Raw genomic sequence first — 113,004 nt, forward strand, 5'->3', positions numbered from 1 at the left:
ATCCCCGTAGTACTCGCCGAATTTCGGGCGGATATAGCTGGGTAGGTTTCCTGGCCAGGGGGTCTCTGGACGGGTGGGGGCGTGTGTGGCGACGCAGGTGTTCGCGGATGAGGAGCTGGAGCGCCTGCGGGGGTTTCCGGAGATCGGTCGGGATGAGTTGTTCCGGTTCTTCACCCTCGCGCCGGCAGATGTCGCGTTCGTCGACCCCTGCCGGGGTCGCGGTCCAGCCGACCGCCTGGGCCTGTCGGTGGCGCTGTGTACGTTGCCCTGGTTAGGTTTCGTGCCGGACAACGTCGCCTCAGCGCCACCGGTGGCGGTGGCCCGGTTGGCCGATCAGCTCGGCGTCGACCTGGGTGCGTTGCGGAGTTATGGGAAGCGGGCAAAGACCCGCACCGGAGACCTGACGCTGGTGGCGAAGTACCTGCGGTGGCGGCTTCCCACCACGTTGGAACTCAAAGAGCTCGACGAGTTCCTCCTCGCACGAGCCTTGGAACACGACTCGCCGACCCTGCTGTTCAGGCTGGCCTACGAGCATCTGATCTCGGCGCGGGTGATCCGGCCTGGTCCGGTGACCGTGGTGGAACGGGTCGCGCATGCCCGCGCCGAAGCCCAGCGGGAGACCTACGACCGGCTTCGCCCACGAGTTCACCGAGCAGCGTTGTGCCGGGCTGGACGGCCTGTTGGTGGTGGATCCCGAGATCTCGATGACCCGGTTGCGGTGGTCGGTCGCACGCTTCGCGCCGGGGTTCATTGCCCCTTTCGCGCGTATCCCGGCGGCCCCCTGGGTGGGGAATCCGGGTAACCAGCGGCCCCGATCGGTCGGCACGCCGCGCACCGGGGAGACCGACGGTCAGTGCGTATCGAGGGGGGAACTGTAGAACTGGCTTGCCCAACGCCGAAACGGCGTGATGGGCCCGTCGCCCTGGGTCAGCCGAGGACGATCCTGATAGATCTTGTTTTCCCAGATGGGGAAATCATTCTTCAGGTCAAAGCAGAACAACGGCGTGATTGCTCTGGTCGCCAGCCTGGATACCGCAATCGGCATCAGGGATCGCGGCGGAGTCAGTCGTCCAGGCGGTGCCCACAGCCGCGCAGTCACAACAATTCTGAGGTCGATGCGCACGGGATCGATGGGCGTGGAAAGAACCCATACCAGCAGGCGTATTCCCAGCTTGGGGACCCATGCGTCGGCAGTTATCCAGCCCAGTCCGGTGACCTTGACTGTGGCGTTGGCGGTCAGCAGGGAGAAGAACCCGAGGTTGCCGCCGTGGTCACCGGTACCGTCGTATTCGAGTTCCATCGTGCGGCCGTGGAAGAACGGCGGTTTCCGCACCTCGATCGCTAGCTTGTGCACCGGGCGAAAATGTGCCCAATCAACGGAATTTTCCACGATGTCCTGCGGGTGGTCGACGAGGGTGAAGGTGCGATGTGCCGTCGCTGGGAACCCGTCGGTGGGCACTGGCGGGATCTCCCATTGAGGGGTGGCTCCCTGCGCGTGATGCCAGACGAGCACCATGCCGTTGACCTCACGTACCTCGAGTGTGTCCAGCCGAGCCTTGGGCGGTGGCGGTGCTCCGGTTCCGGTGCGCACGCAGTCTCCGGAAGGACCAAAGGCGAAATGGTGGAAGGGACAGACGATGTTCTCTGCCTCGACCCGACCGCCGTATCCGAGGTGGGCACCCAAGTGTGGGCAGAAAGGACGCGTGACACACACGCGCCCGGAGCGGGTCCGGTACACCACCAACTCCTCACCCATGAAATTGCGGCGGAGCACCCGGCCTACCGGAAATTCGGAGCTGAAGCCCACCGCGAACCAACCATCGGGGTAAGGAAGCCGAGGGACCGGTTTCACGTCACATCCTGTGCTACCGGCGCGGGGAGTCGGCGAGGCCGGAACGAAGTGGACAGGCTCATGAGAGGCTACCTTCCTCTAGTGACGCCAGATACGGCTCAGTCCTCGAGCAGGTCCCACCACCAGGCAATGTCGGGGTAGGGCAGCGGGGTGAGGTCGTCGGGGGTCCCAGACCATGGGGGTCTGGACCATCGACGCGCTGGGTGGGGTGATTCGGGGGTCGTTGTATTCGGCTGTGCCGGGTAGTTGGAGGTAGCGGAGGCTGGTGCTGGTCCAGTGGATGGTGGCGGGATCCATTGTGGGAGTTCGGCGGCGTAGCGCGCAACGGCTGGCCGGGGGGCGGCCAGCAAACGTCGTTGGGGTTCCCGTAGTACTCGCCGAATTTCGGGCGGATATAGCTGGGTAGGTTTCCTGGCCAGGGGGTCTCTGGACGGGTGGGGGCGTGTGTGGCGACGCAGGTGTTCGCGGATGAGGAGCTGGAGCGCCTGCGGGGGTTTCCGGAGATCGGTCGGGATGAGTTGTTCCGGTTCTTCACCCTCGCGCCGGCAGATGTCGCGTTCGTCGACCCCTGCCGGGGTCGCGGTCCAGCCGACCGCCTGGGCCTGTCGGTGGCGCTGTGTACGTTGCCCTGGTTAGGTTTCGTGCCGGACAACGTCGCCTCAGCGCCACCGGTGGCGGTGGCCCGGTTGGCCGATCAGCTCGGCGTCGACCTGGGTGCGTTGCGGAGTTATGGGAAGCGGGCGAAGACCCGGACCGATCATCTGAAGCTGGTGGCGAAGCATCTTCGGTGGCGGCTGCCGACCACGTTGGAGCACGACTCACCAACGTTGCTGTTCAGGCTGGCCTGTGAGTATTTGATCTACGTGCGGGTGATCCGGCCTGGTCCGGTGACCGTGGTGGAACGGGTCGCGCACGCTCGCGCTGAGGCCCAGCGGGAGACCTACGACCGGTTGACACATGAGTTCACCACGGCGCGGTGTACTGCGTTGGAAGGGCTGTTGGTGGTAGATCCCGACATCACGACGACTCGGCTGCGGTGGTTGACCACCGGCCCGGTCGAGGCGTCTCCAGCCGGGGTGATAACTGCGCGCGGTCGGCGCGCGGGAGATGATCGTCTGCTCGTCGGTGGCCGAACCCGGCGCCAAGCCGTGGGAGCTCGCGACGACGGCGAAGCGGACGCCCGACGGCTGGTCGATCAACGGGCGCAAGGTGCTCGCGTCGATCTCCCCGGCCGCCACCCACTTCTACAGCAGGGTGAAGGGCGAGACCGAGGACGGCCCGGTGCAGGCGTCGGCGATGATCCCGCTGTCCGCGCCGGGAGTCGAGGTCAGGGACAACTGGAACGGCCTGGGACTGCGCGGGTCCGGCAGTGGCGAGGTGCTCTTCAACGACGTCGTGGTCCCCGCGGGTGCGGTGATCCCGCGTGGTCCGTGGGGCGCGCCGCTCGCTCCCGGCTACGACGGTCGTGCCGCCAACACCGCGCCGACCGTGGCGGTCTACCTCGGCATCGCCGAGGCGGCACGGGACGCCGCGCTGGCCGCGGTCACGTCGGCCTCAGGACGCACGCGCGTGTCGTCGGCCGGCGCCAAGTCGCTCGTTGCGGAGCTGGAGCTCCGGATCGCCGCGGCCCGCGGCGCGCTGCACACCGCGCTGGCGGTGCTGGACGAGCACATCACCGACGCGAAACCGCGGTCGATGAACGTCGGCCTCGGTCGGACGTTGCTCAAGGAGTGCGTGACCGCGGGCATGATCGTCGAACGGTCCGGCGTCGAGGCGGTCGACCTGGCGATGCAGCTCTGCGGCGGCCGCAGCTACGGCAACGGCCACCCGCTCGGCCGAATGTACCGGGACATCCGCGCGGCCGCGTTCATGCGTCCGTGGGCTCCGGCGGAGGAATGGGTGGACTTCGTCGCGGAGGCGACCCTGGACGGTGACGCGTGACGTTCCTGGTGCTCAACCGCAGGCGCATCCTCACGGACCTGCTCACGTGGTTCGCTCCGGACGAACTGGCCGTGTTCACCGCACGCAGCGCCGTGCGCGACGGCGAGGACGAGTTGCTGCGCTCGCGTGTGCGTCACCTCGAAGTCGTCGACGACTACGAAAGCCAGGCCGCGGACGAGCGCATCGGTGAGCTGGCCAAGGAGCTCGAGATCTCCGCCGTCCTGCTGACCGCGGAGATCGACGTGCTCCGCGCGGCCCGGCTGCGCGAGGAGCTCGACCTGCCGGGCCAGCGGCTCGCGAGCGCCACGGCCTACCGCGACAAGCACGTCATGAAGCGGTGTGCCGCTGCGGCCGGTGTGCCGGTAGCCGCCATGCGTCCGCTCGCTCACGCCGACGACCTGGTCGCTTTCGTTGCGGAGCAAGGCTTTCCCGTGGTGGTCAAGCGCATCGCGGGCGCCGCGGCCATGGGCATGCACGAGCTGCGCTCACAGGAGGCGCTGACCGAGCTGATCTCTTCGTGGCCCGACGGCCTGCCTCCCGAGCCGCTGCTCGCCGAGCGGTGGGTCGAGGGCGACCTGTTCCACGTCGACGGCGTGATGCGGTCGGGCGAGGTCCTGCTGAGCTGGCCGTCGCGGTACCTGCACACGCAATGGGCCTCGGCGAGCCGGTCGCTGCACGAGGTGGCGGGGATGCTCGCCGAGGCCGACCCGCTGTTCTTCCGGCTGCGGCAGCGCACGTCCGAGGTGGTCGCCGCGCTGCCGCCCGCGCCGGAAGAGCTGGCGTTCCACGCCGAGTTCTTCCACACGCCCGACGACGAGATCGTGCTGTGCGAGATCGCCTGCCGCCCCGGTGGCGGCGAGATCGTCTCGATGTTCGAGCACGCGTTCGGCGTCAACCTGTACGAGGCGGCGCTGAAAGGTCAGGCCGGCCGGTACCACGAGATCTCGGCGCGCTCCTCGCCACGACGGCACGGCTGGGGCTGGCTACCCCGCCGCCGCGGCGTGCTGGCCGAGCTGCCCCAGTCCGCGCCGTTCCCGTCGGTCTGCTGGTACACCGCCACCGGCGAGGTGGGCGCCTCCTACGAGGCACCGCGGTCGATGGCGGACATCATCGCCCGGATGGTGTTCACAGTGGACGGTGACGACGTAGTGCCCGAGCTGCGGGCGCTGGACGAGTGGTGGGAGCGTTCCGTGCGCTGGAGCTGATCACGGCAGAACTTGTGACTGCTCCTCGGAAGCCGCGCTCTGCTTCCTCAGCTCGCTCGGCCAGCGGGTGAGCACCGCGGCCCGTCCTCGGTGATCGCGACCGTGTGCTCCGAGTGGGTCGGGCGCGACCCGTCGGCGGACCGCAGCGTCCAGCCGTCGTCGTCGAACATGAGCCGATCGGTCGTGGCAGTGAGCCACGGCTCGATGGCGATGGTCAGCCCGGTCCACAGCTTCATGCCATGCCTACGCCTGTGCGTGCCGAGAAGTACGTCCGTGCAGGTCAGCGGCGTCGGCAAGTTGCCGATCATCATCGGGCATGATCGCGGCCGTGCTGGTCCGGTTCGCCTACCTCGCCGTCTCCCACGCCTTCGCTGCGCTATGGCTGTTGCGCATGAGCAATCGTGAGAAGGACGTCGAGATTCTCGCTCTACGCCATGAGCTCGTGGTCTTGCGCAGACAGCTCGACGATCAGCGCCCACGACTGCGGCCAGAGGACAGGGCGTTGCTCGCTGCCTTACTCGTGCCCCTGGCCTGCGCGGCGTTGCACCGATTCCGGCTGCTGGTCAGCCCGGACACGGTGCTTCGGTGGCATCGCGACCTGATGAGGCGCCGCCATGCCCGCGCGAGCGTGAACCGCCGAGGGCCCGGACGTCCGCGCACGGTCGCTTCGATCCGCCGTCTCGTCCTGCGTCTGGCAGCCGAGAACCTGTCGTGGGGGTATCGACGCATCCACGGTGAACTCGCGCTCCTGGGTGTCGTGATCGCCGCATCGACGGTGTGGGAGATCCTCAAGACCGCCGGCGTCGATCCGGCCCCGCGCCGGACAACCGTTACCTGGGCTGACTTCCTGCGCTCGCAGGCTGAGGCGATCCTGGCGATGGACTTCATTGAAACGGTCACGCTGACCGGTCAGCGCCAGTACATTCTCGCCGCCATCCACCACGCCAGCCGGCGGGTACGCATACTGGGCACCACCGCGCACCACACCCATGCCTGGGTTACCCAGGCCGTCCGTAATCTGCTCATGGACCCACCGCCGGTCCGTTGTCATCAGGGAGAGAACGTCACGTTCCAGTCACCTGTGGTGCGTTCGGGGATCACGGTGATCTTGACAAGCTGTCCCTTCGAGAGCTGGAGCCCGTTGATACCTGTCTCCCAGTCGTAGCGGTCGACTTGCGTTTGGTGCACGTTGTAGGCCCAATGTGAGAGGTCGGTGACCACGATGTCGTTGACCAGGACGCGCAGCCTTCCGGGCGTGTTCATCTGCACGAGCATCAGGTTGGAGCCGGGCCATTCGACGGTGATCTCCTTCTTCGCCGCCGGCTCCACCGGGTCGGCCCGCAGTTCGATCGCCACGCCGTGACGGTTCTCGGACAGCTTCTCCAGCGTCTGCGGGCGCGGAGGGGACGGGTAGTCACTCACCTGCACCGCCTCGCCAATGCCGACGGCGAACGTGCCGCTCGCCGGAAGAGGGAGTAAGGGCGGTGGCCACGACTCGGACTCGCCCTGCTCGCCTGCCACGGTCAGCGTGATGACGGACGGCTGTCCCGGTACGACACCAAAACTGCTCCACGTCGTGCTGGTGACGCTGCCGCAGGTTCGGTTTTCGTCGTACATTGACCGGCCGTTGACGGTGACGTCGACGAGCAGTCTTTTGTTCTGTTCGATGTCGCACTGAGTGAACAGCGTGAGGTCCACCGACTTCGGCACGAACCGGATGGTCGCACTGGTCGAGGGCAGGTCTCCCCAGGCCTGGGCGAGGAGCCGGGTGCCGTACCGGTATTCCGGCAGGCTGCGCGTCGGCACGGCGGGTTCGGGTGGCGGGCCGACGCGGGGGAGCACCGCATACACGGCGCCGACGAGTGTGAGCACCACGAAGGCGACGCCGGCGACCGCTCGACGACGCCGGGTGGCCGACACCCTCGCCCGCACGCCCGCCATTCGCGCTTCGTGGGACGAGTCGTCGAGCTCGGCGCGGTCGCGCAGCACCTCGCTGAGGTCCGTCAGGTTCATCGCCGCACCCCTTCGAACGTGGTGATCGTGTCGTCGAGCCGGAGCTTGGCTAGCGCCTTACTGGCCTGGCTCTTGACCGTGCCGACGGAGCAGCCGAGCAGGCCGGCCACCTGCGCCTCGGTGAGGTCCTCGTAGAACCGCAGCACCAGCACGGTGCGCTGCTTGCGCGGCAACCGGCCCAGCGCGTGCCAGAGCCACTCGCGCTCGCCCACCGCGTCCTGCGGGGATTCGCCCGGTCTGTCTGGCAGCTCACCGGTTGGTTCCTCGCCCCTCCACCGGCGCCGCCACCAGGTGGCATGGACGGTCACGATGATTCGCCGGACGTAAGGTTCCGGATCGCCCTCAACGCGATTCCAGGCCCGCCACGCCCGCGCCAGGGCCGTTTGCAACAGGTCCTCCGCGTGTCCCATGTCCCGCGTCAGCAGAAAAGCCATCCGCAGCAGCCGTGGCGACGCGACCGCCACGAACTCCTCGAACCCCTCAGGTGAGCGCACTACTTCACGGCCTTTCGACTCGGTCCATCACTGCTTCTACCAGTCGGGCCACGTGAATGGTTGCCTGCGCGAGGCAAGTGCGCTCCGCTTGCTACGAAACGCTCGTGTGGCATGCGTTCTGGCCAAGAACAACCGGTCGGGCGGCTGACCTGCTCTACGGCGTGGCCACCCCGTCCGGCCATCTCGCCGAAACGATCCCTTTGCGGTTGCAGGACACCCCGGCATACCTCAACTTCCCGGGCGAACAGGGACATGTGCGCTACGGCGAGGGCGTGATGGTCGGCTACCGCCACTACGTGACGGCCGAACGCGACGTGCGCTACCCGTTCGGGCACGGGCTGAGCTACACCACCTTCGCCACCACAGACCTGACGGTCACCGCCACCGGCCCCGACACCGCCCAGCTCACCGTCACCGTCACGAACACCGGTTCGCGTACTGGCAAGCACGTCGTACAGGTGTACGTGGCCACCACCGCAGGCCCCGTGCGCCGACCCGCGCGCGAGCTGCGAGCGTTTGAGAAGGTCGAACTGTCACCGGGCGAAACGCGCACGATCACCCTGGACCTCGACCGCCGCGCCTTCGCCTACTGGGACATCGGGGAGGGCTGCTGGGTGGTGGCACCCGGCGACTACACCGTCCAGATCGGACACTCGGTGACCGAGATCGTCGCCGAGCAGTCCGTGACGCTCGCCGGTGAATCCGTGGTCGCGGAACTCTCTCTGCAGTCCACCGTCGGCGACTGGTTCGACCACCCAGCCGTCGGAGCGCAGTTCACCGAGCTGCTCCACTCCGTCATGGGCGCTCCGGCGTCCGAGCAGAGCGATCACGTCGAGGACGGCATGAAGATGGCCCGCGGCATGACCCTGCACCAGTTCGCCGGCTTCCTCCCCGCCGCGCTGCCCGCCGACCGGTTGGACGAGCTGATCAAGCTCAGCCGTGCCACCTCGTGAAAGAGGAGCTGAATCCGGTGAAGTTCGGTGTGTCGACCTTCCCGACCGACGAGAGCATCGCCCCGGCGGTCCTGGGACCAGCTCTCGAGGAGCGTGGCCTGAGCGCCCTGTTCCTCGCCGAACACACGCACATCCCGGTTGGGTCGGAAGTCCCGTACCCGGGCTACGAGCTGCCACGCGAGTACTTCCGCACGCTAGACCCGTTCCTGGCCCTGACCGCCGCGGCGGCCGCGACCGAACCTTGTTGCTGGGCACGGGCATCGCGCTGGTGACGGCACGGGACCCGATCATCACGGCCAAGGAGGTCGCCACCCTCGACCAGCTCTCCGGCGGCCGCGCGGTGTTCGGCGTCGGCGCCGGCTGGATCCTCGACGAGCTGCGCAACCACGGCACTGATCCACGCACCCGCGGCCGGCTGATGGACGAACGGCTCCGAGCGATCATCGCCCTGTGGACTCAGGAAAAGTCCGAGTTTCACGGCGACTTCGTCGACTTCGACCCCGTCCACTCCTGGCCCAAGCCGCTACAGCGGCCTCATCCGCCGATCTACGTCGGCGGCAGCAGCGAACGCACCTTCGCCAAGCTGGCCGAATACGGCTCGGCGTGGCTGCCCAGCGCGATTCCACCGGCGGAGCTCGGCACACACATCGACCGGATGCGACAGGTCACCGGAACCGAGACACCCGTGGTGGTCTTCGGCGCCGCACACGATCAGCAGACCCTCGACACCTACGCCGAACTCGGCGTGGAACGGGTGCTGCTGCACCTGCCCACCCTGCCGGAGGACGAGGCCTTGCATGCCCTGGACGCCCTGGCGAAGGCGTGCACGCGATACCGCTGACCCGGCGTTGCGCAGCAGCTCAGCGATCGTCGCCCTCGGCCACGGCTCGAGGGCGACGATCGCCGTCTTGCTTGTGTCACCGGCTCGTGCGACGCGGACCGGCGTGGTGGCGGCGGTGGTTCGGTCAGAGCGCGACGGGCTTACCTCCGAGGGTGACGACGAGTCTGCCGTCGGAGGCGAAGGACCAGCCGAGCGCTCCGGTGTAGTTGGTGCAGCGGGAGCCGTTGGTGCCAGTCCAGAACTGGTTGGTGCTGTCTGCGTCGCCGACGGTCTTGTCGTTGGTGCCGCTGCTGCCGCGACAAGAGGTGTTGCCGCGGAACACGGAGGCGCCGGCGTCGAAGGAGAAGTTGCGCTGGTCGTTGTCGATGCTGAGGTTGTTCGACACGGCCATGGAGCCGGGGTTGCGGTTGTAGGTGAAGCCGTGTTTGCCGTTGTCGAAGGCGATCGTGCGGCGGATCGTGTGGTTGACGGCGATGTCCTCGCCGCCGAGCTTGAAGCCGTTGCGGTCGCCGTTGCCCGCTTGGCCGCCGTTGCTGAGCGTGCCGTTCTGGTACGCCAGGGAGTCCTCGATGGTCACCGCGCCGATCGCACCGGTGTCGGACTTGGTGTAGAGGTCCCAGCCGTCGTCGATGTTGTTGTGTGCCACTGAGTAGCGGAACACGTTGCCCGGCCCCGAGGTCAGCTTCGCGGCGAACCCGTCGGCGTCCTCACCGTCGGAGTCGGCGTTGTCGTGCGACTCGGCGCTGAGGATGAGGTTGTTCGCGGGCCACTGCTCCTTCGGGGTGCTGGACAGCATCCGCGAGAGCTGTAGGCCGGTGTCCCGGTTGAACCGGGTGATCGTCCGCTCGAAGATGTTGTTGCTGCCACCGACGAATATGCCGTTGTCCCCGGCCCGTTCCACCGTAACGCCGTAGATGTGCCAGTACGAGCCGTTCACCGCCAGGCCGCGGTTGGCGGGATCTTCGGACTGTGCCGAGAAGTTCAGCACGGGCTTCTCGCTCTGATAGGCGGTCAGCTTCTTGCGTGCGCTGGACGTGCCGTTGTTGGTCGGCGGGATCGTCACGGTCTGCGTGAAGCTGTATGTGCCACCACGCATGAAGATCGTGCCACCCGCCGTGACCCTGGACAGTGCCGAGGTCAGCGTCGTCGGATCCGAGATCGACCCGGTCGCGTCGTCACGGCCGGACGGCGACACGTACAGTGCGTTGGCGGGCTGCGTGCCGGTGGTGGTCGTGGTGGGGCCGGTGGTCGTAGTGGTGGTGGAAGTCGTCGTGCTCGTCGGTCCGCCACCGACCGGTACCAGCGTCCACTGCTTGGTGGCCGCGCCATCGCAGGAGTTGGTCTGCACCAACGCTCCTGCCGTCGTGGCGTTGTCCTTGACGTTCATGCACTTGCCGCCGTTGGCGTTGACCAGGCGGTAGTTGCTGCCGACTGAGGTCAGCGCCCAGACCTGGCTCGAGGCGCCGGTGCACGCCTCCAGCTGGATCGGCTTGCCCGCGCTGGTCGACGCGTCCCGCACGCCGACGCACAGTCCGCCCGCGGTGATCCGGAACCCACCACTTACCTCGGCCAGTACCCACGCCTGGTCGGCGCACATTTCCTGCTTGAGCTGCGTGCCGGCTGCTGGACTCGCGCCCGCGTCGAGGCACTGTCCGCTGCCGCTGTTCCGCATCGAGTATGTGCCCGCACCGATCGCGGCGTTCGCGGGCGCGGCGATGCTCGGCCACGTCGCGAGCGTGGTGACCAGTGCGACGACCGCACCTCCTGAGACGAGCACGCCCCGCCTTCTCTCCAGGCGCGCAGGATGCTCTGGTGTGCCCATGACGACTTCACTCCTCAACGCCGCGCGGGAAAAGAGGTCCGGCCGGACCTCTTCCGTGGCGGCGGAAGCTGTCGAAATCCGGGCGGTTTACAACCGTTTTCCTGCGGGATGCTATGAGGTTGGCCAAACCCGGTCAATGGCGGATTTTGCGACGTGCACCGCGCTTGAAGTCGAATGAGTCGAATGGGGAGGCCATCGGCTGTCGAATTGATCAAGGCTGTTGTTCGACAAATGCATCCTGGTCATACTCGTGAACAAAAACCCAGTGCACGCCGGTCATACTTGTGAACATCCGGGTGCCGTAGGTAGGCCTTTGAGCTGCGGAGTACCGTCTGATGCGCTGTTCGGGCCAGTTATTCTTCCGGTTCATCAGCGTGAACATTGTGAATCTTGTCGGCTGACCGTTGCGACATTCTGGAACGTCGCGTTAATGTTCCGAGAGCGCTTCCGGATCGCGCCGAATCCTGTTTCATGACGAGTGGATCAACGGAGATTGCCATGCGCGTGAAAATCTTGATTGCGTGTGTCGGCCTGCTGGGAGGCGCACTTGTCGCGGTGGCGTCGTCGCCCGCGCAGGCCGCGCCCACGCGTTATGAGGCGGAAACCTCGCCGGCGGTCTGCTCCGGCACGATCGATGCCAACTGGTCCGGCTTCTCGGGTACCGGGTTCTGCAACGGCGCCAACTCCACCAGCGGCTACGCCCAGTTCACGGTGAACGCGGCGACATCCGGCACGGCGACCCTGGGCATCCGGTTCGCCAACGGGACCACCACCGCTCGACCGGCCAACCTCGTCGTGAACGGCTCCACGGTGCAGGCGCCGTCGTTCGAGGGCACCGGAGCGTGGTCGAGCTGGATGACCAAGACGCTGAGCGTGCCGGTGAACGCGGGCAGCAACACCATCCGGCTGAACCCGACCACCGCGAACGGTCTGGCGAACATCGACCACCTCGACTTCGAGGTGGGCGGCACCACTCCGCCGCCACCCGGCGGGCTCGTCGGCTGGGCCGCAGAGGCCGGTGGCACCACCGGTGGCGCGGGCGGCACCACGGTCACCGTGAGCACGTTCGCCGACTTCCGGACCCAGGCGCAGTCCAGTGGTGCCAAGACGATCCTGGTCAACGGCATGCTGAGCGGTTCGGGCACCGTCGAGATCACCGCAAACAAGACGATCCGCGGCGTGGGCGGGAGCTCTGGCATCTCCGGCACCACCCTCAACATCGAGGACATGAAGCCCGCCAACGTGATCATCCAGAACATGAACATCCGCGGCGTGCGCGGCAACGACGCGATCCAGATCGAGAACGCCACGCACATCTGGATCGACCACAACACGATGTCCAGCACCATCGAGAACGACCCCGACTACTACGACGGCATGCTCGACATCACGCACGGCGCCGACTACGTCACGGTCTCGTGGAACGTCGTCCGCAACCACTGGAAGACCTCACTGGTCGGCCACTCCGACAGCAACGCCGGTGAGGACCGCGGCCACTTGCGGGTCACGTACCACCACAACTGGTTCGACCGGACCTTCGAGCGAAGCCCGCGGGTGCGCTTCGGCGAGACCGTCCACGTGTTCAACAACTACTACACCAACATCAACAACAACTCCGCCTCCTACGCGATCGCGTCCCTCATGGACGCCGGGCTTCTCGTGGAGGGCAACGTCTTCGAGAACGTGCAACAGGCGTGCTGGTCGGCGAGCGGATACGCCGAGTCCGACCCCGGCCGGCTGGTGGCGCGCAACAACTCGCTCACCAACTCCGGGCCGTGTGAGGCCAACGGCACCGTGGCAGCCATCCCGTACCGCTACACCGCAGACGCCGTCGGCACCGTCAAGACGTCCGTCACGTCGGGCGCGGGCGTCGGCAAGATCTGAAGGAGTCCCCGATGACCGAGAACCACCGGATCACGCGCCGCAGCCTGCTCGCGGGCACCGCCGGGGCGCTCGTCGCCGGACACCTCGCCACCCCTGCCACCGCGGCCGCCGGAGTGGACGGCTTCGCGAGCGTGTCCGCGCACGGCCTCAACACGACCACCGGCGGCGCGGGCGGTCAAGTGGTCACCGCCACCACGTCCGAGCAATTCCTCGACTACATCGACACCGTCGGAACGCTGATCATCCAGGTGTCCGGCACCATCACCATCTCCAGCAAGCAGGGCGTGCGGCCGAACAAGACGGTCATCGGCCTCGGCACATCCGCCGTGATCAACGGAGGTGGGCTGGACCTCTACCGGTCGTACAACGTGATCGTGCGCAATCTCCGCTTCACCAACGCCGAGGACGACGCGGTCAACATCGGCCAGAACTCGCACCACATCTGGGTCGACCACAACGAGTTCGCGGGAGCGGTCGACGGAGCGGTCGACGTCGTGCGCGGCGCCGAATACGTGACGGTGTCCTGGAACTGGTTCCGCGGCACCGACAAGTCCATGCTGCTCGGCCACTCGGACGGCGCGTCGAGCACCGACAAAGGCCGCCTCAAGGTAAGCATCCACCACAACTTCTTCGACGGGTCACGCCAGCGGCATCCTCGCGTGCGGTTCGGCGAACCCGTGCACGTCTACAACAACTACTTCCGCTCGAACGAGCTGTACGGTGTGGCGTCCACAATGGATGCCGGCGTGCTGGTGGAGGGCAACTACTTCGAGAACGTGCCGCACCCGGTGCTGGTCGGCTACGGCGACAGCGGGCCTGGCCGTGTCGTGGCGCGCAACAACATGTTCACGGGTTCAGGAACCCCGCAGACCGCGGGCATCGTGCAGGAGCCGCGAACGTACTACTCCTACTCCCTCGACGCCCCCGCGGACGTGCCGCGAATCGTCCGCGGGGGCGCGGGTGTCGGCAAGGTGGTTTGAGGTCGCCGACACCCGCGCAGCGGTATGGCGACGCGTTCGACGCTGTGTTCGAGGCGGAGGAACTGCGTGTGATTGCGAGTGCGCGGTGTGGAACCGGACGATCAGTGAGTCGAGTCGCGGGTCGTTGCGGGTGGTGGCCACGATGTCGTTGAGCTGATCCATCTGCTTGCCGGACAACGCCCGCCGGTTGCTGGGCTGGCGCCGCGGTTTGGGGACTTTGGCGGCGGGGTTGGCGCGTTCGTCGATGAGGTCGTCGTTGACGGCGTGCCGGTAGAGGCAGCGCAGTGCGGCGATGAGGTGCTCGGCGGCGGAGTTGCCGTTGCGGGTGTTACGTCGGACGGTCAGATTGGCCTTGATGTGCTGGACCAGCCGCTGGATGTCGGTCGGGGTCCGGTCGCTGAGCGAGATGTCCGCCCACTGGTCCAGCACGCGATTCCAGTACGGCGTGTAGGCGCGGCGAGTGCCATCGCTGACGGCCGCGGCCACGACCGGGATGTACTCGCCGAAGGTCGGAGCCGGCGGTTTCACCGCGTTGAGCAGGTCCTCGGCTGTCACGCCCATCCGGTCGAGGACCAGACGGGCGGCGTCGAGCTCTGCCTGAGTGGGTGCGCCGGTCATGCGTCCTCACCGCCTGGTAGGACGGGGAGTACCAGGTGGTCCAGTGCGACGGGTGGGAAGGCCGTGACCGTCTGGTGGTCGAGGCGGGCGACGAGGAGGACTCGGTCCCCGGAACTCAAGCCAGCCGCGCGGCGGGCGTCGGCGGGGAGCCGGAGATAACCCTCTTTGGTGGGCTTGAAGACGCCATGCGGGTCGGCGGTCACGACCAGGAGGCCGTCGTGTTCGCGGATGTTCAGACGGGTGCCTGCGACCCAGTCCAACGCTGCCGTGACATGGCGGTCTGCGATTCGGCCTCGATGGTCGACGGTGGCCATCCGCTACAGGACGTTCGTCTGCCGGGGCGGCCGTGATGTGGGGACGACAATGAGCGGGAGAGGCTGACCAGCGGCGCGGGTGGAGGAGTCCGCCGCTTTTCCTGGCGCGCTCACCGGAACGATCGGGCGGATGTAGGAAATGGTCATCGAACGCCACCTGCTTGTGGCGCGGAAACGCAAACAGGTGCTCAAGTGGACTTGAGCACCTGTCACGTAGGCGTCGCAAATTTGCGACATTTTGTGTTCATGCGCTATTGGATAGCTCGAATCAAGTATAGAGGGCCAGTCGCCACTAATCAATCTTTCGGGCTGATCTGTATCGACTGGAGCAAGAACTTTCGCGACAACCTGTTCGACCGCGCTGATCTGAAATCAGGCCCATCTACACCAGGCGCTGCGTGAGTACGAGCGGCGTCACAGCGAGCACCGAGCCCGCCGATCGCTAACTGGCGCGCTACCCCCTGCGGGCCGGACTGAACCTGGCGATCCCGCTCACAATCAACACCTCATTATAGACCGACATGATCATCCACGAGTATCGTCATGCGCCTTGAACTGCATGGATGTAGTTTCGGCACGCACAAGGCCAGCTCCTCGCGGCGCAATCCCGCCACACGCCGCCTGCCGTGCTCGGGAAGCCCACGTCGGACGGCTTTCACCTGGGCTCGTCCTGCCGAAGGTCACGGTGCTGACCCTGCCCGATCAGGACCACGGCGCGTTCTGGGCGGTACCGGAGCCGTTCGCCGCGCAGATCCGCGAGTTCCCGCTCGGCTGACCGGCCGCGCGGCTCACATCCGGATCGCGACCAGTCCGTGCTTCCAACGCCTGCTCGCGCTGACCCCAGCCACCTGGCGCAACCGCGCCACCGGTCACCCGTCACCCGATCCCTGCTCACCCTTGACCACTGATCAGCTCGGACTTGCTCGCCCAGGTGTGCCGTCCCCGAGCGAAACTCGAACTTTCGCACTGTCAACACGACTCCGACGCGCCCTCGCTGATCCGCGGTATCTGACCACGTGCCGCCGCGCGCATGCCCGCGGAGCTGAGCCGTCTGTTGTGCCTTGAGCGGGACTGGTGGCGCCCAGCGCGGCAGGCGCCGATGCAACACCGGCGCAACCGCTGATCTCGAAGATTTCGCCGCTGACCTGCGATCACCTGGCTCACCCCTTCGGTCGATATTCGACCTTGTTCAACTGTGGACGTTGATTGCACGCGGGTGTGACCATCGCGGAAATAGGTAAACTTTCGCGTCGAAAGTTTACCTATTGAATTCACCCAATTGCAGAATATGATCCACATCACTGCAACGGATTGATGATTCTTGGCTAATCTTCGATGGTGAGGTTGCTGCGACCGGCTGCTCATTGATGCGGAAGTCGCGTGGCTCCTGGGGGTTTGTGCTGGCCTGATGTGGATTTCGTCGGCCTCGCTTCGGCGTGCCGTCGCCGCTCAGCCAGTGCGAAAGCGAGTTCTTCTTGGGGGATTGACTTGGTTAACGCGCATCGTGGTGGTGCCGAGCGCACGTCTGAGGCGCAGGCATTGCCCGTCACGATCAAGCCCGACAGGACGCTGCGAGCGAAGATCACGGACTCCTGCGGACTGACGTGTACTTTCTGCCACAACGAGGGGACACCGGTCTCCGTGGACAACCGTGGGCGGGGCGGCGGTGAAGGCAGTCGCACGTTCGTCACGCTCGGGAGGTCTGGTCGTTCGTCGATCTATGCGAACCGCAACGGAGTCGGCTTCCTCGCGTCGACGATGCGTGCGGATGACGAGCTGCGCGACGCTTTGACCGTGATGGGGCGCGGCATGGAGCTGGACGAGCTCCACCTCACCGGTGGTGAGCCGACGCTGCACCCCGCCGTCGCGGAGCTGGTGGCGCTGGGGGCTGAAGCCGGCTTCCGGGTGTGCATGACCTCCAACGGTGAGAACGGGGAGCGTGTCCTGGCCCGCTGCGCGGAGGCGGGTCTCGACCGCATCAACTTGAGCATTTTCGGCACCACGCCGGAGGAGCTCGCCGACGTTCAGGAAAGCAGATTCCGTGACATCGGGCTCGCTGCTCGGAAAATCGACGCTCTCGAACGCACGATCGAGACGGCGCTGCAAAACGGGGTCAAGGTCAGCGCGAACATCGTCGTGCCGAACGGTGCCCACATCCCGCGTGTGCACCGGCTGTTCGAACGATATTCGGACAAGCTCTCGATCCGGTTGCTGAACTCGCTCAGCGATGGAATGGACTCCATCGGGGCCATCAACCAGGTTCTGGACGAGCTCGGCGCGGTGCCGGTCGCGCATCACATGACGGCAGGCGTCTCCGGCTACCGCACTGAATACGCACTACCGAGTGGCCGGGTCGTCTACTTCAAGAAGATCCGGCCCACCAGGCTTTCCGTCACCTGCTCCACGTGCCGCTTCCGTGATCCCTCCACCTGTGAGGAGGGCTATTACGGGCTCCGCCTGTACCGGTCCGCAGAGGGCGGCTATCTCGTGGGCGTCTGCATTCAGCGGATGGACCTGTGCCTGCCCGTGGAGGAGTTCGTGACGAGCAGTCTGGCGAGCGAGGTCCGGGAGTTGCGCGACCGCGAGCTCGCCAACCCCGACGAGGTGCTCCGCCATCTGGCCGGCGAATCCGCTTGAGCTCGACATCCTGAGAGGAAACCGTTCATGTTCGCGCACGAGATCGCCGTCGTGATCCTCGAGTACAACCGGCACCACCACCTCGACCTGATCCTGGCGAGGCTGGCCGAGCAGGATGTCACACCGGAGAGGTTCCGTGTCATCGTTGTCGACAACGGCAGCGCTGAGCCGCTGCGCCGTGTCGTCGACGAGTACGCCTCCAAGCTGTCGACCACCTACCTCCGGCTCGAGACGAACGCGGGCCGGGCGAAGGCGAGGAACATCGGCATAGAGGCCGTCACGGAGCCGGCGATGCTCATCCTCGACGGCGACACCCTGCCGGATCGGGATCTCGTGCGGCGCCACCTCGACGTGCTCGCTGATCCCGCCGTCGCGGTGAGCCTCGGCGCGCGGCGTGAACACCGGATCAGGACGTTGACGACGCCCTCGCCTCTCATGGGCAGCTCGTTGTCGACGTTCTCCGCACTGCACGACACCGCACAGCGCGACCTGAGGATCCCGGACATCGAGCAGCCGGTGATCCAGGACAACTTCGACCGGATCGGCTACTTTTTCCTGTACACGCACAACGTGGCCGTCCGGACCGAGGTCGTCGCCGCTTCGGGCGGGTTCAACGAGGACCTGGACGGCTGGGGCCTGGAGGACCTCGAGTTCGGGTTCCGGATCCGCGAGGTGTTGTCGGACGGGCAGGTGATGACCTGGTCTCCGCAGGCGGGATCCGCGCACATCCCGCACCTGCGGGACTTCAACGACAACTTCGGGGAACTCAAGCAGAACCAGACGAAACTGCTCGAGACCTACCGGTCCTTCCACTGGGAGGGGCATCGGTTCGCCTCGCCACTGCTGGAGTGCCTGCGCATCATCATGATCGAGAGGTTCGCCGAAGCTCTCGGCGTCGACGACGTGCAGCCTGAACTGCCGGAGATCGAGCAGTGGGTCGGAGCTCTCGAACCGGGTGACACCTGGTTGCTCGGCCTGGGGCGGCTGGGTGGCTGGCGCGACGTCGCCGGGGAGCTGCGTTCGTCCCTCGTGGACTGGCGCGACCGAGGAGTGCCGAGCTTCTGCGGTACTCAGTTCCTGCGCGACGACCGCTCGTTGCGCAACGTCGTGAACGTCGACGTCTGGCGTGCCCTGCCGTGGCACCACGTGTCCGAAGCACTCGCCGAGGCGCGCAGGGTCGCGGAACATCCGGTGTTCGTGGCGACCGCTTCGCATGACGAGCGGTTCGCCGGGCTCGAGCTCGGCAGGGGGCTCGACGAGTCCGTCCCGCGGTTCGTCGAGGATGCGGAGTGGCTCGCCTCGGCCATCCGCGACCTCGGTCTCGACTGCGAGACGACGCGAACTCCCGACGCTGTCGCGGTGCGGGTGCGGGAGCGCGCGTGACGGCAGCGATCACGTCCGCCACGAGGAGGTCGTGGCCGTTCTACGTGGCGGCCTGGGTGGACTCGTTGGGGGCGGGACTGTTCCTGCCCGTTTCGATGCTCTACTTCATCCGCGTGGTGGGCTTGCCCGAGTGGCAGGTGGGCACGTTCATCTCCTTGTCGGGTGTGGTCGCGCTCCTGGTGCCCGCTCTGGTGGGCGCCGTGATCGACCGGGTCGGGCCGTTGCGGATCATCGTCGTGGGCCAGGTCCTGCAAGCCCTGGGCACCGCGGCTTACCTGCTGGTCGACGGTCCACTCGGCGTGTTCGTGGTGACCACGGCGTGCGCGGTCGGCCAGCGGGTGTTCTGGTCGTGCTTCTTCGGCCTCGGCGCGCAGCTGGCCGGCGACGGGCCGAAGGAGAAGTGGTTCTCCATCGCCTCCAGCTCCCAGGCCGCCGGCGCCGGTGTCGGTGGCCTGATGGCGGCGTTCCTGTTCGTGGCCAACAGTACGGCGAGCTACGTGCTGCTGATCCTGCTCAACGCGGCGAGTTTCGCGGTGTCCGCCTTGTTGATGCTCGCGGTCCGCGGTGCGGCGAGCACCTCGCCCGGCCCGTCCACTGAGGACGCTGCCACCGGTGGTTACCGCGCGGTGCTGCGGGACCGGCGCTATCTCCTGATCATCGTGCTCGGCACGGTGCTGGCGGTGCCGAGCACGTTCTTCGCGTCGGGGCTGCCGGTCTACCTGAACCAGGAGCTGCACGCGCCCTCGTGGATCAGCGGTGCGCTGCTGACGATGGTGACGGTGTTGATGGTCGCGTTGCAGGCGTACGCCGTGCACCTCGTGCGCGGGCTGCGTCGCACCACCACCCTCGCGATCTGCGCGTTCATGTGGGCCGGTTGGGCAACGGCAATGGCCGCCGCGCCGGCCCTGGGCGGCTCGTCCCTGGTGGTGTTCCTGTTCGCGGCGACCGGGATCTACGTCCTCGCGGACCTGCTCCACGGCCCGATCGTCAACGCGCTCGTGGAGCACATCGCGCCGGTGCGGATGAAGGGTCGCTACCTGGCTGTTTTCCAGTACTCGTACAACCTCGCGGCGATCGTGGCGCCGCTGCTGGTGGCCGCGTTCGCATGGGGCGCGGCGGCACCGTGGCTGATCTTCGTCGCGCTCAGCGGCGGATCCGGCCTGCTCTTCCTGAAGCTCGAATTGGGGGAACGCGATGTGGAGGAAGACCGAAGTTGAACAGGGCAGCAAGGCGTTGGTGTACTGCACCTTCGACGGTGTCGCCAACCTCTACCACGGTATCGGGACGCAGACCAGGTACCTGATCTCGTGCCTGGGGAGCAGCGGTGCCGAGCTGGTCGACGCCATCGGCGAGTTTGACGTGCACCTGCTCGTACCGGATGCGAGCTATTCCCGTCCTGGCTACGCGATCAACGAGAGCTTGCTGGCCGAGAACCGGGAGAAGATCGCGAATGCGGGCGTGACGTTGTGGGAGCTTGCCCACGACGACTCCCGGCTGTTCCACATCGCAAAATGGCACCAGCTGTGCGCGGAAGCGGCGAAGGTCGTGCGACAGCTCGTCGACAGGTATGACAAGGTGCTGGTGGCGGCAGTGGACGCGATCTTCTGCGTGCTCGCCGATCACCTGGACCGGGAGCTGGAGCCGAGCCAGTGGGAGCGAACCCAGCTGGTGTACGCGCTCTACAGCAGTTCCCGGATCCCGGGCACGTCGCACACCCCCGGCAGGGACGAGGGCGAGGCCGCGTGCGTGGCGAGGGCGAACACCGACGCGAGGGTGTTCCTCGCCGATGTCGGCAGCTACTTCTCCCGTCACCTGGTCGAGGACTTCGGACTCGACCCGACCCGGCTGCTGCCGTTCACCCAGGCGCTGAGCCTCGGCGATCCCGAGCTGACGCGCCGCGACCGCGCCGAAGCCCTCGCCGAGGTCACGTCCTGGGGGATTCCCACCGACCGGCCGATCGTACTGTCCCTGGGACGGGCTGACCCGATCAAGGGACTCGACCGTGCCATCCGCGCGGTCACGCCGTTGCGAGACCGCATCCACTTCGTGCTGATCGCGGTTCCCTACACGCAGGACGACCCGGAGATTGCGAAGTACCGGGCCATGCTCGCGGAGTCCGGCCTGCGGCACACGTTCGTGACGCAGTTCGACCGCGGTCTGCCGCGCAGTCTGTGCTCTCTCGACGAGACGGTTGCCGTGTTGTCCGCGTCGTTGGGCGAGCCGTGCGGTCAGGTCCCGCAGGAGGCTGCGCTCTGGGCTGATGGTGGCGGCCCAGTCGTGATCGTGCCGGACGAAGGAGGGCTTGCGGCGCAGATCGTGCCCGATGTGACAGGTCTGGTGTTCCCGCAGGGCGACATCCCGGCGATGACCGAGAAGGTCGAGATCGTGCTCGACCTCCCGAGCAGCGACCGGGTGCGGATGTGTGCGGCCGCAGTCGAGAAGGTCCGCGCGGAGCGGGACTTCACCAGGTCGTTGAGGGAGTTCCTCGACGCCGCGTGGGCGGTGGACCGTGCCTGAGTCGACCGTGCTCGTCGTGGGAGGCGCCGGGTTCATCGGCTCCAACCTCGTGCGGTACTGGCTGCGGAAGCACCCGCGGGACCGGGTGGTGTCGCTCACGAGTGGAAGGCGCGTGAGCCCAGGCCACACCGGAGCGCAGGACGTCGTCTGCAACCTCGGCGAGCCGGACGGGCTGAAGCAGGTGCTGACCGAGCAGTCGGTAGACATCGTGATCAACTGCGGCGGTTGGTCCGACAACGGACGGGCGGTGCGCGACCCCTTGGCCTGTTTCGAGGCGAACGTCGCGCGTTGCATGGCCGTGCTCGAGGCTTGCCGGACAACCGGTGTGCGCCACTACCACCAGGTGTCCTCCGCCGAGGTCTACGGCGACCTGTCCGTTGCCGCCGGCGTCGACGAGTCGGCCCCGCTGCGGCCGCTGACCCCGTACAGCTCCACCAAGGCCGCTGCCGACCAGCTGGCGTTGTCGTACGGCCACACCTACGGGCTGGCTGTGACGATCACCCTGTCCTCCAACAACTACGGCCCAGCGCAACTCCCGGAGAAGGTCATCCCCAGGTTCGTCACGAGAGCGTTGCTCGGGCTGACGCTGCCGGTGTTCGAGTCGCCCGGATCGAGCCGCGAATGGCTGCACGTGCGGGATCACTGCCAAGCGATCGACCGGATCATCTCGGCCGGCACACCAGGAGAGCGTTACAACGTGGGTGGTGGCGTGAACGCGGGAGCGCACGAGATCGCCGACGCCGTGCTCGACTTCCTGGGGCTGCCTGCTGACCGCAAGGTCACGGTTCCGGCCCGGCCGGCACTTCTGAACCGCACCGCGGTCGACTCGACGAAGGTGCGCACCGAGGTGGGGTGGAGGCCGGAGAAGGACTTCGCGGCAGGCCTCAAGGAAACGATCCAATGGTACGTCGACAACCGGGACTGGTGGCTTCCGCACGTCGAGGCACAGGGGGAGAAATGAAGGTAGTTCTGTTTTGCGGGGGCTACGGCATGCGGATGCGCAGCAGTGCGCACGACGACGTCCCCAAGCCGATGCAACTCGTGGGACCCCGGCCGCTGTTGTGGCACATCATGCGGTACTACGCCCACTTCGGACACACTGACTTCATCCTCTGTCTCGGCTACGGCGCACAACACGTGAAGGACTACTTCCTGCACTATCGCGAGACCTCGTCGAACGACTTCGTCTTGCAAGACGGTGAAGTCGAGCTGTTCTCGACCGACATCAGCGACTGGAGGATCACGTTCGCCGACACCGGGGTGGAAACCCCCATCGGGGAGAGGCTGCGCCGGGTCAGGCACCACCTCGGTGATGACGAGGTGTTCCTCGCCAACTACTCCGACGTGCTGAGCGACGCGCCGTTGGACATCATGATCGATCGCCTGGTGGCAAGCGACAACGCGGCGTCCATGCTCGTGGTGCCACCACAGTCCTCGTTCCACTGCGTCCAGCTCGACGAGGCCTCCACGGTTACCTCGCTGGCGCTCGTGAGCGAACTTCCGGTGTGGGAGAACGGCGGCTTCTTCGTGCTGAGGCAGGAGATCTTCGACAAGCTCCCGGTGGGTGGAGATCTCGTGGACGACGTGTGCGGTGCGCTCGTGCGGGAAGGCAGACTGCTCGCACACCGGCATCGCGGGTTCTGGCAGTCGGCGGACACGGTCAAGGAGCGCATCCGGCTCGAGGCCTCGTACGCCTCGGGTGAGCGGCCCTGGATGATGTGGGAACACGAGCCGAGTCCGGCGCCGGTGCCCCTGTTGGAGGAGGCCTGGTCGTCATGATGCGCTTCGACCTCGGCCAACCGGACACGCTGGTGCTGCTCGGTGCTCACTGCGACGACATCGCGATCGGCGCAGGAGGTCTGCTGCTCTCACTGTGCAGGCGTTGGCCCGGCATCGAGGTGAGAGCCCTCGTTCTGACGGGCATGGGTACCGAACGCGAGATGGAGGAGCAGAAGGCGCTGGCTTCGCTGTGCCCTCGCGCCAGCCTCGACCTCACCGTGCTCGACCTGCCGGACGGCCGGATGCCTTCGCGGTGGGAGGAGGTCAAATCTGCACTGGAGGTGGTGAGGTCCGAGATCGCGGAGCAGGCGGTGGTGATCGGGCCGCACCGGGGCGATGCCCACCAGGACCACCGCTGTCTCGCTGAGATCGTGCCGAGCGTGTTCCGCGGCCACTTGCTGCTCGGCTACGAGATCGTCAAGTGGGACGCCGATCTGGGCCAGCCGTCGGTCTTCTTCCCGCTCGACGACGAGGTCGCGGAGGAGAAGGTCGAGGTGCTGCACGCGCACTACCGCTCCCAGGTCGGGCGGCAGTGGTTCGACCGGGAGGCATTCCTCGGTCTGGCCCGCCTGCGCGGAGTGCAGAGCCGCAGCCGGTACGCGGAGGCCTTCTACACCGACAAGGTGGTTCTCGGTGGCGGTTGACGTGACCTCGAAGACCTCGCCGAGGTGGTTCGGCCCGGCACGTTGGGCGGTGGCCGCGGTCTTCGGGTTCAACGGGTTCCAGTTCAGCACCTGGACCAGCCGCGTGCCCGCGATCGCCACGCAGGTGGAAGCCGACGCGGGAGGACTCGGTATCGCGCTGACGGTCTCCGCGGTGGGCATGCTCGTCGCAACCCCGTTCGCGGGCCGTGTCCGCGCGTGGTTGGGGCCGCGGTGGTCCGTGCTGGTTCCGGCCTCGGGCGCGGCGTTGTTGCTGCCGGCCGTCGGGCTGGTGCGGACCGTGACCCAGTTGGCCTGTGTCCTGTTCGTCCTGAGCGGGTTCGTCGGCATCATGAACGTCGCGAGCAACCTCAGCGGCCTGGCGATCGCGCGGGACCTCAACCGGCCCGTGATGCCGTTCTTCTACGGCGTCGCCGGCCTTGCCGGGTTCGGTGGTGCCGGAGCCTCGTCCTTCCTGGCGCACGCCGGGTGGTCGCCCTTGGAACACTTCACTGCGGCTTCCGCGTTCTCGCTGCTCCTGTTGGCGTGCTCAGCCCGGTTCCTACCGGTGTTCGACGAGCCGGACCGGGCTGAACACGTGCGAGGCGGGCGTGCACGCGTGCAGAGACGGGTGCTGGGCTTCGCGGTCGCGGCATTCGTGATCACCTTGGCGGAGTCGACCGCGTACGACTGGTTCGGACTGCTGTTGACCCGTGAACGCGGTGTGACCGAAGCCGCGACGGCGTCAGGACTGGCGGTGCTGTCACTCGTCGTCGCGGGACTGCGGCTGGTGGGCGAGCGCGTCGAGGCGGTCGTACCCACCAGGGTCCTGCTGATCGGCGGCGCGGCGCTCGCCGCGTCCGGAATGGTCCTGATCGCCACAAACGCGTTGCCCGGCTTCGTGGTCGCCGCATACGCGGTGGTCGGTGCAGGTGTCGCCTACCTCTATCCGGCGGTGGTCGGGCAGATCAACTCCGGTACCGCGACGCAGACGAACATGTCGGTCGTCGCATGGGCCAACTCGCTCGGTTACGCGGTCGGGCCGATCTTGGTGGGCACGCTCGCCGAGCGGCTTTCCATCACAACCGGTGTGCTTGTGGTGGCCTGCGTGCTCGTGGCAGGAATATCGATCACATTACCCATGACGGCGCGGAGGCGTTGAGATGGTGCACGAACGTCGTAGCAGCGTGCTGGACCTGGTGACTGGTCGCTATCTGACGCCGAGGGGCGCGGAAGTGCCCGTGGACCGGATCGAGCGGCGGGATGGAGCGCTGTTCTTCGCTGTTCCCGAGGCTGACAACCCCCGGCTTCAGACGCTCGAGTGCTGGGTGCTGCCAAGCCGCCGGCTGCGCGTCTGCCGTTGGACGCTTGCGCCGGACGCCACGGTGACCGATGCGGACTTCGACTACTACGTCGACTTCTGCCAGGTCGAGTCCGTTGCGGATCGTTTCGTGATGGTGGACGACTACGTGGACATTAAGGTGTGGCAGGGACGACGGCTCGCTGTCGACGATGTGGACGAGCTCATTGCAGCCCTCGGCGTCGGCTTCATCGAGCCTCGCGAGGCTCAAGTCGCTGTGGAGACCGCATTCGAGGTCGCGGTCGAGCTCACGGGCTTGGAGTTGTCCGTGCTCACGTGGCTCAAGCAGGAGGGGTGGAATTGACCACGTCAGCGGAACTGCTGGACAGCTTGCGTGCGGTGTCGGTGGACACCGCGCGGAACGCGTACGTGCCTTATTCCGGCTTCCTGGTGGGCGCGGCGGCGAGCACGCCTGGTGGTGACATCTACCGCGGGTGCAACATCGAGAACGCGTCCTTCGGCATGACGCTGTGCGCGGAAGCGTCTCTTATCGGTTCGCTGGTGGCACATGGGGGCAAGGGTATCGAGGTGATCTGCTGCCGGACGGCGGACGGCACGTTTCTTGCGCCGTGTGGCCGGTGCCGTCAGATGATCATGGAGATCGGCGGGCCGGACTGCCTGGTGGACCTGGGCAACGAGTTGGTGCCGATCCGCACCCTGCTGCCGCACGCGTTCACGGGACGCGATATGAACGTTGAAACGAGCTAGGGGACCAGGCCATCATGACGATCGAGTACGAGGCCAAGGTGCTGGGAATCGATCCGCCGGCGACGGAAGCGCTCATCCTGCGACACGGTGGCGAGAAGCTGGGAGATCGGCTGCAGCGCCGTTACGTCTACGACCTAAAGCCTGGAGACCAGTCGCGGTGGGTTCGGCTGCGCGACACCGGTGATGTGATCACCCTGGCGGTCAAGGAGATCCGCTCGGACGCGATCGACGGCACGTCCGAGACGGAAGTCACCGTCGACGACTTCGAGAAGACGAACGCCCTCTTGAACAAGCTCGGCTATCGGCCGAAGTCCTACCAGGAGAACCGCCGAGTCAGCTTCCGACTCGGGCATGCGCGACTCGAGATCGACCACTGGCCATTGATACCGCCGTACCTGGAGATCGAAGCGGACTCGGTCGCCGGTGTGAAGGAAGCCGCAACCGTGCTCGGCTACGACGAAGCCGACCTCACAGGCGAGAACACGCTCCAGGTGTACGCGCGATACGGGATCGACTTGGGCACCCTCGCCGAGGTGAGGTTTGAGTGACCTCCCACGGCTGATCGCCACCGATCTCGACGGCACCCTCCTGACGAGCGGTCACGGCGTCTCCAACAGGACGCGGTGCTCGCTTGACGCGCTCAGGGCTGCCGGCGTCACGGTTCTGCTCGTGACGGCAAGGGCTCCGCGCAGCGTGGACGAGATCGCGAGGCAAGCCGGCCACAGCTCGATCGTCGTGTGCTGCAACGGAGCAGTCGTCTACGACGTGGCCAGCCGAACCGTTGGTCATACGGCGCTCATCCCGCGGGAGACGGTCCTGGCAGTGGGGCAGCGGTTGCGCAGGGTGCTTCCCGGCGCTCTGCTCGCGGTTGAGACTGGCCGGAGCATGCGGGCCCAGCCGGGCTTCGGTGTGCGATGGGACGACGCCCACGTCGACGTCGACACCCTCGATCTCGGCCCAGCGGCGAAGATGTTCGTCCGCAGCGAGGGCTTGGATCTCGACCAACTGCTTTCCGCAGTGCGGAGCGTTGTCGGCGATCTTGTGTCGTGCAGCCACTCGGGAGGCCCCGGTTTCGTTGAGCTGACCGCGCTCGACGTGTCGAAGGTGAACGCGGTCAAGGCCGTGTGCGCATCCTTGGGCATCCACCGCTCGGACGTCGTCGCCTTCGGCGACATGCCGAACGATCTCGAACTGCTTCGGTGGGCCGGTCGGGCATGGGCAATGGGCAACGCGCACCCGTCATTGCTGCGAGAGTTCCCGGTCACGGCGTCGAACGATGATGACGGGGTGGCGAAAGCGCTGGAATCGCTTCTGCCCGTGCCGAGCTGAGCGATCATGTCCAGCTGGAGCTTCGCAGAGCTGCGCTGCCGCCGGGATCGCGTCGTCGGCGCAGGGGGTCGATCATCTGGCCCCACCACCCGTTGGGCACGGGGCGGTCGGCGCCGTAGCGCAGCGGGTAGCGGTCGGGGAGGTGGAACGTGCCGAACAGGCGGTCCCAGATGGGCAGCACGCCGGCGTAGTTGCGGTTGATCGCTTCTGGTTTGTCGGCGTGGTTGTGCGTGCCGAAAAGTACGTCCGTGCAGGTCGCGGACCTCGGCGCGTGGCTGGCGGTCGTCGGGCAGGATCGCGCCCCGTGCTGGTCCGCTTCGCCTACCTTGCCGTCTCCCACGCCTTCGCCGCGCTACGGCTATTGCGCATGACCGACCGTGAGAAGGACGTCGAGATCCATGCCTTACGCCTGGTCATCGAACGCCACCTGCTTGTGGCGCGGAAACGCGAAACAGGTGCTCAAGTGGACTTGAGCACCTGGCACGTAGACGTCGCAAATTTGCGACATTTTGGTGTCCGAGGGGGGACTTGAGTTCCCAAACGTAGCAAGCTTGCGCAGTTCGCGTGTTCATGCGCTATTGGATAGCTCGAATCTAGTATAGAGGGCCAGTCGACACTAATCAATCTTTTTGGGCTGATCTGTGTCGACTGGGCAAGAACTTTCGCGGCGACTTCTTCGACCGCTCGCTTCTCTGGAATCAGTCCCATCTCCGCTAGGAGCTGGGTGAGTACGAGCGGTACTGCAGCGAGCACCGAGCCCGCCGACCGCTCGCCGACGCGGCACTCCTGCGGGGCCGACCTCAGCCTGGCGAACCGCCCCGATCGAACACCTCATCATAGACCGACATGATCTTCTCGACTGAGTCATCCACGAGTATCGCCATATGCCCTGACCTGCACGGACGTAGTTTTCGGCACGCACAGGTACGGCGCACATTGCGCGCGTACCAAGGGGTCCAGTTCCTCGGCGGTCCAGGTGAAGCCGATGCGGAGGTCCTCCTCGGCGCGCTTGTGGAAGAACGAGGCCTGATGCCGCCCAGGTCGCGGTTCGCCAGGGCCAGCGTCACCTCGTGGTCCAGGACGCCCGGTGCGCGTGCCTCGCACGATCACACTGATGCCGGTCTGGCGGCAGTAGTCGACGAGGAGCTGCCAGCGCTGGATTCGATCGTGGCGTTGTCGAGGTCGGCGGTCATCTTCGCGAGCAGTGCCAGCCGTTGGGTAAGGGAAACCGGCCGGTCTTCTTCGGGTTGGTCAGGACGCACACAACGACCTCGTCGAAGAGACCCGCGGCCCGGCGGGCCATGTCGAGGTGGCCGCAGGTGGCGTGGTCGAAGAAGCCCGGAACACGGCCGCACGCCCACCGACGCTGGTGACGGCAACGGTTTCCGAGCCACCGGCTAGCGTTGCCGACCATGACCGACCGCGCCGACGTGCCACCCGAGGTGCTGGCCGCCCTGCGCGGCATCTGCGCCGGACTGCCCGAGAGTTACGAGGAACCGGCCTGGGTCGGCACGAGATGGCGCATCCGGCAACGCACTGTCCTGCACGTCTTCACCGCACATCCCGGCAGCACCGGCGCGTTCAGCCGTGCCGCCGAACTGACCGAGCCCGCGGTGGTCATGACGTTCCGGGCCCAGGCCGAGGAGTTCGACTCGCTGGTCGGCGCCGGCCACCCGTTCTTCCGCGCCGCGTGGGGAACCCACGTCGTCGGCATGATCATCGAACCTGACGCCGACTGGACCGAGATCAAGGAGCTGCTGACCGAGAGCTACCGCGAGCTCGCCCCGGCGAAGCTCGCACGCCTCCTCCCGTGAGCAGCGGTCAAAGTCTTCCAGCTGCCAGGCAAACCCTCGCCGCCGCAACAACGTTGCGAGCCCGACTTCAACCTCTTGGGCCTGAACGGATCGAACGCCTAGCAGGAATTCCGCGGGACCGTCTCGGTGGAGTCCTTCATGAGTACCGGCATGCCGCTTGACCTGTGCGGACGTAGTTTTCGGCACGCGCAACGCCGACCGGTCGAGGCGTTGCGTCCCGCGTCTCCAGTCCGTAACGGCGTTGAGCAGCTGACTGCGGTGGTCCGGCTGTACTTGGCGCAATCGGCAGTCGATCGGTCAGTGATGATCTGTGCTGGTTGACGGTTGCGGACCAGATGGTCCTGGAGCTCGCGGTGGCGGAACTGGTAGCCGGTGCCTGCCTGCCGTACCAGTCCGGCGCGGTAGCACCAGAACAGGAATCGTCCGAGCCGCCAGGGCGAGGTGTGTTAGGTCTGGCTTTGTCGGCCTATGGCCCGCTGAAGTCCCGGCAACCGCGTCCTGAGCCCCTTGCTGTGGCACCGGTCGGCCCCCACCCAGGACAAGTTGCTTTGACGAGGTCCGAGGACGAGAGTCCGAAATGGACTCTCGTCCTCGGCTACCAGTAGATGGCGATGATCTCGGCGTCGATCAGGTTCTCCGCAACGCGTTCTTGAGGCTGAGAAAGGTTGCTGGTCGCCGGGTTCACCGGTGTTCCGTTGATCTCAAGCCCGTTCCGGTGACACGCCGTCTGACGGAGGTGCGCGTGCACCTCCGCGGACAGGGGCCTGCCGGCCAGCTTCTCCACGTACTCCCTGATCGGTTTGAAGGCACCGGACGCGCTGCCGGCGGAGCGGAACGCGTGCTGGTTCTCGACGGCGAGGACCGACAGAGCGATCGCGTCGTCGGAGCTGACAGCGAAGGCGAGGCCCTCGGCGAGGAGCTCTCCATAGGTGGTCAGCGCCGCTGTGCGGAGATCGTCCGTCCTGGAGCCGGTGCCGGAGGTGCCGGAGAACGCACCGACCGCCACCGAGCCGAACTCGGCGATCTTCTGGCTCAGGCTGGGGTCGATCCGGTTCAGCGAGTCTCCCAGCTTTAGCGGGTTCCACGTGGCGCTGATCCCTCGCCCGTTCAACCGGCAGAGCACGCGATATCGGGACTGGGTGAACAGGATCCGCCGGATGTCCTTCCAGTACAGATCCCGCTGGGTGTCTCCGACGAGATAGATCGGCTGAGCGTAGTAGTCAGACCCAGCTCCGAGGTCGTCGTGGACGCTCCGGTGGACGATCTTGAGGCCGTGCTCGGTGTGCACGGCGACGTAGTCGACGACGCGGCACTTCAGCGGGATGAGGTTGACCATCATCTTCTCGATCAGGTTGTTGATCGAGATGAGGCCGTCCAGCACCTCGGCTGATCCGAACTGGGCTCGTAGCTCGGCGTTCTCGTCGGCGAGCTCCTTCAGCGTGGCGAGGATGTTGCTGAGCTGGAAGATCGCGTCCGTGTCCAGCTCGACCTCAATCTCGGCGAGCTGGCCGCGGTCGAGGTCGGTGGCGGGCACGATCCAGTACTTCTCGGCGGGGTCGCGCTCGTGCGCGAGGATGCGCAACGCATCGTTGCGGGACGGCCGACTGGTGGTGGGCAGGTTGGCGCGCAACGACATGTCGTTCTTCTCGAGGTCCCACAGGCGTTTGACCAACGCCTGGACGGTGGCCTTGCTGACCACCTGCGCGTTGGAACTGCGAGACGACTCGAACCGCGAGCCCAGACGGGCTTTGAACGGTGCGAAGCCCGCCTCGGCCTGTCCGTTCACCTCTCCCTTGTACGCGGAACCATTGTTGTCCGTGAACTCGTGGGGGATCGCACCGTCCCGTGAGGACAGCAGGCTGGTGACACTGACCTCGTCGAGGTAGATGAACTCGCGCAGCTCGTTCTTCACCTGCTGCGTCTGTGCGTCGGCTTTCGCCTCGCCGCGCCGCTTCGTCGTCATGTTGCGGTGTCCGCCTTCGGGGTAGTGGCCGGCCGGCTGGAGGCGATCAGGTTGCGGCGCTTGGCGGCCTGCTCGAACCCGGCTAGGTAGTCCTCCGTGGTGATCGCCTTACGGTTGTCCTTGACGGCGAACAACGCGGCATCGCTCCAGATGGCCGTGAGCTCGGCCGGTGACCAGCCGGACGTCCGGTCCGCCATCGCGCCGTGCGGAAGGTCGCCGGATGTGGCGAGCTTGCGCGCACTCGTCACGAGGATGGCCTCGCGGTCGTCTCTGGAGGGGTTCGGGAAGTGGATCTCCCAGTCGAACCGTCCTGGTCGGCGGAGTGCAACATCGATGTCCTGAGGGCGATTCGTCGTCGCGATCACGATGACGTTGTCGGACTTGTCGAAGCCGTCCATCAAGGTCAGGAACTGGCCGACGAGGCGACGCGACGACTCGTGCGACTCGTCGCCGCGTTGCGGTGCGACGCTGTCGATCTCGTCGAAGAAGATGATCGCCCGCGGTTGGGAGCGAGCGTCTTCGAAGATCGACCTGATCACGTCCTCGCTCTCGCCGACGTACTTGCTGATGATCTCCGGGCCGCTGATCTTGTAGAACACCGCGTCGGCCTGCTGGGCGATGATCCGCCCGAGCAGCGTCTAACCGGTGCCCGAGGGTCCTGTGAACAGGACTCCCTTGATGGCGCGAGCGCCGATCATCTGCAACTCGTCGTGGTAGTGCAGGGGTAGTTCGATCAGGTCCTTGACTCGGTCCTTGACCTCCTCGTACCCGCCGAAGTCGTCGTAGGTGAGCGATCCGTCAGGGGTCTCGCGGAGCTTGTCGACGTCGAAGGCGTCGCCGAGGAAGATCTCGTGCTGCCGGATGGGCTTGTCGGCGAGCAGACGCGTGATGCCCAGCCTGTCGGTGCCCTCGACCGTGTTTCCCATGACGACCTCGAAGGCGGTCGGCAGCGGAACGGTCCTGAGGTTGCCGTTGATGTTGACGATCGCCTCGTCGGCGAGCACGGATCGAACGATCCCGATCCACGGGGCCTCCGGCCACAGAGCTTGTGGCGCGCGATCGGCGTAGTCGAGGTCCGGGGTGACGAGAACGAGGTCGCCCGCGGCCAGCGGGTCTTCATCGCCTTCGTACTCCTGCAGCGTGAACAGGTACCCGGTCGGCAGTTCGAGATAGACCAGGAGTTGGTCGTCAACGTGCTTCACACGCGCGACCGCACGGCGAAGATCGTTCTGCAAAGCTCTAGCACCTTCCGTCCGAGCAGCAGGGACCACGTGATGTTAACTGTCAACGGGAGGCGTCGAGTTCGGAGTCCGGCAACTGGCTTGCGCACAAGCATGTCTCTGCAGCGATCAACGCGCGAGTCCGCCTCCGTCGACTGGCAGGACTGCGCCGTAGATGCACTTCGCGGCGTCGGTCGCGAAAACGCGATCGCCGACGCGATCTCGTCGGCCTGGCCGAGGTGGCCCGCCGCGATGCCGTCGATGATCTCCAGAACGCCAGGCCTCTGCGCGTCGGTGCGGTGGACCGGAGCCGGGGCGGGCATGCTGACGGCCATGAATCGTGTGCACGACGTCGTCGTCTTCGGCGCCACCGGGTTCGTCGGGGCGCTGACCGCCGCATACCTGGCCCGGCACGCCCCCGAGGGCGTACGGATCGCGCTGGCCGGGCGGTCCGCGGACAAGCTCGCCGCCACCAGGGCCGGGCTGCCTGCGGCGGCGCGGGAGTGGCCGCTGGTCGTCGCCGACTCGGAGGACCAGGTCTCGCTGGCGGCGCTGGCCGCGTCGACGCGAGTGCTCGCCACCACCGTCGGCCCGTACGCGCGTTACGGGCTCCCGGTCGTCGAGGCGTGCGCACGGGCCGGCACGCACTACGCGGATCTGACCGGCGAGGTGTTGTTCGTCCGCGCCGCGATCGACGCCGTGCACGAGCTGGCCCTGGAGTCCGGAGCCCGGATCGTGCATGCCTGCGGCTACGACTCGATCCCGTCGGACCTGGGCATGGTGTTGCTGCACGAGCGGGCCGTGGCCGACGGCGCGGGGCCGCTCACCGACGTGCGGTTGGTGGCTACGGTCCGCGGCGGTTTCAGCGGCGGCACGATCGACTCGCTGCGGGCGCAGATCGAGGCCTACGAGAGCAGCCCCGGCCTGCGGCGCGTCGCCGCCGATCCGCATGCGCTCAGTCCCGACCGCGCAGCAGAGCCGACGCCCGCTCAGCCCCGTGACGCGGGGATGCCCTCCCGCGCCGCCGATGGGACATGGCAGGCGCCGTTCGTCATGGCCCCGTTCAACACCCGCATCGTGCGGCGCAGCAACGCCTTGCTCGACTGGGCCTATGGGCCGGAGCTGCGCTACGGCGAGGTTATGGGCGCGGGGCAGGGCGTGACCGGAGCGCTCATGGCGGCCGGTATCACCGGTGGGCTGGTCGGGCTGGTCGGCGCGATGTCGGTCAAGCCCGTCCGCGGCCTGCTCGACCGGGTGCTGCCCGCGCCCGGTACCGGGCCCAGCGAACAGGCTCGTGCGAAGGGCTGGTTCCGTTCGGTGCTGTACGCCACCACCAGCTCGGGGTGCCGCTACCGGGCCACGGTCGCCGGACCGGGCGATCCCGGTTACGCCGCCACGGCCGTCATGCTCGGGCAGAGCGCCCTCTGCCTGGCCCTCGACGACCTCCCGCAGCGGTCCGGCTCGCTCACGCCTGCGACGGCCATGGGCCGGCCTCTGATCGATCGCCTGCGGCTCGCCGGCCACACCTACGACGTCACGACCGCCTGACCCACGCCGCCGTGGGTTGGATGCTTCTTGCGGCCTCGGGAAGCGTGTCCTAGTCGTGGCAGGGAAGTCTCGGAAGGATGGCTCTCGGTGTCGATGCGTCACGCGGGCCTTGAGGCAAGTTGATCCAGGCGAGCACGTCGAGCCTGGTTCGAGTGGCCCGTGTGGGGGAACTCCGGGCTGGGGCAGAGGCCGGCGACCACCTCGCACGGCGCAGGCAAGCTCACCGCCGACATAGGCCGGCTGCAATCTGTAAGGGGTCTGCAGCACTATTAAGTGACATCTCTGAGTTGGCTTGCCGGGATGGTGAGCTGGCCCGATTTCTGGTGTGGCTCGCTCTTGGTCTGTTTGGGTGGAGATGGACAGGACGTCGTCACGATGCCTTTGGCAGCTGGGTCTCAGTTTTGACCGAGGGAGCTAACTGTGGCCGCGCTGACGAACGCCGAACTGGTTGCCGCGTTGACGGGACGTCACCGTCCAGCAGCACCGTCTGAGGAGCCCGGCCTGCGCTTTGCGTTCTACGGCCGGATGTCGACGAGCACATTTCAGGACGTCCAGACATCGCGTGCATGGCAGCGGGCCGTGTCGGATGAGTTGATCGACGGCGTTGGCTCGGTCGTTGTGGAGTTCTTCGATGTGGGTGTGTCGCGGCGGTGGTCGTGGCCGGACCGTCCGGAGGCTGCGGCGTTGCTGGCGGCTGCCGCGGGCCCTGATCGTGACTTTGACGCCGTGGTGGTCGGTGAGTACGAGCGTGCGTTTCACGGTGATCAGTTCCGTGAGGTCGTGGATCGGCTGAACGCACTGGGTGTCGAGGTATGGCTGCCGGAAGCGGGCGGTCCGGTGGAACTCGGTAGTCCGGTGCACGAGGCGTTGATGGTGTTGCTGGGTGCGCAGGCGCAGCGTGAGGTGGCGCGGGCTCGTCAGCGTGTGTTGGCGGCGATGCGGGCGCAGACGCGTGTGCAGGGACGGTTTTTGGGTGGTCGTCCGCCGTATGGGTATCGGTTGGTTGATGGTGGTCGGCATCCGAATCCGGTGCATGGGCGGTGGGGTCGGCGGGTGCAGGTGTTAGCGCCGGACCCGGTGACGGCGCCGTGGGTGCGGTGGATGTTCGCCGAACGTGCTCGCGGGCGGACGGTGGCGTCGTTGGCACGAGAGCTCAACGAGCGCGGGGTGGTGTGCCCGTCGGGTGCCGATCCCATGCGGAACTCTCACAGGTCGGGGGAGCGGTGGATCGTCCGGACAGTGGCGATGATCCTGGAGAACCCTCGCTACACCGGTCGGCAGGTCTGGAACCGAAGCAGCACAACGGGTCACGGTCCTGGAGGCCGTCCTGGCGGCCGCGGTTCAGGTGTGCTGCGGTGGAACCCAGTCAGCGAGTGGGAGGTGTCCGAACGGATCGCGCACGAACCACTCGTGGATGACGAGACGTTCGTAGCGGTGCAGGGTATGCGGGTGGCGAAGCCTGCAAAGGACGGCGAGGTCCGGAGGTACCTGCTGGCAGGGCTCGTCGTGTGCGGGCTGTGTGGCCGGCGGATGGACGGCCACTGGGTTCACGGGCGAGCAGGCTATCGCTGTCGGCATGGCTTCACCAGCGTCAAGCGACGTTCCGACGACGAACCGCGGAACATCTACGTCCGAGAAGACCACCTTCTTGAGGCACTGCCACACCTGCTCGGGCGGGCCGCGGGACCTGTGGAAGTAGGGGTGGGCGAAGACCTGGTCGATCAAGTCCGCGCGCAGGACTTGCAGATTCACTGCAGCGACCAGCGTCTTGAAATTCGACCCGCGCGACTAACGCCAAAATCTGTGAAGACTGTCCGCCGCCCAGTTCAGCCGATGCTCGCGTTGGATTGGTGTGATGACAGGAAACTCGCCGAAATATGAATTACCCCACGGGATTCTGGTGAATTCCGTGGGGTAAGAGAATGTCCGAGGGGGGACTTGAACCCCCACCCCCTTGCGGGGACTAGCACCTCAAGCTAGCGCGTCTGCCATTCCGCCACCCGGACCTGTTCAGTTTTGCCGCGGCTCGCGCCGTGGTGTGTGCATAGATTACATGATCGTCGCCGCACGCCAAAATCGGGGGGTTGGGTTGGGGTTTGCGCTGGTAGGAGGCTTTGAGTGGGGGTGGAGGTGTGGGCGAAACTGGATCACGTCATGGGGTGCCGGCGGAGTGGTGGTTGACGCCGGCGATCTTGTGTGCGGGCTAGGGTCGCGACGTGAGTGAGCTGACGGCTTGGTTGCTCGACTCTGATCCGGCGCTGCGGTGGCAGGTTGAGCGGGACCTGCTGGGGGCGCCGCGTGCGGTTTGGGAGGGGACGCGGGCTCGGGTTGCCGTTGAGGGGTTTGGGGCTCGGCTGCTTGCCGAGCAGGGGGCGGACGGGATGTGGGACGGCGGAGCGTTCTTTCCTGCAGGGGGTGGCAGGGAGGAGGGGCAGCCGTGGACGGCTACTACGTGGTCGCTCAACTCCTTGCGGGAGTGGGGGGTTGACGCTGAGGTGCTTCGGGCACGGCGGACGGTCGAGTTGCTGGCTGAGGGGTGTCGGTGGGAGTACCGGGGGCTGCCCTATTGGGGTGGTGAGGTCGACTGCTGCATCAACTCGTGGACGTTGGCCAACGGGGTTTGGCTCGGGGTGGACGTCGGTGGGATCGCTGAGTGGTTTGCCCGGCATCAGCTTGAGGATGGCGGGTGGAATTGTGAGTGGGTTGAGGGGGCGACGCGGTCGTCGTTTCACTCGACGCTCAACGCGCTCAAGGGATTGCTTGCTTTTGAGCGGGGACGGGGCAGTGAGGTCAGGAAGGCCGGCGAGGAATATCTGATTCGGAGGCACCTGTACAAGCGGTTGTCCACCGGGGAGGCGGTGGGGGAGTGGGTCGCTGAGTTCCGGTCGCCGTTTCGGTGGGGGTACAGCGTGCTGAACGCTGCGGACTACTTTCGGCAGGCTGGGAGGAAGGATCCGCGGATGGCTGAGGCCATCGGGATGATCAGGGCGCAGAGGCAGGCTGACGGCACCTGGTTGCAGGCTGGGCGGCATCCCGGGCGGGTGTGGTTCGAGATCGACGTGGAGGCGGGGGAGCCGTCCAAGTGGCTCACCTTTTACGCGATGCGGGTTCTTGAGTGGTGGGACAACGGTTAGATCCAGCCTCGGGCTCGAGCGAAGCGGGCCGCCTCGTGGCGGTTGGAGGCGCCGGTTTTGCCCACGGCTGAGGAGAGGTAGTTGCGGACCGTGCCTGGGGAGAGGGAGGCGCGGCGGGCTATTTCGTCGATCGGGGCGCCTTCCAGTGCCAGTTCCAGGACGTCGGCTTCTCTTGGGGTCAGAGGGCTGTCGCCTGCGCTGATGGCTTCGGCGGCCAGGGCTGGGTCCACGTAGCGGCCGCCGGCGTGGACGGTGCGGACGACGGTGGCCAGGACGTCGGAGGACACGGTTTTCGGGAGGAAGCCTCGTACTCCGGCGGCCAGGGCTCGTTTCAGGTGGCCTGGGCGGCCGTGGCTGGTGACGATCATCGTGGAGCACGTCGGCAGGTGTGTGGAGAGGGCTTGGGCTACGGAGACGCCGTCCAGGTCGGGCATTTGGAGGTCGATCACGGCCACGTCTGGGCGGACTACGCGGGCTGTGGCCAGGGCTTCGGCGCCGGTGGCGGCTTGGGCGACCACTTCGAGGTCGTCTTCCAGCGACAGCAGTGCGGCCATGGCGCCGCGGATCAGGTGTTCGTCGTCGGCCAGGAGGATGCGGATCACGGGAGCTCCACGGTGAGCACGAAACGGTTGGGAGCTTCCGCCGCCGCGGTCACGGCGCCGCCCAGGGCTGCCACGCGTTCGCGGAGGCCGGTCAGGCCGCTGCCGAAGCGGAAGTCGGACGTGGAAACGCCGTCGTTGGACATGGTGAGGACCTTGCCGCGCAACGTGATCGTGCACGTGCGGGCCGCGCTGTGGCGCAGGACGTTGGTGACGCCCTCGCGCACGGCCCAGCCGAGGGCGCCTGCTGGCTCGCCGGAGACGTCCACCTCGCCGATCACGCGGCAGTCGATGCCCGCGGAGTCCAGGAGGGAGCGGGCGCCGGCCAGTTCTGCGGAGAGGTCGGCGGTGCGGTAGCCGCTGACGACGGCGCGCAGCTCGTCCAGCGAGTCCTGGGCTATTTGGCGGACTTCCAGCATTTCGTCGATGGCGGTGGGACGGCCGCGGCGGGCCAGTTGGGCGGCCAGGTCGGCTTTGAGGGCCACCACGGAGAGGTTGCGGCCCACCACGTCGTGCAGGTCCCGGGCGAAGCGGAGGCGTTCTTCGGCCACGGCCAGGTTGGCGCGGACCTCGCGGGAGCGGTCGAGTTCCCAGACGAGGCCGAGCATCCAGAGCGTTGTGCGGAAGGCGAAGGCCACGAACAGCAGCATCACGGTGGTGAAGATGACGCGGCCGGGTGGGGCGGTCAGCCACACGTAGGCGCCGCCGGCGAGGGAGGCGAGGACGATGGTGCGGGGGCCGACCACCGCGGACAGGGTGGTGATCGTCAGCATGAGGACGATCAGCGTGATGCCGTCGGCGGGGCCGTCCGGCTTGCCCGGTGTCGGGTGCGGGAACGCGAGCTTGCCGGCGATCAGGGCGGCGGTGATGAACGCCAGGTAGATCGCCAGCAGCCGGCGGGGGTACGGGGCCCTGCCGAGGTAGTGCTCGATGCCGAGGTGGACGAGCGGGAAGCTGAGGGCCACGTGGCCGAGCCCGACAGCGGAGATCAGGGCCAGGGCCACGGTGCTGATCTCCCTGGCCATGCCCAGGAGCACCAGTGGTGGCAGTGCCAGGTAGGTCAGGTAGAACGTGGCGCGGACGAACAGGTCGAACCGCTCCGCGTTGCCACGGGACCGCCACCAGCCGAGCAAGCTCACCTCCGAGGATCCCAGCGGAACCAGCGTCGTACAGCGTAGGTCCCGAGGCCGATCCACACCGCCAGGACGATCAACGGGCGCAACACCGGGCCGTCGGCCCAGCCCGCCCGCATCAGGTCGAGCACCGGGGTCAGCGGCAGCAGGCGCAGCACGGACGCGACGCCGTCCGGCATGACCGACAGCGGAATCATGACGCCCGAGCCGAGCACGCACGCCACCAGCACCGGGAGCGACGTCACCTGAGCCATTTCGACCGTGCGTGTGAACGCCGACGACGCCGCGGCCAGCAGCACGAAGACGACCACGCCGCCGGCGACACCCACGAGCAGGAACCACGGCCGGGACGGCACCGCGACGCCCGTGATCACCCCGACGATCACCGTGAACAGCACCATTTGCACCAGAGCCACCGCGACGGACGGCAGGGACGCGCCGAGCAGGATCTCCGGATCTGTCAGCTCGCCAACGCGAAGGCGTTTCAGAACGAGCTCTTCACGTCGGGCGACGAACGTGGTGACGAGGTTGTAGTAGACGGCCATCAGCAGCACGAAGCCGGTCAGCCCGACGATCAGCGGCACGCCGTCCCCGTCCGCCGCCATCAGCGCCGGCACGAGCAACGCCGGTAGCAGGAGGGAGTTGAACAGCGCGGTCCGGTTGCGCCAGAACAACTTCAGTTCAGCCTGCCCCACAGCCACGGCCCTCATGCCGCCTCCTCCGCGATCGCCAGGAACGCCTCCTCCAGCGACGCCGACCTGGCGTCCAAGCCGGACAGTTCCACCGAATTGACATGAGCCCACGAGAGAAGCTCGTGCAACGTCTGTTGCAGGTCATTGGTCCGCACGGTCACCCGCCCGGACGCCTCCTCCGTCACCACCACGGGCAGCGGAACCCCAGCGGGCGGCACGAATGAGATGCGAGCCGGATACGCGTCCACCACCTCGGAAACCGTTCCCTGGGCGACGATGCGGCCTCGGTGCATGATCGCCAGCCGGTCTGCCAACGCCTGCGCTTCTTCCAGATAGTGCGTCGTCAGCAGCACGGTCACGCCTTCACGCAGAAGCGCGCGAATCAGTTCCCACGTGTTGCGCCGGCTTTCTGGATCGAGTCCGGTCGTCGGCTCGTCGAGAAACAGCACCTCGGGCCGTCCCAGCAACGCGAGCGCCAGGTCGAGACGACGGCGTTCGCCACCGGAGAGCTGTTTCACCCGCACCGACGCCCGATGTGTCAGGTCAACAAGAGATAACGCTTCATCGACCGGCCGGGGAGAGGTCAACGTCCCCGCCCACATCTTTGTGGCCTCGGTCACAGTGAGGTCGGGTGGGAAGCCGCCTTCCTGCAGCATCACGCCGACGCGCGGCCGAACGAGCGCGCGCTCTCGGAACGGATCGTGCCCCAGTACCGACACCGTGCCCGCCGCCGGACGTGAGAGCCCTTCCACAACCTCCACCGTCGAGGTCTTTCCCGCGCCGTTCGTACCGAGCAAAGCGAACATCTCGCCCCGCTCCACATCAAATGAGACGCCCCGTACAGCTTCGAAACCCCCGCTGTACCGGCGGGTCAGCCCCCGCACCTCGATCGCTGTCATAAGCCCACGATCTCGGGAAATGCGGCGAAACGGCAGTGTCGCGACACACCAGAAACCCATGACAGATGTCATGCCGGCTATCTGAGGGGTTTCCCCGCGTCCACTCGCGACGGTCGCGCTCTCACCTAATCTCGCCCCAGTGGCCGACCCGGTCCAGCTTTGCCGCCGCCCGGACCGGGCGCGGCCGCCACCGGGATCCGGCGGGTGGCAGGGGCCCGCCGGATCCCGTCCAAGCCGAGGGGAGTCGTCACGTGCAGGAACTGCTGCGCGGGCGCCACGGGGAGCTCGCCGCACTGCGAGCCGCGTTCGAGGCCTCCGCCTCGCGCGGTCGTCTCGCCGTGGTGCGCGGTGAGCCGGGAAGCGGACGTTCCGAACTGCTCCGGCACGCCACCGCGATGTGGCGGGCCGAGGGCGTGGCGGTGGTCAGCCACCGGCCGAGATCACGTGCCGTCGTGCTGGTCGACGACGCCGACCAGCTCCACGACCCGGTCCTGACCACGACCGCCATGCGAATGCCCGGCTGCCTCGTCGTCGCGGTGTGCCGGGATCACGCCGAGCTGGCCGAGGTCGCGGACGTCGTCATCGACATGTCAACGTTGTCACCCGAGGTCGTCACCGAGCTGATCACCACCCGCCGCCCGCTCGACCACAGCGTCGTCGAGGCGCTGCGCACCGCACTCGGCCCGCTGTACGGCAACCCCGGCACGGTCCTCGCGACCCTCGGCGAGCTTAACCTGACGCCGGTCGGCGACCTGCTCTTCCTCGCTGATGACCGGATCAGCCTGCCCGGGAACCACCCGCTGCTCGACCACGTCCACGGCCTCGCCTACCGCGTCGCGCTGCTTTGCGTCGTGCGCCAGGGCATCGAGGTCAGCGACCTCACGCTGCTCAAGGAAGACCTGGACGCCTGCGGCCGCGCTCTGGACGAGCTCGTCGAACGCGGCGTGCTCACGCCGGACCTCGACGTCCTCTGCCCGGCGCTCGCCAACGCGATCGCCGACCGGGGCGGCGAGGACGCGGTCCGCAGGATGCACGTCGCGCTCGCCGCCGAGTCCGCCGACCCGGACCTGGTCGCGCTGGCCGGCCCCGACCTGCCGGACGCGCCGCGCAGGGCCCGCTGGCTCGCCGACCGCGCCGCCGAGATCCAGGGCACCGATCCGGAACGGGCCGGTCGCTGGCTCGCCGCCGCCCTGCGGATGACGCAGGACCGCCCGTGCGGACGACTGTTCTTCCTCACGCTCTCCGTGCTCATCGCCACCGGCCAGGACGAGCTCATGGGCACCGTGCTGAAGGAACGCGTCCACGAGGACTCCAGCACCGATGCCGCCGCCATGCTGTTGATGCTCAACGGCGAGCAGCCACCGATCAACGGTGGTCCCGCCGTAGCGCTGGCACGGTGGTGGCTCGGCGAACGTCCCGACTGGACGCCTCTGCCGATGACCACGCACGACGACGAACAGGTCATCACCAACGCCGAGCTGAACGCGATCTACCACGCGTTGCGCTTCGACGTCCAAGCCTGCCGCACCGCGTTGAGGTTCGTCCGCGACGAAGACGCCAGGGAGTGCTTCGACGAGCTCACCGAGGCGGGCACGGCCGGTGACGTCGCCACCGTCCTGGAACTCGTGCTCGGTCAGCGGTACCGCACCCCGGACCACGGCCCGTTGAAGCTCTACCAGCGTGTGCTCCGCGACTACGCCAACGCCGACTTCACCGCCGCACTGCAAGGTGTGCGCCAGCTCGAACTCACGAAACGCCCGACGCCTGCCCACCACCACGGCCGTATGCTCGCCGCGGCGATGCATTCAGCACGCGGTGAGCACCGGCAGGCCTTCGCGTGGCTCGCCAAGGTCAGCCACGCCACCCGATACGCACCTACGCGCGCCTTGGTCGAGTGCGGCCTGCTGCACCGCGCCGGCGACTCCCAGGCCGCGGTCAACCTCGCCTGGCGCACGCTGCAAAGGGCGAAACGAGCCGACATCAGGCCGGGCGTCGGCCGGTTGATGCTGCAGGCGCTGCAGATCGCGTTGCGCAACAACGACATGGCCATCGCACGCACGTTGATGACCGAGATCACCGAGCTGCACCGGCAGGACGACTGCCGCTGCACGCTCCAAGTCCTCTTGCTGGCCAAGGGTTTGCTCTACGGCGACCCGGCGGAGGCGGCGAGAGGCGCCGAGGTCGTGCGACGGCGGGGCCACCGCCCGGACCTGCTGTGGGCGTGCCACATCCTCGCCCAGTTCTGCGACGACCCGCGCCACGTCGTGCGGGAGCTGCGCGCGATCGCGAAGGAGGGTGGCTCGTCGTTCCTGTTGCCCGCCAGGGTTTCCGCGTTGATGCGCAAGTTCGGTGTCCACGCACCGCGCGCGACGACAGGCCCGAGCGGGCTCACCGGCACCGAACTGCGCATCGTCGAACTCGTACGCGCCGGGCAGACGAACCGCCAGATCGCCACGGAGCTCGACGTCAGCGAGAAGGCCGTTGAGCACCACCTCACCCGCCTGTTCCTGCGCACCGGTGTCCGGTCGCGCGTGGAGCTGGCCGCCGCGAGCCTGGCGGGCAGGCTCGACGACCGAGGAGCCACCGGATGACGGGAACGCTGAGCCACCCGGACGCCTCGAACCTGATCGCCAGAGACGACGCACACACGAGCGTGGTGTGGCCGCTGCTGTCGGGGACCGCGCGGCTGGTGCTCGTCACCGGGGCCGCGGGCATCGGCCGCACCGCTTTGCTCAACGAGGTCCGGGACACGCTCGAACATCAGCGTGTGCGCACAGCAGACGTGCCACTGCTGCGCGCCGACCGCAACCGCCCCCAGGCTGTGGTCGCCCGTGTGCGCGAGGAACTGGACCGCTGGTCACGGCCGCCGGTGCTGTTCCTCGACGACCTGCAGCGCCTCAACCACGACGTGCTGCGCGCGCTCCTTGACGCGTTGCCGTACCTGGCGACCTGTGTCGTCGCCAGCTACCGCACGCCCGTGCGTCTCGAACACACGGATCTGGCCGACGCGCTGGAGACCAGTCCACTGACCGAAATCGTGCCGCTCTCGCCGCTGAACCGGTCCGAGGTCAGCCTCATGTTCACGAGCCTGCTCAACGTGTCCGCGGACCCGGAGCTGGTGCGCCGGCTGCACCAGGACAGCCGCGGTGTGCCCGGCCTGGTCGATCTCGCGGTCGACGGGTACCTGCGCGGCGGTGCCCTCAGGATCATCGACCGCACCGCGTACCTGGTGGAGGAACCGCGCGGCACCGGCCACCGGCACCCCGCGGTCGAACGGATCCGGCTGCTCGGCGAAGCCGCGTGGCGGACGGCGAAGGCCATGGCGATCCTGCATCCGCTCGGACCGGCGGCCGAAGAGCTGCTCGGCGACACCGGAGCGTTGCCGGAGCTCGAAGCCGAAGGCATCCTCGTGCGACGCGACGACGGCTGGCGGTTCCGCGCCCCGGTGCTCGCCAACGCGCTCGCGGCCAGCCTCGGCCCGTACGAGCGTCACGACCTCGGATGGCGCGCGGTGAGCGCGATCTGGGACGGCAGGGCGTTCTGCGCGAACCCCGGCTACCTCCCGGACCGGCTGATCGACGCGGGCGGGTTCGCCGACGCAGAGAAGGCGGCCACCCAGCTCCTCGCCGCCGGCCGCGCCGCCGTGCTGCACGACCCGGCCGCCCGCCGCTGGCTCCGCGCCGCCGCCGACCGCGCCACCAACCCGGCACAACAGGCGGAAGCACTGTTCATGCACGCAGTCGCATGCGCTTCCCACAACGACTTCGTCAGCGCGATGGCCAGCGTGGACGCGGCACTCGAGCTCCCGGACGAGTTCACCCCCGACCAAACACAGGAGGTGCACCTCATCCGGCTGGTCGGCATGTGCGCGGCGGGGGACAGAGCCGGGCTGCGCAAGGTTGCCGACGGCAGCTGGCGCTCGTTGCCCGGTGGTACGGCAGCGCGGTTCATCGGACGTGCGGTGGCCATGTGCTACACGGACCGATGGGACGAAGCGGCGAAGTTGCTCGCCAGCACGCGCAACACGTGGCGGCTGGGCAACGCCGCCACGGTGACGTTCGGCGAGATCTTCGGGATGAGCGCGGCGCTGATGACGGGGCGGATGGCCGAGTTCGAGCGGGTCGTCAGCGATCCGGGACTGTGCCCGCTGTACGCCGTCGAACGGCATCGGCCGGCGTTGCAGGCGGCGATGGCGCGGTGCCTGTTGCTGTTGGGCGAGGCGAAGCGGGGTGCGCGGATGCTCGCGGGCCAGCCGCTGACGGAGGCCGACCTCGCGTTGCTGGGAGGCGCGGAAGGGCGGTGGGACGACGCACTTGGTCACGCCCGCAAGGCACTCGTCACCGGGTCGACGCTCGGCCAGGTCGCGGCGCACACCGCGTTGGCACGCGACCTCGCCACGATGCTGGTCACGCGCGCAAAGCTGACGCGTGCGCGCGAGGTCATCGCCGACGCGCGCGTCGGGCAGAACGTGTTGCCGCACGTGCTGGACGTCGCGGAATCGGACCTGGAACTGGTGCTGGGTGCGCGGGACAAGAGCCGCCAGGTGCTGCAGCGCGGGCTCGCGTTCGCCGCGCACCACGCGATCGTGATCGGCACCGACGAGCTGGAGCTGCGGCTCGCGATGATGTCGCTGGAGGACGACGACCGCGAGGACGCCGAGTTCCGGGTCGAACGGCTGGCCGACATCGCCGAGACGATGGACACCGGCCGCGCGCACCGCAACCACCTGCTGGCCCGCGCGGTGACCTGGCACGACAAGTCCGCGGTCGCCGAGGTGCGCAGGCTGGTCGCCGAACGCGGCCAGCCCCACGAGATCGCGCTGACGTTGACCGCGTTGGCGTCGCACGGGCTCGGTGACGCGCAGACGTTGCGTGAGGCCTACGAGCTGTTCGGAACCATGGACGCGTTGCTGCCCAGGGCAGTGGTGCGGCATCTCATGCGTGAGCACGGCGTCGCGGTGCCGGGACGTGCGGCGACGACGGCCGAGCAGGAGCGGCTGCTCGCGTCGCTCGTCGCGGAAGGACTGACGAACCGCGAGCTGGCCGGAGTCCTGCGGACGACCGAGAAGAGCGTCGAGGCGAAGCTGACCCGCCTGTTCCAGCGCACCGGCTACCGGTCACGCGTGGAGCTGGCGACCGCGATGCTCACCGGCGAATACCGTTGAGGAACCGCGCGACGGGCCACACGCCGTCGGACGTGTTGCCGAGCACCGTGCGCGTGATGCCCGGTTCGGGCTGGTGCACGGTCTTGAACGACACACCGGCGTCCCACCCGACCAGCTGCACCTCGCTGGTCGACTCGTGCAGCCAGAATCCGAGCCCGTACCGCAGCTTGTCCTCTGGGATCTCGCTGTGCGGCCGCACCATCTCGGCGACCTGCTGCTCCGGCACGATCCGCCCGGCGAAGAACGCCCGCCAGAACGCGCTGACGTCGGCCGCCGTGGTGTAGATCCCGCCGTCACCGCCGCCGCGGATCGGCAGGTGGAACACGTTGGTGCGCCACTCGCCGTCGATCGGCAGGTAGCCGATCGCGGTGCCTTCGCCGAGCGAGTCCGACCGCAGGAACTCCGTGCCGGCGAGACCCGCCGGCTCGCAGACCCGTTGCCGCACCAGGTCGTGGTACGGCACGCCGCTCGCCCGTTCCGCGATCAGGGACAGCACGACGTAGCCGCCGTTGTTGTAGGCGAACCCGGTGCCGGGCGGGAACTTCTGCGGATACCCGTCGAGGATCGCCAGGTACTGCTCGATGTGGAGCAGGTTCTGCACCGGCACCGGCAGGACGTACTCGTTGATGTCGGTGATGACCTCTTCGTCGAAGTAGTCGCCGATGCCGGACCGGTGTGCCAGCAGGTGCCGGACGGTGACCTCGTCGTCGATCAGCGGGAGGTCGTCGCCGAGCAGCTCGCGCGCTTTCGTGTCGTAGCTCAGCGTGCCGTCGTCGATCAGGCTCACCACGGCCAGCGCGGTGAAGGCCTTGCAGCCGCTGGCGATCGCGAATCTCGTGCCGACCGTGTTCGCGATGTTGTAGCCGCGGTGCGCGAGACCGTACGCCTTCTCGAACACCTCGCCGTCCTGCTCCACCCGGACCACGCCCGAGAAGTTCGCGGTGCGGGCGACCTCGTCCAGCTCGTCTTCCATGCGGCGACGGTGACACGGCCCGCGCCGCGACGCGCGTCAATTTCCGATGACCGGACTCACGGGTGGTAGCGGCCCGCGACCTCCGTGATCTCCCCGTCGCCGTTGAAGGTCAGGCGCGGCGCGTACGGCGGTGACTGCATCGCCAGGAAGTCCGCTCTGCTGCACTCGACCGCGCCGAGCCCGTTCCACGGCAGCTGGAGCCCGCTCGGTGTCCCGCAGCCCAGCGCCGTGCGGATCACCACGTCCTCCGCGAGCTTGGAGACGTGCCGGTCCTGGGACAGCTCGTGGACGCTGGAGCTGTTCTCCTCCGCCGGCCTGATCTCGGTGTCGACCCACTCCACGGTGCCGTCGGGGTGGATCGCGGTGATCACCACGACGTCCACCGAGTCCGGCACCAGCCACACCGCAACGCCCACGACCGGCAGCAACGCCGCCGCCCACGACCAACGCTTCATGCCGTCTTGACGCCGCCATCGGCCGCGGAGTTGCGTGCGGACCGTGGACAACGTGAGCGCGACCCTGACCTTCGCCGTTCCGGCCGCGAAGGTGTTCGCGGTGCTGGCGGACCCGACGACCCACGCCGCGATCGACGGCACCGGCTGGGTCCAGGAGGTCGTCGACCCGGCACCGCTGACCGAGGTGGGACAGATCTTCCGGATGGCCATGCATCACGACGACCATCCCGACGGCGATTACCAGACCTTCAACAAAGTGGCTGTCTTCGACGCTCCGCACGCCATCGGCTGGCTGACGGGATACCGGAAGGACGACGGGGGACTGGGGTTCGGCGGGTGGCTCTGGCGTTACGACCTCACACCACTCCGGCCGTCCGCGACCGATGTGACGCTCACCTACGACTGGTCCGCGGTGCCGCCGTCCATCCGCGAGTACCTGGAGTTCCCGCCGTTCGGCCCCGACCACCTCGCCAACTCCCTCCAGCACCTGGCCGAACTTGCGCAGCGTTAGATTAAGACCGTAATCTGACACTCGTGCCAAAACACGCGGATCCCGTCGAGCGACGCCGTCAGGTGGTCGACGCCCTCTACCGGGTGGTCGACGCCGAAGGGCTGGACGCGGCCAGCCTGCCCAGGATCGCGAGGGAGCTGGGTGCCACCACGGGCTTGCTGCAGAAGTACTTCCGCAGCAAGGACGAGCTGCTGCTGTTCGCGCAGGACCAGCTCGTGGAGGAGCTCACCGCGAGCGTGCAGGCGGTCCTGAACCGGGAGGGGAGTCTCCAGGACCGCCTCCACGACGCGTTGTGTGCCATCGCGCTCATTGACGACGCGGCGCGCGCACGCGTGTGGCTCGCGTTCGCTGCCCGTGCGGTGGCGAACCCTGTGCTGCTTCAACGGCATGTGGAGGGCGCGCGGGAGATCAGGGATCTGTGCCGGCACGTGCTGGAGGCCGCGGGCCTCGACGGCGGGGAGGCCGTCGGGCTCGCGGCGCTGGTGGACGGGGTGACGACGCAACGCGCCCTGGAACCGGACGTGATGACGGTGGAGGTGGCGAAGCGGGTGATCTCGGGCCACCTCGCGAAGATTTGGGGGAACGGATGACATCGGGGCTCGTGGCGGCGCTGGCCGGGCTGGCGCTGCTCGACTCGACGAGCATCGGGACGCTCTTCATCCCGATCTGGCTGATGCTCACGCCGGGACGGCTGCGGCTCTCGCGGTTCGGCGTCTACCTCGGCACGATCACGGTGTTCTACTTCGCGGTCGGCGTGGTGATCGTGCTCGGTGCGTCGCAGGTGATGGACCATCTCGACAGCCGGCTGGCGCTGTGGATCCAGCTGGTGATCGGCGTGCTCCTGTTCGTGATCAGCTTCCGGTTCGACGGCAGGAAGAAACCGGACACCGGGAAGTGGCGGAACCGGCTCAACGCCAACGGCTCGGCGGTGGCGCTCGCGGGCGTCGCGGTGCTGGCGGGTGTCGTCGAACTCGCGACGATGCTGCCGTACCTGGGCGCGATCGGCATGATGAGCGCCGCCGACCTCGGCCTCGGCCAGGTGGGGCTGCTGCTCGCCGGGTACTGCCTGGTCATGATCGTGCCGGCGGTGCTGCTGCTCGGCGGGCGGCTCGCGCTGCGCGACAGGATCGAGCCGTTCCTCACCCGGATCAGCACGTGGTTCGCGGAGAAGGGCGCGAGCACGACGGGATGGATCCTCGGCATCGCCGGGTTCCTGGTCGCACGGGATGCCATCGCACGGCTGTTCTTCCTGTGAACCATTTGGTCCAGTTGGCTGAACGACCGCGTTCCGTTTTCCTCCTACACTCGCGAGGATGACTCAGCTGGACGATCCGCGCAGATCGGTCCCGCGGGAGCTGGCACCGTTGCTCCGAATGGAAGTCGCGCCCGTCTCGGTGAGCATTTTCGAGGCGATCGAGAAATCGATTCCCGAATACAGCCAGTTCCGGGACAACGTCGTCGATGGCATTCGACAGGCTCTGGTGAAGTTCGTGGACAGGATCGCCGAACCGGATTCCGCCGGCGATCCGCACGACGACATCCACCGCAAGCTCGGTGCGTGGGAGTTCAAGTCCGGCCGCAGCCTGGACAGCCTGCAGGCGGCATACCGGATCGGCGCGCGGGTGGCGTGGCGGCACGTGTGCGCGTTCGCCGAGCGGCGCGAGCTGTCGCTGCACCAGATGTCGGTACTGGGCGAGGCGATGATCGCCCACGTCGACGAGCTGGTGAGCCTGTCGGTCGAGGGGTACGCGGCCGCGCAGGCGAGTGCGGCGGGAACGCTGGAACGCAAGCGGCGCAAGCTGATGGAGCTGCTGGTCGGTGATCCGTCGAGCAACTGGCAGGCGGTGCTGGACGCGGCGCAGGCGGCGGCGTGGCCGATGCCCGACCGGTTGTGCGCGGTAGCGCTTGAGCCGTCTGCCGCACCCGCCGACGACCTCCCGCCGGACGTGCTGGTCAACTTCGAGGACGCGACCCCGTACCTGCTGGTGCCGAACCCGGTCGCGGTCTCCCGCTGGATCCGCCGCGCGCTGCCGGGCTGGCGCGCGGCGGTCGGGGTGCCGGTGGTGCCCGCCGAGGCACGCGGGTCGCTGGCCTGCGCTCGCCGGGTGCTGACGCTGGCCCGCGAGAAGGTGCTGCCGGACCGCCCGGTGCTCGACTGCGCCGATCATCTCGTCGAGCTGACCGTGCTCGCGGACGAGTTCCTGGCCCGGCAGCTGGCCGAACGGGCGCTGGCGCCGCTGGCCCCGCTGACCGACCGGCAGCGCACGAAGCTCGCCGAAACGCTGCTCGTGTGGCTGTCGGCACGTGGCGGCGCGCCGGAGGTGGCTGCCCGGCTGCAGGTGCATCCGCAGACGGTGCGCTACCGCGTGAACCAATTGGACGAACTGTTCGGCGACCGAATGCACGACGCCGAGGAGCGGTTCACGCTCGAGCTGGCGCTGCGTGCCCACTATTTGTTGGATCGAGGCTGACAAATCGCTGCGAGCCAATTCGTACGCAGGTGATAAAAGAAGGTTTTCTCTTGCATTGCGGAATCTCCGGTGGTTAGTTTACTGACGAGTAAAGCAACACCGCCTTCTTGCAGTTCAATGTCGTACTGATGGAGGTCCCTGCAGATGAAGACCGGACTTTTCGCACGCGCCGCTGCCTGCGTTCTGGTTGCCGGAGCGCTGAGCGTGGCGACGGCCGGCACCAGCTTGGCCGGGACGGCCCAGCTGAACATCACCTACTCCTGCAACTTCTCGATCATCGGTGCGCAGGACATGCCGACCACGGTCAGCTCCTCGGACCTGCCGGACTCGGCAACCGCGGGTGTGCCCACCGCGCCGTCCAACACGACGGTGAAGAGCACGGTGTCGGAGGATGCCACCACCACGCTGTTCTGGCTCGGCGCGAAGTCGGTTGACGGCACGATGACCAGCCAGGTTCCCGTCACCAACGAGGGAGCCACCCAGACGCTGACGTCGGTGTCGACCATCCCGAACACGCCGGTCCCGACCAGCGGCACGTTCGACGTGACGGCCACGGGCACCTTCCCGGCGATGACGCTCGTCAACGCCGGCACCGCCACGATCACGCTCGGCAGCGCGGAGCTCAAGCTGACGCCGCGTCAGGCGAACGGTGACCCGACGTGGCTCGGCACGATCACCGTGCCCTGCACCGTCAAGGCCGGCCAGAACACCCAGTTCTACTCCTTCCCGGTGGCCTGAACCGGTCCCGTGATGGGATTGGCGGCATGGAACTCCAGCAACTGGTGGACCGCATTGCCGCCGAGGTCACGCCAGATGGCGCGGTAGCCGACTACATCCCGGCGCTCGCCAGGATCGACCCGCACGCCTTCGGCCTCGCCGTCGCCACACTGGACGGCGAGGTCTTCGGCGCTGGGGAGTACCGCACGCCGTTCTCCGTCCAGAGCATCTCCAAGGCGTTCATGCTCTCTCTGGCGCTGGCGGGCAACGACGACGTGTGGACGCGCGTGGGCCGTGAACCGTCCGGCTCGCCGTTCAACTCGCTGGTCCAGCTGGAAGCCGAGAACGGCATCCCGCGCAACCCGTTCATCAACGCCGGCGCGCTCGTCGTCACCGACCACCTCGGCCTCGGTGCCGCGGACCGGCTGCTCACCTTCCTGCGGCAGGAGAGCGGCAACCCCTCGATCGACGTCGACCCCGAGGTCGCCAAGTCCGAACTGGACCACTCCGATCGCAACCGCGCGCTGGCGCACTTCATGGCCTCGTACGGCAACATCCACAACCCCGTCGACGTCGTGCTGCACGAGTACGTCCGGCAGTGCTCGATCGCGATGAGCTGTGCGGATCTCGCCAGGGCCACGCTGTTCCTGACCCGCCACGGCGTCCGCAACGACGGCAGCCGCCTGCTGGGCGTGAGCGGTGCGAAGCGGGTCAACGCCGTGATGCTCACCTGCGGCACCTACGACGCCGCCGGCCAGTTCGCCTACCGGGTCGGTCTGCCGGGCAAGAGCGGTGTCGGCGGAGGGATCATCGCCGTCGTCCCGGGGAAGTGCGCGATCTGCGTTTGGAGCCCAGGCTTGGACGCGCGCGGCAACTCGGTCGCGGGCGTCGACGCGCTGGACAGATTCACGACTCTCACGGGGTGGTCTGTCTTCTGACTGGTGGTAGGAAGACGGGGTGAGCACATCGGTGAACGCACTGGCACTGGCAGAGGACGAGGCGGTGACCCTGGTCAGCGAGCTGATCAGGATCGACACCACGAACACGGGTGATCCCGCGACGCTGGTGGGAGAGCGCAAGGCCGCCGAGTGGGTGGCCGAGAAGCTGTCCGAGGTCGGGTACGAGACCACCTACGTCGAGTCGGGCGCGAAAGGCCGCGGCAACGTGATCGCGCGCCTCGCGGGTGCGGACCCCGGCCGGGGCGCCCTGCTGGTCCACGGTCACCTCGACGTCGTTCCCGCCGACGCCTCCGAGTGGTCGGTGCACCCGTTCTCCGGTGCCGTGCAGGACGGTTACGTGTGGGGCCGCGGCGCGGTCGACATGAAGGACATGGTCGGCATGACGCTGGCCCTGGCCCGGCACTTCAAGCGCGAAGGCGTGGTGCCGCCGCGCGACATCGTGTTCGCGTTCCTCGCCGACGAGGAGGCAGGTGGCCTCTTCGGCGCGAAGTGGCTGGTGGAGAACCGGCCAGAGCTGTTCGAGGGCGTCACCGAGGCGATCAGCGAGGTCGGCGGGTTCTCGATCACGCTGAAGGACGACGTCCGCGCCTATCTCGTGGAGACCGCCGAGAAGGGCATCCGCTGGCTCAAGCTGCGGGTCAAGGGCACCGCGGGCCACGGCAGCATGATCCACCACGACAACGCGGTCGCGAAGCTCGCCGCCGCCGTCACGAAGCTGGACCAGCACAAGTGGCCGCTGATCGTGCGCCCGTCGGTGCGTGAGTTCCTCGACGGCGTCAGCGAGATCACCGGGCTCGACTTCCCGGACGACGACATCGAGGGCTCGATCGGCAAGCTCGGCGCCCTGTCGCGGATGATCGGCGCGACGATCCGCGACACCGCGAACCCGACCATGCTGTCCGCGGGCTACAAGGCGAACGTGATCCCGTCGACGGCGGAGGCGACCGTCGACTGCCGGATCCTGCCCGGCCGCGAGGAGGCGTTCGACCGCGAGCTCGAGGAGCTGCTGGGCCCGGACGTCGAGCGCGAGTGGATCGGCCTGCCTCCGGTCGAGACGACGTTCGACGGCGCCCTGGTCGACGCGATGACGGCGTCGATCACCGCCGAGGACCCCGGCGCCCGCGTGCTGCCGTACATGCTGTCGGGCGGCACCGACGCCAAGTCGTTCCAGCGTCTCGGCATCCGCAACTTCGGCTTCTCACCGCTGAAGCTGCCGCCGGACCTCGACTTCTCCGGCCTCTTCCACGGCGTGGACGAGCGCGTTCCGGTGGACGCCCTTAAGTTCGGTGTGCGCGTTCTGGACCGTTTCCTGCGCAACAGCTGAGGAGTGTGCTGTGTCCACTGTGGACTTGACCGGGCAGGTCGCGTTGGTCACCGGCGGCGCGGGCGGAATCGGCGCGGCGGTCGTGCGCCGTCTCGCGAAGCTCGGCGCACGCGTCGCGGTGGTCGACCTGAACGCCGCCGGGGCACAGCGTCTCGCTTCCGCCGCCGGAGGGATCGCGATCGTCGGCGACGTGACCGACCCTTCGGTGATGCCGGAGGCCGTGGCACAGGTGGAGAAGGAGTTCGGGCGGCTCGACATCGTGCACCTGAACGCCGGTATCGGTGGCGGTCAGGCCGGAGTGGACGACGCGCTGGACGTCGCGCGATACCGGAAGCTGGTCGGGGTCAACGTCGACCACGTGGTGTACGGGCTCTGTGCCGCGGTACCGGCGTTGCGGCGGCAGGGCGGCGGGAAGATCGTGATCACGTCGTCGCTGGCCGGGCTGGCGGCCATGCCCTCGGATCCGCTGTACACGCTGACGAAGCACGCGGTGGTCGGGTACGTGCGGGCGGCGGGGGAGGCCTTGGCGGCTGACGGGATCGTGGTCGCCGCGCTGTGTCCCGGGTTCGTGGACACGTTGCTGCTGGGGGCGGCCAAGGAGGAGTTCGACGCCGTCTCGTTCCCGCTGCTGACGCCGTCGGACATCGCCGACGCCCTGCAGGCGGTCCTCACGGACGCGGAGCCGGGGGAGGCCTGGATCATCCAGCCGGGCGGGCAGGCCTCGGCCTACCGGTTCCGCGGTGTGCCGGGAGTCGGTGGCGGGCAGATGCCGCCCGATGTGGTGCTCGGACGCCGTTAGTGCGTGTCCTTTCGCCGGGTTGTCTCGTTAGGACGAACAGACGACACGGCGAAAGGAATGCGATGGTGCGGCTGGAGGACGGGACCGAGCTCAACGTGATGCGTGCGGGCGACCCGGATGCGCCGGTGACGGTCGTGCTGGCACACGGCTACGCGCTCGACCACCGCAGCTGGCACAAGGTCGTGGCCGCGCTGGGCGAGGACTTCCAGGTCATCGCCTACGACCACCGCGGGCACGGCAAGTCGGCCGGCGCCACCAAGGAGACCGCGACGATCGAGCAGCTCGGCGACGATCTGGGGGAGCTGATCGAGCGCGCGGTGCCGCAGGGCCAGGTCGTGATCGCCGGGCACTCGATGGGCGGCATGGCGGCGCTCGCGATGGCCGAGCGCAGGCCTCGGCTGTTCCGGCAGCGCGTGCTGGGCAACGTGTTCGTGTCCATGGCGGCGAGCGGGCGCAGCGAGACGTCGCTGGCGTGGCCCAAGGCGGTGGGCAAGCTCGTCAGGGAGCTGGAGCGGGCGTTCGGGCCGATCGTGCGGGCGGTGCGGGAGAAGATCGAGCCGACCAAGACCGCGGGCCTGCGGTGGTGGCTGTTCGGCGACGAGCCGGCGGACGACGACGTCGACCTGACCGCGGACATGGTGTGGGGGCACTGGCCCGAGACCGTCGCGCTGTTCCGTCCCGCCGTGGACCGCTACGACCGGGAGGCCGGGCTGACCGTGGCCAAGGAGAAGGCCGTGGTCGCCGTCGTGGGGGACGAAGACCGGCTCGTGCCGGAGACGGACGCTGTGAAGTTCGGCGGCACATCGGTCGTCCTGGCCGATGCCGGGCATATGCTTCCGCTGGAACGGCCGGTGGAGCTCGCGAACCTGATCCGTGAGGTGGCCGCCAAGGCATAGCTGGGGGGCTGGTGCTGCAGTACCTGGAACCGCGGACGGACGTGCCCGCGAAGGACGACTGGTCGACCCGCCTGATCCTGCAGGAGCTGGGGCTCATCCGGCGCGCCCTGTCGATCATCGCTCTGGTGGCGCTCGCCGGGATCATCGGCTGCCTGTTCCTGCCGATGGTGGTGGGCAACATCGCGGCGATCGTGATGTTGTCGCTGCTGTTGCTGGTGGGCGCGATCGGGCCGGTGATGCACCGGGTGCAGACGCTGCCGGTGCGCAGGGGACTGCTGGAGGAGCCGTGGCGGCGATGCCCGGTGACCGTGGTCGACCATCCCGTCGACAAGTACTCCACTTACGTCCGCATGCCCGACGGTGCCGTCCTCGAGACCTTCCCGAGCGGCGAGCTGCGGGACGTTCTGCGCAGCCGCGGCGAGATCTTCGTGTGCGGTCCGAACGCGAAGGGCAAGGCGGTCGTGCGGGTCGCGGGTCTCGCCGAGACGGAGAACGCCGTGGTGGCGCGGCCGGCCGAGTTCGTGGACCGGGAACCGGAGGAGCCGCACGAGATCGGGCGCCCGCTGGATGACCCCGCGGTGCTCAAGGCGTTCTCCGGCCTGGTGGCGGGCACGCACTCGACGCTGTACGCCGCGATCTCCGCCGGGATCGGCGCGGTGATCGTGCTCATGAGCCTGTGGCCGATCGCCCCGGCCGGGCTCGCCGTAGGCGGGCTGGTGGTGGTCCTCTCGCTGCTCATGCTGCCGTCGCTGACAGAGCTGGGCCGCTGGTACCGCGACGCCGTCAAGGGGATGCACGCGGCGCAGCGCTGGATCCCGGTGCCGGTCACGTTGTTCCCGTGGAAGCCGGGCGCGCTCGTGACTGGTCTCGCGACGATGGAGGGCGGCCGGCTGGCGCTCGTCCAGTTCGTGGACCCGAATCTGCACATCATCGCCAACATCGCCGACACCGGCACGATGTGGATCGCCGGCGTGCACGAGGACGTGATCGCTGTCGGAGTACCCGAGATCCCGGTGCTGACGATCGCGGCGATCCAACCGGACAGTGACACACCGAGGGAGGCACCGGTCCCGTGGATCCAGCGCCTTCATCAGCCGGACTTCAGCGGCCTGCCACGGTAGGGGGAGCCGTGCAGTACCTGGAACCGCGGACGGACGTGCCTGCGAAGGACGACTGGTCGACCAGGATGATCCTCGATGAGCCCTGGTCCCACGCGGAGCACAAGGTCATCTCGGTCATCGGGGTCGTGACGTTCGTCGTCTGCTTCTTCATGCCGATGACGGCCGGCAACATCGCGGCGATCGTCGTGCTCGCGGTCCAGCTGCTCATGAACGTGGCCGGGCCGTTGGTCGGGCTGGCGGGGCGCCGTGCGGAGCGGCGTGGACTGCTGGACGAGCCGTGGCGGCGCCTGCCCGCCACGGTCGCCCACAACCCGGACGAGCCGTGGGACCTGCTGCTGCTCGACGGGCTGGTGCTCAAGGGCTCGTTGCACGACCTGCCGGACATGGTGCTGGACCGGCAGGAGGTCTTCGTCTGCGGCCCGGACGCCGAGGGGCGGGCGATGGTCAGGGCCGCCGGGTTCATGACGATGCGCCCGGCCGAGGTCGACACCGGGGAGTACGAGGCGAAGGAACGGGTGGACCGCCCGCTCGGCCGCCCCCGGGACGACCCGGCGCTTCGGGAGGTGCTCGGCGCCGCCTGGGCCATGAAGGTGATTTTGGCGATCATGGTGGTGATCGTGGTGGTCATCGGCGTGCTGGTCGCGCTGAGCGTGTCGCCCGTCGCGCCGACCGGGCTGGTCACGGCCGTGATCCTGGCGACGATGCTGCTCGACGTCCCGGCGATGATCGTGGCGACGCGCCGCCAGCGGCAGGCCGCACGCGCCGTGGAGCGCTCTGAGCAGTGGACACCGGTGCCGGTCAGGCTGTTCCCGGAGAAGGCAGGGCATCACGTCGCCGGCGTCGCGGAGCTGCCCGGCGGTCCGGCGGTGGTGCGGTTTCCCGTCCCGGACCGCGACGTGCTCGCGAACATCGCCGCCACCGGCGTCATGTGGACCGCGGGTACGCACGAGAACCTGATCGCGGTGGGCGTGCCGCACCTGAACTCGTTGACGTACGCGGTCGTGCGCTCCGGTGGGGCCGCCCACGACGGCGACCCCATGTCGTGGGGCCGGCGGCTCCGGCCCCAGCAGCTCCTCGGCCTGCCCTAGACGGGCGAGCGGCGGGCGCGGCCGGGCGGGCGGCCGAAGAGCCGGACGTGCTCGCCGACCAGCCACTCCTTCAGCGGCGCCCACTCCGGGTGGTGGTTGAGCACCAGGAGCCGGTGCATCCACCAGTTCGGGTCGTCGTGACGGGGGAACGCGGCGAGCCAGGCGGCCCGCTCCTGCTCGGACAGGCCCCACAGGTGCGCCAGCTGGCCCTGCGCGTCCGTGTCGAGTTGTGCGGTGATCCGACCGCCCTCGGTGTGCCATTCCGCGCGCAGTTCGCGCAGCACGGCCATGGCGCGTTGGTCGCCTTCCTCGGCGGTGACGACAACTGTGTGCAGGCCCTGCGCCGCGGCTTCGGCGAGCAGGGCTCGGGTGGACGTTTCGTCGTGCGGCAGTGCGCTGTGCGCGACCCCGACGTCGTGCGGCACGAGCTCCATGACAAGGAATCTGATCACATCTACAACCACTTCGGCAAAATTTATTGCTTCAGTGTTGACTGAAGGGTCACCTTCACCGGGTTGCCGCCCGCAGTTGCACAGACGTTGTTGTGCGACGCCCCTGCATCGACACCGCACAACGTTTTCGCACTACAAATGGCGTCGAGAGGAATGGTGAGGGTGTTGTTCAGCAGAGAGGCCTCGGCTCGATGCCGGGGAAGTAGTGCTCCCAGTGTTGAGTGGACAGGTGCGCCGTCGTAGTCGCGCACACGCGGGCTGCGGTCGCCTCGACGTCCAGGTCCCAGACGCGGACGGTGCGGTCCGCACCGGCGGTCGCGAGGGTGCGGTTGTCCGGCGCGAAGGCCACACCCCACACCCGTTCCGTGTGACCGTGCAGCACTGCCCGCAGCTGGGGGTTGCGGGCATCGCGCACGTCCCACACACGGATCAGGTCGTCCGCCGTGCCGGCCGCGAGGAGCGTGCCGTCGGGGGAGAAGGCGAGGCGCTGCAGCGGCCCGCCGTCGTTGGGCAGGAGGCCGAGCTGGCGCGGCTGAGCGGGGTCGCTGATGTCGTAGAGCGCCCCGCTGTTGCCCATGTTCGCGAACGCCATCACGTTGCCGTGGATGACGACCGACATGACCTCGTCCCGCCCGGCCTGGCCGCCGCGGCGGATGGGGTCCGGGTTGTCGTCGGTGCGCAGCGCCGGGTGGGCGCGGGGCGAGGCGGGGTTGCTGATGTCCCACATCTGGACCTCGCGGCTGCCGTTCGCGATGACGAGCGTGCGGTCGTCCTCGGTGAACTCGACCTGCCAGACGGTGTAGGTCTGGGGCACGGCGAAGCTGCCCGTCTTCACCGGGTTGGCGGGGTCGGTGATGTTCCAGAGGCCGACCACGCCGCTGTCCTCGGAGACGGCGAGCGTCTTGCCGTCGTGGCTGAACCTCGCGCCGGCGATGGGGCCGCTCCCGGCGATCGTCCTGCTCAGCTCGCGCGGCCGTTCGGGGTCGGAGACGTCCCACAGGACGTTGCCGGCCATGCTCGCGCCGAACACGATGTCGCGGTCGGGGTGGACGTCGACGGTGAGCGTCTCGTCGTCCGGGGCGAGCCTGGGCAGGACGGAGATCTCCTGGGCGTGGCGGTCGTCCGGCCGCCACAACCTGATGGTGCCGTCGGAGGAGACGGTGGCGAAGTAGCGGCCGCGCTTGTCGTAGGCGAGCCGCCACACCGTCAGCTTGTGGTGCGGGTAGTTGAGGTTGGCCAGGTCGAGCACGCGGATCTCGCGATCGCTGGTGGCGGTGACCATCTGCCGGGAGTCGGGACTGAAGGCGACCGACCAGAGCGCGTCGGTGTGGCCGGTCAGCGCGGTGGCGAGCCGGACGTCGCGGGGATCGGTGACGTCCCAGATGCGGGTGGACGTGTCGCCGCCGCCGCTCGCGAGGAACTTCCCGTCGGGGGAGAAGGCGAGCGAGTGGACCGCGAAGGTGTGTCCGGTGGAGACGCTGAGCTGCACCGGGTTGCGCGGGTCGGTGATGTCCCACAGCCGCACGTCGCCGTTGTCGGCGCCTGTGGCGAGCACCCGCCCGTTCGGGTGGAAGACGGCGGCGTCGGAGGTGATGTTGCCGGGGCTGGGCGCGGGGTCGATGGTGGAGATGGCGGTGCCGCTCGCGAGGTCCCAGAGCTTGACGGTGCCGTCCCAGGAGGCGGACGCGAGGGTGGTGCCTGCGGGGTTGAGCGAGATGCCGTGCACGAGGTCGTCGTGGGCCTGGATGGTGCGCACGAGGGTGGCGGCGCCGGAGATGTTCCAGACCCGGATGGTCTTGTCCTGGCCGCTGCTGATCAGGGTGGCGCCGTCCGGGGTGAACTGGACGGCCTGGACCTGGCCCTCGTGGCCGGTGATGCGGGCCTTCTCGACCGGGCGGCGCGGGTCGGAGACGTCGAAGAGCCGGATGATGCCGTCCCAGCCCGCGGAGGCGATGGTGCTGCCGTCCGGGCTGAACGCCAGGTTGTGGGTGGCGTCGTCACCGGCGTGGATGCGCCCGAGCTCGGTGGGGTGGTGGGGGTCGGCGAAGTCCCAGAGGATCAGCGTCTTGTCGTCGGCGGCGCTGGCCATGACCTTGCCGTCCGGGCGGAACAGGGCGAACGAGGCCGCCTCCTTGTGGCCCTTGGCCAGCGTGAGCTGGGGTGCGCTGAACGTGCTGAGCAGGCTGTCGCGGGCCACCGGCAGGCCGGTGAGCCGGTAGGCGGCGAGACGCAGCTGGCTCGCGAGACCGGGGTCGCGGTCCTGCAGGCCGTTGGCGTCGGCGATGGCTTTCTGGGCGAGGGCGTTGACGCGTTCCGTGGTGGCTTGTCGTTGCGCGCGCACGGCGAACACGGTGGCGGTGGTGGCCACGAGCAGGAGAGCGGCGAGGAGGGCGACCACGCGCCGCAGGTTCGTGGTGCGGCGCTTCTCGACGGCCAGGTCCTGTTCGGCGGCGGCCCTGCTGGCGTCGAGGAACGCCTGTTCGGCGGCGTTGAGGGCGCCGGGTTCCCTGCCGGCCCAGCCGGTGGCCTGGGCGAGCGGGACGCCCCGGTAGAGCGAGCCGGGATCGCGGCCGTGCGCCTCCCAGTCGGCGGCCGCGGCGGTGAGCCTGCGGTGCACGCGCATGTCCTCGCGTGCCTCGGCGAGCCAGTCCCTGAGACGCGGCCAGCTGCGGATGACGGCTTCGTGGCTGATCTCGACGCTGTCGTCGTCGACGGTGAGGATGCGCGCGTCCGCGAGGTGTTCGACGACCTCGTCCGCCGCGAGCTCGGACCGCTTGACGTGCCGTTTGGTGTCCTCGGTGCCGTCGCCGGGGTTGACCAGCCGCAGGAAGATCTGGCGGGCTTGGGCCTGTTGCCGCTCGTCGAGGCTGGTGAAGGCGTTCTCGGCGGTGTTGGCGATGGCACGGGCGATGCCGCCGCTCTCGTGGTAGCTCGTGAGCGTGAGGGTGTTGCCGCGCTTGCGTTGCCACGTCTCCAGCAGCGCGTGGCTGACGTGGGGGAGGACGCCGGGTTCGCCGGTGGCGTCGGCGATGAGCCGGGCGACCAGTCCCGTCTCGAGCGCACAGCCGACCTCGACCGCGGGCTGCGTGATGGCCTTGCGCAGCTCGTCGGTGGTCATCGGGCCGACGAGGACCTGGGCGTCCTCGAAGGCGTTGGCGAGGTCGGGGTAGCGGGCGCAGTGGCCGTAGAAGTCGGCGCGCATGCCGATGACCGTCTGGCCCTCGCGCTGCGTGAGCTCGGTGATGAACTCGTCGCGGTGGGGGAGCGCGAAGATCTCCTCGAACTGGTCGACGACGAGCAGGCCCTCGGTGCGGGGGAGAGTGCGGTGCGTGCTCGGGGTGATCAGCTCGCCGTCCTTGCGGGCCAGGAGACCGGCCTGCAGCAGCGAGGACTTGCCTGAGCCGGACGCGCCGACGACCAGGACCGTGTCGTGGTGCTCCAGCTTGCCCAGCAGCTTGCCGACGAGCCGCTCGCGCCCGAAGAAGCGGTCGGCGTCCTGCTGCGTGAACGCCTTGAGGCCGACGTAGGGGGAGTCGGCCTTCGGTTCCTCGGCGTCCTGTTCGCCGATCTCACGCCAGCGCCGTTCCCACGCCTCCTCGTCGCCACCGCAGGCCCGGACGAACGCCAGTGCCACCGCGAGGCTGGGCAGCCGCTGGCCGCGGGCGGCATCGGCGAGGGTGCTGGCGGAGTAGTGGCTGAGTTTGCCGAGCTCGCGGTAGCCGGGGGAGCCGGCTTTCTCGCGGAGCTTGCGGAGGTCGAAGGCGAACTGTTCTACGGGCCCGGCGAACGGGTCGAGCGGCTTCTCCGGGCGAGGCATGACAGCGATTCTGTCATCCGGCCTCAGCTCGTCATTCACAAGCACTTCAGTGTGGACTAAAGATCAGCTCCGGTTGGCGTTCGGCGTGTGCGGCATCCGCACCACACCCTTGCGCCCAGCAGAGTCCGGGAGCCTCGGCGTGCTTCGCACTCAACTATCTCGATAGCTTCAGTGTTGACCGAAATTAGTCACCAACCGGTGCTCACCTTCACCAGGCAGGTACAGCGTCTCAAAAGCCAGGACGTGATCGGCCCAGCGCTCGACACCGATGGCCGGAGGCAGGGCGGCGGCCGTGTCGTACCGGTCGTTGAACGCGGCACCGGCGGTGAGGGAGAGCTCGAACGCGAGCGCGGCGGCCGCGTGGTCACCGAGGTCGGCGGCAGCCCGCAACGCGGCGGCGCGGTGGACCGCGATCGACTCCCAGTCGGGTAGTGGGCCTTGGCCGGCGGGCTGAACGCGAAGCGGACGACGTTCTGCTCGTCGTCCAGGCCCGAGATCACCCGGAACGCGGGGGTGCACGCGAGGACGTCTCCCGCGGGGTTGAGGACGCACGCCGGTGTGGGTTCGAGGGCGGCGATCATCGCGAGCACGGTCGGCCGCAGCGGCGGGGGAGCGGGCGGCGCGCAGGTCTGGTCGGGCTTGATCAGGCGGTAGAGGTGGACGCGCTCGTCGGGGGACAGCGCGAGTGCGTCGGCGAGGGCGACGAGGACCTGGCCGGAGGGGAGCGGTCGGTACCGCGTTCGAGGCGGGTGAGGTACTCGACGCTGATGCCGGCGCGGTCGGCGAGTTCGCCGCGGCGCAGTCCCGGGGTGCGCCGGCGGCCGGCGGTGGAGGGAGGTGGCGTGGCTTCGCGGCGGGCGCGCAGGAACCGGCCCAGTGCGTTGTCGGCCATGATCGCCGAGTTTGGAGGGGCCCTGAGCGGGTCTGGCTCTGGCCGGGCACGCGGGTGATGCTGTGGATCATGCGATACCGACTGTTCGGCCGGACGGGTCTGCGAGTGTCCGAGTTGTTGCTGGGCACCATGGCGTTGCGGTCGGAGGAGGAGGCGCGGCGGGTGCTCGACGTGTACGCCGATGCCGGTGGGAACTTCCTGGACACGGCTTCGGCTTACGGGGAGAGCGAGGAGGTCCTCGGTGTGGTGATGGAGCGGCGGGACCGGTTCGTCGTGGCGACGAAGTACACGTTGTCACGGGACGTGCGGGATCCGAACGCGGGCGGGAACCACCGCAAGAACCTGGTGCTGTCGCTGGAGCGGAGTTTGCGGCGGCTGCGGACGGACTACGTGGACGTGTTGTGGGTGCACCTGTGGGATCGCCACACGCCGGTCGAGGAGACGATGCGGGCGTTGGACGACGTGGTGCGGGCGGGGAAGGTGCTCTACGTCGGGGTGTCGGACGCGCCGTCGTGGTTCGTGGCGCGGGCGAACACGCTGGCGGAATGGCGGGACTGGACGCCGTTCTCCGGGTTGCAGGGGCCGTACAACCTGGTGCGGCGTGACGTCGAGCGGGAGTTGTTGCCGATGGCGTCCGCGTCGGGGATCAGCGTTGCGGCGTGGGCGCCGTTGGCTCAGGGAAAGCTTTCCGGCGGCACGCAACGGGCGGGGCGGCTCACCGAGCGGGAGGAGAGCGCGGCGCGGGCTGTGCGGGCGGTCGCGGAGGAGCTGGGGGCGGCGCCGGCTCAGGTGGCGCTGGCGTGGGTGCGGCGCGATGGCGTGTTGCCGCTCGTCGGGGTGCGTACGCCGGAGCAGCTGGCCGGTTGTCTGGGCGAGGTTGTGCTGCCGCCGGAAGCGGTCGCGCGCCTGGAGGCGGCGGCCCCGTTCGAGCGGGGCTTTCCGGCGGACTTCATCGCGGAGTGCGAGGCGAGCCCGTTCGCGTTCGGCGAGGCTGTTGTCAGGTGATGAGGCCTGGCAGCAGCGAGGGCTGGCGCTTGCGGCGCAGCCAGACCTTGCGGGAGCCGTCTCCGTAGAGCAGCGTGCGGGAGAGTTCCCAGCCCGCGAACTCGGCGTGGATGGCCAGCTGCGTGGTCGCGGTGCGGCGGGAGATACCGGGCGGCAGACGCAGCGGCCGGTACTCCCAGTCCCCGTCGATCACCCCTTCGTTCATGGCGAGATCACCTGTATCCCTCCGTTGTCGCCGGACGTGACCGTGACGAGTCCGGTCTCCTGGTCGACGCTGACCGTGTTGGGTTGACGCACGGTGGGGAACCGGTGTTTCTCGGTCGGTTCGCCACCGGCGACGTTGAGTCCGACGACCTCGTTGCGCTCGGTGAGGGTGATCCACGCGATGTCGCGCTTGGCGTCGTAGGCGATGCCGTACGGGCTGCCGGGGACGGGGTAGCGCTGGCGCATGATCAGCGGGTTGACGGAGAACGCGATGAACTCGCCGCCGCGGGTGTCGACGACGAGCAGGCGTCCGTAGCGGTCGGCGACGCCGTTGGTGGCGCCGTCGCCCGCTCGCAGTCCGGTGCCCCTGACCTCGGCGCCCTTGTCGTCGGTGGTCATCTCGAACACCGCGCTGCGCAGCCTGTCGAGCTCGACGTTGCGGCCGTTGACCTGGAACTTCAGCGTGGTGCCGCCCTCGGTGAACGATCCTCCGGGCGTGACGTCGCCGGGGACCGTGCCGTTCTGGGCGGGGGAGTGGGCCGGTGTGGCGGCCTCGAGCGTCTCCGCGACCTGCAGAGGATCGGACGACCCCTCGCTCTGTCCGCACGCGGCCAGCGTGGCGGTGGTCAAGAGCAGAGCAGCGAGCCGGCGCAAGATCGGATCCTCCTGAGGTACGTCGTGGTCTACCAGCATCCCGGAAGGGAGCTCAAAGGTCACGCAAGGGGTGGGGTCAACTTCTCGGCTGGAAGGACCGAGCATATGTTCGGTCCTTCCACGCGAGTCGCGTTCCTCGTTCACCACTGGCTGTGGTGAACGGGCCGCATCTACCGGCGGCTCGGACAGGCGCCGGTAAGGGCACGTTGACAAGCGCCCACGCGCGCCGTGCGCGATCCCGAATGTTCACGGCGGCGACGACGTCGGCGGGCCCAGCGAGACCGCACCGGCGACAAGAGAACGAGTCCCTGCTGGGACGGTTCGAACGGTCGGTGTATTTGCATCTGGGACACATTTGTGAGGTGTAGCGGGCGTCTACCTGCAGCATTGGCACGCCAGCCCGGCGGGCTTTGTAGGTGATGTGCTGTTCGAGCTGGCGGAAAGGCCACGAGGACTGGATGGCTCGCTGGTGCCGATGAAGCCGTACCCGGTCGCGGATGCCCTGCAGTTCTTCCAGGGCGATGCCGCGGCCGGTGCGTTGGGCAACAGCCACGATGTCCTTGGCGATGCGATGGTTGATGTGGGTGGAGTGCCGGGCCTCGCGACGTGCGCGTGTCTTGAGGTGACGATTCGCCGACTTTGTCCGCTTGGCCTGAAGCTCTGCGCGTTTGTGGGCATGCCAACGGCGATACCGTTGCAGCCGACGGCCCCTGAAGTTGTCCCCGTCCGACGTAGTGGCCAGATTGGTGATACCTCGGTCCACACCGATCCAGTCAGCGGGCTCGAACACCTCTGGCTCAGATACTTCGCAGGTGGCGATCAGAAACCACGAACCGTCGCGGAACAGCAGATCCGACTCGCCTCGGCGGTGGACCCGCAGTGTTGCGAGCTGATCAGCCGAGCCGATGTGCCGGAGGTCCTTGAGCCGCCCGTCCGTGGTCCATATGGACACCGTCGCTGCCAACGCCGCCGCCTGGGCCGGCGTCGGCAGCAGCCTCACCGGCACCACCAGCTTCACGCGGGTGATCGTATCGAACGCATGTTCGCGCATGGCGTCTGCAATGGCCTGGCGCCAGTAGTGCAGCTATTTCTATAGCTTCAGTGCAGACTAAAATTAAATCCCGTCAAGTCGCACGACCCTGCCCGAGCTCAAGTCATAAAAAGCCGCAACGACACCAAGGGCGCCCCTGGTCACGGCCTCGCGGATGATGACGCTGCGTTCTTGCAGGATGGCGGTGGTGCGGAGGGCTTGCTCGGCGACGCACGCGGCGAGGAACGAGCGGTCGTCGGCTCGCGGGGCGGTGGCGCGGACAGCGGGTTCGATGGTGCGGACGAGGGTGCTGATGTCGCCGGTGACGTGGCCTTTTCCGCGGACGACGTCGATGGTGGCGCTGACGGCGCCGCAGCCGGCGTGGCCGAGCACGACGACGAGCGGCACGTGCAGGTGCTCGACGGCGTATTCGATGCTGCCGACGACGCTGGAGTCGAGGACCTCGCCGGCGGCGCGGATGGTGAAGATGTCGCCGAGGCCGTCGTCGAAGACGATCTCGGGTGGGACGCGGGAGTCCGCGCAGCCGAGGACGCAGGCGAAGGGGTGCTGGCCGTCGACGAGTTGTTCGCGCCAGTGGCCGGTGGCGTGGGGGTGGACCTGGCGGCCTTCGACGAAGCGCTGGTTGCCTTCGAGGAGGCGGTTCCAGGCGTCGTCGGCTGCTGTGGTTCCGGCGGTGGCGGCGGGTGTGGTGACCAGGGCGGTCGCGGAGAGGCCGACGAACGCGCGGCGTGTCAATCCGGGCACGGCGGGCAACGTAGCCCTGGTCCGTTCGGCCCAATGCTGCGGGGTTGTGCTGGAACGGTTCAGGGCATGGGGCGTTCGGGGTAGCCGAGTTCGACGGCGCTGACGTCGTCGAGTGCGGCCCGGATGGCGGGTGGGAGTGTCAGCTGTTCGGTTTCGAGGGAGGCGATCAGCTGGTTGGTGTCGCGGGCGCCCACCACGGGTGCGACCACTCCTGGCCGGTCGCGGACCCAGGCCAGGGCCACGCACAGCGCCGAGGTGCCGAGTCCGTCGGCGGCGGTGGCGACGGCTTGCACGATGCGGGCGGCGCGTTCGTTGCGGTGTTGTTCGACGTAGCCGGCGAAGTGCGGGGATGCGCCGCGGGAGTCCGGTGGTGTGCCGTTGCGGTACTTGCCGGTGAGGACTCCGCGGCCGAGTGGTGCCCAGGGCAGGAGTCCGATGCCGTGGTGGGCGGCGGCGGGGGCTACTTCGCGTTCGATGCCGCGTTCCAGCAGTGAGTACTCGACCTGGGTGGAGATCAGCCGGAACGTGGTGGGTGTGAGGGCGGCGGTGGCGAGTTGCCAGCCGCTGTAGTTGGAGACGCCGGCGTAGCGGACCTTGCCGGAGGTGATGGCGTGGTCGAGGGCGGACAGTGTCTCCTCGATCGGTACGCCCGCGTCCCAGGCGTGCAGTTGCCACAGGTCGATGTGGTCGATGCCGAGGCGTCGCAGTGATCCGTCCAGTGCGGTGAGGAGTGCGCCGCGTGAGGCGCCTCCGCCGAAGGGGCCTTCGGTGCGGCGGGCGACTGCTTTGGTGGCGATGACGAGTTCGTCGCGGGGGACGACTTCGCTCAGGAGGCCGCCGAGGATGCGTTCTGCTTCGCCGTCGGTGTAGACGTCGGCGGTGTCGATGAGGGTGCCGCCGGCGTCGGCGAAGGCCATGAGCTGGGTGGCGGCCTCGTCCGCGTCGGTGTCGCGGCCCCATGTCATCGTGCCCAGTGCCGTCCTGGACACGCGGAGGCCGCTGCGGCCGAGGTATCGCTGTTCCACGTGCGCGATGCTAAGGGGTGATCATCGGCTGAGCCTGGCAATCGGTGTTACTGACCGGTAGGGTCTCGCCCGTGAAGCTCGGATTGAACCTCGGATACTGGGGCGCCGGCAACGACGCCGCGAACCTGGAGCTGGCCAAAGAGGCCGACCGGCTCGGCTTTTCGGTGGTGTGGGCCGCGGAGGCCTACGGCTCCGACGCGCCTACGGTGCTCTCGTGGGTGGCCGCGCAGACCGAACGGATCGACGTCGGTAGCGCGATCTTCCAGATTCCGGCGCGGACGCCGGCGATGGCGGCGATGACCGCGGCGACGCTGGACACCCTGTCGGGTGGCCGGTTCCGCATGGGTCTCGGCGTGTCGGGTCCGCAGGTGTCGGAGGGCTGGCACGGTGTGCGGTTCGACAAGCCGCTGGCGCGCACGCGTGAGTACGTGGAGATCGTGAGGCGGGCGTTGTCCCGCGAGAAGCTGCGGTTCGAGGGTGAGCACTACACGTTGCCGCTGCCCGACGGTCCCGGCAAGGCGTTGCAGCTGACGGTGCATCCGGTGCGTGAGCGGATCCCGATCTACCTGGCTTCGGTGGGTCCGAAGAACCTGGAGCTGACGGGCGAGATCGCGGACGGGTGGCTGGCGATCTTCTTCTCGCCGGAGTACTCCGCGGAGTCGCTGGCGAGCGTGAAGGCCGGCCGGGAGAAGGCCGGGAAGACGATGGACGGGTTCGACGTCGTTCCGACCGTGCCGTTGATCGTCGGTGACGACTGGAAGGCGTGCGCTGACCCGGTCCGTGCCTACACCGCGCTGTACGTGGGCGGTATGGGGTCGCGTAAGCAGAACTTCTACAACAACCTGATGGTGCGCATGGGTTTCCCGGCTCAGGCCGAGGAGATCCAGGAGAAGTACCTGGCCCGCGACTACGCCGGTGCCATGGCGGCGATCCCGCTGGAGTTCCTGGACGCGACGTCGCTGCTGGGCCCGAAGGAGCGCATAGCAGACAAGATGAAGGCCCTCGCCGCCGCGGGGGTCACCACGCTGTCCGTTTCGCCGATGCTGCAAGATCTCGAGCAGGGGATCGCGGGCCTTCGCACCGCGGCCGAAGCTCTGGATCTGGCAGGAGTGGGTAGTTGAGCTGGTTGCAGGCTCTGGTCCTCGGACTGGTCCAAGGACTGACGGAATTCCTGCCGATTTCCAGCAGTGCGCACCTGCGCATCACGTCGACGCTGTTCTTCGGCAACGACGCGGGCGCTTCGTTCACCGCGGTCATCCAGCTGGGTACCGAGGTGGCGGTGCTGATCTACTTCGCCAAGGACATCGGGCGGTTCATCGGCGCCTGGTTCCGCGGCCTCTTCAGCGCGGAAGCGCGCAAGGAGAAGGACTACAAGCTCGCCTGGTACGTGATCATCGGTTCCGTGCCGATCTCCATCCTCGGTTACCTGCTGAAGGACGAGATCCGGACGTCGGCGCGCAACCTGTGGATCACGGCGACGATGCTGGTGGTGTTCGGTCTGCTGCTGGGTCTCGCCGACCAGCTCGCGAAGCACCAGCGTGACGAGCTGCGGATGAAGGACGCGATCGGGATGGGCCTGGCGCAGGCGCTGGCGCTCATCCCGGGCGTGTCGCGTTCCGGTGGCACCCTGACCGCGGGTCTGTTCCTGGGTCTGACGCGTGAGGCGGCGGCGCGGTACTCGTTCCTGCTGGCGATTCCGGCGGTGTTCGGTGCGGGGTTGTTCTCCATTCCGGACGTGCTGGAGCGCACCGGTGAGGGTGTGCAGGCGTCGATCCCGCAGATGATCGTGGCGACGCTGATCTCGTTCGTGGTGGGTTACGCCACGATCGCGTGGTTGTTGAAGTACGTGTCGAAGCACTCCTACTCGGCGTTCGTGTGGTACCGGCTGATGCTGGGCCTGGTGCTGATGGGGCTGCTGTCGATGGGATTGCTGCAACCGATCTAAGGTGGGTGGCGTGGCCACCGTGATCCTGCTCCGACACGCTCGTTCCACCGCCAACGGTTCCGGTGTGCTCGCCGGGCGATCGCTGGGTGTCGGGTTGGACGAACGCGGGCGGGCGCAGGCCGCCGCACTCGTCGGCCGGTTGAAGGACATTCCGGTGAGCGCGGTCGTGTCGTCTCCTCTGCAGCGTTGTGAGGAGACGCTGGCGCCGTTGCTGGCGGATCGTGCCCTGGAAGCGGTCGCGGAGCCGGACGTGTCCGAAGTGGACTACGGCGCGTGGACCGGGAAGGCGCTCAAGGACCTGCTGAACGAGCCTTTGTGGGCGGTCGTGCAGCAGCATCCGTCCGCTGCGATCTTCCCGGACGGTGAGGGGCTCGCGTTCGTGCAGGCGCGTGCGGTCGCCGCGGTGCGCGCGCACGACGCCAGGGTCACCGACGAACACGGGCCGGGCGCGGTGTGGGTGCTGTGCTCGCACGGCGATGTGATCAAGGCCATTCTCGCGGACGCGCTGGGCGTGCACCTGGACGGTTTTCAGCGCATCGTCGTCGACCCGTGTTCCATCTCCGTGGTGCAGTACACGCAGACGCGGCCGTTCGTGTTGCGCGTCAACGACAACGGTGGCGATCTGACGGGGGTGGTGCCCGCGGCGCCGCCGCAGGAGGAGCCGTCGTCGGACGCTACCGTGGGCGGCGCGACCGGGACCTGAGGTAGCGCTGTTCCGGCACGCTCAGCGTCCGCTTCGCCGCCCGCTCGTACTCCTGCCGGGCCTGTTCGTGTTGTCCTTGCAGGTCGAGGAGATGTGCTTTCACGGCGTGGACGCGGTAGTGGTCGAGGTCCAGTGTGGAGAGTTCCTGCAGCGCCTTGTCCGGTCCGTGGACCATCGCGACCGCGACGATCCGGTTCAGCGCGACCATCGGGCCGGGAGCGATCACGGTGAGCAGCTCGTAGAGGCCGAGGATCTCGTGCCAGTCGGTGTCTTCCGCGGTCTTGGCCTCGGCGTGCACGGCCGCGATCGCCGCCTGCAGCTGGTACGGGCCGATCTCCGCGGTTTTCAGCGCTGTGCGGATGAGCTCGGTGCCCTCGGCGATGGCGTGGGCATCCCACTTCGAGCGGTCCTGTTCGGTGAGCGGGACCAGCGCGCCGTTGTCGTCGGTGCGGGCGGGCCGGCGGGCGTCGGTGAGCAGCATCAACGCCAGCAACCCGGTGACCTCGCCGTCGTCGGGCCTCCTGCGATGGAGTTGCCGGGTCAGGCGGATCGCTTCGGCGGTGAGGTCGACGCGGACGAGGTCGTCTCCGGAGCTCGCGGTGGAGCCCTCGGTGAAGATCAGGTAGAGCACGTGCAGGACCGCCGTCAGGTCCTGCGGCGCCCGGAACTTCGCGCCTTTGATCTTCTGCTTCGCGCGGCTGATCCGTTGCGCCACAGTCGCTTCCGGTACGAGGAACGCCCGCGCGATCTCCGCGGTGGTGAGACCTCCGACCGCGCGGAGCGTGAGCGCGATCTGCGAGGCCGTCGTGAGGCTCTCGTGGCAGCACAACGCCAGGATTGTGAGCGTGTCGTCCTGCGCGGGCGCCGGATCCGGCGGGGGAGGCGTGAGCGCGACGACTTTCTCCTCGCGCTGGCGCCGTGCCGTGTCGGACCGGTACTGCTCGATCCACCGGCGGCTCGCCGCGGTGATCAGCCAGCCCTTGGGGTTGTCCGGGACGCCCTCGACCGGCCACTGCTGTGCTGCGCCGAGCAGTGCTTCCTGCACGGCGTCCTCGCACACGTCGAACTGCCCGTGGCGGCGGACGAGCACGCCGAGGACCTGCGGCGCCAGTTCGCGCAGCAGGCCCTCGATCTCTGGCGTGAGCCTCACATGTCGTCCAGCATCGACATGTCCCAGACGGGCCGGACCTCGATGCCGTCGTTGTGGGCGTCGGGCAGCGTCGCGGCGTGGGCGATGACCTGGTCGATGGTGTCGGCCTCGACCAGGTAGAAGCCGGCCAGGTACTCCTTGGCCTCGGCGAACGGCCCGTCGGTGACCACGACCTCGCCGCCCCGGATGCTCACGCCCTTGCCGGTCTCCGGTCCGGGGAGGCCTTCGCTGACGATCAGCTCCCCGGAGGCGCGCAGCTTGTCGGTGAGGTCGTAGTGGGCCTGGCCGAACTCCATCTGCTGCTCTTCGGTCAGCTTCTCCCACGCCGCCCGCGACTTCGGGTTGCTGTAGATCAGGATCAGGTACTTCACTTCCGGCCTCCAGGCTCGTCGGCTGGCTCGAAAAATCTTCTCACCGCCATGTCGAGACCGCGGGCCGTGCTTCGACACCGGGGTGTCACTTCGAGACGGAGGTTTCCGCGATGACTCACACGCTGGTGCAGGACGAAACCGCGATCCGCGCGTTGTTCACCGGGCAGGAGGAGGGCATGCGCCTGCGCGACCCGGCCCGCATCGTCGCGCGCTACGCCGACGACGCGGTGACGTGCACGCTGGCGCCGCCGCTGCGCAACACCGGCCTGGACGCCCGCGACCCGGAGGCGCTGGCCGGCTGGATGGCCGGGTTCACCGGGCCGATCACCCTGGAGCACCGGGACCTGTCGGTGGCGGTGTCCGGTGACGTGGCGTTCGTGCACGGGCTGGCGCGGCTGGCGGCGGTGCCGGTCGGTTACCCCGAGGGTTTCTCCATGTGGATGCGCAAGACCGTGGGGCTGCGGCGCCGGGACGGGCGGTGGCTGGTGACGCACGAGCACGAGTCGGTGCCGTTCTACATGGACGGGTCGTTCCTGGCGGCCACCGATCTGGAGCCCTGAGCGGGCTCGGGCGAGCGAAATGTGCCGAGGCCCGGACCGTGCAGGGGGTCGGTCCGGACCTCGGCGCTTCTTTCGGTGGCGGGTCCTTACTTGACGTTCACCGCGGCCCAGGCACGGTTGACCGCCGTGTACTCGGCGCTGCTCGCGCCATGGAGGTCGGCCGCCGCCGCGAGCGTGCCCGTGCGGGCCGCCGCGTACTTGGTGCTGGAGGTGAACTTCGTGGTCAGCGCGCGGTACCAGATCTTCTCGGCCTTGGCGCGGCCGATGCCGGTGACGGGCTGGTTGTCGTAGGTGGAGGAGTCGTAGGCGACGCCGTTGATCGTCTTCTGGCCGCTGCCCTCCGACAGCAGGTAGAAGAAGTGGTTGGCGATGCCCGAGGAGTAGTGCACGTCGACGTTGCCGGCGCTGGGCGACCAGTAGTCGAGGCTGCGGCCGTCCCTGGAGGGCTTGTCCATGTAGCGCAACGGCTTGCCGTCGCCCCGGATGTTGATCTTCTCGCCGATCAGGTAGTCGCCCGCGTCGGAGGCGTTGGCGGCGTGGAACTCCGTGGTGGAGCCGAAGATGTCGCTGGTGGCCTCGTTGAGGCCGCCGGACTCGCCGGAGTACACCAGGCCCGCGGTGGCCGAGGTGATGCCGTGCGACATCTCGTGCGCGGCCACGTCGATCGACGTCAGCGGGTTGCGGTTCTGGGCGCCGTCGCCGTAGGTCATGCAGAAGCAGGAGTCCGACCAGAAGGCGTTGACGTAGTTGTTGCCGTAGTGGACCTTGCTCAGCGCGCCCACGCCGTTGTTCTTGATGCCGCTGCGGCCGTGGACGTTCTTGTAGTAGTCCCACGTCTTGGCCGCGCCGTACGCCGCGTCGACGCCCGCGGTGGCCTTGTCGGTGTGGGTGCCGTTGCCCCACTTGTTGTCCGCGTCGGTGAACAACGTGCCGGTGCCAGAGCCGTTGTTGAGGTTGTTGACGGCCTGGTTGCCGCGTGCCGGGTCCTTGAGCTGGAACGTCGCGCCGGACTGGGTCGTGCTCAGGCCGACGGTGCCGCTGTAGGTGGACTGGCCGGTGCCCTCGGCGACGTGGACGCCGTCGTAGGTCAGCAGCGTCTCACCGGTCTTGGCGTCGGTGAACGTGTGCAGCTCGCTCGGTGTCTGGTCGTCCTCGATGCTGTGCGTGACGGTCTCCCACGCCAGCACGGGCGCGTGGTCCAGGGCGAACACCACGAGCTTCGCGCCGGACTGAGCGGTGGCGGGCGCCGAGGTGTCGAGGCCGGACAGGGAGGCCTCTGACGCCTTCGTGACGGCGGTGACCTGGCCGGCCTTCTGGGCGACGACGAGGTCGCCGCCGATGACCTTCAGGCCGTTGAGCGTGCGGTCGAACCGGAAGTGGTGCGTGCCGTCGGCGTCGCGCACGACGTCACGCGGGACGAGCTGTTCGCCACCGGACAGGCCGAGGGCGGAGGAGATCGTCCCCGCCTGCTCGGCCGCCGCGTGCAGTGCTTCCTGGCCGGCCGGCAACGGGTTCACCGGCTGCGGAGCCGCGTTGGCCCCCAGGACGCCCGCGGAGGCGAGTACCGCCGCGGACATCAGGGCGGTCGTGACGCCCAGGGTTGTGCGTTTCATGCGAACGCTCCTGTTCCGGTGCAGGGAGTGAGCGTTCCGGCGTTACAGGGATGCCGGAACGACCACCGTGGAACAGCACGACCATCGTCTCGATGACCGGGCGTGGTGATCGTATTGCTCTGAGTGCATGGGAAGGGCCACTCCCAGAATGCGAGATTACTTCACGAATTGAGCTGCTTCGCTGGTCAGGAGACCGGATTTTGTCCGGATGGTGGAACAAAAGAGCAGCTCAACCAGTGTGGAAACACAACGGAAACGTCCCGTGCCGCTCCTGCGGACGGCGCAGTCCGCTGCTCCGGGTAGCGCAGCCCTACCGGAGGGGATCTTGTTTAGAGTTAACCGCCCGGCCTGAGACCTGGCTCACAAACTCAGAGGCCCAAGCGGGTGACCGCGTTGTCCTCGAGCGGGTTCGCGGTCCGGATGTAGCGGTGCACCGTGCGCGGGTTGGTCCACCGGCCCTGCCGCATGATCTCCCGGTCACTGGCCCCGCCCAGCGCCGCCTGCGTCGCGAACCCCGCCCGCAGCGAATGCCCGCCGAAGAGCGCCGGATCCAGCCCCGCCTTCAGCGCGTAGCGCTTCACCAGCTCCGCCACCGCGCGACCCGACATCGCCTTCACCCCGACGCCGCCGTGCCGGTTGATCACCGGGAACAACGCCCCCTGCCGCCGCGCGCCGTCGTAGCCGTGGCAGCGGTGCAGCCCGTTCTCGGTGATGTCCTTGCCGTCCAGCACATCCGCCCAGTCCGCGAACGCGCACACCGGGCACGTCGGCCGCCTGCTGCCGCGCGGCAACACCACCGACTGCTGATGCCTGCCCGTCTGATCGGTCTTCGTCGTCCCCAGCCGGATCAGCAGCAACGGCTCGTGCGTGCGCGGATCCACATCGACCGTGACGTCCTCGAACTCGATCCCCGCCAGCTCGCTGCGCCGCAGTGCCCCCGCGAAACCCACGAGCAGCAGCAACGCGTCCCGGGCTCGCGCGGGACCCTCCTGCGGGCGTTCTCGCAGCAGCGCCTCCAGCGTGTCGAGCAGCACCGGCCGCTTCCGCCTCGGCTGCGACTTCCGCGACCGGCGAACACCCCGCAACGTCAGCCGCACGACATCACTGCGCGTCGGGCTCGGCAACCCGTTCGCCGCGTGCACCGCCGAGATCGCCGCCGACTTGCGCTCCAGCGTCGACGCCCCGAACGCCGGCGACCCGTCCGGCTTCACCGTGTCCGCCGCCGCCGCCAGGTACACCGCCACGTCCAGCGGATCCGCCGGCAGCGCCTGCCGGCCCTCGGCCTGGCACCAGCCCGCCCACGCGATCCAGTCCGACCGGTACGCCCGCACCGTGTTCGGCGACTGCGCACTGCGCAGATAGCTGCTCAACGACGCCGCCTGCTCGTCGTCGAACCTCTCACGCACCCGCGCGAGCGCGTCGGTATCGATCAGCACCGAGTGCGACACCCGCACCAGCGCGTGCTGGACGGGTTCGGGCAGGCTCACACCCGCGATGGTAGCCCTCTGATCAACTCCACCACCTCGCGCGGCGTGAACTCCAGCGCCCCGATCCCCACGCTCACCTCGAAGCTGCACCGCCCCGGATCCGGGTTCGACCGCGCGTACAGGAACAGCCTGATCCCCTCGTCCTTCAGGAGGTTCTCCGCCGCCAGCTGAGTTTGCAGCCGGGGCATCGGCAGATGGACGTGGAACAGGGGAGTGACCGGGACCTCCGGTGTGGTGTGCGCGAACCCGTCCTCGTTGATCGCCCTCGCCAGCGCCTGCCCGTGGTGCTTGAACTCCGTCATCCGCGGCAGGTTCTCCTCCAGCCCCATCAACGCGATCGCCGCCAGCGGCCACGCGTCCACGATCGCCCCGCCCAGCCTGCGCCGCCACACCGCCGCGTGCTCGATCGTCTCCGCGTCACCGGCGAGCACGGCACCCCGGACACCCTCGAGTCCTTTGTAGAGCGACACGTACACCGTGTCGAACAACGCCGCGATCTCCGGCAGCGACGCGTCGTACCCGGTCTGCGCCTCCCAGATCCGCGCGCCGTCGCAGTGCGCCGCCGCCCCGTTGTCCCTGGCCCACCCGGTCTGCTTCGCGAGGTCGCCGAACTCCGGCAGCTGCCCGCCGATGTCACGCTGCGGCAGCTCGAAAACGACCGCGGCGAGTGGTTCGCCGACCGTGCCGAGGTCGTCGAGGGTGAGCAGCGCGTTGCGGTCACCCACCGGATGGAACCGCAACCCGTGCACCGCGCTGTAACCCTGGTTCTCCCACACGTGCAGATGCGACTGCGGATGCCCCGCGAACGCGTGCCGGCCGGTCCGCTCGGCGTGCACCCGCAACGCCGTCTGCTGCGCCATCGTCCCCGACGGGAAGAACAACGCGCGCTCCTTGCCGAGCAGGCCCGCGACCCGTTCCTCCAGCTCCCGCACCGGATCCTCGGGCCTGACGCCCGGAGTCATCCACTCGGCGAGGCGGCGCACCACCTCGTGCGGCGACCGGCGCGGACCGGAGTGGTTCGACAGTGAACGGCGGATGTCCATGCCTGCGAGCCTACCTATTGCAAGTGATTTGCAATAGGGGTTCGTCGTGATCAGGCCGCGGCGCTCAGGCGCGCGTCCAGCTCCGCCTCGTCCGCGACGAACCACAGCTGCCGCCCGTTGTTCGACTCGCGGACGAAGTCGCGCAACGCCGTGCTCTCCGCCACGAACCCGGAGATGTCACCGACCACCACGACCCGGAACCCGTACTGCTGCAACTTCTGCACCACCGCACCCGCCACCCGCGTGCGCAACCGGAAGAAGTCCTCGGTCAACCGCGCCACCGGCAACACCAGCCACTGCACGTCCTGTCCCCACAACGTGCCGATCAAGTCCACGGCGGACTGCTCATCGGCGATCGGCGGGCCGTCCGGGGCGCACATCAGGACCGTCGCGCCGTGGCGCGTCTGCACAACATCAGGCATGGCCCCGCAACCTAGCGGCGTCGCGCGGTCGCTGTCGCGCCGAATTCCGTTGGACGCGGGCGAAATGCCGGGCGTGGCGCAGCGGCGGTGGGTAGCGTCGCCGCACATGCGTGATCTTGCCGCGTTGCCCAAGGCACACCTGCACGTGCACCTGGAGAGCACCGTCCGGGCCGACACCCTCACCGAGCTCGCGCGGCGGTACGGGGTGGACGTTCCGGCGCGCACCGGGACGTTCGAGGACTTCGGGCAGTTCGCCGCGCACAACGGCGCGGTGCGGGACTGCCTGCGGCGGGCCGAGGACTTCAGCCGGATCGCGTACGAGTTCTGCGCCGAGGAAGCAGCGCAGGGGACCCGCTACGCCGAGGTCACGTTCACCGCGGCTGCGCACGGGGAACGGCTCGGTGATCCGGACATGCCGCTCGAGGCGGTGTTGGCCGGGCTCGCCGCAGGACAGACCGCCCACGGCATCGAATGCCGTGTGATCGTGGACCACCCCAGGAAGCGGTCGGTCGAACGGTTCGAGACATCACTTCGGCTCGCGACCGCGCACCCGCAGGTCGTCGCGATCGGGATGGCCGGTGCGGAGGACCACCCCCTCACCCCGTTCACCGCCGTGTTCCGCGCCGCGCGCGAGGCCGGGATCGGCCTCGTGCACCACGCCGGCGAGTGCTGCGGAGCGCCGAGCGTCGCCGAAGCGGTGACCGTCGGGCTCGCCGACCGCATCGGGCACGGGTTCCGGGCGCTCGACGACCCGGACGTCGTCAGGCTGCTGCGGGAGCGTGCCATACCGCTCGAAGTGTGTCCGTCGTCCAACGTCGCACTGGGACTGGTCGACTCCATCTCCTCTCATCCGCTGCCACAACTCATGGCCGCCGGGCTGACCGTGACGCTCAGCACCGACATCCCGTCCACCACCGGCACCACGCTCACCGACGAGTACCGGCTGCTGCGCGACGAGCTCGGCTTCGACGACGACACGCTCGCCGCGATCGCCCTCAACTGCGTCGACGCCTCCTTCGCACCCGAGGACACGAAGACCGCGCTGCGTCAGGACATCGCCACCTGGCGCGCCGGCTCGTAACACACCAGGCCGTGTCGGGCCGCCAGCAGCGCCACCAGATCCAGCACCTGCTGCCGGCCCGGCCACACCACGTGCACGATCACCGCGTCCGTCCCCACCGTCAGCGCCTCCGCCCACGACACCGGCGACTCCGGATCCGGCGAGGTCTGCCGCAGCTCACGCACGAACGCCGCCACCGCCGGATCGAACGCGCCCAGCGGCGACGCCCGCAGCTCCGCGTACCGGGCCGCGGCCTCCGCCGACGACGCCGGACCAGGAGCCCGCCACACGACGACATCCACAGGCACATCCATCACGCCACCTTCCCGAACAACGCGCCCAGCCGCGGAATCCGCGCCGAGATCTCCGCCGGATCCGCGAAGTCCCACGGCTCACCGGCCGGCTCCGGCGACACGAGCACCCGCTGGCCGCACGAGGCCAGCACCGACTCCAGATCACGGTCGAACGCCTCGCCCGCCACGGCGTCGAGACCCTCCCAGCCCGGCCAGTCCGCATCCGCCCACGCGTGCACGCCACCACGCGAGGCCAGGAACCGGACGTGCGGCAGATCGGCCAGCGCGTCCGGCGAGGAGACCACCGACTCGAACACCGCACGGCCCTGACCGACCAGCCACGCCTGGAAGTAGAAGAACCCGTCGTCCGAGCACAACCCGCCGCAGATCACGTACGCCGCGTGCCAGTGCGCCCACGTGTCCGCCCGGCGCCGCACCTCGTCCAGGCGCAGCGCGAACTCCACGGCCTGCGACGGTGTCAGGACGACCGTCAGCCACCCCAGCCGCTCGTCCTGATCGGAGGTCTCCACCGCGGACCTCTCGACCAGATCCCAGAACGCGTTCAGGTCCATACCGGCGCACGCTAGCGAGGGGGTCTGACAATTTTCGGCGCTCACCCGTCGGCCCTGCTCACGCCGCCTCCTCCAGCCCGCCCGACAGCTGCCACAACCGCGGCAGCCGCACCGCGGCCTCCAGCGGCGAGTCCAGATCCCACACCGCACCCGTGAACGGGCCCGCGTCCGTCACCCGCACACACCCCAGCGCCGCCAGTGCCCCGGCCAGCGAACGCCCCGTCGCGGTGAAGTACGCGTCGTGCGCCACCCGCTCCAGCCCCGGCCAGAACGGCCACGCGCTGTCCGGCCACGACTCGGCGCCGACCGCCAGCAACGTCCGCACCGCCGGCACGTCCGCCAACGCGTCCGGGCACGCGGCGACCTCGCCGAGCACCGACCGGCCCAGCCCCACCAGCCACGACTGGAATCCGAAGAATTGCTCCGCGGAACACAACCCGTCGCACAACACATAAGCCGCGTGCCAGTGTGAGAACGTGTTTACCCGGCCACGAGACGCGCTCAGCAACGTCTCGAAGCCGCAAATGTCGCCAGGCGGCAGCAAAGCCAGCCGCGACGTCAGCCACGCGCGGCGTTCGTGCTGGTCAGATGTAGCGGTAGCAGAGTGTTCGACCAGTCCCCAGAAGACGTCGAGGTCCATACCCGCGACGTTATCGGAGAGGTCTGACAATTCTCGGAGGCGTCCGGACGGCCCATCACGACGTTTTCCCGAACAACGCCCACAACCGCGGAATCCGGCGCGTGATGTCCGCGGGATCCTCCATTTCCACCTCCTCGCCACCGGGCGACACGTCGAACGCCCGCACCTGTCCGCGAGACTCGAGCAGATCGTCGAGTTCGCCGCCCGACACCACAGCGAACGCGTCGTCCGGCACCCGGTACAGCGCCTCCCAGTCCGGCCAGTCCGCATCCTGGACCTCGTCGACGCGCAACGACGCCAGCCGCTGAATCCGCGGCACCGAGGCCAGCGCGTCGGGCGAGGAGACCACCGACTCGAACACCGCCCGCCCCTGACCGATCAGCCACGCCTGGAAGTAGAAGAACGAGTCCATCCCGCACAGGCCGCGGCAGATCAGCGTGGCCGCCTGCCAGTGCGCCCACGTGTCCACCCGGCGCCGCTGCTCGTCCAGCCGCACCGCGAAGTCCGCGATCTCACCCGCCGGTAGCAACGCCAGCCGCCCGCACAGCCACGCCCGCTGTTCGTCCAGGTCAGCCGTCTTGTCCCGGGAGTGGTCGACGAGCTTCCAGAAGCCCCCTGCATCCATGCCGGTCACGCTAGCGAGCGGGTCTGACAGTTATTGGCGCGAACGATCCGGACGGCCTGACTATCCTTGAGCGCAAATGGACACCCCGCTCGCTGAACTGCACGAACGCCTGCCCGAGCTCATGCCGCGTGATCAACGACGGCTCGCCAGGCGCCTCGACGGCGCACGCAAGGTCAAGGACCCGCTCGCCCGCAAGAAGATCGTCGAGGAGATCGCCGCCCAGATCGACGAGGCCGCGCTCAGGGTCGCGCTGCGCAGGGAGTCCGTTCCCAAGATCACATACCCGCAAGAACTGCCGGTCAGCCAGCGCAAGGACGACATCAAGGACCTGATCGCGAACCACCAGGTCGTGATCGTCGCCGGCGAGACCGGCTCCGGCAAGACCACCCAGCTGCCCAAGATCTGCCTCGAGCTCGGCCGCGGCGTCACCGGCCAGATCGGCCACACCCAGCCGCGCCGCATCGCCGCCCGCACCGTCGCCGAACGCGTCGCGGAGGAACTGGGCACCAAGCTCGGCGACACCGTCGGCTACAAGGTCCGCTTCACCGACCAGTCCGGCGACGACACCCTCGTCAAGCTCATGACCGACGGCATCCTGCTCGCCGAGATCCAGACCGACCGGACGCTGAGCCGCTACGACACGATCATCATCGACGAGGCCCACGAACGCAGCCTCAACGTCGACTTCCTGCTCGGCTACCTCAAGCAGCTGCTGCCCCAGCGACCCGACCTCAAGATCGTCATCACCTCGGCGACGATCGACCCGCAGCGCTTCAGCGCCCACTTCGGCGACGCCCCGATCATCGAGGTCTCCGGCCGCACCTATCCCGTCGAGACCCGCTACCGGCCGCTCGACGAGGAGGACGACCAGACCCAGGGCATCATCAACGCCGTCCACGAACTGCAGGCAGAAGGCCCCGGCGACGTCCTCGTCTTCCTGTCCGGCGAACGCGAGATCCGCGACACCGCCGACGCCCTCAAAGCAGAAGACCTCCGCAACACCGAGATCCTCCCGCTCTACGCCAGGCTCAGCGTCGGCGAGCAGCACCGGGTCTTTCAGCGCCACAGCGGCCGCCGCATCGTGCTGGCGACCAACGTCGCCGAGACCAGCCTCACCGTGCCGGGCATCAAGTACGTCATCGACCCCGGCAACGCCCGCATCTCCCGCTACAGCCACCGCCTCAAGGTCCAGCGCCTGCCCATCGAACCGATCAGCCAGGCGAGCGCCAACCAGCGCAAGGGCCGCTGCGGCCGCGTCAGCGAGGGCATCTGCATCCGCCTGTACTCCGAAGAGGACTTCGAGGCCCGCCCCGAGTTCACCGACCCGGAGATCCTGCGCACCAACCTCGCCAGCGTCATCCTGCAGATGACCGCCATCGGCCTGGGCGACGTCGCGCGGTTCCCGTTCATCGACCCGCCCGACGCGCGCAACATCAACGACGGCATCGGCCTGCTGCAGGAGCTCGGCGCCATCAACGCCGCCGAGAAGAAGCTGACGCCGACCGGCCGCAAGCTCGCCCAGCTGCCCGTCGACCCGCGCCTGGGCCGCATGGTGCTCGAAGCCGACACCACCGGCTGCCTCAAAGAGGTCATGATCATCGCCGCGGCACTGTCCATCCAGGACCCCCGCGAACGCCCGGCCGACCACCAGGAGGCCGCGACCCAGCAGCACGCGAGGTTCGTCGACGCCGAATCGGACTTCGTCACGTTCCTCAACCTCTGGCAGTACCTCAAAGACCAGCAGAAAGCGCTGAGCGGCAACCAGTTCCGCAAGCTCTGCAAGAACGAGTTCCTCAACTACCTGCGCGTGCGCGAGTGGCAGGACATCTACCTGCAGCTGCGTCAGGTCGCCAAGCAGATCGGCATGCATCTCAACGAACAGCCCGGCGACCCCCGCAACATCCACATCGCCCTGCTGTCCGGCCTGCTCAGCCACATCGGCGTCAAGGACGTCCTCAAAAAGCAGGCACCCGGCGAGAAACGCCGCCCCATGACGGAGTTCCTCGGCGCCCGCAACGCCAAGTTCGCGATCTTCCCCGGCTCCGCGCTGGCCAAGAAACCACCGCAATGGGTGATGGCCGCCGAGCTCGTCGAAACCAGCCGCCTCTGGGGCCGCATCGTCGCCAAGATCGAACCCGAATGGGCGGAACGCCTCGGCGAGCACGTCGTCAAACGCCAGTACTCCGAGCCGCACTGGGAAGCCAGACGCGGCAGCGTCGTCGCCCTGGAGAAGGTCACCCTCTACGGCGTGCCGATCGTCGCCGGCCGCAAGGTCAACTACGGCCGCATCGACCCGGAGCTCAGCCGTGAGCTGTTCATCCGCCACGCACTCGTGCAGGGGGAGTGGACCACCCACCACAAGTTCTTCCACACCAACCGGGCCCTGCTCGAAGAGGTCGAAGAGCTCGAGAACCGGGCCCGGCGCCGCGACATCGTCGTCGACGAGGAAACGCTGTTCGAGTTCTACGACCAGCGCGTCGCCCCCGAGGTCGTCTCCGCCCGGCACTTCGACTCCTGGTGGAAGAAGCAGAAGAACAAGAACCTGCTCACCTTCACCAAGGACATGCTGGTCAACGACCGCGCCGACGTGAGCCCCGAGCAGTTCCCGGACCAGTGGCAGCAGGGCGAGCTCACCCTCCCGCTGAGCTACCACTTCGAACCGGGCACCAAGAAGGACGGCATCACCGTCCAGCTGCCGCTCCCGGCACTCACCACCCTGGACGACGACGCGTTCTCCTGGCAGATCCCCGGACTGCGCCACGAGCTCGTCGTCGCGCTCATCCGCTCACTGCCCAAGCAGATCCGCCGCAACTTCGTGCCCGTCCCCGACGTCGCCACCGCCGTGCTGGCCCGCATCAACCCCGCCGAGACCTCACTGCTCGGCGGCATCGAACGCGAGCTCAAGGCACTGACCGGCGTCACCGTGCACCGCGAGGACTGGCAGTTCGACGCCGTCCCCGACCACCTCAAGCTCACCTTCCAGGTCGTCGACGAACACAACCGCACCCTCGCCGAGGGCAAGGACATCGCCGCGCTGAAGGAGAAACTGCGCGACGAGGTCCGCGAGTCGCTCAGCCAGGCCGCCGGCCACCTCGAACGCACCGGGCTCACCACCTGGGACTTCGACTCCCTGCCCAGGACCATCGAACAACGGCAGTCCGGCATCACCGTCACCGCCTACCCGTCGCTGGTCGACCAGAGCTCGGCCGTCGCGATCAAGGTCCTCGACACCCCCGGCCGCCAGGCCTTCGCGCACCGCCGCGGCGTGCGCAGGCTGCTGCTGATGGGCATCAACTCGCCCGTCAAACACCTGCAGCGCCACCTCGACAACGCCGCCAAGCTCGCCCTGACCCGCAACCCGCACGGCGGCGTCGCGGCACTGCTCTCGGACTGCATCACCGCCGCCGTCGACCGGCTCATGGGCGAACCCGCCTGGGACGCCAAGGCCTACGCCGCACAGCTGAAGAAGGTCCAGGCGGCGTTGAACGACACCACCTGGGTCGTCGTCCAGGAAGTCCGCAAGGTCCTCGAAGCCGCGCACGACGCCGAGCTGAAACTCGCCGGGCTCAAGAGCGCGCCCGACTCCGCCGCCGACATCCGCGCCCACCTCAACTCGCTGGTGTACAAGGGATTCGTCACCAGCACCGGGTACGACCGGCTGCCCGACCTCGTGCGCTACCTCAAAGGCATCTCACGGCGCATCGAAAAACTGCCCGAGAACCCGCGCCGCGACCTGGAATGGACCGCCAAGGTGCACGAGGTCCACGCCGAGTACCGGGAACTGCGCGCGCAGACACCCGCCGACGAACCCGCGCCCGAGCTCGACGAGATCCGCTGGATGATCGAAGAGCTGCGGCTGTCGTACTTCGCGCAGACCATCGGCACCCGCTACACGGTCAGCGACAAGCGCATCTACAAGGCGTTGGACGCGGTACCGCTGTGAAAACCGGCGGTACCGTGACACATGGACCTTCACCCCGGCGACAGGCGGTGGATGGTGTCGAGCGGACCGGGTGGCACCTTCGCCCTCTACGTCCGTGACGCACTCGGCATCAGCACACCCACCGCCGACTCCATCCCCCCGCTCACCCCGCCGGTGCCGCGCGTGCGCGATGTCGAGCTGCCCGAGACGTTCGGGCCGGCGTGGGACCGGTGGTGGGCGCAGTCCCTCGTCACCGGCGGCGCCGAGCACGTACCCGGCCGCTGGCCCGCAGGCCTGCCCGAAGACCTGCGTGACGCCTACGGCCAGTGGCTGACGGGCCAGAGGTCGCCCGAGGCCACACTGCACCGCGATGAGGCCATGGTGTCGTTCTCCGAGGCGCTCAACGAGGTCGTCGATCAGCTCACCGAGGAGCTCGGCCACACACCGCTGTTCGAGCTCGACGTCATCGAGATCCCCGTCCAGGGCCAGTTCTGGCGACGCCTGCGCAAGAACACGGTGCTCGTCTCCGAGGAGCTCAAGGCCTCCCGCAACGTCATCGCGCCACTGGAGTCAGTGATCCGCGAGCTCACGCAGTAGCCGAGCCGCTACCGTGGTCCATGGACTTCCGCGGAGATTCCACGTGGGTGATCTCGAGCGGCGACGGCGGCACCTTCGCCCTGTTCGTCCGTGACGCACTCGGCATCAGCACACCGACCGCGGACTCGGTGCCACGCCTGAAGCCACCCGTCCCGCGGCTGACCGACGTCGAGGTACCACCGGGGTTCGCACAGGCGTGGGACCGCTGGTGGCTCGAGTCCGACCCGTCCGGCCCCGGCCGCGAGCCGTTCGGGCTGCCCGAACGGCTGCGTGAGGCCTACCTGCGGTGGAACGACCCGTGGTCGCCCGAAGCCAGGCACGCGCGGGACGAGGTCAGCAGAACCTTCTCTGCCTCGCTGCACGAACTGCTCGCCGAGCTCGAGCAGGAACTGGGACACAGACCGATCTTCACCCTCGAGATCCTCCAGATCCCGGTCGAAGGCCAGTTCTGGCGCCGGCTGGGACCCGCCAAGGTGCTCATCTCCGAAGAACTGATGGGCTCCCGCAACGTCATCGCGCCACTGGAGTCAGTGATCCGGGAACTCGCCGAGTAGAGCCTCACCCGTGCGGTACAACTGCTCCAGCAACGGCCGCAGCAGCAACCCCTTCGACGTCAGCGAATACGACGTCCGCACAGGAAAGCCGGGGGAGCGGGAGCAGGACACCAACCCCTGCGCCACCAACGACTCCAGCCGCTCGGTCAGCACCTTCGCGCTCAACGACGGCTGCCCGGCGCGCAACTGCGAGAACGACCGCGGCCCGCGCATCAGGTCCCGCAGCACCAGCGTCGCCCACCGGCCGCTGATCGCCGCCAGCGCCACCTCCACCGGGCAGTCCGCGGTCGGCCGGTCCCAGGTCACCGTTTGGTGACCCATTTCGCGAGAAGCAACGCTGGCAGCATGACCATCCACCCCGTCAGTGTGGCCCACGAGTTCGCCGCCGCGTTCAACTCCCGCGACCCCGACGCCGTCGACGCCGTCGACGCCGTCTACGAACCGGGCGGGCTCTTCGTCCCCGAACCCGGCCGGACCCTCACCGCCACCGCCAGGCGCCAAGCCAACCAGCGGTTCCTCGACCTCGGCCTGCCGATCGAGGTCAGGCCGCGCCACGTCTACGAACACGACGGCATCGCGCTGCTCATCGTCGACTGGACCATCGGCGACGTGAACGGCACCGCCACCGACGTCGCACGCAAAGGCGCGGACGGCCGGTGGCGGTACATGATCGACAACCCCTTCGGCACCGCCTAGGCGGCTTCCGGCGGCTCCATCGCCCCGGTCATGATCGCCACCGCGTCCGACATCGACACCGACCGCGGGTCCACCACCGCCTTGCGGCGCCCGAGGCGCTGGATGTGGATGCGGTCGGCCACCTCGAACACGTGCGGCATGTTGTGGCTGATCAGGATCACCGGCAAGCCGCGGTCGCGGACCTGCAGGATCAGGTCCAGCACCGCCCGCGACTCCCGCACGCCCAGCGCCGCCGTAGGCTCGTCCATGATCACGACCCGGCTGCCGAACGCCGCCGCGCGCGCCACCGCCACGGCCTGGCGCTGGCCGCCCGACAGGGTCTCCACCGCCTGGCCGGGGTTCTGGATCGTCATGATCCCCAGCGCGTCGAGCTGGCGGCGCGCCTCCTCCCGCATGCCGTTGCGGTCGAGCATCCGGAACACCGAACCGAGCACGCCCTTGCGGCGCTTCTCCCGGCCCAGGAACAGGTTCGCCGCGATGTCCAGCGACGGCGACACCGCCAGCGACTGGTGCACCGTCTCGATGCCGGCCTTCCGCGCGTCGATCGGCGTGGAGAACGACACCGGCTCCCCGTCGAGGAGGATCTCGCCCTCATCCGGCACGACCGCGCCCGACAAGGCCTTGATCAGCGACGACTTGCCTGCGCCGTTGTCGCCGATCACGGCGAGGATCTCACCGGGCAGCAGCTCCAGGTCCGCCCCCGCCAGCGCCGTCACCTTGCCGTACCGCTTGACCAGGCCGGTCGCCTGCAACACCGGTGTGGTCATGGCTTGACCTTCCTGATCCACTGGTCCAGCGACACCGCGACGATGATCAGCACACCGACCGCCATCGTCTGCCACAGCACGTCCACACCCGCCAGCGCCAGGCCGTTGCGGAACACGCCGACGATCAACGCGCCCAGCAACGACCCCACGATCGCGCCGCGGCCACCGAACAGCGACGTCCCGCCGATCACCACCGCGGTGATGGAGTCGAGGTTGTCCAGCTGCCCGGCCTGCGGCGACGCCGACGCGATCCGGCCGATCAACGTCCACGCCGCCAGCGCGTACACCAGGCCCGCGGTCGCGTAGACGCTGAGCAACACCCGCGACGTGCGGATACCGGACAGGCGGGCGGCCTCGGAGTCGTCACCCGTGGCGTAGACGTGCCTGCCCCACGCGGTGTTCTTCAGCACGAACGCCATGGCCGCCACCAGGACCACCATCATGATCGAGCCGTAGGTGATGCGCGTGCCGCCGATGTTCACCGTCTGACCGGTCCACAGCAGCAGCGACGGCATGTCCGTGCCACGGATCGTCGCGCTCGCGGAGTACCAGAGGTTCAACGCGAAGAACACGTTCAACGTGCCCAGCGTGACGATGAACGGCGGCAGCTTCAGCCGCGTCACCAGCAACCCGTTGAGCAGCCCGCACAGCGTGCCCACCACGAAACCCAGCAGCAACGCCGGCAGACCGGGCAGACCGGTGTCCGCCGCGACCTTCGCCATCACGATCGACGTCAGCACCATGATCGCCCCGCACGACAGGTCGATGCCCGCGGTCAGGATCACGATCGTCTGCCCCACCGCGAGCGTGCCCACCACGGCGACCTGCTGCAGGATCAGCGAGATGTTGCCCGGCGTCAGGAACCGGTCCGACAGCAGCGCGAACACGATGATCGCCGCGAGCAGCACCACCGCAGGCCCGATCGTCGCCTGCGCGTGCAACAGGTGCTGAAGCCGCGTCAGCACCGACCGGTCCCGCTGCTCCGGCAACGGAGAGGGAGGCCGGGTAGCCGTTGTCGTCATCAGCTCAGCCCCAGCAGTTCTGCAGACCGAACGCCGAGTCCTTCGACTCGACCCCTTCGGCCGGCTGGTCGGTGATCAGCGTGACGCCCGTGTCGGTGTTCTGCGGCTTCGAGCCGTCCTTGGCGAACTTCGCGACCGCCTCCACACCCAGCTGCGCCATCTTCAACGGGTACTGCTGCGACGTCGCCCCGATCACGCCCGACTTCACGTTCTCCACGCCGGGGCAGCCGCCGTCGACCGAGACGATCACGACGTCCTTCTCCTTGCCCGCCGCCTTCAACGCCTCGTAGGCACCGGCCGCCGCGGGCTCGTTGATCGTGTAGACGAGGTTGATGCCGGGGTCCTTCTGCAGCAGGTTCTCCATCGCCGTACGGCCACCCTCCGGCGCGCCGTCGGTCACGTCGTGGCCCACGATCCGCGGATCGGACTCGTCGCCGATCTTGTTCTTGTCCTTCACGTCGACGCCGAAACCCTCCAGGAAGCCCTGGTCGCGCTGCACGTCGACCGACACCTGGTTCGGGTTGAGGTCCAGCAGCGCGATCTTGGCCTGCTTGCCCTCCTTGGCGAACTTCGCCTTCGCCCACTGGCCGATCAGCAACCCGGCCTTGTAGTTGTCGGTCGCGAACGTCGCGTCCGCCGCGCTCGCCGGCTCCAGCTGCGTGTCCAGCGCGATCACCAGCAGACCCGCCGCCCTCGCCTTGTCCACCGACGGCACGATCGCCTTCGAGTCGCTCGGCGTGATCAGGATGCCCTTCGCACCCGAGGCGATCAGGTTCTCGATCGCGTCGACCTGCGTCTGGTTGTCACCGTCCTGCTTGCCCGCGAACGACTGCACCGTCACACCCTGCGAGGACGCCGCCTGCTGCGCGCCCTCCTTCATCTTCACGAAGAACGGGTTCGTGTCGGTCTTGGTCACCAGGCCGACCAGCGTCGCACCGCCCGACGAACCGCCGTTCCCACAGGCCGCCACTGACAGCGTCAGCAACGCCGCCGCCGTCAGCCCGAACGCTCTGCGCGACATGACTCCTCCTACGTCAACGTTGACGTAACCGAGCGAACTGCAGAAATGGGCGCGGTTACGCGAGTACTCAAACCATGTGGTGCGGAAGATCCTGGTCAACCCGGCCCGTTCGAACCAGGAGAGTCGGAACCGGGTATTCCGTTACGTCATCGTTGACGCTAGCTTTCCGTGAGAAGACGCGACAAGCGGCCGTTACGCAAGCGTTACCCGGGGTGGGTGGACATGGATCAAGCAGGAGAACGACGCGAACCCACGATGCGTGACGTCGCGGCACTGGCGAAGGTCAGCACCAAGACCGTCTCCCGGGTCATCAACGACCTGCCCGGCGCGGGCCCGGAAGTCGTCGAACGCGTCCGCGCCGCCGCCCGCACCCTGGGCTACCGGCCCAACCTCACCGCCAGCAGCCTGCGCCGCTCCGACCGCCGCAGCGCCACCATCGGCGTGCTGTTCGAGGACCTGTCCAACCCGTTCGACTCGGCCCTGCTGCGCGCCGTCGAGGACCGCGCCCGGCAGGGCGGCGTCCTCGTGCTCGCCGGCAGCAGCGAGGACGACCACTCCATGCAACGCGAACTGCTGCTGTCGCTGTCCGCCCGCCGCGTCGACGGCGTCGTCGTCATGGCCGTCGGCGGCCACCAGGACGCGCTGCAGCAGGAACGCGACCGCGGCACCCCGATGGTGCTCGTCGACCGGCCACCCACCTTCGGCGGCACCGACTGCGTCACCACCACCAACCGCGACAGCTCCCGCGACGCCGTCCTGCAGCTCGCCTCACTCGGCCACCGCGACATCGCGTTCCTCGGCGACCGCCGCACCCTGTGGACCAGCCAGGAGCGCTACACCGGCTACCTCGAAGGCCTCGCCCAGGCCGGTCTCACCCTGCGCGAGGAGCTCGTGCGCACCGACCTGCACGGCGCCGACCTCGCCGAAGTCGCCGCCACAGAGCTGCTCGACCTCGCCAAACCCCCCACGGCCCTGTTCACCGCCCAGAACCTCGTCACCGTCGGCGCCATGCGGGTCCTGCGCGCCCGCCGCCTGCAGCACCGCGTCGCACTCATCGGCTTCGACGACTTCCCGCTCGCCGACATGCTCGAACCCGGCATCACCGTCGTGCGCCAGGACGTCCCCGGCATCGGCCGCAAAGCCGCCGAACTCATCTTCGCCCGCATCGACGGCGACACCTCACCGCCCGTGCACGCCGTCGTCCCCGCCTCGATCGTGCGCCGCGGCTCCGGCGAGATCACGCCGTCAGCCGACTGACAGCACCGCGTCGACCACCTGCGGACCCGAGAGCAGCACCTCGTCGTTGTGGTCCGCGCCGGCCACCTCGACCAGCTTCGCCCGCGCCGCCACCGCCACCTCGCGGCTCTGCGAGGGCGGCACGATCTTGTCCGCCGTCCCGAGCACCACGACCGTCGGAACGTCCACAGCGGACACCCGCTCGGCCACGGGGTACTTGTCCCGCAACAGCATCTTCACCGGCAGCCACGGGTAGTGGTGCGACCCGGCCGCCGCCAGCGACGTGAACGGGGAGCGCAGCACCAGCCCCAGAGGCGCGCGGTAGGTCGCGAGCTCGACGGCGACCGCGGCGCCCAGCGACTCGCCGAAGTAGATCACCGGGCCGTCGATCAGGTCCAACGCCGCCCGCGCGTCGTAGGTCAGGCCCTCCTCCGAGGGCGTGCCGGGGTTGCCGCCGTAACCGCGGTAGTCGAACAGCAGCACCGACAACCCTCGGTCGGTCAGCGCACGTGCCAGCGGCACCCGCCCCAGCCGGTTGCCGCCGTTGCCGGGGAACACGATCACCGTCGCGGGCGCGTCGCGCACCTCGAAGTGCCACCCGTCGAGCAGCAGGCCGTCCGCCGTCACCAGCCGCACATCGCGCCCATCAGGCAGAACCTCCTCCGCGGACGGCAGCGGACCGGGGGAGGGGAAGTAGACCAGCTTGCGCTGAAAGGCGAAGACCACGGCGACGATGGTGACAACCACCGCCACCGCGATCAACACCGGCCTCCACATCACACCATTTCAGCAGCGCCTACCGGTGTCCGCGACGGTCACCACCGCCACGACCCCCACGGCAGAGCCGTCCGGATACAGCCGCGACATCCCACCGTCCGTTGACAGCGCGAATTCACCAGAACGTGTGAAGTTCGAGAAGTCCGGGACCGAGCAGAACGACGGCACCGCCGGAAACTGGTTCGCCTTCCAGCCCGGTTCGGGCCGCCGGCCTCGTACCCGACGTTGTTCGTCAGCACCCGCGTCAGACCGCCCGGCGCGGCCGAAGCAGTCCCGGAAGCAGCCAGAGCTCCCGCCGTTCCTCTATGAAGCGGGCGCGAACGGCACCAGTACGACGGTGATGTTGTCGTGGCCGCCCGCTTCGAGAGCGACCTTCACGAACTCCTCCGGCCCGCACGGCAGCAACGGCTGCAGGTCCTCCGGCTGCGGCCGGTAGTTGTGCAGCCCGTCCGAACACAGCAGGAACATCCCCGGCGAGGTCGGCTGCAGCGTCATGACCTGCGGCTCCACCCGCCCGGCGTCCGCGCCGATCCACCGCGACAGCACGTGCGCGCGGCGGTCCGTGCGCGCCTGCTCCTCGGTCAGCACACCCTCCGCGACGAGCTGCGCAGCCCACGTGTCATCGGTCGTGAGCTGCTTGGAGCCCTCGTCGGACAACCAGTACGCGCGCGAGTCACCGACCCACCCGATCGTCGCCGTGGTCTCCGTGACCAGCACCGACACGAACGTGCAGGACGGCGCGACACCCCGGCCGCCCGCCTCGAGCGGCTCGTTCTCCACCAGCTGCTCCACCGCGAAGCACGAGGCCGCGACGGCGTCCACCATCGCCTGCTCCGGGTCGGCGGTGTCGATCAACGCGTTCAGCAGCACGTCCACCGCGGCGTCGGCAGCGGCCTGCGACGCCTGCTCGGCGCGCTCGGAGGACGCCACCCCGTCGCAGACGACAGCTGCGACACCCTTGCCCGCGACGTGCCCGAACGCCATCGAGTCCTCGTTGCGCGCCCGCCGCTTGCCCCGGTCCGACACACCGGACACCGCACCGAGCGTGTACTCGACCCGGTCACGCGCCGATGGCTGGTGACGGCCGCACTGGGTGCAGTAGTCCTCGTCATCGATGTCGGGCGAGCCGCACAGGATGCACGAGGCCTGCGCGGGACCGGTCGGCCCGCCGAGCGGCGTGCGGCGGACCAGCAGGTTGCGCCCGCACGCCTCGCAGAACCGGTCTTCCGGCGCTACAGGCGCGAAGCACTCCGGGCACTTCAGGGTGTCCATCAAACCAACGTCCTCGGCCTTACCGCGTTCGCGCGGTCCACCAATGCGATCCGTTCCTCCGGCGTGGCCGCGAACCGGGCCAGCGTGCGGTAGCGCCGCTCGAGACCCAGCCGAAGCTCGTGTTCGGAGAGTGCACAGTCCAGCACCCTGCCCTCGGCGGCCTGATTGCGGGTCACGTAGTCGTACGCCGCCTCCAGCAGCTCCGCCGACAGCTGGGTGTGCGAATGCACGTCGATGTCCAAGGCGTGCAAGCGTTCCCCGGCCGCGACGAGGTCGTCCGCGTCGCCGTGACCGAGCTGCGCGCGCACCGCCGCGATCTGCGCCGCGAGATGTTGTGAAGAAGTGTCCGGAACGGACAGCAACACGTCGACCGCTCGCGCCCGGTCACCGCACGCGAGCAGCACGCGCGCCAGGCCGAACGCCGCCGACACGTACGCGTGGTCCGTGCGCCACACGAGCTCGTACCAGCCCGCCGCCGCCTTCAGATCACCTGTGGCCTCCGCGCACACGCCCAGCGCGAGCTTCGGCGCCGCCTCACCCGGCACGGCCGAGCAGACCGCGTCGAAGAACCCCATCGCGTCCTGCGTCCGCTTGTCCGTCAGCGCCGCGAGGCCCCGGTACCAGTCGGGCCGCCAGTCCTCGGGGTCCAGCTCGGACTCGTCGAACAGCGACGGCGTCGTCAACGACTCCAGCTCACGCAGCGCGGCCTCGGTGTCGCCGGACTCGATCAGCACCCGCACGATCCGCAGCCGCACCTCCACGGTGAGCTGCGGTGCCTTGCGCAGACCCGCCGGATCCGACGTCGTCGCCGTCGCGAGCCACGACGCGGCCGCGTCCGACGTGCTCACGCTCGGCGCCGGCAACGCGCCCGCCACCTCGGCCAGGTCCAGCGCGCCCTCCACGCCGAAGCGGCGCCGTTCCGGGGTGAACTGCCGCGACGGGCCCGGCCGCTGCACGCCGTCCTCGATCGCCAGCACCTCGCGCAGCACACCCGTGAGCTGGTCGGCCATGTCCTCGGCACTCGCGAAACGCAGTTCCGGGTTCGGGTTCGTGGCGCGCAGCAGCAGCCGGTGGAACGACTCGAACCGGCCCAGCAGCGGTTCCTCGTCCGCTGTGGGCAGCCGGTCCTTGCAACGGCCGCGGAAGTCGAACGGGAAGCTCATCACCGCCAGCGCCCGCCCGACGGTGTAGATGTCGGAGTACACCGACGGCCCGATCGTGCCGATCTCCGGCGCCTGGTAGCCGATCGTGCCGTAGATGGGGGAGTGGTGGTCGTCGATGCGCCGCACCGCGCCCAGGTCGATCAGCTTGAGCTGCTCCTCGGTGTGGATCATGTTGTCCGGCTTGAAGTCGCAGTACAACAGCCCCACACCGTGCAGGTAGCCGACCGCCGGCAGGATCTCCAGCACGTACGCGATGGCCTGCGCCAGCGGCAGCGCCTCGTCACCGCGGCCGTCGCGGCGCCGGCGCGTGATCATGTCCTTGATCGACTCGCCGCCGACGTACTCCATCACGATGTAGTCGACGAGGTTGCCGGTCTTGCGGTCCGCGTGCCGGATGAAGTTGTGGATCTTCACGATGTTCGGGTGCTCGACCTCGGCGAGGAACCGCCGCTCGGCCAGCGCCGCCGCCATCGCGTCCGCGTCGCCCGAGTCGAGCAGGCCTTTCAGCACCACCCAGCGGTCGCTCACCGCGTGGTCCAGCGCCAGGTACAGCCACCCGAGACCGCCGTGCGCGAGGCACCCCAGCACCTCGTACTGGTCGTGCAGCACCTCACCCGGTTCGAGCTTCGGCGTGAACGAGTACGCGTGGCCGCACTGCGGGCAGAAGCCCTCCACCCGGCCCGGCTTGCCGTCCTTGCGCCGCCCGACCTTCTTGCCGCACTTCGAGCAGAACCGCTTGGCCTCCGGCACCTCCGGGTTCTCCAGCACCGCGGTCTTCGGATCCCGGTACGGCACCCGCGGCACCTCGACCAGGCCGGCACCCAGCCGGCCACGGCTCATCGACCGCGCGCTGCCCCGGCGCGACCGGCCGGAGTTCGACCGCGAGGCCTCCTGCGACACCGACCAGGGTGCGGTCCCCGGTGCCGTCGCGGGCCCGGTCGCGGGCAGATCCAGTTCCTCACTCATCTCGCGACCCCTCCCTAGTCCCGATAACGAGCGACAGGCGGCACTGGTGCCGGCCCCAGGGTGTTGAGCCACCGCCGGTAGATCCCGCTCCACGTGCCGTCGGCACGCATCCGCTCCAGCACGCCGTTGACGAACCGGACCAGGTCCTCCTGCCCCTTGGGGATGCCCACGCCGTACGGCTCCTCGGTGAACCGCGCCCCCACCACCTCGGTGTACGGGTCCTGCGCCGCGAGCCCCGCGAGGATCGTGTCGTCGGTGGAGATCGCGTCGGTCTGCCCCTGCTGCAGCATCACCAGGCAGTCCGTCCAGTTCGGCACGCTCACCGTCGTCTTCACCCGGTTCACGACGTTGCCCAGCGACGTCGATCCCGACGCCACGCAGACCCTCTTGTCGCCGAGGCTGTCCACGCCGGTGATGCCGGAGTTGCGGCGCACCAGCACCCGCTGCCCCGCCTGGTAGTAGACCGAGGAGAAGTCGACTCGCTCGAGCCGGTCGCAGGTGATCGTCATCGTGCGCACGACGAGGTCGACCTCGCCGCGCTGCAGCATCGGAATCCGCTCGGCCGAGGTGACGACCTTGAACTGCACCTTCTTCTCGTCACCGAAGATCGCCTTCGCGACCTGGCGGGCCACGTCGACGTCGAAGCCCTCGATCTCACCGGTGAACGAGTTGCGGAACCCCATCAGGTACGAGTTCTGGTCCACGCCCGCGATCAGCCGGCCGCGTTTGAGGATCCGGTCCATGTTCGAACCCGCCGGCATCTGCCCCGCCGGTGGCAACGGCCCCGGCCGCAGGCTCGCCGTCGCGTCGCACGACGGCGCCGGACCCGCCGAGCTGCTCGGTGCGGCGGTGACCGTGCTGGCGTCGGCCGGCTGCGGCGCCGGAGCCTCGCGCGGCACGATCTCGCTGGGCGCCGGGCCCGCCGTACACGCGCCGAGCAGCAGGACCGCCGCGAGCGTCAGTGACGTTCTTGAGCGCCTCACCGGTACTCCTTGAGCCGCTGCCACAGTCCCATCGTCGACCCCACCGCGCTGATGACGGCCAGTACCAGCACCCCGACCGCCGTGCCCGCGAGCGACGCCCGCGCCACCGCCACCTCGTCGCTGAAGTCCTGCCGCGCCTCGCCGATCGCGCGCACCAAGTCCTGGTCCAGCGAGTCGAAGTACGGGTTGTCGATCAACGCCACCGCGTCGTTGTACTGACCGGCGTCGTCGGCCTCCCTGATCCGCTGGTGGACCTGCTGCCACTGGCGGAAGTGCCGCATCGCCTGGTCGATCGCCTCGGTGTTCTCGAGCGCCTTCGCGTGGTCCAGCAGACCCTCCAGCCGGTCGGAGACCTCGACGAAGTTCTTCTCGTACGCCTGACCCGCACCCCGCGCGACCAGCGTCAGCGTCTCGTCACCGCGTGCGGTCAGCGTCGCGATCCGCGCCTGCGCCAGCACGTCGACCTTCTGCGACGCCGTGCGGGAGTCCCCGACGTCGTTCATCACCAGCACCGACACCGTGGTGACCCACAGCAGCGACAGCACCGCCGCCGCCGTCGCCACCAGCAGGCCCACGTTGAGCAGCCGGTTCGTCTTGTGGGTCAGATAGCGCTGCGTGAGCACCAGCGCGACCACGAACGCCAGCGCCACCCCGACCGAACCCCACGGGAAGTTCGCCTCGTCCTGCGCGCGGGCCACCCGGTCCGTCTCCGCCCGGTACAGCTCCTGCGCCGCCGGCAACAGCTGCGTGCGCATCAGCCCCGACGCCTCGCGCAGGTACGCCGCGCCCACCGGGAAACCCTGCCGGTTGTTCGTCCGCGCCGTCTCGATCAGTCCCGTGTAGACCGGCAGCTGGGCGGCCAGTGTCGCGGTCAGGTCGGGGGAGGAGGCCGTCGCCACCGACAGCGCCGCCTGCGCCTGCGCGATGTCCGCCTCGTAGCGTTCGCGCAGCTGAGGAGGTTCCAGCCCACCGGACAGGAACGCGCTCGCCGCCGTCGCGTCGGCGTCCTGCAACGACCGGTAGACCTCCTGCGCCGCGTGCGCGAGCGGTTCCGACTGCGTCGCCAGGTCGTCGAGCGCCCGCTCGTGCCGGCTCACGCTCCACGTCGTCAGCCATCCGCTCGCCAGACTCGCCAGCACCAGCACCACGATGATCAGGCTCAGCCGCCCCGGTGTCGACCGCGCGAGACCGGTGACCCGGCGCACCAGCGCCTGCCGCGGCTGCGAGTCGATCACCACGAGCGGGCCTCCCTGTGGCGGAGCTGTGCACGCGCCCTGGTGATCGTCACCACCGCGCGTGGCGTAACTGTAGGCAGTTGAGGGACACCGCGTGGGAATTACCCGCTCATCCCGCGAGGTGTCATCAGGCCGTAACTACCCGATCAAGCTCACCGCTCACGCACGCGTGCAGCCAGGGGCCACCGATCAGGCCCGCGCGGCGATCAGCAGCGCCACTCCGTCCAGGATCATCTCCAGCCCGAACTCGAACGAGTGCTCCGGGCTGAACGCGCTCTGGTGCGCCTCCCCGACAGCGCCGCCGACCCGTGCCGCGACGGGGTAGCGGGCCGGGTCGAACACCGTCATCAGGAACGGAGCCGCCGCGTCCCACCACTGCTGGTCGGTCAGCCCCGTCTCCTTCTCGGTCACCGCCGACGCCGTCAGCCCGCGCGCCGAGTTCTGCACGTGCCCGAGGACCAGGTTGAGCACCGAGTCCATCTCCACGTCGGACAGGCCGATGCCGTCCAGTCCGCGCAGCTCGAAGTCGTACTTCGCCGCCACCTGCGGGCCCAGCACCGTGCGTGACGGCGCCACCTGCAGCAACCACGGATGCCGCCGGTACAACGCCAGGTTCTCCCGAGCGACGTAGGTGAGGTGCGCACGCCAGCCGTCGGCCGTCTCGCGCCCGGTCGTGGCCTGGACGGTGTCGACCATGACGTCGATCAGCTCGCCCTTGCCGGGGACGTAGGTGTAGAGCGACATCGTCCCCACGCCCAGCGACTCGGCCACGCGGCGCATCGACAGCGCCTTGAGCCCGTCGGCGTCGGCCAGCGCGATGCCCGCCTGCACGATGCGGTCCACGCTCAGGTCCGGCTTGCCCTTGCGGCTCGTGCGCTCCTGGGTGCGCCACAGCAACGCCAGCGTCCGTGCCGGGTCACCGCTGCCCGTGTGTTCGATCACGAACGTGACCCTACCGTACCGTATGGTGTACGGTACATAGTATGTTCGCGCCTGCCGACCCGCCAAGACTCGGACAGTTCGACGGAAAACCCCTGCTCGAAGCTTTGCCTGACGCGCTGAACGACGACGGTTACTGGGGAGTGGCCACCGCTACCGCGCTCACCCTCATCGCCCGCGGCCGGATCGTGCCCAGCGTGACCGGAGCAGGCCACGACACCTGGCGGATCGGACCCCTCGACCACGCCGACGAACTGCACCTGCGGCAGCTCGCGGCGCACGGAGACTACGACGAGCTGCGCCAGTTCCTCGACGCCGTCGCGGACGTGCTGCCGCGCACCGGAGCTGGACCGTTCGCCGGCGTCGAACCCCGCGAGGTGCCCGAGCTCAAGACGTGGGCGGACGAGCAGATCAAGCTCTCGTTGCGCATCGAGACGACGGACGACCTGCGGTTCCGCGCGATCGTGCAGGTCCGCGGCATCACCGACCCCTACCCGCGGGACGTGCGCGGCTCCGGCCGCGAGCTCGACGCCATCCGCGCGATCGGCCGCGCCACCTGGCCACCGCTGCAACGCCTGCTCGACCAGGCCGAGCTCACCGACGACGAGGTCGCCGAGCTCCTCGGCACCGACATCGAGGTCCACTGGCCCAAGAACCTCACCACCTCGCTGTCCGCGAAGGCCGTCATCGGTGAGCCGAGCGGCAAGTTCACGGCAGACGACCTGCTGACGTTCAACTGGCAGCTGGCACTCGGCGGCTCGGCCCTGACCGACGCCGAGATGGACGTCATCGCCGAAGCCAGCCGCCCGGTCGTCCGGCTGCGCGACCAGTGGGTGCTCGTCGACCCGAAGCTCAGGCAGAAGGCACGCCGGCAGCTCGCCCCGATCACCGCCGTCCAGGCCGTCACCGCCGCCCTCACCGGCACCGCGGTCATCGACGGCGAACACGTCGACGTCGCCCCGCACAGCCTCACCACCGCGATCACCACCATCCCCGAGATCGAGCCACCCGCAGAGCTCCGGGCGACACTGCGCGACTACCAGCTCCACGGCCTGCGCTGGCTCGCCCACATGACCGGCCTCGGCCTGGGCGCCTGCCTCGCCGACGACATGGGCCTCGGCAAGACCATCACGCTCATCGCCCTGCACCTGCACCGCCGCCACGAGAAGCCGACCCTGGTCGTCTGCCCGGCCTCACTGCTCGGCAACTGGGAACGCGAGATCCACCGGTTCGCCCCGGGAACCCCCGTCACCCGCTACCACGGTCCACAACGGACGCTCGCCGACACCGGCGTCGTGCTCACCACCTACGGCACCATGCGCCTGGACGCCGAGGCACTGCGCAACCACAGCTGGGGCATGGTCGTCGCCGACGAGGCCCAGCACGTCAAGAACCCGCACTCCGGCACCGCCAAAGCACTGCGCTCGATCCCCGCCGCCGCCCGCGTCGCGTTGTCCGGCACCCCGGTCGAGAACTCGCTGGCCGAGCTGTGGTCCATCCTGGACTGGACGACACCGGGCCTGCTCGGCACGCACCGCGCGTTCCGCACCCGCTGGCCAGAACCCGACGACACTCTCGCCAAGGTCGTCAAACCGTTCCTGCTGCGCCGCCGCAAGTCCGACCCCGGCGTCGCCCCGGAACTGCCCGCGAAGACCGAGACCGACCTGCCCGTCTCGCTCACCGCCGAGCAGGCGGCCCTGTACGAGGCGCTGACCAGGGAGATCCTCGACCAGATCGCGGGCAGCGACGGCATGGCCCGGCGCGGTCTCGTGCTCAAGCTGCTGACCGGTCTCAAGCAGATCTGCAACCACCCGTCGCACTACCTCGGCCACTCCACGTTGCAGGGCACGTCCGGCAAGCTCGACCTGCTCGACGAACTGCTCGGCACGATCGTCGCAGAGGAAGGCTCGGTGCTGATCTTCACCCAGTACGTCGGCATGGCCCGCCTGCTCGAACAGCACATCAAGCAGCCCACGCGCTTCCTGCACGGCGGCATCCCCGTGCCCCGGCGCGAGCAGATGGTCGACGACTTTCAGCAGGGCCGCGCCCCGGTCTTCCTGCTGTCGCTCAAGGCCGCCGGCACCGGGCTCAACCTCACCAGGGCCGACCACGTGATCCACTTCGACCGCTGGTGGAACCCCGCGGTCGAGGACCAGGCCACCGACCGCGCCTACCGCATCGGCCAGACCAGGCCGGTCCAGGTCCACAAGCTCGTCACCGAGGGCACCGTCGAGGAACGCATCGCCGCGCTGCTGCAGGACAAGCGCGACCTCGCCGACGCCGTCCTGCACGGGGGAGAGGCCGCCTTCACCGAACTGACCGACGCAGAACTCGCCGAACTCGTCCAGCTCAGGAGCCTCTAGATGACCGCACGCGGATTCGCCGCGTTCCCCAAGGTGAAACGCCGCGTCGCCACCACCTGGTGGGGCAAGGCCTGGGTCAAGGCACTGGAGGACACCGCCCTCGACACCACCCTGCTGCGCCTGGGCCGCCGCTACGCCCACGCCGGCGTCGTCGGCCCGATCACCGTCAGCCCCGGCCGCCTGCACGCCCAGGTGCACGACGACGACACGGTCTACAGCACCACGGTCCTCGTGCCCGAGCTGACGGAAGTCCAATGGGGACGGTTCCTCGACCGCGTCGCCGAACACGCCGGGCACATCGCCGCCCTGCTGGACAACGACATGCCGCGCGATCTCGTCGCGGCCGCAGAAGAGTCCGGTGTGGACCTGCTGCCCGGCATCGGCGACCTCGAACCCGGCTGCGACTGCGAGGGCTGGGAGCTGCCGTGCCGGCACGCCGCCGCGCTCGCGTTCCAGGTCGGCTGGCTGCTCGACGCGGACCCGTTCGTGCTGCTGCTGTTGAAGGGCAAGCCGGAGCAGGAACTCCTCGACGCGCTCAAGCAACGGGTCGCGGGGCCCGTCGGGACCAGAACACCTGTGGTGGTTTCGCGCGACGTCGCAGGTCAGCTGCCCGCGAAACCCGGCCTTCCGGCCACCACACCTGTGGTGCTCGCGGTCGAGCCGCCACCGGGGTACGACGCTGCGGAACTGACGGCGCTGATGGAGATCGCGGCGAAGCGGGCACGCGCGCTGCTGCGGTCCGGCACTCTGGATGAGTGATCAGCGAGAAGCAGAAGATGATGAACGGGCAGCTGTACAAGGACTCCGACCCCGCACTGGTCGCCGAACGCCGTCGCGCACAGCAGCTCGTGGACGAGTTCAACGCCACCCGCGACGACGCCGTCATCAAGGAGCTCCTGGGGTCCATCGGCGAGGACTCGTGGGTCATGCCGCGGTTCCAGTGCGACTACGGCTACCAGATCCACCTGGGCTCCAACAGCTTCCTCAACTACGACGCCATCCTGATGGACTGCGCCACGATCACCATCGGTGATGACGTCTCCATCGGCCCGCGCGCGCAGCTGCTCACCGCGCTCCACCCGATCGAGGACCACGAAGCCCGCCGTCAGCGCTTCGAGACCGCCGCGCCGATCACCATCGGGAACAACGTGTGGCTCGGCGGCGGCGTCATCGTCTGCGCGGGCGTGACCATCGGCGACAACGCGGTGATCGGCGCGGGCAGCGTCGTCACCCGTGACATCCCTCCGCGCGTGCTCGCCGTTGGCAACCCGTGCAAGGTGATCCGTGACCTTTGAGCGGGCGATCGAGCACGTCACAGCACGCTCGCGCGGCGGTCCGCTGCCACGCGAGCTGCGCGTGACGCTCAACTTCCACCCCGGTCGCGGCGTGCTCGAAGCCCTGGCTCGCGACGGCGTCTACCGCTCCCAGTTCGAGACCGGCACCAGCAACGGCGGCCTCACCGCCCACCCCGGCGGTGCCCGCTGGGACTGGGAGAGCCGTCTGTTCGGTGGCGCCTACGACACCGCGAACCCCGCCGACCGCCCCAAGTACGGCGCGCTCAACCACCGTCGGCTGCCCTGCGGCGGCGCGCCCAGGTTCGGCTCGGCGCACCTGCGGCTGAAGGAGGACGTCCTCGACCGCACGACCTTCTGCTACCCGGACAGCGTCTTCGAGCCCGTCCACTTCGGCACCGCGCAACGGTTCGCGCTGATCGAACTGGCCGACGCCGACGACCGCGGCCCGCTCGACGACTACATCGAGGCCCACGTCCACGGCCCCGTCACGCTCGACGACGTGGAAGCCCTCGTGCTGGACCCGAGCTTCACCGGCGACATCGGCCTGCCGTGCCCGGTCGAACGGCACGACGGCTTCCGGCTGTCCACAGAGGAGCTCCAGCGCAACGCGGACTTCCGCACCCCGGAGTCCGTCGCACTGGGACTGGAGATCGCCGAGGGCGGGTTCGTCGACCCGCACATCCTCGAGAACGCCGACGCGCCACCACAGGTCGTCAAACACCTGTGGCACCACCTCGCCCGGTTCGGTTACGCAGGCCGCCGGTAGATCGTCGATCCGCACGTCCGTGAACGCGAGTCCGGCGACGACCACCGGGACACCGGATGCCCAAACATGACGTCCGGGCACCCGGCCACGTTCATCAGCTCAGGTAGAGCGACGCCAGCCGCCGCACCACCGCGGTGACCTGGTCGCGCAGCTCGTCCGGCGCCAGCACCTCCACGTCGCCGCCCATCCGCAGCAACATGCCCGTCGCGTGCCCGACCGACTCGATGGGGATCGTCACCCGCACCCACCCGTCGTCGTCCACAGCGGACTCCTCGGCCGCCCGCGCCACCGCGGGCAGCACGTTCGACGAGAGCGACTCGAAGCCGCGCGGCGACAACCGGATCACCGCCTCCCCGGTGTACTGGCGGGCCTGGAAGTCCTCCAGCGACGCCGTCCAGTGCGCGGCGAGATCGAACCCGGCTGGCCGCTCGAACGACTCGTCGAGCACGGAGGCCGCCTGGATCTGCGACACCCGGTAGGTGGAGATCCGCGACGAACCCTGAGCCACCAGGTACCAGCGGCCGGCCTTCAGGACCAGCCCCAACGGCCGCAGCACGCGCGTCACCTCCTCCGGTGCCTGCCACCGCCGGTAGGAGACCTCCAGCAGCCGTGAGCGCCACACCGCGTCGGCCACGAGCTCCAGGAACGGCGAGCGCTCCGGGTCGTAGTACCAGGCAGGCGCGTCGAGGTGGAACCGCTCCGCCATGTGGGACGCCCGGTCGCGCATGGGCGACGGCAGCGCCGCCATCAGCTTGAGCTGCGCCGCCGACACCGCGTCACCGAGACCCAGCTCGGCGGCCGGCCCCGGCAGCCCCGCCAGGAACAGCGACTCCGCCTCCTGCTCGGTCAGCCCCGTCAGCCGGGTGCGATAGCCGTCGAGGAGCTGGTAGCCGCCGGCGGGACCCGCGTCGCCGTAGAGCGGCACCCCGGCCGCGTGCAGCGACTCCACGTCCCGGTAGATCGTGCGGACCGACACCTCCAGCTCGTCGGCCAACGCCTGCGCGGTCATCCGCCCCTTCGTCTGCAGCAGGAGCAACAACGACACCAACCGGCTCGCACGCACGCGGAACACACTGCCACAAGGTGTCAGTGATAGCTCATATGTTCGACGCATGGCTTTCTACGAGAAGGAGCTGGCGGTCAAGGAACCGCTGGTCATCGCGGGCAGGCACGTCAAGCGCTACGAGGTCGTCACTCCCGGCCTCGAGATCACCGACGACATCCGCGCGGCCGCCTACGCGTTCCTGCCCAAGATCTACCCGGACTTCGACGACCCGACCCCGCCCGCCACGGTCACCGTGCTGCACCGCAGTGCCGCGGGCATGTACCTCAACGCCTACAACTGGGTCTGGGACAACGTCCTGCACTGCCGCACCGCGGTGTCCGGCGACCAGCCGTTCCTCGGCTCGACCGACCCCGACCTCACACACTTCAGCGTCATCCCGAAGGACCTCATCGGCTGCGTGTGGGAGCTGCCGCCGTTGTCGCACGAACGCACCGCGTGGGTGCGGCACGTGCTGGATCCCGACGAGCCCGACTTCGAGTCGTACCTGCTGGACACGATGGCCGAGGGACTGGTGGGCAGATGAGGGACTGGCAGGGGGCGCCGTCCCGCTGAAATCGGTGGACGGCGGCGTTAGGTTCGCAGGCATGACCACTCCGGAAACCGTTGTGCGCGTGCTGGCCGAACCGTCGAGGCTGCGGGCGTTCGCCGCCGTCGTCCTCGGTGCGGGAACCCTGGCCGACGTCGCCGCCGCGTCCGGGCTGTCGGTCAAGGACGCCGGCACCGCACTGCGCAAGCTCCGCGAGGCCGGGCTGGTCGAGGGGGACCCGGCCCGGCCTGCCGACCTGAAGCCGCTGGCCGCGACGCTCACCGAGCCGATGCCCGCCGACGGGCTGGCGCCGTTCGTGCGCGGCGACAGGCTGATCTCGCTGCCGGTCGCGCACGACCGCCGCCGCAAGATCCTCGAGCACATCGCGTCCAAGGCGTTCGTGCCGCAGACGTACTACGAGGAGAACGAGATCAACGAGCGGCTGCAGGCGTGGTGCGAGGGCGGGGAGATCGACCACGTCACCATCCGCCGCTACCTCGTGGATCTCGGGCTGCTGGAGCGCGGCGGAGGCCTCTACCAGGCTCAACCCCTGCCGATGTAAGGCATGGTCGTGGCCATCACGGTCATGAACTGCACGTTCGCGTTGAGCGGCAGCTGAGCCTGGTACAGCACCGCGTCGGCCACGTGCTGCACGTCGAACGTCGGCTCCGGCCTGGTCTCGAAGTTCGCCTGCAGCACGCCCTGGCCCATCCGCTCGGTCAGCGCCGTCGCGGCGTTGCCGATGTCGATCTGTCCGCACGCGATGTTGTGCGCGCGGCCCTCCAGCGACAGCGACCTGGTCAGCCCGGTCATCGCGTGTTTGGTCGCGTTGTACGCCACCGCGTGCGGGCGCGGCACCGTCGCCGAGATCGAGCCGTTGTTGATGATCCGGCCACCGCCGCCGGTCTTCATCACCCTGAACGCCTCGCGGGCGCACAGGAACGCGCCGGTCAGGTTCACACCGACGACCTTCTCCCACGCGCTGAGGCTGAAGTCCTCGATCGGCGTGGCGCGGACGTTCGTGCCCGCGTTGTTGAACAGCACGTCCACGCGTCCCCACCGCTCGACCACGGCCGCGAACAACGCGACGACCGAGTCCTCACGCGACACATCGGTCGGTACAACCAGGGCGGTCTCGGCGAAACCCTCGGCGGTCTCGTGCAGCGCGTCCTCGCGCCGCCCGGCCAACGCCACCTGGAATCCCGCAGCCAGCAGGGTTCGCGCCGCCGCACGACCCACGCCGGAACCCGCTCCCGTCACAACCGCGACCGCCATCGGTGATCTCCCCTCGATCCAGTGATTGTGGTCAGTGTCCCGTGTGGAGTAATTACCTTGCGTGGAGTGTGAAGAGGACAGCTGCCTGCTGTGTGGCGGCACGGGGACCATGTCGTGGCAGCAACCCGTTCCGGGGCCGGAAGGGCTTGTGCTGCACGAGATGTCGCACCCGTGCCCCCGTGGCTGTTCGGGCTGGTGGAAGCTTCCGAACGGTGACCGCGGAGGCGTCGTCGCAGGGAATGTCGCACGTGCCAACGAGATTCCGGCGGGACCGTCCACCACGGCCTGATCACCGAGCGTGAACAGTGGGGGTCACCCATTATTGTCGGGACGGTCCCTGCTTGGCGGCTGCGTCCACTCGGAGTAGAAGCGGACACTGTTGTTCTGTGAAGGAGTGCAGCCGTTGCCTTGGTTCTGGGCTCAACGAGGACCGGACCGCCTGCCGGGTCTGCGGTGGGATCGGTCAGGTCCCCGACCGGTAGCCGAGGCTATTTCTTCGTCATCAGGGTCGGGCCGAGGATCCGGCGGGCGATCCGCCGTGTCAGCGACTTCGGCTGGCGTGCGGGCGCCGGCCTGGGCGCCGGGGGAGCCTCCACGGGAGTGGTGGCGGGGATGGTTGCCGCTTCCGGTTCCTTGGTCGTCGTGATCTTCGCGAACACCTGGGTCTCCGGCTCAACACTGCCGGGCTGCTGCTCGATCGGCACGCGAAGATCTTGCCATCGCGGTTCCGCGCGCCTTCCGTGAGGGGTTACGCCCTGGTACGGCGTGACCCACGTCACGCAGCACACTGTGCGGTGACGGCCCCAGGCGGAGTGTGATGACTGAGACGACCGAGCGTGCGGACGTGGGGCCGCCGCCGGACGCGCAACTGTGGGAACAGATCGCCCGAGGTGACCACGCCGCGTTCACCGAGCTCTTCGAACGCCACGCCGAGGCCGTGTGGAACTACGCCTACCGGCTGACCGCCTCCTGGTCGCAGGCGGAGGACCTGCTCTCCGCGACCTTCCTGACGGCCTGGCGCAAGCGCGGCGAGGCCCAGCTGGTGCGCGACTCCGCCCTGCCCTGGCTCTACACCGTGACGGCGAACCGCGTCCGCACCGAGTGGCGCGCGTCCCGCAGAGCGGTGCGGCTGGTCGCGAGGCTCGCCCCGCAGCACGAGCGCGACCACGCCGACGAGGTCGCCGCCCGCACCGACGCCCAGCGCCGCCTCGCCCTGGTGGTGGCGGCCATCGCGAAGCTGCCGCCGTCCGAGCGGGAGATCGCCCAGCTGTGCCTGCTCGGCGACGTCTCGACCGCCGACGCCGCCACGCTCCTCGGCATCGCCGAGTCGAGCGTCCGCGCCCGCGTCTCCCGCACCCGTGCCCACCTGCGCGAGCTGACCTCGGAGGACACGCCGTGATCGACCAGCTGCCCGAGAACCGCACCCTGCCCGACGACGTCCGGATGCGCGCCCGCCGCCGCCTCTCCGAGGGCATGGCTCCCGGCGCCCGCGCCGGCAGGCAGACCCTGATCGCCGCCGGCGTCAGCCTCCTGGCCGCGGGCGCGGTCTTCGCCACGCAGGCACTGCTCGGCGGCAACGCCGAGGTCGCCGGTCCGCCCTCCTACCCCGACAACGGCGAGCTGGTCGGCAAGGACCGCGCGGTGATCAACCACGTCGAACGCGGCAGGGTCGACCCGGACGTCCTGTCACGGTGCGTGGCCGCCGCCAAGGCCCACCCGCCTGTTTCGGCGTGGCAGACCATCGCCACCAGCCACAAGGCCGGCACGGTCCTCACCGCCTTCCGCGGCCCGACTGGAGTGTTCTTCTGCGCGAACACCGTCACCACGACCACGATCTCCAACCCGGACCCCGTCCAGCTCGAAGAGGGCCGCCGCAAGGTGAGGATCCTGTTCACCACGCCCAGCGGCACCATGGCGGGGCTGGTCTCGCCGGACGTGAAGTTCCTGAGCCTCGCCCGCATCGGCGACCGGGGCACCGACAACACCGGGCCCGCGCTGGTCGACGGGCTCTTCCTGGCCCCGAGCGGCTTCACCAAGGCAGAGAACGGCACGCAGGCGCTGGCCAACGGCGAGCACTTCGCCGTGCGGGGCGTCCCGAAACCGACCGCGTCCGTCGTCGACCGGCCGCTGCCACCCGCGGACCGCAGCACACCCGAGGCGCTCAAGCTCGCCGAGTGCGTGCGCGACCGGCCGATCCCGGACGCCGCCCAGTTCGCCCACACCCTCACCGTCCGGCTCAGCGCCACCAGCACCGTCCGGCTCGGCCGGTTCGGCGACCTGCTGCTCTACTGCATGGACCAGGGCAAACCGGTGAAGGGCAGGGTGCTCGACCGCGACGACCTGGACGAGGTCCGCGGCGAGACCATCGCCTCGGTCGGCGCCTTCTACGACTTCGCACCGGAGACGCTGCGGGAAGACGGGGAGGTGGACCACCTGGTGAGCAACACCGCCGCGGCCACCGGCCTGATCACCGATCCGCGCGTCGCGTCGATCACCTACACCCGGCCCGGCACGGCCGACCTGCCGGCCTCGATCGGCAACGGCACGTTCGTCCTCGTCGCGCCGCTGATCGACCGGCACCCCGACGCACGTGTCGTCGTGCGCGACGCGGCCGGCACGGTGCTGGAGACGATCAAGCCCGGGGACGTGCCGTAAACGGATGGACAGCGGCGTCAGGATCTCGGTTGTGGAGACCGAACGCCTGACGCTGCGCCCGCTGGTGCCCGACGACCTGCCGGAACTGCGGAGGCTGCACGGCGATCCCGAGGTGATGCGGTTCCTCGACCAGGACAAGCCGGAGGACGTGCTCGCCGACGACTGCTTCCGCGCGGCGATCGAGAAGTCCAGCGGCCGGTTCGTCGGCTGGTTCGAGTTCCTGGAGACCGGCGACGGCACGGCCGAGCTCGGCTACCGGCTGCACCGCGGGTTCTGGGGTCTCGGGTACGCCACCGAGGGCGGGAAAGCTCTGATCGAGCGCGGTTTCACGACCGGCGGGGTGCAGCGGGTCGTCGCCACCACGATGTTCGTGAACGCCGGATCGCGCCGCGTGATGGAGAAGTGCGGGCTGCGGCACGTGCGCACGTTCCACCTCGACTGGGACGAACCGCTGCCCGGTAGTGAGCACGGTGAGGTCGAGTACGCGTTGACCAGGGAGGAATGGCTGGCGGCCAGGAACCGTTCGAATTGGTGAACGTTAGGGGGAACGAACATGTGGCAGACCGATCTGGTCGATCTGGACGCGTACTTCGCACGCACGGGAGCGTCTTCGTCGAGTTCTCTGAAGGAATTGCATGAGGCGCACGTACGCGCCATCCCGTTCGAGAACATCGACGTGATGCTCGGTCGCGTGCCGTCATTGGACCTGGCCGACATCCAGGCCAAGCTCGTGGGCCGTCGCCGTGGCGGCTACTGCTACGAACACCAGCTGCTGTTCACCGCTGTGCTGGAACGTCTCGGGTACGCGGTCGCGCGGCGGATGAGCCGGGTGATGACCGGGCCGCGCACGCACTTCATGTCGATCGTGGACAATCACCTCGTCGACGTCGGCTTCGGCGCCGGGATGCTGCACCCGATGCCGCTGGTCGACGGCGCGGTAGTGGACCAGGCCGGGTGGCCGCACCGGTTGCGGCGCGTCGACCGGCGCTGGGTGCTGGAGAAGCAGTCAGCGGACGGCTGGCAGCTGCAGCACGCGTTCGAGGACGACGTCGAGCAGCAGCCCATCGACTACACGATGGCCAACTACTACGTCGCCACGCACGAGCGGTCGCCGTTCAGCCGCCAGCTGGTCGTCATGCGGCTCGCACCGGGTCTGAGCCGCCGTCTGGTCGGCTCCACGCTCACGATTGAACACGCGGGAGCGGAACCTGAGAATTCTCAGGTTGAAAACCTCGCGGAAACGCTGGAATCGCTGGACATCTCGCTTACCGAGAGGGAGCTGAGTCACATCGGCGCAATTCCGGGAACACCGGTGGGTGCGCGTTCGTAGTACTGAACATAAGGGGATCGCATATCGGAGGTGTTGCACATGACCACCGCGACTCCGTTCACCGCAGGAGCCACCAACGCCGCAGGCGTCAACGCTCTGCCCACCCCGCCCACGGGCTGGCCGATCGGTTCCTACGCGACCTACGAAGAGGCGCAGCGAGCTGTCGACCACCTGGCTGACAACGACTTCCCGGTCGCCGACGTCACCATCGTCGGCGTCGAGCCGATGATCGTCGAACGCGTCACCGGCCGCCTGACCTGGGGCCGCGTCCTCGGCGCGGGTGCCGCGTCGGGTGCCTGGTTCGGTCTGTTCGTCGGTCTGCTGCTGGGCCTGTTCTCGACCGGCGGCGCTCTCGCCCCGATCGTCACGGGTCTGGTCGTCGGTACCGTCTTCGGTCTGGCCGGTGCCGCGATCCGCTACTCGGCCCAGCGCGGCCGTCGCGACTTCGCGTCGACCACGCAGCTGGTGGCGGGCCGCTACGACGTCCTGAGCCACCCTCGCAACGCCGAGCGCGGCAAGGAAATGCTGACCACCCTGGCCTGGCGGTCATGAGCCGCTGACGGACCTGCCGGTTCAAGAGGAAACGCCGTCCCTTCCAGGGGCGGCGTTTCTGCATGCTTGCCCCCCGTGACTGGGGGAAGTGTGCGCGAGCTGGTGGCGACGCACTGGTGGCGGACGGTGCCGGCGGTCGCGGCGGTGATCATCACCGCCTTGGGCGACGTCTCGATGTCGGCCGTCCTTCCGACGCTGGTGTGGTGCGTGGCGCTGGCCCGCACCCGGCGGACCGGACTGATCGTCGGACTCGTCCTGCTGGGTTCGCTGGAGTGGTTCGTGGCGCCGCGCGTGTTGTGGTGGTCCGGGCCGTGGGTGCCTTCACCGCTCGACCTGTTGTGGCTCTACCCCCTGCTGGCGGCGCTCGTGTGCGAGACCGGTGCGGTGGTGGAACGCCGCCAGCCGGCCGGCGTCCTGACCCTGCTCGCCGTGGTGACCCTGGGCCTGCTGGCCACCGGGATCAAGGTGCTCGACCACGACTTCGTCAAGCCCGAGTCGGAGGGCGTGCTGCCAGGACCGTCCGGTGTGCGGGTGGTCGAGGGCGATGGCGGGTGCGGCTACTGCTGGCGCGACCTGGACGCGACGGGCGATCGAGCCGGCGAGGTGATGCGCGCACACCTCACGTCTCGGGGCTTCACCCCGGCTAGCCCGCTCGGTGCTGAGCGGATGTGCCGGCACACGGGCGTTTTTGTGCCGTATGTGGTGTGCGCTGAGCTGCGCGACAGGGCGCCGGGCAGCGTGCGAGTCACCTGGTACGTCGAGTGACACCCCATTTCCGTAGGACGTACGGTATTGTTTCCGTATGGCCTACGGAAATGGGGTGGACGGATGGCAGCCGAACGCAGCGGCGGGGGAGACCCGGCCAGGACGCTCGCGTTGCTCTGGCGCACGCCGCCGGAGCCGAAAGCGGTCGGCAGGAAGCCGAAGGTGAGCGTCGACCAGATCGTCGCCGCGGCGATCGCGGTGGCCGACCGCGAAGGGCTCGGCGCGATGTCGATGGCCCGCGTCGCACAGGAACTGTCGGTCGGCACGATGTCGCTCTACACGCACGTGCCCGGCAAGGCCGAGCTCATCGACCTGATGGCCGACACCGTGCTGCAGGAACGCGATCTCACGCCCGACGGCACGTGGCGTGAACGCATCAAGCACTACGCCGACCGCACACGCGCGGTCTACCAGGCACACCCGTGGATGCGTGACGTGTCGATGGTGCGCCCGCCGCTCGGGCCGGGACTGATGGACGGCCAGGAGTTCGTGCTCGCGGCGCTGGCCGACTCCGGTCTGGAGCCGCGGCAGGTGACCATCGCGCACGTGGCGGTCGAGGGGTTCGTCCACGGCGCGGCCGCGTCCGAAGTGGACGATCGGCAGCTCGAGGTCGTGACCGGTGAGTCCGGTGACTCGTGGTGGGGCTCGCGACAGCTGTTCTGGGACGACTACTTCGACGTCGAGCGCTACCCGACCATGACGAGCCTGTGGAACGCCGGCGCCTACGACATCGAGGGCACGCTCGCGGACAGCGTGCGGAAGTCGTTCGACTACGGGCTGGAGAAGCTGCTGGACGGAATCGAAGGGGGCATGCGATGACGATCCTGGTGACCGGCGCGACGGGCCACCTCGGCCGGTTGGTGGTGCGAGGACTGACGGGCCACGTGCGGGCGGTGACGCGCAATCCCGCCAAGGCGAACTTCCCGGACGGCGTGGAGGTGGTGAAAGCCGACCTCGACGACCCGGACAGCCTCCCGTTCGACGGCGTGGAGGTGGTGAAAGCCGACCTCGACGACCCGGACAGCCTCCCGTTCGACGGCGTGGACAAGCTCTACCTGTTCGTGCACCCGCCGACCGCGCAGGAAGTGGTCGACCGCGCGGTGAAGGCGGGCGTGCGCAGGATCGTGACGCTGTCATCGGGTGCGGTGACCTACGGCTACGACACCAGCCACCACCTGCCGGTCGAGCAGGCCGTCGAGGCGTCCGGCCTCGAGTGGACCCACCTGCGGCCCGGCGAGTTCGCGACCAACAAGATCGACCTGTGGGGGCCCTCGATCCGCACGGACGGCACGATCGTGCACCCCGACCCGGACGTGTTCGGCCAGCCGATCCATGAGGCCGACATCGCCGAGGTGGCGGTCAAGGCCCTGCTGGAGGACGGCCACGCGGGCAAGGCCTACAACCTGTCCGGCCCACCGCAGCTCACCCAGCGGGACATGGCGGCGGCACTCGGCGAGGCGCTCGGCCGCGAGCTGCGGTTCGTCGACGTCACGGCAGAGGAAGCGCTCGCCTACTACATGAGCGTCGGCTGGGAGGAGGAGATCGCCCGCTACATCCTCGGGCTAGGCGGCTACGAGGGTGGCGAGCCGGACGACTTCAGCGACTACGAGTTCGTGGTGTCGCCGGACTTCGAGGCGGTGACCGGCAAGCCGTACCGGACGTTCGCGCAGTGGGCGCGTGATCACGTCGCCGACTTCACCGCAGAATGACCGGGTGAAGCTGATCGCGACCGACCTCGACGGCACGCTGCTGCGTGACGACCGGACCGTCTCGCGCCGCACGCGCGACGCGTTGCGCACCGCCACCGAGTCGGGCGCCGAGGTCGTGTTCGTGACGGCACGGCCGCCGCGGTTCGTCGACGCCCTCACGACAGGTCTGGTGGGCACGGCGATCTGCAGCAACGGCGCGATCGTCTACGACATCGGCGAACGACAGGTCGTCGGCTCCCGTCCGCTGGCGGTGGCCGCCGCCCGCAAGGTGGCGGCCACGCTGCGGGAGGCGGTGCCGTCGGTCGGTTTCGGCGTCGAGACCGGCCACCACGTCAGGTACGAGCCGTCCTACGTGCTGCGCATGCCCGAGGACGCCGCCGCCGAGCAGCCGGTCGCGGTGCTCGACGACCTGTGGGCGGTGCCGTTCGTGAAGCTGCTGGCGCACTCGTCGGAACACAGCGCGGACTTCATGGTCGCCGCGGCCGAGACCGTCGCCGGCGGCGAAGCGCAGTTCACCCACTCCGGTGGCCACGGCCTGCTGGAGGTCAGCGCGCTCGGCGTGGGCAAGGCCGCTGCGCTGGCCGCTCTGTGCGCCGAGCGGGGCGTCGACGCCGCTGACGTCGTGGCGTTCGGCGACATGCCCAACGACCTGTCGATCCTGCGCTGGGCCGGCCTCGGGTACGCCATGGCCAACGCACACGAGGCCGTGCTCGCCGCCGCGGACCGTCGCACGCTCACCAACGAGGAGGACGGCGTGGCCGTCGCACTCGAAGATCTGTTCAGCCGCTGATCACCCGGTCGATTTCGGCACCTCCCGTTCGACGTCTCTGCAAGGGAAGAGAGAACGAGGAGGTCCGGTGCGGTTCATGGTGTTCGTCAGGAGCCCGAAACCGTTGGCGGCGCTGCACACCGACACCCTGCTGCGCGCGGGCGTCCTGCTCGACGCGGGCGACCTGGTGCCCCACGCGTTCGGGGTGTCCGGGTACTGGCTCATCGACGTCAGGAGCTGGGAGGAGGCCGTGGAACGCGTCCGGCGCATCCCCCTTCCGGCGTGCGTCGTGGAAATACGGGAGTTGCCTGTGGTCTGATGCCCCCATGGGGGCTACCACCTCGGTGCACCGCACCATCGACGCGGTCTGGCGGATGGAGTCGGCGAAGGTCATCGCGGCGCTCGCCCGGTACGTGCGCGACGTGGGCCTCGCCGAGGAGATGGCCCAGGACGCCCTGGTCGCGGCGCTGGAGCAGTGGCCGGCCGAAGGCGTGCCGAAAAACCCCGGCGCGTGGCTCATGACCACGGCCAAGCGGCGCGCGATCGACCAGATCCGGCGGCGGGAGAACTTCAACCGCAAGGTCGAGGAGATCGGGCGCGAGGTCCAGGAGGTCACGCCGGACGCCAGCGAGGGCATCGAGGACGAGATCGGCGACGACCTGCTGAGCCTCATCTTCACCGCCTGCCACCCCGTGCTGGGCACCGAGGCGCGGGTGGCGCTGACGTTGAAGATGCTGGGCGGCCTCAAGACCGAGGAGATCGCCCGCGCGTTCCTGGTCAGCGACTCGACCGTGGCCCAGCGCATCGTCCGCGCCAAGAAAGCCCTGGCCGACGCCGGTGTGCCGTTCGAGGTCCCCGAAGGCCCCGAACTGGCGACGCGGCTCGCGTCCGTCCTCGAGGTGATCTACCTGATCTTCAACGAGGGCTACTCCGCCACCCAGGGCGACCACTGGATGCGCCCCGAGCTCTGCGCGGAGGCACTGCGGCTCGGCCGGGTGCTCGCCGAGCTCGCGCCGAAGGAAGCCGAGGTCCACGGCCTGGTCGCGCTGATGGAGATCCAGGCCTCCCGCGCCAAGGCCCGCACCGGTCCCGGCGGTGAGCCCGTGCTGCTGCTCGACCAGGACCGCAGCAAGTGGGACTGGCTGCTCATCGGCCGCGGTCTCAAGGCCCTCGAACGGGCCGAGGCACTCAACCAGCCGCCCGGCCCCTACTACGTGCAGGCCGCTCTAGCCGCGTGTCACGCCCGCGCGCGCAAGGCCGAGGACACCGACTGGCAGCGCATCGCCTCGCTCTACCAGGTGCTCGCGCAGATCTCGCCGTCACCGATCGTCGAGCTCAACCGCGCGGTGGCGTTGTCGATGGCCTTCGGTCCCGCCGCCGGCCTCGCCCTGGTGGACGAGATCGCCGGCGAGAAGGCGTTGCAGGGCTACCACCTGCTGCCCAGCGTCCGCGGCGACTTCCTGGTCAAGCTCGGCCGGTTGAAAGAGGCGAAGGGCGAGTTCGAGAAGGCCGCCTCGCTCACCCGCAACGAACGCGAGAAGACGCTGCTGCTCGAACGCGCCGCCGCCTGCGACTAGGTGAGGGCGAGCTTCACGCCGAGCGCCGCGAACGAGGCGGCGAAGCACCGCCGCAGCCACACCATCACCCGCGGCCGGGACAGGACCTGGTCGCGCATCGACGCGGCGAAGAGCCCGTACACGACGA

115 protein-coding genes, 1 tRNA gene and 2 pseudogenes (1 of these 118 cut by a window edge) are annotated in these 113,004 nt (G+C 68.6%); 67 read left to right on the forward strand and 51 right to left on the reverse strand.

Annotated features, from left to right (window positions below; all coding sequences use genetic code 11):
• The first annotated feature begins 85 nt into the window (after nt 1-85).
• Nucleotides 86-802, forward strand: a complete 717-nt coding sequence (locus C8D87_RS00075; protein WP_215732112.1) for a DUF4158 domain-containing protein — start codon at nt 86-88, stop codon at nt 800-802.
• Between the two features lie 48 nt (nt 803-850).
• Here C8D87_RS00075 and C8D87_RS00080 read toward each other — a convergent pair whose 3' ends face one another.
• On the reverse strand, nt 851-1,852 hold the full coding sequence (locus tag C8D87_RS00080; RefSeq protein WP_112225011.1) for a Rieske 2Fe-2S domain-containing protein: 1,002 nt from the start codon (nt 1,850-1,852) through the stop codon (nt 851-853).
• A gap of 458 nt (nt 1,853-2,310) precedes the next feature.
• Between C8D87_RS00080 and C8D87_RS47325 the strand changes: the two are divergent.
• From C8D87_RS47325 to C8D87_RS00095, 3 genes and pseudogenes are all read left to right on the forward strand, one after another.
• A pseudogene (locus C8D87_RS47325) lies at nt 2,311-2,757 on the forward strand (DUF4158 domain-containing protein); the annotation flags it as partial.
• A 202-nt stretch (nt 2,758-2,959) separates the two neighbouring features.
• A complete protein-coding gene (locus C8D87_RS00090) occupies nt 2,960-3,793 on the forward strand; it encodes an acyl-CoA dehydrogenase family protein (RefSeq protein WP_112225013.1) in 834 nt (277 codons plus the stop codon).
• Nucleotides 3,790-4,998 carry an ATP-grasp domain-containing protein gene (locus C8D87_RS00095; RefSeq protein ID WP_112225015.1) on the forward strand — a complete coding sequence of 403 codons (1,209 nt, stop codon included), beginning with the start codon at nt 3,790-3,792 and terminating at the stop codon, nt 4,996-4,998. Before C8D87_RS00090 ends, C8D87_RS00095 begins: the two co-directional genes overlap by 4 nt.
• A 47-nt stretch (nt 4,999-5,045) precedes the next feature.
• Here C8D87_RS00095 and C8D87_RS00100 read toward each other — a convergent pair whose 3' ends face one another.
• Nucleotides 5,046-5,234, reverse strand: a complete 189-nt coding sequence (locus C8D87_RS00100) for a M24 family metallopeptidase (protein ID WP_411711321.1) — start codon at nt 5,232-5,234, stop codon at nt 5,046-5,048.
• Between the two features lie 80 nt (nt 5,235-5,314).
• Between C8D87_RS00100 and C8D87_RS44985 the strand changes: the two genes are divergently transcribed.
• Entirely contained in the window at nt 5,315-6,163 is an 849-nt protein-coding gene (locus C8D87_RS44985) for a helix-turn-helix domain-containing protein (RefSeq protein WP_146771582.1), read from the forward strand.
• Here C8D87_RS44985 and C8D87_RS00105 read toward each other — a convergent pair.
• Both C8D87_RS00105 and C8D87_RS00110 read right to left on the reverse strand, forming a co-directional pair.
• Complete coding sequence (locus C8D87_RS00105; protein WP_112225017.1) at nt 6,049-7,011, reverse strand: hypothetical protein; 963 nt, start codon at nt 7,009-7,011, stop codon at nt 6,049-6,051. The genes C8D87_RS44985 and C8D87_RS00105 overlap by 115 nt on opposite strands.
• A complete protein-coding gene (locus tag C8D87_RS00110; RefSeq protein ID WP_112225019.1) occupies nt 7,008-7,505 on the reverse strand; it encodes a SigE family RNA polymerase sigma factor in 498 nt (165 codons plus the stop codon). Before C8D87_RS00110 ends, C8D87_RS00105 begins: the two co-directional genes overlap by 4 nt.
• Before the next feature lie 161 nt (nt 7,506-7,666).
• Here C8D87_RS00110 and C8D87_RS00115 point away from each other — a divergent pair, with 161 nt between their 5' ends.
• Complete coding sequence (locus tag C8D87_RS00115; RefSeq protein WP_233441820.1) at nt 7,667-8,458, forward strand: fibronectin type III-like domain-contianing protein; 792 nt, start codon at nt 7,667-7,669, stop codon at nt 8,456-8,458.
• A gap of 17 nt (nt 8,459-8,475) precedes the next feature.
• Nucleotides 8,476-9,299, forward strand: a pseudogene (locus C8D87_RS00120) (LLM class F420-dependent oxidoreductase).
• 124 nt (nt 9,300-9,423) lie between these two features.
• Here C8D87_RS00120 and C8D87_RS00125 read toward each other — a convergent pair.
• Nucleotides 9,424-11,076 (reverse strand): RICIN domain-containing protein, encoded by a 1,653-nt coding sequence (locus C8D87_RS00125; protein ID WP_233441821.1) that lies wholly within the window; start codon nt 11,074-11,076, stop codon nt 9,424-9,426.
• A gap of 549 nt (nt 11,077-11,625) precedes the next feature.
• Here C8D87_RS00125 and C8D87_RS00130 point away from each other — a divergent pair.
• Both C8D87_RS00130 and C8D87_RS00135 read left to right on the forward strand, forming a co-directional pair.
• Entirely contained in the window at nt 11,626-13,005 is a 1,380-nt protein-coding gene (locus C8D87_RS00130) for a pectate lyase family protein (protein WP_215732114.1), read from the forward strand.
• 11 nt (nt 13,006-13,016) lie between these two features.
• Nucleotides 13,017-13,985 (forward strand): pectate lyase family protein, encoded by a 969-nt coding sequence (locus C8D87_RS00135; RefSeq protein WP_112225025.1) that lies wholly within the window; start codon nt 13,017-13,019, stop codon nt 13,983-13,985.
• A 614-nt stretch (nt 13,986-14,599) separates the two neighbouring features.
• Here C8D87_RS00135 and C8D87_RS44990 read toward each other — a convergent pair.
• Nucleotides 14,600-14,917 carry an AbrB/MazE/SpoVT family DNA-binding domain-containing protein gene (locus tag C8D87_RS44990; protein ID WP_146771583.1) on the reverse strand — a complete coding sequence of 106 codons (318 nt, stop codon included), beginning with the start codon at nt 14,915-14,917 and terminating at the stop codon, nt 14,600-14,602.
• Between the two features lie 1,410 nt (nt 14,918-16,327).
• On the opposite strand from C8D87_RS44990, the gene C8D87_RS00150 reads away from it, so the two are divergent.
• From C8D87_RS00150 to C8D87_RS00205, 12 genes are read left to right on the forward strand one after another with little or no spacing between them, the layout of a single operon-like run.
• Nucleotides 16,328-17,554: a radical SAM protein gene (locus C8D87_RS00150; RefSeq protein WP_233441822.1), complete on the forward strand. Its 1,227-nt coding sequence runs from the start codon at nt 16,328-16,330 to the stop codon at nt 17,552-17,554.
• A 27-nt stretch (nt 17,555-17,581) separates the two neighbouring features.
• Nucleotides 17,582-18,937, forward strand: coding sequence for a glycosyltransferase family 2 protein (locus C8D87_RS00155; RefSeq protein ID WP_112225031.1), 1,356 nt, complete (start codon nt 17,582-17,584; stop codon nt 18,935-18,937).
• Nucleotides 18,934-20,154 carry an MFS transporter gene (locus tag C8D87_RS00160; protein WP_170166261.1) on the forward strand — a complete coding sequence of 407 codons (1,221 nt, stop codon included), beginning with the start codon at nt 18,934-18,936 and terminating at the stop codon, nt 20,152-20,154. Before C8D87_RS00155 ends, C8D87_RS00160 begins: the two co-directional genes overlap by 4 nt.
• The gene (locus tag C8D87_RS00165; RefSeq protein ID WP_112225035.1) at nt 20,132-21,454 is read left to right on the forward strand and encodes a glycosyltransferase; all 1,323 of its coding nucleotides are present in this window, start codon (nt 20,132-20,134) and stop codon (nt 21,452-21,454) included. Before C8D87_RS00160 ends, C8D87_RS00165 begins: the two co-directional genes overlap by 23 nt.
• Complete coding sequence (locus C8D87_RS00170; protein ID WP_112225037.1) at nt 21,447-22,415, forward strand: dTDP-glucose 4,6-dehydratase; 969 nt, start codon at nt 21,447-21,449, stop codon at nt 22,413-22,415. The genes C8D87_RS00165 and C8D87_RS00170 overlap by 8 nt, the downstream gene beginning before the upstream one ends.
• On the forward strand, nt 22,412-23,233 hold the full coding sequence (locus tag C8D87_RS00175; protein ID WP_112225039.1) for a glycosyltransferase family protein: 822 nt from the start codon (nt 22,412-22,414) through the stop codon (nt 23,231-23,233). The genes C8D87_RS00170 and C8D87_RS00175 overlap by 4 nt, the downstream gene beginning before the upstream one ends.
• Nucleotides 23,230-23,877 (forward strand): PIG-L deacetylase family protein, encoded by a 648-nt coding sequence (locus C8D87_RS00180; protein ID WP_112225041.1) that lies wholly within the window; start codon nt 23,230-23,232, stop codon nt 23,875-23,877. Before C8D87_RS00175 ends, C8D87_RS00180 begins: the two co-directional genes overlap by 4 nt.
• Nucleotides 23,867-25,036 (forward strand): MFS transporter, encoded by a 1,170-nt coding sequence (locus C8D87_RS00185; RefSeq protein ID WP_112225043.1) that lies wholly within the window; start codon nt 23,867-23,869, stop codon nt 25,034-25,036. Before C8D87_RS00180 ends, C8D87_RS00185 begins: the two co-directional genes overlap by 11 nt.
• 25 nt (nt 25,037-25,061) lie before the next feature.
• Nucleotides 25,062-25,538, forward strand: coding sequence for a DUF402 domain-containing protein (locus C8D87_RS00190; protein ID WP_170166262.1), 477 nt, complete (start codon nt 25,062-25,064; stop codon nt 25,536-25,538).
• The gene (locus tag C8D87_RS00195) at nt 25,529-25,942 is read left to right on the forward strand and encodes a cytidine deaminase (protein ID WP_233441823.1); all 414 of its coding nucleotides are present in this window, start codon (nt 25,529-25,531) and stop codon (nt 25,940-25,942) included. The genes C8D87_RS00190 and C8D87_RS00195 overlap by 10 nt, the downstream gene beginning before the upstream one ends.
• A 14-nt stretch (nt 25,943-25,956) precedes the next feature.
• On the forward strand, nt 25,957-26,490 hold the full coding sequence (locus tag C8D87_RS00200) for a class IV adenylate cyclase (protein ID WP_112225048.1): 534 nt from the start codon (nt 25,957-25,959) through the stop codon (nt 26,488-26,490).
• Nucleotides 26,483-27,271, forward strand: coding sequence for an HAD-IIB family hydrolase (locus C8D87_RS00205; protein ID WP_112225050.1), 789 nt, complete (start codon nt 26,483-26,485; stop codon nt 27,269-27,271). Before C8D87_RS00200 ends, C8D87_RS00205 begins: the two co-directional genes overlap by 8 nt.
• A gap of 4 nt (nt 27,272-27,275) precedes the next feature.
• Here the strand turns inward: C8D87_RS00205 and C8D87_RS45565 are convergent, their stop codons facing one another.
• Both C8D87_RS45565 and C8D87_RS49050 read right to left on the reverse strand, forming a co-directional pair.
• Nucleotides 27,276-27,611: a sterol desaturase family protein gene (locus tag C8D87_RS45565; protein ID WP_170166263.1), complete on the reverse strand. Its 336-nt coding sequence runs from the start codon at nt 27,609-27,611 to the stop codon at nt 27,276-27,278.
• Nucleotides 27,612-28,460: 849 nt separating this feature from the next.
• The gene (locus C8D87_RS49050) at nt 28,461-28,736 is read right to left on the reverse strand and encodes an adenylyltransferase/cytidyltransferase family protein (protein WP_411711322.1); all 276 of its coding nucleotides are present in this window, start codon (nt 28,734-28,736) and stop codon (nt 28,461-28,463) included.
• Here C8D87_RS49050 and C8D87_RS00225 point away from each other — a divergent pair.
• Entirely contained in the window at nt 28,684-29,085 is a 402-nt protein-coding gene (locus C8D87_RS00225; RefSeq protein ID WP_112225055.1) for an MmcQ/YjbR family DNA-binding protein, read from the forward strand. The genes C8D87_RS49050 and C8D87_RS00225 overlap by 53 nt on opposite strands.
• 595 nt (nt 29,086-29,680) lie before the next feature.
• On the opposite strand, the gene C8D87_RS00230 is transcribed toward C8D87_RS00225, so the two are convergent.
• Genes C8D87_RS00230 through C8D87_RS00240 form a run of 3 tightly spaced genes read right to left on the reverse strand, consistent with a single transcriptional unit; the run spans nt 29,681 to nt 32,250 of the window.
• On the reverse strand, nt 29,681-31,048 hold the full coding sequence (locus tag C8D87_RS00230) for a DUF6414 family protein (RefSeq protein WP_112225057.1): 1,368 nt from the start codon (nt 31,046-31,048) through the stop codon (nt 29,681-29,683).
• Complete coding sequence (locus C8D87_RS00235) at nt 31,045-31,683, reverse strand: ATP-binding protein (RefSeq protein WP_112225059.1); 639 nt, start codon at nt 31,681-31,683, stop codon at nt 31,045-31,047. Before C8D87_RS00235 ends, C8D87_RS00230 begins: the two co-directional genes overlap by 4 nt.
• Nucleotides 31,684-31,686: 3 nt before the next feature.
• Nucleotides 31,687-32,250: an ATP-binding protein gene (locus C8D87_RS00240; protein WP_112225061.1), complete on the reverse strand. Its 564-nt coding sequence runs from the start codon at nt 32,248-32,250 to the stop codon at nt 31,687-31,689.
• 132 nt (nt 32,251-32,382) lie between these two features.
• On the opposite strand from C8D87_RS00240, the gene C8D87_RS00250 reads away from it, so the two are divergent.
• Entirely contained in the window at nt 32,383-33,816 is a 1,434-nt protein-coding gene (locus tag C8D87_RS00250; protein WP_233441824.1) for a saccharopine dehydrogenase family protein, read from the forward strand.
• A 420-nt stretch (nt 33,817-34,236) separates the two neighbouring features.
• The gene (locus tag C8D87_RS00255) at nt 34,237-35,697 is read left to right on the forward strand and encodes a recombinase family protein (protein WP_233441825.1); all 1,461 of its coding nucleotides are present in this window, start codon (nt 34,237-34,239) and stop codon (nt 35,695-35,697) included.
• 42 nt (nt 35,698-35,739) lie between these two features.
• On the opposite strand, the gene C8D87_RS00260 is transcribed toward C8D87_RS00255, so the two are convergent.
• Nucleotides 35,740-35,822 (reverse strand) — tRNA-Leu (locus C8D87_RS00260).
• 210 nt (nt 35,823-36,032) lie between these two features.
• On the opposite strand from C8D87_RS00260, the gene C8D87_RS00265 reads away from it, so the two are divergent.
• Nucleotides 36,033-36,950: a prenyltransferase/squalene oxidase repeat-containing protein gene (locus C8D87_RS00265; protein WP_112225067.1), complete on the forward strand. Its 918-nt coding sequence runs from the start codon at nt 36,033-36,035 to the stop codon at nt 36,948-36,950.
• On the opposite strand, the gene C8D87_RS00270 is transcribed toward C8D87_RS00265, so the two are convergent.
• Genes C8D87_RS00270 through C8D87_RS00285 form a run of 4 tightly spaced genes read right to left on the reverse strand, consistent with a single transcriptional unit; the run spans nt 36,947 to nt 40,273 of the window.
• Nucleotides 36,947-37,552, reverse strand: a complete 606-nt coding sequence (locus C8D87_RS00270) for a response regulator transcription factor (RefSeq protein ID WP_109642418.1) — start codon at nt 37,550-37,552, stop codon at nt 36,947-36,949. The two genes, C8D87_RS00265 and C8D87_RS00270, sit on opposite strands and share 4 nt — an antisense overlap.
• Entirely contained in the window at nt 37,549-38,688 is a 1,140-nt protein-coding gene (locus C8D87_RS00275; protein WP_215732115.1) for a sensor histidine kinase, read from the reverse strand. Before C8D87_RS00275 ends, C8D87_RS00270 begins: the two co-directional genes overlap by 4 nt.
• The gene (locus tag C8D87_RS00280; protein ID WP_112225069.1) at nt 38,685-39,392 is read right to left on the reverse strand and encodes an ABC transporter permease; all 708 of its coding nucleotides are present in this window, start codon (nt 39,390-39,392) and stop codon (nt 38,685-38,687) included. Before C8D87_RS00280 ends, C8D87_RS00275 begins: the two co-directional genes overlap by 4 nt.
• A complete protein-coding gene (locus tag C8D87_RS00285) occupies nt 39,389-40,273 on the reverse strand; it encodes an ABC transporter ATP-binding protein (RefSeq protein WP_109642424.1) in 885 nt (294 codons plus the stop codon). Before C8D87_RS00285 ends, C8D87_RS00280 begins: the two co-directional genes overlap by 4 nt.
• A 251-nt stretch (nt 40,274-40,524) precedes the next feature.
• On the opposite strand from C8D87_RS00285, the gene C8D87_RS00290 reads away from it, so the two are divergent.
• Nucleotides 40,525-42,864 (forward strand): helix-turn-helix transcriptional regulator, encoded by a 2,340-nt coding sequence (locus C8D87_RS00290; RefSeq protein ID WP_233441826.1) that lies wholly within the window; start codon nt 40,525-40,527, stop codon nt 42,862-42,864.
• A complete protein-coding gene (locus tag C8D87_RS00295) occupies nt 42,861-45,437 on the forward strand; it encodes a helix-turn-helix transcriptional regulator (protein ID WP_112225073.1) in 2,577 nt (858 codons plus the stop codon). The genes C8D87_RS00290 and C8D87_RS00295 overlap by 4 nt, the downstream gene beginning before the upstream one ends.
• Here the strand turns inward: C8D87_RS00295 and C8D87_RS00300 are convergent.
• Together C8D87_RS00300 and C8D87_RS00305 are read right to left on the reverse strand one after the other, a co-directional pair.
• Nucleotides 45,418-46,410, reverse strand: a complete 993-nt coding sequence (locus C8D87_RS00300) for a serine hydrolase domain-containing protein (RefSeq protein ID WP_112225075.1) — start codon at nt 46,408-46,410, stop codon at nt 45,418-45,420. The two genes, C8D87_RS00295 and C8D87_RS00300, sit on opposite strands and share 20 nt — an antisense overlap.
• Before the next feature lie 56 nt (nt 46,411-46,466).
• Nucleotides 46,467-46,865 carry a hypothetical protein gene (locus C8D87_RS00305; RefSeq protein ID WP_112225077.1) on the reverse strand — a complete coding sequence of 133 codons (399 nt, stop codon included), beginning with the start codon at nt 46,863-46,865 and terminating at the stop codon, nt 46,467-46,469.
• Nucleotides 46,866-46,917: 52 nt separating this feature from the next.
• On the opposite strand from C8D87_RS00305, the gene C8D87_RS00310 reads away from it, so the two are divergent.
• From C8D87_RS00310 to C8D87_RS00360, 11 genes are all read left to right on the forward strand, one after another.
• Nucleotides 46,918-47,376 (forward strand): SRPBCC family protein, encoded by a 459-nt coding sequence (locus C8D87_RS00310; RefSeq protein WP_233441827.1) that lies wholly within the window; start codon nt 46,918-46,920, stop codon nt 47,374-47,376.
• A 23-nt stretch (nt 47,377-47,399) separates the two neighbouring features.
• Entirely contained in the window at nt 47,400-47,966 is a 567-nt protein-coding gene (locus C8D87_RS00315; RefSeq protein WP_109642436.1) for a TetR/AcrR family transcriptional regulator, read from the forward strand.
• Complete coding sequence (locus tag C8D87_RS00320; RefSeq protein WP_112225082.1) at nt 47,963-48,631, forward strand: GAP family protein; 669 nt, start codon at nt 47,963-47,965, stop codon at nt 48,629-48,631. The genes C8D87_RS00315 and C8D87_RS00320 overlap by 4 nt, the downstream gene beginning before the upstream one ends.
• Before the next feature lie 58 nt (nt 48,632-48,689).
• Nucleotides 48,690-49,847, forward strand: coding sequence for a helix-turn-helix domain-containing protein (locus C8D87_RS00325; RefSeq protein ID WP_112225084.1), 1,158 nt, complete (start codon nt 48,690-48,692; stop codon nt 49,845-49,847).
• Between the two features lie 144 nt (nt 49,848-49,991).
• Entirely contained in the window at nt 49,992-50,585 is a 594-nt protein-coding gene (locus tag C8D87_RS00330) for a DUF6801 domain-containing protein (RefSeq protein ID WP_109642443.1), read from the forward strand.
• A gap of 26 nt (nt 50,586-50,611) precedes the next feature.
• Nucleotides 50,612-51,502 carry a glutaminase gene (locus C8D87_RS00335; RefSeq protein WP_112225086.1) on the forward strand — a complete coding sequence of 297 codons (891 nt, stop codon included), beginning with the start codon at nt 50,612-50,614 and terminating at the stop codon, nt 51,500-51,502.
• Between the two features lie 19 nt (nt 51,503-51,521).
• A complete protein-coding gene (locus C8D87_RS00340) occupies nt 51,522-52,847 on the forward strand; it encodes a M20/M25/M40 family metallo-hydrolase (RefSeq protein ID WP_233441828.1) in 1,326 nt (441 codons plus the stop codon).
• A gap of 10 nt (nt 52,848-52,857) precedes the next feature.
• Nucleotides 52,858-53,646, forward strand: a complete 789-nt coding sequence (locus C8D87_RS00345; RefSeq protein ID WP_112225088.1) for an SDR family oxidoreductase — start codon at nt 52,858-52,860, stop codon at nt 53,644-53,646.
• 62 nt (nt 53,647-53,708) lie between these two features.
• A complete protein-coding gene (locus C8D87_RS00350) occupies nt 53,709-54,542 on the forward strand; it encodes an alpha/beta fold hydrolase (RefSeq protein WP_109642449.1) in 834 nt (277 codons plus the stop codon).
• Between the two features lie 11 nt (nt 54,543-54,553).
• Complete coding sequence (locus C8D87_RS00355) at nt 54,554-55,663, forward strand: hypothetical protein (protein WP_112225090.1); 1,110 nt, start codon at nt 54,554-54,556, stop codon at nt 55,661-55,663.
• An 8-nt stretch (nt 55,664-55,671) separates the two neighbouring features.
• Nucleotides 55,672-56,751 carry a hypothetical protein gene (locus C8D87_RS00360; protein ID WP_112225092.1) on the forward strand — a complete coding sequence of 360 codons (1,080 nt, stop codon included), beginning with the start codon at nt 55,672-55,674 and terminating at the stop codon, nt 56,749-56,751.
• On the opposite strand, the gene C8D87_RS00365 is transcribed toward C8D87_RS00360, so the two are convergent.
• The 4 genes from C8D87_RS00365 to C8D87_RS47340 all read right to left on the reverse strand — a co-directional run bounded on the left by C8D87_RS00365 (nt 56,748) and on the right by C8D87_RS47340 (nt 61,912).
• Nucleotides 56,748-57,185: a hypothetical protein gene (locus C8D87_RS00365; protein ID WP_109642457.1), complete on the reverse strand. Its 438-nt coding sequence runs from the start codon at nt 57,183-57,185 to the stop codon at nt 56,748-56,750. The two genes, C8D87_RS00360 and C8D87_RS00365, sit on opposite strands and share 4 nt — an antisense overlap.
• Nucleotides 57,186-57,372: 187 nt before the next feature.
• Nucleotides 57,373-61,020, reverse strand: a complete 3,648-nt coding sequence (locus C8D87_RS00370; protein WP_112225094.1) for an nSTAND1 domain-containing NTPase — start codon at nt 61,018-61,020, stop codon at nt 57,373-57,375.
• A 188-nt stretch (nt 61,021-61,208) separates the two neighbouring features.
• Nucleotides 61,209-61,601, reverse strand: coding sequence for an MmyB family transcriptional regulator (locus C8D87_RS47335; protein ID WP_411711323.1), 393 nt, complete (start codon nt 61,599-61,601; stop codon nt 61,209-61,211).
• Nucleotides 61,602-61,663: 62 nt separating this feature from the next.
• On the reverse strand, nt 61,664-61,912 hold the full coding sequence (locus C8D87_RS47340; RefSeq protein WP_233441830.1) for a helix-turn-helix domain-containing protein: 249 nt from the start codon (nt 61,910-61,912) through the stop codon (nt 61,664-61,666).
• A gap of 69 nt (nt 61,913-61,981) precedes the next feature.
• Here C8D87_RS47340 and C8D87_RS00380 point away from each other — a divergent pair, with 69 nt between their 5' ends.
• The gene (locus C8D87_RS00380; RefSeq protein ID WP_233441831.1) at nt 61,982-62,917 is read left to right on the forward strand and encodes an aldo/keto reductase; all 936 of its coding nucleotides are present in this window, start codon (nt 61,982-61,984) and stop codon (nt 62,915-62,917) included.
• Here the strand turns inward: C8D87_RS00380 and C8D87_RS00385 are convergent.
• The 5 genes from C8D87_RS00385 to C8D87_RS00405 all read right to left on the reverse strand — a co-directional run bounded on the left by C8D87_RS00385 (nt 62,910) and on the right by C8D87_RS00405 (nt 66,595).
• Nucleotides 62,910-63,122: a DUF5703 family protein gene (locus C8D87_RS00385; RefSeq protein WP_112225096.1), complete on the reverse strand. Its 213-nt coding sequence runs from the start codon at nt 63,120-63,122 to the stop codon at nt 62,910-62,912. The genes C8D87_RS00380 and C8D87_RS00385 overlap by 8 nt on opposite strands.
• The gene (locus C8D87_RS00390; RefSeq protein WP_112226178.1) at nt 63,119-63,775 is read right to left on the reverse strand and encodes a YncE family protein; all 657 of its coding nucleotides are present in this window, start codon (nt 63,773-63,775) and stop codon (nt 63,119-63,121) included. The genes C8D87_RS00385 and C8D87_RS00390 overlap by 4 nt, the downstream gene beginning before the upstream one ends.
• Before the next feature lie 76 nt (nt 63,776-63,851).
• Nucleotides 63,852-64,793: an RNA-guided endonuclease InsQ/TnpB family protein gene (locus tag C8D87_RS00395; protein WP_215732117.1), complete on the reverse strand. Its 942-nt coding sequence runs from the start codon at nt 64,791-64,793 to the stop codon at nt 63,852-63,854.
• A 96-nt stretch (nt 64,794-64,889) separates the two neighbouring features.
• Nucleotides 64,890-65,570 carry a carbonic anhydrase gene (locus C8D87_RS00400; RefSeq protein WP_170166265.1) on the reverse strand — a complete coding sequence of 227 codons (681 nt, stop codon included), beginning with the start codon at nt 65,568-65,570 and terminating at the stop codon, nt 64,890-64,892.
• 59 nt (nt 65,571-65,629) lie between these two features.
• A complete protein-coding gene (locus C8D87_RS00405) occupies nt 65,630-66,595 on the reverse strand; it encodes an aldo/keto reductase (RefSeq protein WP_112225100.1) in 966 nt (321 codons plus the stop codon).
• Between the two features lie 71 nt (nt 66,596-66,666).
• Between C8D87_RS00405 and C8D87_RS00410 the strand changes: the two genes are divergently transcribed.
• Genes C8D87_RS00410 through C8D87_RS00420 form a run of 3 tightly spaced genes read left to right on the forward strand, consistent with a single transcriptional unit; the run spans nt 66,667 to nt 69,243 of the window.
• Entirely contained in the window at nt 66,667-67,716 is a 1,050-nt protein-coding gene (locus C8D87_RS00410; protein ID WP_112225102.1) for an LLM class F420-dependent oxidoreductase, read from the forward strand.
• Entirely contained in the window at nt 67,713-68,540 is an 828-nt protein-coding gene (locus C8D87_RS00415) for an undecaprenyl-diphosphate phosphatase (RefSeq protein ID WP_112225105.1), read from the forward strand. The genes C8D87_RS00410 and C8D87_RS00415 overlap by 4 nt, the downstream gene beginning before the upstream one ends.
• Before the next feature lie 10 nt (nt 68,541-68,550).
• Nucleotides 68,551-69,243, forward strand: coding sequence for a histidine phosphatase family protein (locus C8D87_RS00420; RefSeq protein ID WP_215732118.1), 693 nt, complete (start codon nt 68,551-68,553; stop codon nt 69,241-69,243).
• Here C8D87_RS00420 and C8D87_RS00425 read toward each other — a convergent pair.
• Nucleotides 69,215-70,393, reverse strand: coding sequence for an RNA polymerase sigma factor (locus tag C8D87_RS00425; RefSeq protein ID WP_233441832.1), 1,179 nt, complete (start codon nt 70,391-70,393; stop codon nt 69,215-69,217). The genes C8D87_RS00420 and C8D87_RS00425 overlap by 29 nt on opposite strands.
• Nucleotides 70,390-70,764, reverse strand: coding sequence for a YciI family protein (locus C8D87_RS00430; RefSeq protein WP_112225106.1), 375 nt, complete (start codon nt 70,762-70,764; stop codon nt 70,390-70,392). Before C8D87_RS00430 ends, C8D87_RS00425 begins: the two co-directional genes overlap by 4 nt.
• Nucleotides 70,765-70,874: 110 nt before the next feature.
• Between C8D87_RS00430 and C8D87_RS00435 the strand changes: the two genes are divergently transcribed.
• Nucleotides 70,875-71,324, forward strand: a complete 450-nt coding sequence (locus C8D87_RS00435) for a YybH family protein (protein ID WP_112225108.1) — start codon at nt 70,875-70,877, stop codon at nt 71,322-71,324.
• 86 nt (nt 71,325-71,410) lie between these two features.
• On the opposite strand, the gene C8D87_RS00440 is transcribed toward C8D87_RS00435, so the two are convergent.
• From C8D87_RS00440 to C8D87_RS00455, 4 genes are all read right to left on the reverse strand, one after another.
• Nucleotides 71,411-72,937, reverse strand: a complete 1,527-nt coding sequence (locus tag C8D87_RS00440) for a M4 family metallopeptidase (RefSeq protein WP_112225109.1) — start codon at nt 72,935-72,937, stop codon at nt 71,411-71,413.
• A gap of 368 nt (nt 72,938-73,305) precedes the next feature.
• Nucleotides 73,306-74,424 (reverse strand): site-specific integrase, encoded by a 1,119-nt coding sequence (locus C8D87_RS00445; protein WP_233442004.1) that lies wholly within the window; start codon nt 74,422-74,424, stop codon nt 73,306-73,308.
• Complete coding sequence (locus tag C8D87_RS00450) at nt 74,421-75,467, reverse strand: threonine aldolase family protein (RefSeq protein ID WP_112225110.1); 1,047 nt, start codon at nt 75,465-75,467, stop codon at nt 74,421-74,423. Before C8D87_RS00450 ends, C8D87_RS00445 begins: the two co-directional genes overlap by 4 nt.
• A gap of 50 nt (nt 75,468-75,517) precedes the next feature.
• Nucleotides 75,518-75,889 carry a DUF4180 domain-containing protein gene (locus C8D87_RS00455; protein ID WP_109642483.1) on the reverse strand — a complete coding sequence of 124 codons (372 nt, stop codon included), beginning with the start codon at nt 75,887-75,889 and terminating at the stop codon, nt 75,518-75,520.
• 106 nt (nt 75,890-75,995) lie between these two features.
• On the opposite strand from C8D87_RS00455, the gene add reads away from it, so the two are divergent.
• On the forward strand, nt 75,996-76,970 hold the full coding sequence (gene add / locus C8D87_RS00460) for an adenosine deaminase (RefSeq protein WP_112226182.1): 975 nt from the start codon (nt 75,996-75,998) through the stop codon (nt 76,968-76,970).
• Here add and C8D87_RS00465 read toward each other — a convergent pair.
• Genes C8D87_RS00465 through C8D87_RS00480 form a run of 4 tightly spaced genes read right to left on the reverse strand, consistent with a single transcriptional unit; the run spans nt 76,937 to nt 79,079 of the window.
• Nucleotides 76,937-77,263 carry a hypothetical protein gene (locus C8D87_RS00465; RefSeq protein ID WP_146771584.1) on the reverse strand — a complete coding sequence of 109 codons (327 nt, stop codon included), beginning with the start codon at nt 77,261-77,263 and terminating at the stop codon, nt 76,937-76,939. The genes add and C8D87_RS00465 overlap by 34 nt on opposite strands.
• The gene (locus C8D87_RS00470; RefSeq protein WP_112225112.1) at nt 77,263-77,814 is read right to left on the reverse strand and encodes a DUF4240 domain-containing protein; all 552 of its coding nucleotides are present in this window, start codon (nt 77,812-77,814) and stop codon (nt 77,263-77,265) included. The genes C8D87_RS00465 and C8D87_RS00470 overlap by 1 nt, the downstream gene beginning before the upstream one ends.
• Nucleotides 77,815-77,872: 58 nt before the next feature.
• Nucleotides 77,873-78,454: a DUF4240 domain-containing protein gene (locus tag C8D87_RS00475; protein ID WP_170166266.1), complete on the reverse strand. Its 582-nt coding sequence runs from the start codon at nt 78,452-78,454 to the stop codon at nt 77,873-77,875.
• 55 nt (nt 78,455-78,509) lie between these two features.
• A complete protein-coding gene (locus tag C8D87_RS00480; protein WP_146771585.1) occupies nt 78,510-79,079 on the reverse strand; it encodes a DUF4240 domain-containing protein in 570 nt (189 codons plus the stop codon).
• Nucleotides 79,080-79,155: 76 nt separating this feature from the next.
• On the opposite strand from C8D87_RS00480, the gene hrpA reads away from it, so the two are divergent.
• The 3 genes from hrpA to C8D87_RS00495 are packed head-to-tail and all read left to right on the forward strand — an operon-like array spanning nt 79,156 to nt 84,152.
• Nucleotides 79,156-83,022, forward strand: a complete 3,867-nt coding sequence (gene hrpA, locus C8D87_RS00485; RefSeq protein ID WP_112225115.1) for an ATP-dependent RNA helicase HrpA — start codon at nt 79,156-79,158, stop codon at nt 83,020-83,022.
• Between the two features lie 21 nt (nt 83,023-83,043).
• A complete protein-coding gene (locus C8D87_RS00490) occupies nt 83,044-83,598 on the forward strand; it encodes a hypothetical protein (RefSeq protein WP_112225116.1) in 555 nt (184 codons plus the stop codon).
• 20 nt (nt 83,599-83,618) lie between these two features.
• A complete protein-coding gene (locus C8D87_RS00495) occupies nt 83,619-84,152 on the forward strand; it encodes a hypothetical protein (RefSeq protein WP_112225117.1) in 534 nt (177 codons plus the stop codon).
• Here C8D87_RS00495 and C8D87_RS00500 read toward each other — a convergent pair.
• Nucleotides 84,126-84,458 carry a winged helix-turn-helix transcriptional regulator gene (locus C8D87_RS00500; protein ID WP_233441833.1) on the reverse strand — a complete coding sequence of 111 codons (333 nt, stop codon included), beginning with the start codon at nt 84,456-84,458 and terminating at the stop codon, nt 84,126-84,128. The genes C8D87_RS00495 and C8D87_RS00500 overlap by 27 nt on opposite strands.
• A 39-nt stretch (nt 84,459-84,497) precedes the next feature.
• Between C8D87_RS00500 and C8D87_RS00505 the strand changes: the two genes are divergently transcribed.
• Nucleotides 84,498-84,848, forward strand: coding sequence for a YybH family protein (locus C8D87_RS00505; RefSeq protein ID WP_112225119.1), 351 nt, complete (start codon nt 84,498-84,500; stop codon nt 84,846-84,848).
• Here C8D87_RS00505 and C8D87_RS00510 read toward each other — a convergent pair.
• The 3 genes from C8D87_RS00510 to C8D87_RS00520 are packed head-to-tail and all read right to left on the reverse strand — an operon-like array spanning nt 84,845 to nt 87,658.
• Nucleotides 84,845-85,615 (reverse strand): ATP-binding cassette domain-containing protein, encoded by a 771-nt coding sequence (locus tag C8D87_RS00510; RefSeq protein WP_109637040.1) that lies wholly within the window; start codon nt 85,613-85,615, stop codon nt 84,845-84,847. The two genes, C8D87_RS00505 and C8D87_RS00510, sit on opposite strands and share 4 nt — an antisense overlap.
• Entirely contained in the window at nt 85,612-86,637 is a 1,026-nt protein-coding gene (locus C8D87_RS00515; protein WP_109637039.1) for an ABC transporter permease, read from the reverse strand. Before C8D87_RS00515 ends, C8D87_RS00510 begins: the two co-directional genes overlap by 4 nt.
• A gap of 4 nt (nt 86,638-86,641) precedes the next feature.
• Nucleotides 86,642-87,658 (reverse strand): sugar ABC transporter substrate-binding protein, encoded by a 1,017-nt coding sequence (locus tag C8D87_RS00520; protein WP_109637038.1) that lies wholly within the window; start codon nt 87,656-87,658, stop codon nt 86,642-86,644.
• A 222-nt stretch (nt 87,659-87,880) separates the two neighbouring features.
• Here C8D87_RS00520 and C8D87_RS00525 point away from each other — a divergent pair, with 222 nt between their 5' ends.
• Entirely contained in the window at nt 87,881-88,915 is a 1,035-nt protein-coding gene (locus tag C8D87_RS00525; protein ID WP_112225120.1) for a LacI family DNA-binding transcriptional regulator, read from the forward strand.
• Here the strand turns inward: C8D87_RS00525 and C8D87_RS00530 are convergent.
• The 4 genes from C8D87_RS00530 to C8D87_RS00545 form a co-directional block, all read right to left on the reverse strand.
• Nucleotides 88,904-89,671, reverse strand: a complete 768-nt coding sequence (locus C8D87_RS00530) for an alpha/beta hydrolase (RefSeq protein WP_112225121.1) — start codon at nt 89,669-89,671, stop codon at nt 88,904-88,906. The genes C8D87_RS00525 and C8D87_RS00530 overlap by 12 nt on opposite strands.
• A gap of 303 nt (nt 89,672-89,974) precedes the next feature.
• Entirely contained in the window at nt 89,975-90,943 is a 969-nt protein-coding gene (locus C8D87_RS00535) for a PP2C family serine/threonine-protein phosphatase (protein WP_112225122.1), read from the reverse strand.
• Nucleotides 90,943-93,072 carry a serine/threonine-protein kinase gene (locus C8D87_RS00540; RefSeq protein WP_109637035.1) on the reverse strand — a complete coding sequence of 710 codons (2,130 nt, stop codon included), beginning with the start codon at nt 93,070-93,072 and terminating at the stop codon, nt 90,943-90,945. The genes C8D87_RS00535 and C8D87_RS00540 overlap by 1 nt, the downstream gene beginning before the upstream one ends.
• 14 nt (nt 93,073-93,086) lie before the next feature.
• Nucleotides 93,087-93,815 carry a glutamate ABC transporter substrate-binding protein gene (locus tag C8D87_RS00545; protein WP_325049603.1) on the reverse strand — a complete coding sequence of 243 codons (729 nt, stop codon included), beginning with the start codon at nt 93,813-93,815 and terminating at the stop codon, nt 93,087-93,089.
• Between C8D87_RS00545 and C8D87_RS48815 the strand changes: the two genes are divergently transcribed.
• Nucleotides 93,814-94,068, forward strand: coding sequence for a hypothetical protein (locus C8D87_RS48815; protein ID WP_325049604.1), 255 nt, complete (start codon nt 93,814-93,816; stop codon nt 94,066-94,068). The genes C8D87_RS00545 and C8D87_RS48815 overlap by 2 nt on opposite strands.
• Here the strand turns inward: C8D87_RS48815 and C8D87_RS00550 are convergent.
• Complete coding sequence (locus tag C8D87_RS00550; protein WP_233439562.1) at nt 94,052-95,293, reverse strand: hypothetical protein; 1,242 nt, start codon at nt 95,291-95,293, stop codon at nt 94,052-94,054. The genes C8D87_RS48815 and C8D87_RS00550 overlap by 17 nt on opposite strands.
• A gap of 186 nt (nt 95,294-95,479) precedes the next feature.
• Nucleotides 95,480-96,232 (reverse strand): TetR/AcrR family transcriptional regulator, encoded by a 753-nt coding sequence (locus C8D87_RS00555; RefSeq protein ID WP_215732119.1) that lies wholly within the window; start codon nt 96,230-96,232, stop codon nt 95,480-95,482.
• A 41-nt stretch (nt 96,233-96,273) separates the two neighbouring features.
• Here C8D87_RS00555 and C8D87_RS00560 point away from each other — a divergent pair, with 41 nt between their 5' ends.
• The 4 genes from C8D87_RS00560 to C8D87_RS00575 are packed head-to-tail and all read left to right on the forward strand — an operon-like array spanning nt 96,274 to nt 100,653.
• On the forward strand, nt 96,274-98,592 hold the full coding sequence (locus C8D87_RS00560) for a DEAD/DEAH box helicase (protein ID WP_112225123.1): 2,319 nt from the start codon (nt 96,274-96,276) through the stop codon (nt 98,590-98,592).
• The gene (locus C8D87_RS00565; protein WP_109637033.1) at nt 98,593-99,351 is read left to right on the forward strand and encodes an SWIM zinc finger family protein; all 759 of its coding nucleotides are present in this window, start codon (nt 98,593-98,595) and stop codon (nt 99,349-99,351) included.
• A gap of 17 nt (nt 99,352-99,368) precedes the next feature.
• Nucleotides 99,369-99,887 carry a sugar O-acetyltransferase gene (locus tag C8D87_RS00570; protein ID WP_407656927.1) on the forward strand — a complete coding sequence of 173 codons (519 nt, stop codon included), beginning with the start codon at nt 99,369-99,371 and terminating at the stop codon, nt 99,885-99,887.
• A complete protein-coding gene (locus C8D87_RS00575) occupies nt 99,877-100,653 on the forward strand; it encodes a DUF3626 domain-containing protein (protein ID WP_233441834.1) in 777 nt (258 codons plus the stop codon). The genes C8D87_RS00570 and C8D87_RS00575 overlap by 11 nt, the downstream gene beginning before the upstream one ends.
• Before the next feature lie 94 nt (nt 100,654-100,747).
• Here C8D87_RS00575 and C8D87_RS00580 read toward each other — a convergent pair whose 3' ends face one another.
• Nucleotides 100,748-101,716, reverse strand: a complete 969-nt coding sequence (locus C8D87_RS00580) for a helix-turn-helix transcriptional regulator (protein WP_112226185.1) — start codon at nt 101,714-101,716, stop codon at nt 100,748-100,750.
• Nucleotides 101,717-101,765: 49 nt separating this feature from the next.
• Here C8D87_RS00580 and C8D87_RS00585 point away from each other — a divergent pair, with 49 nt between their 5' ends.
• Entirely contained in the window at nt 101,766-102,242 is a 477-nt protein-coding gene (locus C8D87_RS00585; RefSeq protein ID WP_109637031.1) for a hypothetical protein, read from the forward strand.
• 61 nt (nt 102,243-102,303) lie between these two features.
• Nucleotides 102,304-102,807: a DUF2087 domain-containing protein gene (locus tag C8D87_RS00590; protein ID WP_109637030.1), complete on the forward strand. Its 504-nt coding sequence runs from the start codon at nt 102,304-102,306 to the stop codon at nt 102,805-102,807.
• Here C8D87_RS00590 and C8D87_RS00595 read toward each other — a convergent pair.
• Nucleotides 102,789-103,520 (reverse strand): SDR family oxidoreductase, encoded by a 732-nt coding sequence (locus C8D87_RS00595; protein ID WP_112225124.1) that lies wholly within the window; start codon nt 103,518-103,520, stop codon nt 102,789-102,791. The two genes, C8D87_RS00590 and C8D87_RS00595, sit on opposite strands and share 19 nt — an antisense overlap.
• Before the next feature lie 488 nt (nt 103,521-104,008).
• Nucleotides 104,009-104,224 carry a hypothetical protein gene (locus C8D87_RS00600; protein WP_109637028.1) on the reverse strand — a complete coding sequence of 72 codons (216 nt, stop codon included), beginning with the start codon at nt 104,222-104,224 and terminating at the stop codon, nt 104,009-104,011.
• Between the two features lie 113 nt (nt 104,225-104,337).
• On the opposite strand from C8D87_RS00600, the gene C8D87_RS00605 reads away from it, so the two are divergent.
• The 11 genes from C8D87_RS00605 (at nt 104,338) to C8D87_RS00655 (ending at nt 112,877) form a co-directional block, all read left to right on the forward strand.
• The gene (locus C8D87_RS00605) at nt 104,338-104,919 is read left to right on the forward strand and encodes an RNA polymerase sigma factor (RefSeq protein WP_109637027.1); all 582 of its coding nucleotides are present in this window, start codon (nt 104,338-104,340) and stop codon (nt 104,917-104,919) included.
• Nucleotides 104,916-106,175 (forward strand): hypothetical protein, encoded by a 1,260-nt coding sequence (locus C8D87_RS00610; RefSeq protein WP_112225125.1) that lies wholly within the window; start codon nt 104,916-104,918, stop codon nt 106,173-106,175. Before C8D87_RS00605 ends, C8D87_RS00610 begins: the two co-directional genes overlap by 4 nt.
• Before the next feature lie 4 nt (nt 106,176-106,179).
• Nucleotides 106,180-106,710, forward strand: a complete 531-nt coding sequence (locus tag C8D87_RS00615; RefSeq protein WP_109637025.1) for a GNAT family N-acetyltransferase — start codon at nt 106,180-106,182, stop codon at nt 106,708-106,710.
• A gap of 18 nt (nt 106,711-106,728) precedes the next feature.
• Nucleotides 106,729-107,505 (forward strand): arylamine N-acetyltransferase family protein, encoded by a 777-nt coding sequence (locus tag C8D87_RS00620; protein WP_109637024.1) that lies wholly within the window; start codon nt 106,729-106,731, stop codon nt 107,503-107,505.
• Between the two features lie 39 nt (nt 107,506-107,544).
• Nucleotides 107,545-108,057 (forward strand): YflT domain-containing protein, encoded by a 513-nt coding sequence (locus tag C8D87_RS00625; protein ID WP_109637023.1) that lies wholly within the window; start codon nt 107,545-107,547, stop codon nt 108,055-108,057.
• 75 nt (nt 108,058-108,132) lie between these two features.
• Nucleotides 108,133-108,822: a hypothetical protein gene (locus C8D87_RS00630; RefSeq protein ID WP_233441835.1), complete on the forward strand. Its 690-nt coding sequence runs from the start codon at nt 108,133-108,135 to the stop codon at nt 108,820-108,822.
• A 63-nt stretch (nt 108,823-108,885) separates the two neighbouring features.
• Nucleotides 108,886-109,641, forward strand: coding sequence for a TetR/AcrR family transcriptional regulator C-terminal domain-containing protein (locus tag C8D87_RS00635; RefSeq protein WP_112225127.1), 756 nt, complete (start codon nt 108,886-108,888; stop codon nt 109,639-109,641).
• Complete coding sequence (locus tag C8D87_RS00640; protein WP_112225128.1) at nt 109,638-110,531, forward strand: NAD(P)H-binding protein; 894 nt, start codon at nt 109,638-109,640, stop codon at nt 110,529-110,531. Before C8D87_RS00635 ends, C8D87_RS00640 begins: the two co-directional genes overlap by 4 nt.
• Nucleotides 110,532-110,535: 4 nt before the next feature.
• Entirely contained in the window at nt 110,536-111,321 is a 786-nt protein-coding gene (locus C8D87_RS00645) for an HAD family hydrolase (protein ID WP_215732120.1), read from the forward strand.
• 67 nt (nt 111,322-111,388) lie between these two features.
• A complete protein-coding gene (locus C8D87_RS00650) occupies nt 111,389-111,619 on the forward strand; it encodes a YciI family protein (protein ID WP_109637019.1) in 231 nt (76 codons plus the stop codon).
• Between the two features lie 7 nt (nt 111,620-111,626).
• A complete protein-coding gene (locus C8D87_RS00655; protein ID WP_112225129.1) occupies nt 111,627-112,877 on the forward strand; it encodes an RNA polymerase sigma factor in 1,251 nt (416 codons plus the stop codon).
• On the opposite strand, the gene C8D87_RS00660 is transcribed toward C8D87_RS00655, so the two are convergent.
• A protein-coding gene (locus tag C8D87_RS00660) for a LysE family translocator (protein WP_112226187.1) crosses the window boundary here: on the reverse strand, nt 112,874-113,004 show its end. It continues 460 nt past the right edge of the window; the window shows 131 of its 591 coding nt (coding positions 461-591); the start codon falls outside the window, past its right edge — the gene reads right to left on this strand; it ends in the stop codon at nt 112,874-112,876. The genes C8D87_RS00655 and C8D87_RS00660 overlap by 4 nt on opposite strands.

This window comes from Lentzea atacamensis, assembly GCF_003269295.1.
GTDB lineage: Bacteria > Actinomycetota > Actinomycetes > Mycobacteriales > Pseudonocardiaceae > Lentzea > Lentzea atacamensis.

Bases quoted from the DNA above. Each gene is read 5' to 3' on its own strand.
- C8D87_RS00090 (WP_112225013.1), top strand. From the start codon at position 2,960: ATGATCGTCTGCTCGTCGGTGGCCGAACCCGGCGCCAAGCCGTGGGAG.
- C8D87_RS00100 (WP_411711321.1), bottom strand. From the start codon at position 5,234: ATGAAGCTGTGGACCGGGCTGACCATCGCCATCGAGCCGTGGCTCACT.
- C8D87_RS44985 (WP_146771582.1), top strand. From the start codon at position 5,315: ATGATCGCGGCCGTGCTGGTCCGGTTCGCCTACCTCGCCGTCTCCCAC.
- C8D87_RS00105 (WP_112225017.1), bottom strand. From the start codon at position 7,011: ATGAACCTGACGGACCTCAGCGAGGTGCTGCGCGACCGCGCCGAGCTC.
- C8D87_RS00135 (WP_112225025.1), top strand. From the start codon at position 13,017: ATGACCGAGAACCACCGGATCACGCGCCGCAGCCTGCTCGCGGGCACC.
- C8D87_RS44990 (WP_146771583.1), bottom strand. From the start codon at position 14,917: ATGGCCACCGTCGACCATCGAGGCCGAATCGCAGACCGCCATGTCACG.
- C8D87_RS00155 (WP_112225031.1), top strand. From the start codon at position 17,582: ATGTTCGCGCACGAGATCGCCGTCGTGATCCTCGAGTACAACCGGCAC.
- C8D87_RS00165 (WP_112225035.1), top strand. From the start codon at position 20,132: ATGTGGAGGAAGACCGAAGTTGAACAGGGCAGCAAGGCGTTGGTGTAC.
- C8D87_RS00175 (WP_112225039.1), top strand. From the start codon at position 22,412: ATGAAGGTAGTTCTGTTTTGCGGGGGCTACGGCATGCGGATGCGCAGC.
- C8D87_RS00180 (WP_112225041.1), top strand. From the start codon at position 23,230: ATGATGCGCTTCGACCTCGGCCAACCGGACACGCTGGTGCTGCTCGGT.
- C8D87_RS00200 (WP_112225048.1), top strand. From the start codon at position 25,957: ATGACGATCGAGTACGAGGCCAAGGTGCTGGGAATCGATCCGCCGGCG.
- C8D87_RS00225 (WP_112225055.1), top strand. From the start codon at position 28,684: ATGACCGACCGCGCCGACGTGCCACCCGAGGTGCTGGCCGCCCTGCGC.
- C8D87_RS49050 (WP_411711322.1), bottom strand. From the start codon at position 28,736: ATGCCGCGCAGGGCGGCCAGCACCTCGGGTGGCACGTCGGCGCGGTCG.
- C8D87_RS00230 (WP_112225057.1), bottom strand. From the start codon at position 31,048: ATGACGACGAAGCGGCGCGGCGAGGCGAAAGCCGACGCACAGACGCAG.
- C8D87_RS00250 (WP_233441824.1), top strand. From the start codon at position 32,383: ATGTCTCTGCAGCGATCAACGCGCGAGTCCGCCTCCGTCGACTGGCAG.
- C8D87_RS00280 (WP_112225069.1), bottom strand. From the start codon at position 39,392: ATGAGGGCCGTGGCTGTGGGGCAGGCTGAACTGAAGTTGTTCTGGCGC.
- C8D87_RS00285 (WP_109642424.1), bottom strand. From the start codon at position 40,273: ATGACAGCGATCGAGGTGCGGGGGCTGACCCGCCGGTACAGCGGGGGT.
- C8D87_RS00295 (WP_112225073.1), top strand. From the start codon at position 42,861: ATGACGGGAACGCTGAGCCACCCGGACGCCTCGAACCTGATCGCCAGA.
- C8D87_RS00300 (WP_112225075.1), bottom strand. From the start codon at position 46,410: ATGGAAGACGAGCTGGACGAGGTCGCCCGCACCGCGAACTTCTCGGGC.
- C8D87_RS00305 (WP_112225077.1), bottom strand. From the start codon at position 46,865: ATGAAGCGTTGGTCGTGGGCGGCGGCGTTGCTGCCGGTCGTGGGCGTT.
- C8D87_RS00320 (WP_112225082.1), top strand. From the start codon at position 47,963: ATGACATCGGGGCTCGTGGCGGCGCTGGCCGGGCTGGCGCTGCTCGAC.
- C8D87_RS00325 (WP_112225084.1), top strand. From the start codon at position 48,690: ATGACTCAGCTGGACGATCCGCGCAGATCGGTCCCGCGGGAGCTGGCA.
- C8D87_RS00330 (WP_109642443.1), top strand. From the start codon at position 49,992: ATGAAGACCGGACTTTTCGCACGCGCCGCTGCCTGCGTTCTGGTTGCC.
- C8D87_RS00335 (WP_112225086.1), top strand. From the start codon at position 50,612: ATGGAACTCCAGCAACTGGTGGACCGCATTGCCGCCGAGGTCACGCCA.
- C8D87_RS00350 (WP_109642449.1), top strand. From the start codon at position 53,709: ATGGTGCGGCTGGAGGACGGGACCGAGCTCAACGTGATGCGTGCGGGC.
- C8D87_RS00365 (WP_109642457.1), bottom strand. From the start codon at position 57,185: ATGGAGCTCGTGCCGCACGACGTCGGGGTCGCGCACAGCGCACTGCCG.
- C8D87_RS00370 (WP_112225094.1), bottom strand. From the start codon at position 61,020: ATGCCTCGCCCGGAGAAGCCGCTCGACCCGTTCGCCGGGCCCGTAGAA.
- C8D87_RS47335 (WP_411711323.1), bottom strand. From the start codon at position 61,601: ATGATCGCCGCCCTCGAACCCACACCGGCGTGCGTCCTCAACCCCGCG.
- C8D87_RS47340 (WP_233441830.1), bottom strand. From the start codon at position 61,912: ATGGCCGACAACGCACTGGGCCGGTTCCTGCGCGCCCGCCGCGAAGCC.
- C8D87_RS00380 (WP_233441831.1), top strand. From the start codon at position 61,982: ATGCGATACCGACTGTTCGGCCGGACGGGTCTGCGAGTGTCCGAGTTG.
- C8D87_RS00385 (WP_112225096.1), bottom strand. From the start codon at position 63,122: ATGAACGAAGGGGTGATCGACGGGGACTGGGAGTACCGGCCGCTGCGT.
- C8D87_RS00435 (WP_112225108.1), top strand. From the start codon at position 70,875: ATGACTCACACGCTGGTGCAGGACGAAACCGCGATCCGCGCGTTGTTC.
- C8D87_RS00440 (WP_112225109.1), bottom strand. From the start codon at position 72,937: ATGAAACGCACAACCCTGGGCGTCACGACCGCCCTGATGTCCGCGGCG.
- C8D87_RS00450 (WP_112225110.1), bottom strand. From the start codon at position 75,467: ATGGACATCCGCCGTTCACTGTCGAACCACTCCGGTCCGCGCCGGTCG.
- C8D87_RS00455 (WP_109642483.1), bottom strand. From the start codon at position 75,889: ATGCCTGATGTTGTGCAGACGCGCCACGGCGCGACGGTCCTGATGTGC.
- add (WP_112226182.1), top strand. From the start codon at position 75,996: ATGCGTGATCTTGCCGCGTTGCCCAAGGCACACCTGCACGTGCACCTG.
- C8D87_RS00465 (WP_146771584.1), bottom strand. From the start codon at position 77,263: ATGGATGTGCCTGTGGATGTCGTCGTGTGGCGGGCTCCTGGTCCGGCG.
- C8D87_RS00470 (WP_112225112.1), bottom strand. From the start codon at position 77,814: ATGGACCTGAACGCGTTCTGGGATCTGGTCGAGAGGTCCGCGGTGGAG.
- C8D87_RS00475 (WP_170166266.1), bottom strand. From the start codon at position 78,454: ATGGACCTCGACGTCTTCTGGGGACTGGTCGAACACTCTGCTACCGCT.
- C8D87_RS00480 (WP_146771585.1), bottom strand. From the start codon at position 79,079: ATGGATGCAGGGGGCTTCTGGAAGCTCGTCGACCACTCCCGGGACAAG.
- hrpA (WP_112225115.1), top strand. From the start codon at position 79,156: ATGGACACCCCGCTCGCTGAACTGCACGAACGCCTGCCCGAGCTCATG.
- C8D87_RS00490 (WP_112225116.1), top strand. From the start codon at position 83,044: ATGGACCTTCACCCCGGCGACAGGCGGTGGATGGTGTCGAGCGGACCG.
- C8D87_RS00495 (WP_112225117.1), top strand. From the start codon at position 83,619: ATGGACTTCCGCGGAGATTCCACGTGGGTGATCTCGAGCGGCGACGGC.
- C8D87_RS00505 (WP_112225119.1), top strand. From the start codon at position 84,498: ATGACCATCCACCCCGTCAGTGTGGCCCACGAGTTCGCCGCCGCGTTC.
- C8D87_RS00510 (WP_109637040.1), bottom strand. From the start codon at position 85,615: ATGACCACACCGGTGTTGCAGGCGACCGGCCTGGTCAAGCGGTACGGC.
- C8D87_RS00515 (WP_109637039.1), bottom strand. From the start codon at position 86,637: ATGACGACAACGGCTACCCGGCCTCCCTCTCCGTTGCCGGAGCAGCGG.
- C8D87_RS00520 (WP_109637038.1), bottom strand. From the start codon at position 87,658: ATGTCGCGCAGAGCGTTCGGGCTGACGGCGGCGGCGTTGCTGACGCTG.
- C8D87_RS00525 (WP_112225120.1), top strand. From the start codon at position 87,881: ATGGATCAAGCAGGAGAACGACGCGAACCCACGATGCGTGACGTCGCG.
- C8D87_RS00530 (WP_112225121.1), bottom strand. From the start codon at position 89,671: ATGTGGAGGCCGGTGTTGATCGCGGTGGCGGTGGTTGTCACCATCGTC.
- C8D87_RS00535 (WP_112225122.1), bottom strand. From the start codon at position 90,943: ATGGACACCCTGAAGTGCCCGGAGTGCTTCGCGCCTGTAGCGCCGGAA.
- C8D87_RS00540 (WP_109637035.1), bottom strand. From the start codon at position 93,072: ATGAGTGAGGAACTGGATCTGCCCGCGACCGGGCCCGCGACGGCACCG.
- C8D87_RS48815 (WP_325049604.1), top strand. From the start codon at position 93,814: ATGTTCGAACCCGCCGGCATCTGCCCCGCCGGTGGCAACGGCCCCGGC.
- C8D87_RS00545 (WP_325049603.1), bottom strand. From the start codon at position 93,815: ATGGACCGGATCCTCAAACGCGGCCGGCTGATCGCGGGCGTGGACCAG.
- C8D87_RS00560 (WP_112225123.1), top strand. From the start codon at position 96,274: ATGTTCGCGCCTGCCGACCCGCCAAGACTCGGACAGTTCGACGGAAAA.
- C8D87_RS00565 (WP_109637033.1), top strand. From the start codon at position 98,593: ATGACCGCACGCGGATTCGCCGCGTTCCCCAAGGTGAAACGCCGCGTC.
- C8D87_RS00570 (WP_407656927.1), top strand. From the start codon at position 99,369: ATGATGAACGGGCAGCTGTACAAGGACTCCGACCCCGCACTGGTCGCC.
- C8D87_RS00585 (WP_109637031.1), top strand. From the start codon at position 101,766: ATGGCTTTCTACGAGAAGGAGCTGGCGGTCAAGGAACCGCTGGTCATC.
- C8D87_RS00590 (WP_109637030.1), top strand. From the start codon at position 102,304: ATGACCACTCCGGAAACCGTTGTGCGCGTGCTGGCCGAACCGTCGAGG.
- C8D87_RS00595 (WP_112225124.1), bottom strand. From the start codon at position 103,520: ATGGCGGTCGCGGTTGTGACGGGAGCGGGTTCCGGCGTGGGTCGTGCG.
- C8D87_RS00605 (WP_109637027.1), top strand. From the start codon at position 104,338: ATGACTGAGACGACCGAGCGTGCGGACGTGGGGCCGCCGCCGGACGCG.
- C8D87_RS00615 (WP_109637025.1), top strand. From the start codon at position 106,180: ATGGACAGCGGCGTCAGGATCTCGGTTGTGGAGACCGAACGCCTGACG.
- C8D87_RS00620 (WP_109637024.1), top strand. From the start codon at position 106,729: ATGTGGCAGACCGATCTGGTCGATCTGGACGCGTACTTCGCACGCACG.
- C8D87_RS00625 (WP_109637023.1), top strand. From the start codon at position 107,545: ATGACCACCGCGACTCCGTTCACCGCAGGAGCCACCAACGCCGCAGGC.
- C8D87_RS00635 (WP_112225127.1), top strand. From the start codon at position 108,886: ATGGCAGCCGAACGCAGCGGCGGGGGAGACCCGGCCAGGACGCTCGCG.
- C8D87_RS00640 (WP_112225128.1), top strand. From the start codon at position 109,638: ATGACGATCCTGGTGACCGGCGCGACGGGCCACCTCGGCCGGTTGGTG.
- C8D87_RS00655 (WP_112225129.1), top strand. From the start codon at position 111,627: ATGGGGGCTACCACCTCGGTGCACCGCACCATCGACGCGGTCTGGCGG.